Source organism: Lysobacter fragariae (genome assembly GCF_054779775.1).
Window position 1 is genome coordinate 285,698 of the sequence record NZ_BAAGXP010000006.1, and the last position, 115,343, is coordinate 401,040.

General features: G+C 65.5%; 91 protein-coding genes and 2 pseudogenes (2 of these 93 running past the window's edge). 40 read left to right on the forward strand and 53 right to left on the reverse strand.

Annotated elements, in window-relative coordinates:
• Window positions 1-191, forward strand: the 3' end of a protein-coding gene (locus tag ACYVD7_RS07335; protein WP_460761024.1) for an MFS transporter. 1,006 nt of this gene lie to the left of the window's left edge; only the last 191 of its 1,197 coding nucleotides appear in the window; its start codon lies beyond the left edge, outside the window; it ends in the stop codon at window positions 189-191.
• Window positions 192-217: 26 nt separating this feature from the next.
• On the opposite strand, the gene ACYVD7_RS07340 is transcribed toward ACYVD7_RS07335, so the two are convergent.
• Entirely contained in the window at window positions 218-697 is a 480-nt protein-coding gene (locus ACYVD7_RS07340; protein ID WP_460761027.1) for a VOC family protein, read from the reverse strand.
• Between the two features lie 234 nt (window positions 698-931).
• On the opposite strand from ACYVD7_RS07340, the gene ACYVD7_RS07345 reads away from it, so the two are divergent.
• Together ACYVD7_RS07345 and ACYVD7_RS07350 are read left to right on the forward strand one after the other, a co-directional pair.
• Window positions 932-1,408: an iron chaperone gene (locus ACYVD7_RS07345; protein WP_460761030.1), complete on the forward strand. Its 477-nt coding sequence runs from the start codon at window positions 932-934 to the stop codon at window positions 1,406-1,408.
• Window positions 1,409-1,667: 259 nt separating this feature from the next.
• Window positions 1,668-2,000, forward strand: coding sequence for a Hint domain-containing protein (locus ACYVD7_RS07350; protein WP_460761033.1), 333 nt, complete (start codon window positions 1,668-1,670; stop codon window positions 1,998-2,000).
• Window positions 2,001-2,151: 151 nt separating this feature from the next.
• Here ACYVD7_RS07350 and ACYVD7_RS07355 read toward each other — a convergent pair whose 3' ends face one another.
• A complete protein-coding gene (locus ACYVD7_RS07355) occupies window positions 2,152-4,029 on the reverse strand; it encodes a M56 family metallopeptidase (protein ID WP_460761037.1) in 1,878 nt (625 codons plus the stop codon).
• Window positions 4,022-4,408, reverse strand: a complete 387-nt coding sequence (locus ACYVD7_RS07360) for a BlaI/MecI/CopY family transcriptional regulator (RefSeq protein ID WP_460761040.1) — start codon at window positions 4,406-4,408, stop codon at window positions 4,022-4,024. Before ACYVD7_RS07360 ends, ACYVD7_RS07355 begins: the two co-directional genes overlap by 8 nt.
• Window positions 4,409-4,719: 311 nt before the next feature.
• Here ACYVD7_RS07360 and ACYVD7_RS07365 point away from each other — a divergent pair, with 311 nt between their 5' ends.
• Together ACYVD7_RS07365 and ACYVD7_RS07370 are read left to right on the forward strand one after the other, a co-directional pair.
• On the forward strand, window positions 4,720-6,741 hold the full coding sequence (locus ACYVD7_RS07365; RefSeq protein ID WP_460761043.1) for a M13 family metallopeptidase: 2,022 nt from the start codon (window positions 4,720-4,722) through the stop codon (window positions 6,739-6,741).
• Between the two features lie 187 nt (window positions 6,742-6,928).
• Window positions 6,929-9,835 carry a bifunctional diguanylate cyclase/phosphodiesterase gene (locus tag ACYVD7_RS07370; protein WP_460761045.1) on the forward strand — a complete coding sequence of 969 codons (2,907 nt, stop codon included), beginning with the start codon at window positions 6,929-6,931 and terminating at the stop codon, window positions 9,833-9,835.
• Window positions 9,836-10,015: 180 nt separating this feature from the next.
• Here the strand turns inward: ACYVD7_RS07370 and arr are convergent, their stop codons facing one another.
• The 4 genes from arr to ACYVD7_RS07390 form a co-directional block, all read right to left on the reverse strand.
• Window positions 10,016-10,417 (reverse strand): NAD(+)--rifampin ADP-ribosyltransferase, encoded by a 402-nt coding sequence (arr, locus tag ACYVD7_RS07375; protein WP_460761049.1) that lies wholly within the window; start codon window positions 10,415-10,417, stop codon window positions 10,016-10,018.
• Between the two features lie 336 nt (window positions 10,418-10,753).
• Complete coding sequence (locus tag ACYVD7_RS07380; protein WP_460761052.1) at window positions 10,754-10,978, reverse strand: hypothetical protein; 225 nt, start codon at window positions 10,976-10,978, stop codon at window positions 10,754-10,756.
• Window positions 10,975-11,304, reverse strand: coding sequence for a hypothetical protein (locus tag ACYVD7_RS07385; RefSeq protein WP_460761055.1), 330 nt, complete (start codon window positions 11,302-11,304; stop codon window positions 10,975-10,977). The genes ACYVD7_RS07380 and ACYVD7_RS07385 overlap by 4 nt, the downstream gene beginning before the upstream one ends.
• On the reverse strand, window positions 11,277-11,468 hold the full coding sequence (locus tag ACYVD7_RS07390; protein ID WP_460761058.1) for a glutathione S-transferase N-terminal domain-containing protein: 192 nt from the start codon (window positions 11,466-11,468) through the stop codon (window positions 11,277-11,279). Before ACYVD7_RS07390 ends, ACYVD7_RS07385 begins: the two co-directional genes overlap by 28 nt.
• A 211-nt stretch (window positions 11,469-11,679) precedes the next feature.
• Here ACYVD7_RS07390 and ACYVD7_RS07395 point away from each other — a divergent pair, with 211 nt between their 5' ends.
• Together ACYVD7_RS07395 and ACYVD7_RS07400 are read left to right on the forward strand one after the other, a co-directional pair.
• Window positions 11,680-13,134: a serine hydrolase domain-containing protein gene (locus tag ACYVD7_RS07395; RefSeq protein WP_460761061.1), complete on the forward strand. Its 1,455-nt coding sequence runs from the start codon at window positions 11,680-11,682 to the stop codon at window positions 13,132-13,134.
• A 253-nt stretch (window positions 13,135-13,387) separates the two neighbouring features.
• Window positions 13,388-15,157 (forward strand): S8 family peptidase, encoded by a 1,770-nt coding sequence (locus ACYVD7_RS07400; RefSeq protein WP_460761064.1) that lies wholly within the window; start codon window positions 13,388-13,390, stop codon window positions 15,155-15,157.
• Between the two features lie 273 nt (window positions 15,158-15,430).
• On the opposite strand, the gene ACYVD7_RS07405 is transcribed toward ACYVD7_RS07400, so the two are convergent.
• The 3 genes from ACYVD7_RS07405 to ACYVD7_RS07415 form a co-directional block, all read right to left on the reverse strand.
• The gene (locus ACYVD7_RS07405; RefSeq protein ID WP_460761067.1) at window positions 15,431-15,652 is read right to left on the reverse strand and encodes a helix-turn-helix domain-containing protein; all 222 of its coding nucleotides are present in this window, start codon (window positions 15,650-15,652) and stop codon (window positions 15,431-15,433) included.
• Window position 15,653: 1 nt separating this feature from the next.
• Window positions 15,654-16,166 (reverse strand): DUF2975 domain-containing protein, encoded by a 513-nt coding sequence (locus ACYVD7_RS07410; RefSeq protein WP_460761069.1) that lies wholly within the window; start codon window positions 16,164-16,166, stop codon window positions 15,654-15,656.
• Window positions 16,167-16,388: 222 nt separating this feature from the next.
• On the reverse strand, window positions 16,389-17,231 hold the full coding sequence (locus ACYVD7_RS07415) for a class I SAM-dependent methyltransferase (protein WP_460761072.1): 843 nt from the start codon (window positions 17,229-17,231) through the stop codon (window positions 16,389-16,391).
• 164 nt (window positions 17,232-17,395) lie between these two features.
• On the opposite strand from ACYVD7_RS07415, the gene ACYVD7_RS07420 reads away from it, so the two are divergent.
• Together ACYVD7_RS07420 and ACYVD7_RS07425 are read left to right on the forward strand one after the other, a co-directional pair.
• Complete coding sequence (locus ACYVD7_RS07420; protein ID WP_460761074.1) at window positions 17,396-18,253, forward strand: PA4780 family RIO1-like protein kinase; 858 nt, start codon at window positions 17,396-17,398, stop codon at window positions 18,251-18,253.
• Window positions 18,254-18,316: 63 nt separating this feature from the next.
• Window positions 18,317-18,784: a YehS family protein gene (locus ACYVD7_RS07425; RefSeq protein WP_460761077.1), complete on the forward strand. Its 468-nt coding sequence runs from the start codon at window positions 18,317-18,319 to the stop codon at window positions 18,782-18,784.
• A gap of 140 nt (window positions 18,785-18,924) precedes the next feature.
• Here ACYVD7_RS07425 and ACYVD7_RS07430 read toward each other — a convergent pair whose 3' ends face one another.
• On the reverse strand, window positions 18,925-19,647 hold the full coding sequence (locus ACYVD7_RS07430) for an RNA-binding protein (protein ID WP_460761079.1): 723 nt from the start codon (window positions 19,645-19,647) through the stop codon (window positions 18,925-18,927).
• A 179-nt stretch (window positions 19,648-19,826) separates the two neighbouring features.
• Between ACYVD7_RS07430 and ACYVD7_RS07435 the strand changes: the two genes are divergently transcribed.
• The 3 genes from ACYVD7_RS07435 (at window position 19,827) to ACYVD7_RS07445 (ending at window position 23,685) form a co-directional block, all read left to right on the forward strand.
• Window positions 19,827-20,744: a M14 family metallopeptidase gene (locus ACYVD7_RS07435; RefSeq protein ID WP_460761082.1), complete on the forward strand. Its 918-nt coding sequence runs from the start codon at window positions 19,827-19,829 to the stop codon at window positions 20,742-20,744.
• A 187-nt stretch (window positions 20,745-20,931) separates the two neighbouring features.
• On the forward strand, window positions 20,932-22,989 hold the full coding sequence (locus ACYVD7_RS07440) for a M13 family metallopeptidase (RefSeq protein ID WP_460761085.1): 2,058 nt from the start codon (window positions 20,932-20,934) through the stop codon (window positions 22,987-22,989).
• A gap of 186 nt (window positions 22,990-23,175) precedes the next feature.
• A complete protein-coding gene (locus tag ACYVD7_RS07445; RefSeq protein ID WP_460761087.1) occupies window positions 23,176-23,685 on the forward strand; it encodes a DUF1993 domain-containing protein in 510 nt (169 codons plus the stop codon).
• A 114-nt stretch (window positions 23,686-23,799) separates the two neighbouring features.
• Here the strand turns inward: ACYVD7_RS07445 and ACYVD7_RS07450 are convergent, their stop codons facing one another.
• The 3 genes from ACYVD7_RS07450 to ACYVD7_RS07460 form a co-directional block, all read right to left on the reverse strand.
• Window positions 23,800-24,240 (reverse strand): FHA domain-containing protein, encoded by a 441-nt coding sequence (locus ACYVD7_RS07450; RefSeq protein ID WP_460761091.1) that lies wholly within the window; start codon window positions 24,238-24,240, stop codon window positions 23,800-23,802.
• A gap of 173 nt (window positions 24,241-24,413) precedes the next feature.
• On the reverse strand, window positions 24,414-24,569 hold the full coding sequence (locus ACYVD7_RS07455; RefSeq protein WP_460761094.1) for a hypothetical protein: 156 nt from the start codon (window positions 24,567-24,569) through the stop codon (window positions 24,414-24,416).
• Between the two features lie 190 nt (window positions 24,570-24,759).
• On the reverse strand, window positions 24,760-26,937 hold the full coding sequence (locus tag ACYVD7_RS07460) for an Ig-like domain-containing protein (protein ID WP_460761097.1): 2,178 nt from the start codon (window positions 26,935-26,937) through the stop codon (window positions 24,760-24,762).
• 444 nt (window positions 26,938-27,381) lie between these two features.
• Between ACYVD7_RS07460 and ACYVD7_RS07465 the strand changes: the two genes are divergently transcribed.
• Together ACYVD7_RS07465 and ACYVD7_RS07470 are read left to right on the forward strand one after the other, a co-directional pair.
• Window positions 27,382-28,458 carry a hypothetical protein gene (locus ACYVD7_RS07465; protein WP_460761100.1) on the forward strand — a complete coding sequence of 359 codons (1,077 nt, stop codon included), beginning with the start codon at window positions 27,382-27,384 and terminating at the stop codon, window positions 28,456-28,458.
• Window positions 28,459-28,667: 209 nt separating this feature from the next.
• Entirely contained in the window at window positions 28,668-30,155 is a 1,488-nt protein-coding gene (locus tag ACYVD7_RS07470; RefSeq protein WP_460761102.1) for a hypothetical protein, read from the forward strand.
• Between the two features lie 138 nt (window positions 30,156-30,293).
• On the opposite strand, the gene ACYVD7_RS07475 is transcribed toward ACYVD7_RS07470, so the two are convergent.
• On the reverse strand, window positions 30,294-30,836 hold the full coding sequence (locus ACYVD7_RS07475) for a peroxiredoxin (RefSeq protein ID WP_460761105.1): 543 nt from the start codon (window positions 30,834-30,836) through the stop codon (window positions 30,294-30,296).
• A 173-nt stretch (window positions 30,837-31,009) separates the two neighbouring features.
• On the opposite strand from ACYVD7_RS07475, the gene ACYVD7_RS07480 reads away from it, so the two are divergent.
• Window positions 31,010-31,894: an alpha/beta hydrolase gene (locus ACYVD7_RS07480; protein ID WP_460761107.1), complete on the forward strand. Its 885-nt coding sequence runs from the start codon at window positions 31,010-31,012 to the stop codon at window positions 31,892-31,894.
• 40 nt (window positions 31,895-31,934) lie between these two features.
• Here the strand turns inward: ACYVD7_RS07480 and ACYVD7_RS07485 are convergent, their stop codons facing one another.
• Window positions 31,935-33,788 carry a glycoside hydrolase family 13 protein gene (locus tag ACYVD7_RS07485; protein WP_460761110.1) on the reverse strand — a complete coding sequence of 618 codons (1,854 nt, stop codon included), beginning with the start codon at window positions 33,786-33,788 and terminating at the stop codon, window positions 31,935-31,937.
• A gap of 276 nt (window positions 33,789-34,064) precedes the next feature.
• Between ACYVD7_RS07485 and ACYVD7_RS07490 the strand changes: the two genes are divergently transcribed.
• Window positions 34,065-36,254 (forward strand): FG-GAP repeat domain-containing protein, encoded by a 2,190-nt coding sequence (locus ACYVD7_RS07490; RefSeq protein ID WP_460761112.1) that lies wholly within the window; start codon window positions 34,065-34,067, stop codon window positions 36,252-36,254.
• A 124-nt stretch (window positions 36,255-36,378) separates the two neighbouring features.
• Here ACYVD7_RS07490 and ACYVD7_RS07495 read toward each other — a convergent pair whose 3' ends face one another.
• The 3 genes from ACYVD7_RS07495 to ACYVD7_RS07505 all read right to left on the reverse strand — a co-directional run bounded on the left by ACYVD7_RS07495 (window position 36,379) and on the right by ACYVD7_RS07505 (window position 40,148).
• Window positions 36,379-38,142, reverse strand: coding sequence for a pseudouridine synthase (locus tag ACYVD7_RS07495; RefSeq protein ID WP_460761116.1), 1,764 nt, complete (start codon window positions 38,140-38,142; stop codon window positions 36,379-36,381).
• A complete protein-coding gene (gene scpB / locus ACYVD7_RS07500) occupies window positions 38,135-39,094 on the reverse strand; it encodes an SMC-Scp complex subunit ScpB (RefSeq protein WP_460761119.1) in 960 nt (319 codons plus the stop codon). Before scpB ends, ACYVD7_RS07495 begins: the two co-directional genes overlap by 8 nt.
• A 112-nt stretch (window positions 39,095-39,206) precedes the next feature.
• The gene (locus tag ACYVD7_RS07505; RefSeq protein ID WP_460761122.1) at window positions 39,207-40,148 is read right to left on the reverse strand and encodes a segregation and condensation protein A; all 942 of its coding nucleotides are present in this window, start codon (window positions 40,146-40,148) and stop codon (window positions 39,207-39,209) included.
• Window positions 40,149-40,557: 409 nt separating this feature from the next.
• Here ACYVD7_RS07505 and ACYVD7_RS07510 point away from each other — a divergent pair, with 409 nt between their 5' ends.
• The 10 genes from ACYVD7_RS07510 (at window position 40,558) to pbpC (ending at window position 61,158) form a co-directional block, all read left to right on the forward strand.
• On the forward strand, window positions 40,558-40,857 hold the full coding sequence (locus ACYVD7_RS07510) for a YciI family protein (RefSeq protein ID WP_460761125.1): 300 nt from the start codon (window positions 40,558-40,560) through the stop codon (window positions 40,855-40,857).
• A 2-nt stretch (window positions 40,858-40,859) separates the two neighbouring features.
• Complete coding sequence (locus tag ACYVD7_RS07515; RefSeq protein ID WP_460761862.1) at window positions 40,860-41,150, forward strand: BolA family protein; 291 nt, start codon at window positions 40,860-40,862, stop codon at window positions 41,148-41,150.
• A 190-nt stretch (window positions 41,151-41,340) separates the two neighbouring features.
• Entirely contained in the window at window positions 41,341-44,844 is a 3,504-nt protein-coding gene (gene smc / locus ACYVD7_RS07520) for a chromosome segregation protein SMC (protein ID WP_460761127.1), read from the forward strand.
• 65 nt (window positions 44,845-44,909) lie between these two features.
• Window positions 44,910-45,716: a cell division protein ZipA gene (gene zipA, locus ACYVD7_RS07525; RefSeq protein WP_460761130.1), complete on the forward strand. Its 807-nt coding sequence runs from the start codon at window positions 44,910-44,912 to the stop codon at window positions 45,714-45,716.
• A 190-nt stretch (window positions 45,717-45,906) separates the two neighbouring features.
• Window positions 45,907-47,997, forward strand: coding sequence for an NAD-dependent DNA ligase LigA (gene ligA, locus ACYVD7_RS07530; protein ID WP_460761133.1), 2,091 nt, complete (start codon window positions 45,907-45,909; stop codon window positions 47,995-47,997).
• Between the two features lie 82 nt (window positions 47,998-48,079).
• Window positions 48,080-49,057, forward strand: a complete 978-nt coding sequence (gene epmA / locus ACYVD7_RS07535; RefSeq protein WP_460761135.1) for an EF-P lysine aminoacylase EpmA — start codon at window positions 48,080-48,082, stop codon at window positions 49,055-49,057.
• A 248-nt stretch (window positions 49,058-49,305) separates the two neighbouring features.
• Window positions 49,306-50,364 (forward strand): S-methyl-5-thioribose-1-phosphate isomerase, encoded by a 1,059-nt coding sequence (mtnA, locus tag ACYVD7_RS07540; RefSeq protein WP_460761138.1) that lies wholly within the window; start codon window positions 49,306-49,308, stop codon window positions 50,362-50,364.
• A 347-nt stretch (window positions 50,365-50,711) separates the two neighbouring features.
• Window positions 50,712-53,375, forward strand: coding sequence for a DNA gyrase subunit A (gene gyrA / locus ACYVD7_RS07545; RefSeq protein WP_460761140.1), 2,664 nt, complete (start codon window positions 50,712-50,714; stop codon window positions 53,373-53,375).
• Between the two features lie 290 nt (window positions 53,376-53,665).
• Window positions 53,666-58,603 carry an alpha-2-macroglobulin family protein gene (locus ACYVD7_RS07550; RefSeq protein WP_460761865.1) on the forward strand — a complete coding sequence of 1,646 codons (4,938 nt, stop codon included), beginning with the start codon at window positions 53,666-53,668 and terminating at the stop codon, window positions 58,601-58,603.
• 215 nt (window positions 58,604-58,818) lie between these two features.
• The gene (gene pbpC / locus ACYVD7_RS07555; protein WP_460761143.1) at window positions 58,819-61,158 is read left to right on the forward strand and encodes a penicillin-binding protein 1C; all 2,340 of its coding nucleotides are present in this window, start codon (window positions 58,819-58,821) and stop codon (window positions 61,156-61,158) included.
• A gap of 110 nt (window positions 61,159-61,268) precedes the next feature.
• Here pbpC and ACYVD7_RS07560 read toward each other — a convergent pair whose 3' ends face one another.
• Window positions 61,269-61,751, reverse strand: coding sequence for a redoxin family protein (locus ACYVD7_RS07560; RefSeq protein ID WP_460761145.1), 483 nt, complete (start codon window positions 61,749-61,751; stop codon window positions 61,269-61,271).
• Window positions 61,752-61,880: 129 nt separating this feature from the next.
• Here ACYVD7_RS07560 and ACYVD7_RS07565 point away from each other — a divergent pair, with 129 nt between their 5' ends.
• Complete coding sequence (locus ACYVD7_RS07565; RefSeq protein WP_460761148.1) at window positions 61,881-62,780, forward strand: DnaJ C-terminal domain-containing protein; 900 nt, start codon at window positions 61,881-61,883, stop codon at window positions 62,778-62,780.
• Window positions 62,781-62,946: 166 nt separating this feature from the next.
• On the opposite strand, the gene pilH is transcribed toward ACYVD7_RS07565, so the two are convergent.
• From pilH to ACYVD7_RS07625, 12 genes and pseudogenes are all read right to left on the reverse strand, one after another.
• Entirely contained in the window at window positions 62,947-63,312 is a 366-nt protein-coding gene (pilH, locus tag ACYVD7_RS07570) for a twitching motility response regulator PilH (RefSeq protein WP_460761151.1), read from the reverse strand.
• Window positions 63,313-63,369: 57 nt separating this feature from the next.
• Window positions 63,370-64,359 (reverse strand): YhdH/YhfP family quinone oxidoreductase, encoded by a 990-nt coding sequence (locus ACYVD7_RS07575; protein ID WP_460761153.1) that lies wholly within the window; start codon window positions 64,357-64,359, stop codon window positions 63,370-63,372.
• The gene (locus ACYVD7_RS07580) at window positions 64,356-65,306 is read right to left on the reverse strand and encodes a hypothetical protein (protein WP_460761155.1); all 951 of its coding nucleotides are present in this window, start codon (window positions 65,304-65,306) and stop codon (window positions 64,356-64,358) included. The genes ACYVD7_RS07575 and ACYVD7_RS07580 overlap by 4 nt, the downstream gene beginning before the upstream one ends.
• A gap of 16 nt (window positions 65,307-65,322) precedes the next feature.
• Window positions 65,323-65,916, reverse strand: coding sequence for an LOG family protein (locus tag ACYVD7_RS07585; RefSeq protein WP_460761867.1), 594 nt, complete (start codon window positions 65,914-65,916; stop codon window positions 65,323-65,325).
• A 17-nt stretch (window positions 65,917-65,933) separates the two neighbouring features.
• On the reverse strand, window positions 65,934-66,803 hold the full coding sequence (locus tag ACYVD7_RS07590; protein WP_460761158.1) for a class I SAM-dependent methyltransferase: 870 nt from the start codon (window positions 66,801-66,803) through the stop codon (window positions 65,934-65,936).
• Between the two features lie 18 nt (window positions 66,804-66,821).
• Window positions 66,822-67,172, reverse strand: a complete 351-nt coding sequence (locus ACYVD7_RS07595) for a DUF3147 family protein (protein WP_460761160.1) — start codon at window positions 67,170-67,172, stop codon at window positions 66,822-66,824.
• 13 nt (window positions 67,173-67,185) lie between these two features.
• Window positions 67,186-68,613, reverse strand: coding sequence for a dihydrolipoyl dehydrogenase (gene lpdA, locus ACYVD7_RS07600; RefSeq protein ID WP_460761162.1), 1,428 nt, complete (start codon window positions 68,611-68,613; stop codon window positions 67,186-67,188).
• 180 nt (window positions 68,614-68,793) lie between these two features.
• Window positions 68,794-69,996 carry a dihydrolipoyllysine-residue succinyltransferase gene (gene sucB / locus ACYVD7_RS07605; RefSeq protein WP_460761165.1) on the reverse strand — a complete coding sequence of 401 codons (1,203 nt, stop codon included), beginning with the start codon at window positions 69,994-69,996 and terminating at the stop codon, window positions 68,794-68,796.
• A 120-nt stretch (window positions 69,997-70,116) separates the two neighbouring features.
• A complete protein-coding gene (locus tag ACYVD7_RS07610) occupies window positions 70,117-72,948 on the reverse strand; it encodes a 2-oxoglutarate dehydrogenase E1 component (protein WP_460761167.1) in 2,832 nt (943 codons plus the stop codon).
• 296 nt (window positions 72,949-73,244) lie between these two features.
• Window positions 73,245-74,162: a GNAT family N-acetyltransferase gene (locus ACYVD7_RS07615; protein WP_460761170.1), complete on the reverse strand. Its 918-nt coding sequence runs from the start codon at window positions 74,160-74,162 to the stop codon at window positions 73,245-73,247.
• Window positions 74,162-75,424 (reverse strand): annotated as a pseudogene (locus ACYVD7_RS07620) (JmjC domain-containing protein); the annotation flags it as partial. The gene ACYVD7_RS07615 and the pseudogene ACYVD7_RS07620, both read right to left, overlap by 1 nt.
• Before the next feature lie 157 nt (window positions 75,425-75,581).
• A complete protein-coding gene (locus ACYVD7_RS07625; protein ID WP_460761173.1) occupies window positions 75,582-75,887 on the reverse strand; it encodes a winged helix-turn-helix transcriptional regulator in 306 nt (101 codons plus the stop codon).
• 210 nt (window positions 75,888-76,097) lie between these two features.
• Here ACYVD7_RS07625 and ACYVD7_RS07630 point away from each other — a divergent pair, with 210 nt between their 5' ends.
• Window positions 76,098-77,216: an NAD(P)H-dependent flavin oxidoreductase gene (locus tag ACYVD7_RS07630; protein ID WP_460761175.1), complete on the forward strand. Its 1,119-nt coding sequence runs from the start codon at window positions 76,098-76,100 to the stop codon at window positions 77,214-77,216.
• Entirely contained in the window at window positions 77,213-77,827 is a 615-nt protein-coding gene (gene gstA, locus ACYVD7_RS07635) for a glutathione transferase GstA (protein WP_460761178.1), read from the forward strand. The genes ACYVD7_RS07630 and gstA overlap by 4 nt, the downstream gene beginning before the upstream one ends.
• A 262-nt stretch (window positions 77,828-78,089) precedes the next feature.
• On the opposite strand, the gene bla is transcribed toward gstA, so the two are convergent.
• Together bla and purB are read right to left on the reverse strand one after the other, a co-directional pair.
• A complete protein-coding gene (gene bla / locus ACYVD7_RS07640; RefSeq protein WP_460761180.1) occupies window positions 78,090-78,998 on the reverse strand; it encodes a subclass B3 metallo-beta-lactamase in 909 nt (302 codons plus the stop codon).
• Window positions 78,999-79,006: 8 nt separating this feature from the next.
• Entirely contained in the window at window positions 79,007-80,377 is a 1,371-nt protein-coding gene (purB, locus tag ACYVD7_RS07645) for an adenylosuccinate lyase (protein ID WP_460761183.1), read from the reverse strand.
• Between the two features lie 168 nt (window positions 80,378-80,545).
• Here purB and ACYVD7_RS07650 point away from each other — a divergent pair, with 168 nt between their 5' ends.
• Entirely contained in the window at window positions 80,546-81,961 is a 1,416-nt protein-coding gene (locus tag ACYVD7_RS07650; RefSeq protein ID WP_460761186.1) for a class II fumarate hydratase, read from the forward strand.
• A gap of 79 nt (window positions 81,962-82,040) precedes the next feature.
• On the opposite strand, the gene ACYVD7_RS07655 is transcribed toward ACYVD7_RS07650, so the two are convergent.
• Genes ACYVD7_RS07655 through ACYVD7_RS07675 form a run of 5 tightly spaced genes read right to left on the reverse strand, consistent with a single transcriptional unit; the run spans window position 82,041 to window position 85,488 of the window.
• Window positions 82,041-82,862, reverse strand: coding sequence for a YggN family protein (locus ACYVD7_RS07655; RefSeq protein ID WP_460761189.1), 822 nt, complete (start codon window positions 82,860-82,862; stop codon window positions 82,041-82,043).
• A 37-nt stretch (window positions 82,863-82,899) separates the two neighbouring features.
• On the reverse strand, window positions 82,900-83,901 hold the full coding sequence (locus ACYVD7_RS07660) for an ABC transporter permease (protein WP_460761192.1): 1,002 nt from the start codon (window positions 83,899-83,901) through the stop codon (window positions 82,900-82,902).
• Window positions 83,898-84,782: an ABC transporter ATP-binding protein gene (locus ACYVD7_RS07665; protein ID WP_460761194.1), complete on the reverse strand. Its 885-nt coding sequence runs from the start codon at window positions 84,780-84,782 to the stop codon at window positions 83,898-83,900. Before ACYVD7_RS07665 ends, ACYVD7_RS07660 begins: the two co-directional genes overlap by 4 nt.
• Window positions 84,779-85,150, reverse strand: a complete 372-nt coding sequence (locus ACYVD7_RS07670; protein WP_460761197.1) for a GntR family transcriptional regulator — start codon at window positions 85,148-85,150, stop codon at window positions 84,779-84,781. Before ACYVD7_RS07670 ends, ACYVD7_RS07665 begins: the two co-directional genes overlap by 4 nt.
• A 2-nt stretch (window positions 85,151-85,152) precedes the next feature.
• Window positions 85,153-85,488, reverse strand: coding sequence for a hypothetical protein (locus ACYVD7_RS07675; RefSeq protein WP_460761200.1), 336 nt, complete (start codon window positions 85,486-85,488; stop codon window positions 85,153-85,155).
• Between the two features lie 601 nt (window positions 85,489-86,089).
• Between ACYVD7_RS07675 and ACYVD7_RS07680 the strand changes: the two genes are divergently transcribed.
• From ACYVD7_RS07680 to ACYVD7_RS07700, 5 genes are all read left to right on the forward strand, one after another.
• Complete coding sequence (locus ACYVD7_RS07680; protein WP_460761202.1) at window positions 86,090-87,067, forward strand: FKBP-type peptidyl-prolyl cis-trans isomerase N-terminal domain-containing protein; 978 nt, start codon at window positions 86,090-86,092, stop codon at window positions 87,065-87,067.
• Window positions 87,068-87,171: 104 nt separating this feature from the next.
• Complete coding sequence (locus ACYVD7_RS07685) at window positions 87,172-87,972, forward strand: FKBP-type peptidyl-prolyl cis-trans isomerase (RefSeq protein WP_460761205.1); 801 nt, start codon at window positions 87,172-87,174, stop codon at window positions 87,970-87,972.
• Between the two features lie 94 nt (window positions 87,973-88,066).
• Window positions 88,067-89,416, forward strand: a complete 1,350-nt coding sequence (locus ACYVD7_RS07690) for a UDP-glucose dehydrogenase family protein (protein WP_460761207.1) — start codon at window positions 88,067-88,069, stop codon at window positions 89,414-89,416.
• Window positions 89,417-89,432: 16 nt separating this feature from the next.
• Window positions 89,433-89,666, forward strand: coding sequence for a SlyX family protein (locus ACYVD7_RS07695; RefSeq protein ID WP_460761209.1), 234 nt, complete (start codon window positions 89,433-89,435; stop codon window positions 89,664-89,666).
• A 20-nt stretch (window positions 89,667-89,686) separates the two neighbouring features.
• On the forward strand, window positions 89,687-90,331 hold the full coding sequence (locus ACYVD7_RS07700; protein WP_460761212.1) for a DUF2058 domain-containing protein: 645 nt from the start codon (window positions 89,687-89,689) through the stop codon (window positions 90,329-90,331).
• A gap of 36 nt (window positions 90,332-90,367) precedes the next feature.
• On the opposite strand, the gene ACYVD7_RS07705 is transcribed toward ACYVD7_RS07700, so the two are convergent.
• From ACYVD7_RS07705 to ACYVD7_RS07720, 4 genes and pseudogenes are all read right to left on the reverse strand, one after another.
• Window positions 90,368-91,024, reverse strand: coding sequence for a hypothetical protein (locus tag ACYVD7_RS07705; protein WP_460761214.1), 657 nt, complete (start codon window positions 91,022-91,024; stop codon window positions 90,368-90,370).
• A 163-nt stretch (window positions 91,025-91,187) separates the two neighbouring features.
• Complete coding sequence (metH, locus tag ACYVD7_RS07710) at window positions 91,188-93,878, reverse strand: methionine synthase (RefSeq protein WP_460761217.1); 2,691 nt, start codon at window positions 93,876-93,878, stop codon at window positions 91,188-91,190.
• The gene (locus ACYVD7_RS07715) at window positions 93,878-94,981 is read right to left on the reverse strand and encodes a homocysteine S-methyltransferase family protein (protein WP_460761220.1); all 1,104 of its coding nucleotides are present in this window, start codon (window positions 94,979-94,981) and stop codon (window positions 93,878-93,880) included. Before ACYVD7_RS07715 ends, metH begins: the two co-directional genes overlap by 1 nt.
• A 62-nt stretch (window positions 94,982-95,043) precedes the next feature.
• A pseudogene (locus ACYVD7_RS07720) lies at window positions 95,044-95,970 on the reverse strand (ArsR/SmtB family transcription factor); the annotation flags it as partial.
• A 116-nt stretch (window positions 95,971-96,086) separates the two neighbouring features.
• Between ACYVD7_RS07720 and ACYVD7_RS07725 the strand changes: the two are divergent.
• The 4 genes from ACYVD7_RS07725 (at window position 96,087) to ACYVD7_RS07740 (ending at window position 104,361) form a co-directional block, all read left to right on the forward strand.
• On the forward strand, window positions 96,087-97,283 hold the full coding sequence (locus ACYVD7_RS07725) for an acyl-CoA dehydrogenase family protein (protein WP_460761870.1): 1,197 nt from the start codon (window positions 96,087-96,089) through the stop codon (window positions 97,281-97,283).
• A gap of 122 nt (window positions 97,284-97,405) precedes the next feature.
• The gene (locus ACYVD7_RS07730) at window positions 97,406-102,424 is read left to right on the forward strand and encodes an NAD-glutamate dehydrogenase (RefSeq protein ID WP_460761223.1); all 5,019 of its coding nucleotides are present in this window, start codon (window positions 97,406-97,408) and stop codon (window positions 102,422-102,424) included.
• Between the two features lie 170 nt (window positions 102,425-102,594).
• The gene (locus tag ACYVD7_RS07735) at window positions 102,595-103,371 is read left to right on the forward strand and encodes an NAD kinase (RefSeq protein ID WP_460761225.1); all 777 of its coding nucleotides are present in this window, start codon (window positions 102,595-102,597) and stop codon (window positions 103,369-103,371) included.
• Window positions 103,372-103,455: 84 nt separating this feature from the next.
• Window positions 103,456-104,361 carry a 5'-nucleotidase gene (locus ACYVD7_RS07740; RefSeq protein WP_460761228.1) on the forward strand — a complete coding sequence of 302 codons (906 nt, stop codon included), beginning with the start codon at window positions 103,456-103,458 and terminating at the stop codon, window positions 104,359-104,361.
• A gap of 72 nt (window positions 104,362-104,433) precedes the next feature.
• Here the strand turns inward: ACYVD7_RS07740 and ACYVD7_RS07745 are convergent, their stop codons facing one another.
• The 3 genes from ACYVD7_RS07745 to ACYVD7_RS07755 all read right to left on the reverse strand — a co-directional run bounded on the left by ACYVD7_RS07745 (window position 104,434) and on the right by ACYVD7_RS07755 (window position 107,254).
• The gene (locus ACYVD7_RS07745; RefSeq protein ID WP_460761230.1) at window positions 104,434-105,093 is read right to left on the reverse strand and encodes a DUF2939 domain-containing protein; all 660 of its coding nucleotides are present in this window, start codon (window positions 105,091-105,093) and stop codon (window positions 104,434-104,436) included.
• A 112-nt stretch (window positions 105,094-105,205) separates the two neighbouring features.
• Window positions 105,206-106,381, reverse strand: coding sequence for a DUF4785 domain-containing protein (locus tag ACYVD7_RS07750; RefSeq protein ID WP_460761233.1), 1,176 nt, complete (start codon window positions 106,379-106,381; stop codon window positions 105,206-105,208).
• A 9-nt stretch (window positions 106,382-106,390) separates the two neighbouring features.
• Window positions 106,391-107,254, reverse strand: coding sequence for an alpha/beta hydrolase family protein (locus ACYVD7_RS07755; protein ID WP_460761235.1), 864 nt, complete (start codon window positions 107,252-107,254; stop codon window positions 106,391-106,393).
• 470 nt (window positions 107,255-107,724) lie between these two features.
• On the opposite strand from ACYVD7_RS07755, the gene ACYVD7_RS07760 reads away from it, so the two are divergent.
• Window positions 107,725-108,165: a nuclear transport factor 2 family protein gene (locus ACYVD7_RS07760; RefSeq protein ID WP_460761238.1), complete on the forward strand. Its 441-nt coding sequence runs from the start codon at window positions 107,725-107,727 to the stop codon at window positions 108,163-108,165.
• A 168-nt stretch (window positions 108,166-108,333) separates the two neighbouring features.
• On the opposite strand, the gene ACYVD7_RS07765 is transcribed toward ACYVD7_RS07760, so the two are convergent.
• The 7 genes from ACYVD7_RS07765 to ACYVD7_RS07795 all read right to left on the reverse strand — a co-directional run.
• Window positions 108,334-109,020: a DUF2461 domain-containing protein gene (locus tag ACYVD7_RS07765; RefSeq protein WP_460761240.1), complete on the reverse strand. Its 687-nt coding sequence runs from the start codon at window positions 109,018-109,020 to the stop codon at window positions 108,334-108,336.
• Between the two features lie 253 nt (window positions 109,021-109,273).
• On the reverse strand, window positions 109,274-110,716 hold the full coding sequence (gene sbcB, locus ACYVD7_RS07770; RefSeq protein WP_460761243.1) for an exodeoxyribonuclease I: 1,443 nt from the start codon (window positions 110,714-110,716) through the stop codon (window positions 109,274-109,276).
• A gap of 124 nt (window positions 110,717-110,840) precedes the next feature.
• Window positions 110,841-112,199 (reverse strand): FAD-dependent oxidoreductase, encoded by a 1,359-nt coding sequence (locus tag ACYVD7_RS07775; protein ID WP_460761245.1) that lies wholly within the window; start codon window positions 112,197-112,199, stop codon window positions 110,841-110,843.
• A complete protein-coding gene (kynU, locus tag ACYVD7_RS07780) occupies window positions 112,192-113,463 on the reverse strand; it encodes a kynureninase (protein WP_460761248.1) in 1,272 nt (423 codons plus the stop codon). The genes ACYVD7_RS07775 and kynU overlap by 8 nt, the downstream gene beginning before the upstream one ends.
• 69 nt (window positions 113,464-113,532) lie before the next feature.
• Complete coding sequence (locus ACYVD7_RS07785; RefSeq protein ID WP_460761251.1) at window positions 113,533-114,543, reverse strand: amidohydrolase family protein; 1,011 nt, start codon at window positions 114,541-114,543, stop codon at window positions 113,533-113,535.
• Between the two features lie 26 nt (window positions 114,544-114,569).
• On the reverse strand, window positions 114,570-115,103 hold the full coding sequence (locus tag ACYVD7_RS07790; protein ID WP_460761254.1) for a 3-hydroxyanthranilate 3,4-dioxygenase: 534 nt from the start codon (window positions 115,101-115,103) through the stop codon (window positions 114,570-114,572).
• Between the two features lie 128 nt (window positions 115,104-115,231).
• Window positions 115,232-115,343: the 3' portion of a RidA family protein gene (locus ACYVD7_RS07795; RefSeq protein ID WP_460761257.1), read on the reverse strand. Its footprint extends 329 nt past the window's final position; 112 of the gene's 441 nt are visible here — the last part of the coding sequence; its start codon lies beyond the right edge, outside the window; it ends in the stop codon at window positions 115,232-115,234.

Below are 115,343 nucleotides of genomic sequence, written 5' to 3' on the forward strand. Positions count from 1 at the left end.
AAGAGCGAACGGCCGCTGCCGGATACACGCTGGTGCCGCGCAGTCTCGCCGCGGCCGTGAGTCCCGCCTTGAGTGGCGCAATGCTTGCCGCAGGGTATTTGGCTGCACCCTTGCTGGTATGCGGGGTTCTCAAGATTGCCTACGACTTGACGTTGTTGGCGGTGTTTCAGCGCGTCAAGCTGGTTGAGTGATTCGTTGGATGGCGAGATTCTGGAACTCAGCCCTTCCGCGCCGCCTCGATCACGGCGATATCGATCTTCCGCATCTCCATCATCGCGTCGAACGCGCGCTTGGCCGCCGCGCGGTCGGGGCCGGTGAACGCCTCGGTCAGTACGCGTGGCGTGATCTGCCACGACAGGCCCCATTTGTCCTTGCACCAGCCGCAGGCGCTTTCCTGGCCGCCGTTGTCGACGATCGCGTTCCAATAGCGGTCCGTTTCGGCCTGGTCGTCGGTCGCTACCTGGAAGGAGAACGCTTCGCTGTGCTTGAACCCCGGCCCGCCGTTGAGGCCCAGGCAGGGGATGCCCAGCACGGTGAACTCGACGGTCAGCACATCACCCTGTTTGCCCGAGGGAAAGTCGCCCGGTGCGCGATGGATCGCGCCCACCGCGCTGTCCGGGAACGTCTTGGCGTAGAACGTCGCGGCATCGAGCGCCGTGCCGTCGTACCAGAGGCAGATCGTGTTCTTGCTGATCATTTCGCTTCTCCTGCGGGCGGGGCGGTGCATGCGTGCAACGGGCGTTGGCGCATTACGCCATTTCCATAGCATGGGGGATGTGCATGCACGGGCAAAAAGCAGGGGGGTAGGGAACACTTCGCCACGTACCCGCAAGCATTGGCGTGTTCAAACGAAAATGCGCTCCCTTGTCGGCATGGATGCTAGGGTCCGCGCTGTTGATGTCTCCAATCCAGGTCAGCACAAGGAGTGTCCATGAGCCCAGCAGCGAAGAAGGCCACCAGCAAATCCGCGAAGAAACCCGCCGCGACCGACAAGGCGTCGAAGGGCTTCACGGCTGAGGAACGGGCCGCAATGAAAGAGCGCGCCCGGGAGCTGAAGGCGGAAAAGACCAAGGCGGACGGCGAAAGCGACCTGCTCGCGAAGATCGCGGCGATGAAGGCGCCGGACCGTGCCATGGCCACGCGGCTGCACGCCATCGTCAAGGCCAACGCGCCGGCGCTCCTGCCCAAGACCTGGTACGGAATGCCCGCGTATGCCAACGAGGACGGCAAGATCGTCTGCTTCTTCCAGAGCGCGCAGAAATTCGGCACGCGCTATGCGACGTTCGGCTTCAACCAATCGGCCCGGCTTGATGATGGTGCGATGTGGCCGGTCGCGTTTGCGTTGACGGTATTGAACGCCGATGCGGAGAAAAGGATCGGCGCGTTGGTGACACAGGCCATGGGCTGAGCCTGCCCTGCAGATGGGTGCGCGCCTGGTGGGCGGCGGGCCAGGGCCGCACCGCGGGCAGGGTGTCGGCTCAGGCGCAGGCGGTGTTTCCCCGGAGAGTCCTCGGCGGCCTGATACCGCCTGTAAGCTGTTTTCGACCGCTGGTCGCCCTATACTGCGCCGTCTGCAGCGCCGCCGTACTGGGGAATCGTTCGTTCCGGGGGCGCTGTTTCGTCGGGCCGCAAGAATGCGGTCAGCAGCGGATGCAACGGGGAAAGGAATGCGTATCTACCAGTTCGCGACCGCGATGGTCGCTCTCGGCCTCGTGTCCGCGTCGGCCCACGCGAACAACGGCTTGGGCTTCGGCACGTGCAGGAGTGGCTTCGCGAACGACACTGTGGTGTCCACCGAGTCACGTGGCAAGGTCACCATTGCCGAGCTGCGGATCGACGACCGCGTGTGGTCGTTCAATGAGGTCGTCGGCAAGCCCGGCTGGAGCAGGGTGCTGCGCCGCGTCGATGCCGGCCCGCAGTACAAGATATTGGCGGACTTCACCGAGCCGGGATCGTCCGAAGTCACCAAGGCCTGCTGGATCATCAAGCCGGCGGGTTGATTGGCCCGGCAAGCGCCGGCAACCGTTGGTCCGAAGATCAATTCGAGTGAGGCGGGCTCAAGCCCGCCCTACGACTTCCATTGTGCTTTGCAGGGTGGGCCTTGGCCCACCGTCTTGATGCCCGGTGGATCGCGGTTCCTGCTTCCGATTCCTACTTCGCTGGCACCGCTTCGGCCAGACCGCTCCGGTACGCCTCGTCGAGCAGCTTGCGTACCTGCGCATCGGCTGCTTCCGACTCGCGTTCGATGCGCGTGCCCAGCGTTTCCATCTCGCGACCGATCGCTTCCATCGGCTTGCTGGCTGCTTCCATCTCGCGACTCAGTGCTTCCATGGGTTCGTGCTGCGCTTCCATGCGGGCGTTGAGCGCCTCGAGCGTGCGGTTGTGCTGCTCCATCTCCCGGTTGAGCGCCTCCTGCTCGCGGTCGAGGGCATCGCGCTCGGCATCCAGGCGCGCCATGTCGGCCTCGCTTGCCTTGCCCATCCGCTCGGCCAGTGCGCCCTGGCGCTCGCCCAGCGCTTCCATCTTCTCGCCGAGGGCTTCCATTTTCGCGGTGGCGGCGCGCGCTTCGGGGGACTCGAACGCATTGTTTTTGGACAGCGATTCCATGCGCGCGCTCAGGGCTTCCAGGTGATCGTTGTGCGGCTGCATCTGGGTTTCGAGGGCCTGCATCTGCTGGTTGAGCGCCTCGGTGCCAACAAATGCGTTGCGCACGCGGGCGATGGTGTCGGCGTCGCGCACCACCCAGGACTTGCCGTCGCGGCGGAACCAGACGAAGTCGCCGTCGATGCGATCCCGTGCGGCGTGGATGTCGTCGATGTCGCCCGTGTCGCCGGACAGGGTGATGTCGTCGCCGTCCTTGCGTACCAGCGCGAAAGCGGAGTGGTCGCGGCGGGGTTCATCCGCGTCGGCGAGGATTTGCATGCCCGGCTTCGCGGTCGGTGCGGGCAGGGCGGCCTTCGTCGTTGCGGCCGGCGCGGCGCTCACCGTCGGCGCGGCCAGTCGCGCGTGGGCGAAGGTAGCGCCCGCGATGGCGAGACCGATCAGGGGAAGGACCAGGGCGCCGCCAAGGGCGCGGTGTTCGGGGCGGACGAGTTGCTTGATGCGGGACATGAGCTGACCTCCGTGCGCGGCGGGCGCGTAATGGGACGGGAAGACGGATCCGAAAGCAGTCGATCGTCTAGACACCTGATCGATGACATGCCGATCGAGTTCGGCCAGGGCGAGCGCGAGGCACCGGCGGTCGCCGAGCGCGGTGGCGGCGAGATCGTCGGCAACGAGCTCGCGTTCTTCGCGGATGCGATGGGACAACCACCACACCACCGGGTGATAGAACAGCAGCGCTTCGGCGGCACCCTGCAGCAGGTTGACCAGGTAATCGTGGCGACGGATGTGTGCGAGTTCGTGTGCGATCAGGGCTTCGACCAGTTCCACGGGCAGGTGCGTGGCGACGGCCAGCGGCAGCAGCACCATCGGCCGATGCCAGCCGGCGGTTACCGGGCCGTCGCCGATCTGCGTCAGGCGCAGCGTGACTGCGCGGGTGATGCCCAGTCGTGGCGCGAGCCGATCGACGCAGGCTTGCCAGCGCGCGACAGGTTCGACGTCATCCGCTGTGCGGCAGAGGCGACGCACCCACAGCAGTCCGCAGCCCATGCGCAGCGAGAGCGACGCGGCACCGGCCGCCCACAACGCGACGACCCAGGGCAGCGCCTCCGCAGAAGGTGTCGGCAACGCCCGCAGCGTCGCGCCCGGCACGGTGGACACGCTGTCGACGAAATCGCGTGCCATGGCCGGCACGGACCCCAGCGTCGGCGCATCGGCAAACGCCAGCGCCTGCACCAGATTCCACGCCGGGAGCAGCACGCAGGCCAGCAGCGACAGGCAAGCCACGGCGTAGCGTGCCTGTGGTCGCGCGTTGCGCAGCAGCACCAGCACCAGCGCCGCGAACAGGCCGAGCAGCGCACCCTGCCAGAGGAAGTGCAGCAGCGCGAGCGCCAGCGTTGGCACGAGCATCGTCATGGCGTCACTCATCGCGCGTCTCCTCGAGAAAGCGCTGGATCTCCTCGCGCTCGGCGTCGCTGACGCGACCACCACGCAGCGCGGCCAGCACCAGGTCCTTGCCGGAACCGGCGAAGGCCTTGTGGATCAGGTCATCGAGCAACCGGGTCTGCAGCGACCCCTGCTTCTGTGCGGCGGCGTACACATGCGAGCGCTGGCTCTCGTCGCGCTTGAGCAGTCCCTTGCCGTGCATGACCTGCAGCAGCCGCAGCACGGTGGCGGAGGTCACCTCGGGGCGCTCGCGCTGCCGTGCTTCGTGTACCTGCTTCACCGTGGACGGGCCCAACTGCCACAGCGTGCGCAGCAACTCGAGTTCGGCGGGCGTGGGCTTGGGAGGGCGGGGCTTGGTCATCGATCCGGGGCAGGTTGGGCGATGGGGGCACGCTACGCCTGCTAGACAAGATTGTCTAGATCTTTTTGTCTAGGTCGGAAGTCATGCCTGCGATCGGCACGGATAAGAGCGGCCTGGAACAATCCGGGGAAACTGCGCTCGAATGCGCCTGCGGTCGGCAAGGCCGGCTTCTACTCGCCAAACGGTTCTGCGGTTCGATTCACGCATCGCCTATCGCGCATCAGATCGCCAGCACACAGGACTTCTGGGACGGGTCCAGGGAAAGCGGGTGGCTATAGTGGGCCCACTCAACCAACAAGGAGCGTGTTGCCGTGAAAAGGTCCAGCTTTCCGCTCGTCGCTTTGCTAGCAGCCGCCACGACCGCTTCGGCCGGTGCGATGCACGGGATCAATCCCGACGACATCAACCGTAACGGCGAGGCCTGCACCGACTTCTTCGACTACGCCAATGGCGCGTGGCGGCAGCAGAACCCGATCCCGGACTACATGGACCGATGGAGCCGGCGCTGGCAATCAGGCGAGGTCAACAAGGAACACGTCCGCGACATCCTCAACGAGCTGTCGGCGAAAACCGACTGGACCAAGGGTAGTGCGGGCCAGCTCGCCGGCGACTTCTACGCCGCCTGCATGGACGAATCCCGCATCGACGCGCTCGGCAGCAAGCCGGTTCAGCCCTCGCTCGACGAAGTCGCCGCCATCAGGAACAAGGCCGGCTTGCAGCAGGTGATCGGCAAGCTGCACGACCGCGGCGTGTTCGTGCCGTTCATCGTGTACGCAGGCGAAGACCTGCACGAACCCTCGAAGACCGTCGCGAACATCTACGCCGGTGGTCTGGGCATGCCCGACCGCGACTACTACCTCAAGCCCGAGCCGCGCTTCGTCGAGGCCCGCGCGAAATACCTCGAACACGTGGCGAAGATGTTCGAACTCGCCGGCACCGCGCCGGAACAGGCGAAGCAGAACGCAGACACCGTGTTCGCCTTCGAGAAGCGCCTGGCTGAAGCCTCCTTCGACAACGTGCAGCTGCGCGATCCCAAGCTGTCGGACAACCCGACCGCGTTCGCCGACCTGGCCAAGCTGGTTCCGAGTTTCAACTGGGCGAAATACTTCGATGCCGCCCACATGCCGCACGATGCGGTGAACGTGACCCAGCCGAAGTTCCTGCAGCAGGTCGAGAAGGAATTGGCGACGACATCGCTGGCGCAGTGGAAGGCCTACCTGCAGTGGCAGGTGCTCAATGACGCCGCGCCGTCGCTGTCCACGCCGTTCGTCGAGGAGAACTTCGCCTTCAACGGCAAGTTCCTGACCGGTGCCAAGGAGATGAAGCCGCGCTGGAAGCGCTGCGCCGAAGCCACCGACAGCCAGCTCGGCGAGGCGCTCGGCGCGAAGTACGTCGAGAAATACTTCCCGCCGGAAGCCAAGGCCAAGATGCAGGAGATGGTGAAGAACATCCTGCTGGCGATGGACGACACCATCCGCGACATCGACTGGATGGACCCGGAAACCAAGAAGAAAGCGCTGGAGAAGCGCGCCACCTTCTTCCCCAAGCTGGGCTATCCGGACAAGTTCAAGGACTACAAGGGCGTGGTCGTCTCGCGTGATTCGGCGTGGGACAACAACGTCGCCGCCTCGCGCTGGAATGTCGCCGACAACCGCAGCCAGGTGGGCAAGCCGACCGACCGCAGCCGCTGGGGCATGACGCCGCCGACGTCCAACGCGTACTACAACCCGTCGCAGAACGAGATCGTGTTCCCCGCCGGCATCCTGCAGCCGCCCGCGTTCGACGTGACCGCCATCGACGCCGTCAACTACGGCGCGATCGGCGTCGTCATTGGTCACGAGATCAGCCACGGCTTCGACGACCAGGGCGCGCAATTCGACGCACAGGGCCGCCTGTCCAACTGGTGGACGCCCGAGGACAACAAGCAGTTCCAGGCCAAGGGTCAGTGCGTGGTCAACCAGTTCGAGGGCTATTTCATCGAACCGGGCGTGCACCACAACGGCAAGCTGGTGCTGGGCGAATCCATCGGCGACCTGGCCGGTGCCAAGATCGCCTACCGCGCCTACCTGAAGTCACGCGAGGGCAAGGATCCGGAGCCGACGATCGATGGGTTCACCCCCGAACAGCAGTTCTTCCTCGCCTGGGGCCAGTTCCGCGGTGACGAAATCCGCATGGAAACCCAGCGCACGATGATCCAGGGCGACCCACATCCGGTGGCCAAGTACCGTGTCAACGGGCCGCTGTCGAACCTGCCGGCGTTCCGCGCAGCGTTCCAGTGCAAGGCGGATGCGCCGATGGTGCGGGCGGAGGCTGATCGCTGCGAAGTGTGGTGAGGCCTCGGACTGGCCTCGGTAGGGTGTGAGGTTTTCATCCAGTCGTGACGGGTTAACCCGTCACGACTGGCGTACGGGAGTTCCGCAGGGCCGACAAGCGGCCGTATACCGTGCGTTGTGGCGTTTGGAAATCTATATGGCCAGATCATTCCACAGGTCGGCTGGGCGCGTGCGGACCATGGAATGGGTGACGATCCCCGCGGCGCCGATGCGGCCGCACGTACTCGACGCGCTCGTGCTGCGCATGGCGGAAGCCGTGTTCGATTGCCGCGACGCCCGCCTGGTGTGGATCTCCGGCATGACGAACCTTGGACGGCTGCGCCGGCACCAGTGGCCCACCACGCCGTTGTCGCGGGAAGAGGCCGAGCTCATTGGCGAAGCCCTGGCGCGCGGGGCGAGCGTGGCCGGCGAGACCGTCCGCGACGGTCGGGTGCGGATCGCGAATCCGCTGGATTACGCAGAAGCGGTCTTTGTCGCTGAATGGCCGCAGGACTGCGCGCGCCCAGGGGGCACTCCCGCGGGCCTGCTCGACTTCCTGACCCTGCTCGCCGCGCGCATGCGAGCTGAAGTCGAGCTGGTGGCCGCGCACAACGCCGCCGGACGGATGGAGAAGGCGGCACAACTGCAGAACGCGCTGTACTCGCTGGCCAACCTCGCCAGCAGCAAATATGACCTGCAGGAAATGCTTCGGCGCACGCACGCGGTGGTGGCCGGGCTGATGTATGCCGAGAACTTCAAGATCGCCCTGTACTCACCTGAGCGCGACACGGTGCAGTTCGTATACGTGGCGGACGAGAAAGGAGACCACGGGGTGGCGGTCGGCGAGGAGATTCCCGCCGAGCGCGTGCGCAACAGCCTGACCTTGGCGGTGATCCGCAGCGGACTGCCGGCGATGGGGCCGTCGCAGCAACTGCGCAAACAGTTCGGGCTGGCTCCGGCTGGCAGCTTCGGTCAGGAAAGCGCCGACTGGCTGGGCATCCCCATGGTGTCCGAAGGCGCGGTGCGCGGCGTGGTGATAGTGCAAAGCTATGACCAGAAGGACCGGTTTACAGAAGAGGATCGCGCCCTGCTGGGCTACGTCGCCCAGCACATCCTGACCGCACTGCAGCGCAAGCAGGCCAACGTGGAACTGGCGCACCAGGTGGAAGACCGCACCCGCGCGCTAGTGGAAGAGGTGGTGGAACGCCAGCGCGGCGAAAAGCTGCAGGCCGCGCTTTACAGCATTGCCGATCTCGCCAGCAGCGAGCTGTACATGAGCGACATGCTGCGGCGCATCCATCTCGTGGTCGAAGAGCTGATGTATGCGCGCAACCTGATCATCGCCATGCACGACGCCGAGCGCGAAACTCTGCGGGTGATCTATCACGCCGACGAGAAGGACCCGCACCTGGTCGACATCGGCGTGGAAATTCCCGAAGCGGAAATGCGCGACACCATGACGCTCGGCGTGATCCGTAGCGGTCGTGCCGTCATGGGTCCTCCGGCGCAGGTGAACCGGCAGCTCGGCATCCCCGAAAGCGTCTCCTTCGGCGCCCCCGCCGAGGATGTGCTGGGCGTTCCGATGATTTCCGAAGGCAAGGTGCGTGGCGCAGTCGTGGTCCAGAGCTACGACGCCGCCGAGCGCTACGGCGAGGAGGATCGCGCCCTGTTGACTTACATGGCCCAGCACATCCTGACCGCGCTCGATCGCAAGCAGGCGCAGGCGGAACTGGAACATCGCGTCACGGACCGCACGCGTGAACTTGCCAAGGCAGTAGGCGAACTGCGGGAGCAGATCAACGAGCGCCAGCGGGCCGAGCAGCAGCTGATGCACGAGACGATGCACGATTCGCTCACCGGTCTCCCCAACCGCAGCTTCCTGTACGACGCACTGGAGCGGTCGTTGGCGCGGCTGGAGCGCGATCCCAGCCACCGCTTTGCCGTACTGTTCCTGGATCTCGACCGTTTCAAGGTGATCAACGACAGCGTCGGCCATCTCGCCGGCGACGAGATGCTGAAGGAGGCGGGGGCGAGGCTGCTGGCCTGCGTGCGTCCTTTCGATGTCGTGGCGCGCCTGGGCGGCGACGAGTTCGCATTGCTGCTGGAGGACGTAAACCTGCCGGAAGAAGCCTGCCACGCGGCGCAACGCGCGATCGAATCGCTGAGCCAGCCGATGCACATCGATGGCAAGGAGTTGTTTACCTCGGCGAGCATCGGCATCACGCTTGGCCACGCGCGTTACAAGCGTGCGGAGGAGTTGCTGCGCGATGCCGACGTGGCGATGTACCGCGCCAAGGCGCACGGCCGCCAGCGCTTCGAAATCTTCGACGAACGGCTCCATCAGGAGGCCATAGCGTTGCTGGAGCTGGAGAATGACCTCCGCCGCGCATTGCAGCGCGACGAGTTCGAACCGCACTTCCAGCCGATCGTGCGCCTGGTCGACGCGCACGTGGTCGGATATGAAGCGTTGTTGCGCTGGCGCCATCCGCAGCGCGGCCTGGTCGCGCCGGGCGAATTCCTGGAGGTGGCGGAGGAAACCGGAAGCGTCGAGCAGATCGACTGGCAGATGTACGAACGTACCTGCAGCGAGATCGGCATGCTCCTGGACGGCAGCGGCTACGTCACCCTGAATGTCTCGCCAAGGCATTTCCGCTCGCCCGAACTGGCCGGACAGATGCTTGATCTGTTCGACAGTCACCGGCTTTCCCCCGAATGCATCCGGCTGGAGGTCACCGAAGGCGCGCTCCTCGACAATCCCGAGCAGGTGCGGCGCACGCTGCAGGAGCTGCGCACCGCCGGGATCGTGACCGCGCTGGACGACTTCGGCACCGGCTATTCCTCGTTGAGCTACCTGCACAGGTTCCCATTGCACACGCTGAAGATCGATCGCTCGTTCGTGAGCGCGCTGCAGAATGGTGGGCAGCGCGGCAGCACGCCGGTGGTGAAAGCGGTACTGGCGATGGCGCACACGCTGGGCATGGACGTGGTCGCCGAGGGCGTGGAGACCGAGGAGCAGCGCATGAGCCTGCTGAACATGGGGTGCGAGCTGGGGCAGGGATTCCTGTTCTCGCGCGCGCGACCGGCGACGGAGTGGGCGGCGCGGCGCGCGCATTGAGCGAGAAGGCGGGCGTTACCAGGCATGTCTCCCGGCGCGGCTGTGGTCGCGCTAGGCGTCAGGCTTCGTGCCGCGGCTTGGCTTTCAACAGTGAAGCTGGTCAACACAGTCCAACGTGTAACCCGCGCAGGGCGAGCTTGAGCCCGCCTTGCGCCCGCTGTTAGACGGTTCGAATCGTGTTCATTCTTCGATTGGCTCAACACCACGCTGCCTGAGGTCCTCAAGGTGATCGTGCATTTCCTTGAGCTGCCCAGGGGAGTGACCGTTCCACTCAGCAACCTCGCCGACGACGCGGAATGGATTCCGGGAACGGTATGACTTTGTAGGATTTCCGGGAAATCTCCCGTTCGTCAGGTTCGGATCATCTTCAATGGATCCTGTTGGTTCCACGATGTAGATCCTGCCGCGTCCTGCGCCAACGGCCAGCTCGGCACCCCAGGTGGCCGCATCCAGCGTGGCGCTCAGGTAAACGAAGTTTCCCTGTTTCCTTTGGCCATAGTTGGAGGCATAGCCCGGCTCGATCAGGTCACCCATCTTCAGGTCGGCCTTTGTGCCGTGGTAGTACGTCTGCGAATCGGTCATCGCGTCACTCCGGTTTCCTGCCCTTTCGACAGGACGGCGATGCTGCATCACGCCTGGGGTCTTGTCGCAAGCCCCCATGCGGTATATAAATTGATTGTGGGAGGCGCGTGGCGCTTCCCTTTTCTATTTCTGGTCGCCGGAAGTCTTCCTGAGCAGCAGGGCAAGGTGCGACTCCAAGACAAAGGCCCGCAATGCGGGCCTTTTGTTTTGAAGTGCCCCAGGTCTCCACCCGAGGTTTGTCGGGTTCGATCCGGTGGGGCGGCGCGCGGCATGGCGTCGTCGGCTGCGACGTAGTGGCCATCTGCCTGCTCCCGATCGAGCAACAGAAGGAAAAGCCTATCTGCGCCGGTTTTCGAATTCGCCTTCCCACACCATCCGGCGTGCGAGCAGGAGCACGTCTGCGGCGCGTGGCAGTTCGGACAGCCAGACGAAGGAATACTTGTCGGGCTCCGCTTTTGCGTCGGGGCGCAGGAGCTTGAAGACCTGGTCGACCCAACTGTATTCGGGTACGGCGATCCACTTCGGTTCGCTCGCCGTCTCCTTCTCGATCTTTCCGCTCACGGTCTGTGCGTAAATGCGGGGAATGCGGACCGTACGTTTTCGCAGTCGAATTCGAAGGTGGTTGCGACGTAGTTGTACTTGTCCGGCGATTCGTACATCTGGATGGCTTCGATCGATATTTCGCGGCCGGATAGCGCGTGCGTCTTGCCGTTGGCGAAATACAACGTCCGCGACGGCTGATCACTGGTACCGAACACGATGTACCAGCATGCCGGCGTGTTGCCCTGACATTGTCCGGGCTCTGCCTCCCGCGCCAGCGCGGTGGAGGGCAGGTATTCGATGACGCAGGTCGCTTCGATCACCGTGCGCTCGCCATCGACCAGCATGGGAAGCGACGCATCGGCCACAACGCCGCCAGTTCGGCGGTGGCTTGTGCGTCTTCCAGATTGCGGTAGTCGAACGGGGTCTTGTTTTCGTACAGCGCGATCAGCGCCTTCTGGCTGTAGGAGGAAAACGGGTGGGCGTACAGCCGGGGAAGGGCAGATGGCATGCCGAACTCCAGGTGGGCTTGTCCGTGCAACGAATGGGCCGGCCGCGATTCGACATTTATTCAGGGTTCCGTGGCCGCCGATCTGCCGTGGGCAAGCTACTCAAGAAGCAAGGATCGCCGACCGATAGCGCGGCAGCCAATGAACTCTCCAGCCTCCCGCCGGTCCACTCTCCCGCACGCCGTCGTGCTTTCAACCAAGGACTACCTATCCATGAATGGACGAACCCGCTTCCCCGTTGCCGCGCTAACCCTTTCACTGACGATCGCCGCTCCAGCGCAGGCGGAAAGCAGTCGCGATGATGTCGCCGCCGCGCACATCTCCGATCGAATGCTCCAAGCCCTGGTCGAGGCCAATGGCGTTCCCGGCATGGGGGCGGCAGTGGTTCGCGATGGAAAGACGGTGTGGGTCGGTAGCGCTGGTTATCGGGATGTCGAGCAGGGGCTGCGGGTCGACCGGAACACGCTGTTCCGGCTGGCCAGCGTGTCCAAGGCCGTCACCGCCACCGCGGCTGCGAAGCTGAAGGAGCAGGGCGCGCTGGATGTCGACGCCCCGGTGCAGTCCGTGCTGCCCTGGCTGGATGCCAAGTGGTCGCCGATCACCCCGCGGCAGCTGGCGGCGCATACGTCCGGCCTGCCGCACTATCAGCCGGTCGACGATGATCGCGGCGGCGTGCATTACGCCTCGGTGCGCGACGCCGTTGGCATTTTCCGGGATCGTGAATTGTTGTCGGCGCCAGGCACCCGGTATTCGTATTCCTCCTGGGGGTACACGCTGCTGAGCGCGGTCATCGAGGCGCGTGCGGGCATGCCTTTTCTCGATTACCTATCGAGCAGGATCACGCCGGGACTGGCCATCGGCGAGGACGCCACCGACAGCGACAACGCCAGCGCGTCGCGAGCTTATGAATTCGTCGACGGGCAGGTGAGTCGTGCGGCGAAGCACGACTACAGCTACACCTGGGCGGGCGGTGGCCTGGGCGCAACGCCGGAAGCACTCGCGTTGTTCGGTGGGCGGTTGATGGCCGGCCAGGTGGTTGCCCCGGCGACCTTCGAATGGATGCTCGAACCGACAAGGCTCGCCGATGGGACGGTCGCGAGCGAACGGGATTACGACGTCGGTTTCGGCTGGCGGGTAGCGAAGGACGCAGACGGCGAGCGCGTTGCCCACCACGCAGGCGTCACCAACGGTGCGCGCGGTGCGCTGGTGCTGTGGCCGGAGCGGAAGGTTGGCGTGAGCGTGCTGTCGAACGCGCTGTGGGTCGCTTCGATCGAACAGACCGCGATGATGCTCGCGGCGTCATTCAAGTTTGACGCCAGCGTGCGTGCACCGGCGCGGACCGCGTGCCCGGTGCACGCTTCGCGCTACGAGGGCGAGTTCGATGGGAAGGCGTTTGTCGGCACGGCCCGGTTCACGCTGGAAGAGGGACTGTGCACCGGAACGATTTCATTGCCGGTCGAGCCGCTGGGTGCCTGGTTGAACAAGTTTCCGCAGAAGGATGCGGGTTCGCTGCAGGTCATCGGCATCGACCCGCGCGGAGGTTTCGCACGGGCCGCGCTGGTGACGCCGATTGGTATCCACGACCTGCGCGCGCAGGGGGCGGAAGGCAACTTCGTCGCCAAGCTGGGTTCGAACCAGGTGCTGTCGATCCGGTTGCTGGCGGATTGATGGTGGTCGCGGAGACGGGACGGGCAGCATGCGGATAGTCCGGCTGAGTTCGTCTGCTTGACGAATGGACGGTGACGATTCGACAAATCAGCGGACCACGGTGTCGCCACCCAGCAAATTGTGGCGGCAGACGCGCGTTGAACCCGATTTGAGAATTTTTTGAATGCCCCATGCATGCCCGGCATGCCGCGGGTGGCTGACACATGCACGGCGCGGTCCGCCGCCGCATGCCATCCACCTGGGGAAAACAACCGTGAACAAACATCCCGTACCCGCCGCACTCGCCATCGCCACCGCGCTGGTGCTCGCCGCTCCGGCTGGCGCCGCTGAACTCAAGTTCGCCCGCAAGCCGATCCAGGGCCAGTACATCGTCGTCCTCAAACAGGACAGCGCCGCGCTGGCCGGCGAGTCGTCGGGCCGGCGCCCGGCGCTTCCCGCAATCGCCGAGCAGATGAGCCGCGCCCATGGCGCCAGGCTGGTGCGCGCCTTCAACAAGGTCCTGCGTGGCTTCGTCGCCCGGGCCGACGACCGTGCGCTGGCGCGCCTGCTCGCCGACCCGCGCGTGGACTACGTCGAAGAGGACGGCATCGCACGTGCCACCGCCACCCAGTCCGGGGCGACCTGGGGCATCGATCGCATCGACCAGCGCGACCTGCCGCTGAGCGGGACCTACACCTACGACACCACCGCCTCGGCGGTGCACGCCTACATCATCGACACCGGCATCCGCGCCACCCACGCCGAGTTCGGCGGCCGCGTCGGCAACGGCTACACCGCGATCAACGACGGTTGGGGCACCAGCGACTGCGCAGGCCACGGCACCCACGTCTCCGGCACCGTGGGCGGCGCTACCTACGGCGTGGCCAAGGGCGTGCGGCTGCACTCGGTACGCGTGCTCGGCTGCGATGGCACCGGCAGCTGGTCGGGGATCATTGCCGGCATCGACTGGGTGGCGGCCAACCACATCAAGCCGGCCGTGGCGAACATGAGCATCGGCGGCGGTGCTTCGTCCTCGGTGGACGCGGCGGTGAACCGTCTCGTCAACGCCGGCGTGACCGCGGTGGTCGCCGCGGGCAACGACAACGACGATGCCTGCAACTACTCGCCGGCACGTGCCTCGCTGGCGTTCACCATCGGATCCACCACCTCGTCGGATGCGCGTTCGTCGTTCTCCAACTACGGCAGCTGCGTCAACCTGTTCGCACCGGGATCGAACGTGAGGTCCGCCTGGAACAACGGCGACACCGCCACCAACGTCATCAGCGGCACCTCGATGGCCACTCCGCACGTGGTCGGCGTGGCCGCGCTGTACCTGGCCAACAACCCGGCGGCCACCCCGAGCCAGGTGACCACCGCACTGCTCAACGGCGCCAGCGCCAACCGGATCAGCGACGTGATGGGTTCGCCCAATCGCCTGCTGTACTCGGTGGTCAGCGGCGGTGGCGGCGGTACCGACCCGTGCACCGGATGCAGCAAGTACAGCGGCTCGCTCAGCGGCGCCGGCGACAATGACATGCAGCCCAATGGCAACTACTACCAGTCGACCGTGTCAGGCACCCACCAGGCTTCGACCTGTACTTGTACAAATGGAACGGTTCCAGCTGGGTGCAGGTGGCCAAGTCCGATGGTTCCAGCAGCGACGAATCGGCCTCCTACAGCGGCACCGCCGGCTACTACTACTGGAAAGTTCTGTCGTACGCCGGCGCCGGCAGCTATGACGTCTGGGTCAAGCGGCCGTGACAGGAACGCGCCCGTGACAGGAACGCAGAAGCCCGCCGAAAGGCGGGCTTCTGGTTGGATGCGACCGGAAAGTGATCGTAGAAATGCCGATCAGGTCGACCGGAGCGCAAGCGTTCGCCGCGGCCACGCAAAATACGTCCTCCACGCATATCCCCACGGCACCACCGCCGCGAGCAGCGGCAGCGCAAGGAACGAACTGGCGACCTCGCCCGTAGGCGTACCCCACAACGTGCCGGCTTGCCACAGCGGATACGCGACGAACGCGAGCCAGATCGCCTTGTAGCCGATGGTGAAGAACATCAGCGGCAGCCAGCGCAGGGGATGCAGCAGTCCGAACAGCGCGAGCGCGGGGTAGGTGGCCCACACGGTGAAAGCGACCGCGCGTACCGGATCCCATGGGCCTTCGTGCGTCAGCAGCACGCGCCATGCGGACGAGGCGACGAACACCAGCATCAGGAAGTAGAACAGGCGCAGGCCCCACACCTGGATGGGGCGGACGCCATCAAAGCGCGGGTCGGGGGCGAATAGCCGGGCAAGCGGACGGGTGGACATGGCATCACTCCTCGGCGGCAAGTGCGGGATCGAAGGCGAGCAGGTCGCCGGGCTGGCACTCGAGTGCGACACAGATCGCCTCGAGCGTGGAGAAGCGGATCGCCTTCGCCTTGCCGGTCTTGAGGATCGACAGGTTGGCGAGGGTGATGTCGATGCGCGCGGCGAGTTCGGTGAGTGTCATGCGGCGCGCGTGAAGTTGTTCGTCCAGACGGATGACGATGGCCATGTCACACCGTTCCTTCGAGGTCGGCGCGCATGCGGGCGCCGTGTGCGAACACGCCCGACAGCACGAACAGCATCAGCACCGCGAGCCACGGCGCGAACGTGAAGCCGCCCAGCTTCCCCGGCTCCCACACCACTGCCGCAATCGCCATCACCAGCAGGCGCAGCACCTCCAGCCCGAGCACGCGCCAGGCGATCGCGTCCAGACGCTGGGCGTTCTCGAGGATGAACGGATCGCCGCTGCGCACGGTGTCGACGATCGCCAGTAGCCGCCGCAGGATCGTGTGGACGATCGCCGCGCCGATGATCCCGATGACGACGATCGCTCGCAGTCCGAGCGGTGCCAGCGGGTGCATCTTCACCAGGTCGAAGCCGAGCGGCTTTTCCGGCCAGCCTTCCATGAAGAAGCTCGATGCCAACAGCAGGGCGATGCAAACGCCGTAGAGAATGTTGAGGACGGTCAGCCCCTGGATGACCGGGCGGGCGACGGAGAGGGCTTGGGCGGACGTGCGGTTCATACGGATTCCCCGACTAAGTTATCGTTAAACGATAATATACATATCGCTTTACGATAAAAATAGGCCAGAAGGCACCCCCAGAGGTGCTTAAGCCGTCGGGAAATCACCGGCGGATGCTGCCCGGTTCGACCGCTCGCCCGGTCGCCGGAAACAACGTTTCATGGAGGAGGCCTGTCGGGGCCCGATGCCAGGGGCGTCAACGCCCAAAGCCCCAGGCAACACTCACCGCCGCGTCGCCAACACCCCATCCAGCGCGAGTTGCGCCTTGAACCCCGACTTCTCCAGCCGCTTGAGTACTTCGCGGGGGACATCGCGCCCGCTGGTGAGCTTGTTGGGGCTTCCGGTGTAGTGGAACAGGCGACCGCCGCGGCGCAGGACACGCGCGAGCTGGTCGTAGAACACCTGCGAATACAGCTCGCCGGCGATCCCGAAGCGCGGCGGGTCGTGGAGCAGGGCGTCCACCGACGCATCGGCGATCTGCGTGATCGCCTTCGACACGTCGGCATGGTTGAGCTGGAGGCGACCACCGAAGCCGGGCGCATCGGGATCCGGCGACCACGGATTGAGCGTGCGCAGCCACAGAACGTCGGTGTTCTTCTCGAACGAGTGGATGCGCGCGACGCCGGCGTCGAGGCAGCACGCGGCGAAATAGCCCAGCCCGCCGCAGGTATCGAGCACCACCTTGCCGCGTGGTTCGACCAGCGCCACTTTGCGACGCGCGTCGTCGATGGGCGACTCCTTCGAGGTGGGCAGCATCTTGATGCCGTCGATCTCGAAGGTCGGGGCGCCCCATTGCGTGGGCACCAGCTTGATCAGCGAACCGGAGAAGCGCGATACCGGCGCGAACCCGTCGCCGTCCCAGTAGTGGATCGTGCGGTCCTTCAGCGTCAGCGGATACGGATAGCGCTGGTCGCGCCAGAGCCAGGCATCGGGTTCGAGGCGGGCCTCGCCCTGGGACCGTTCCAGGTCCAGCGATCCGGTCCAGGTGCCTGCACCGGCGTCGCGCGCGGCCAGTAGCGCCTGCGCGAGGGAGCGGGTGAGCAGGGGGCCGGAATAGTGCGACACGATGGGGAATCTCCTTGGGGCGCGATTGTTGGAGCGAAGGTGAAGCGATCAACCTGAAGCGGGCCGGTGCAATTCAGGTACTTCCCGCCCCCAGCCCCTCCCGCAATGCGAGAATGCCGCCCCGGCCCGCGCCCATCCGCGCCGCGGCCTCCCCCCAGGATTCCATGAAGACCCCAACCGCGCTGCAGGCGCTGATCGACGACGGCGTCATCGACGAAGTCCTGCGCCCCCTCAAAAGCGGCAAGGAAGCGGCGGTGTACGTGGTGCGTAGCGGCGCTGATGTGCGTTGCGCGAAAGTCTACAAGGACATGGCGCAGCGAAGCTTCCAGCAGCGCGTGCAGTACCAGGAAGGCCGCAAGGTGCGCGGCAGCCGCGAGATGCGCGCGATCGGCAAGGCCACCAAGTACGGCCGCAAGCAGCAGGAAACCGCCTGGAAGAACACCGAGGTCGACGCGCTGTACCAGCTGCGCGACGCGGGCGTGCTCGTCCCCGAGCCTTTCGGCTACTACCACGGCGTGCTGGTGATGGAACTGGTGACCGACGCGGAAGGTTTCTCGGCGCCGCGGTTGGGTGAGGTTGAGCTCACGGCGGAGCAGGCGCGCGACTTCCACGCGGTGCTGGTGCGCCAGGTCGTGCGGATGCTGTGCTGTGGCCTGATCCACGGCGACCTGTCGCAGTACAACGTGCTGGTCGGCCCCGATGGCCCGGTGGTGATCGATTTCCCGCAGGTGGTCAGTGCCGCCGGCAACAACGCGGCGCGGCGGATGCTGTTGCGCGACGTCAACAACCTCACTGCGAGCCTGGGGCGCTGGGCGCCGGAGTTGCTCGATACCTGGTATGGCGAGGAGATGTGGGCGCTGTTCGAAGCGGGTGCGTTGCTGCCGGACAGCGTGCTGACCGGGATCTTCGAGCACGACGAGCGACTGGCCGATATCGATGGCATCCGCGATGCGATCAACGAGGCCCGCGATGAGGCGCTGATCCGCCAGCAGGGACGCGAGGCGGCTGCACTGGAAGACTGAGTCGGCCCACGTTGTCGGACACTGGGCCCAGGCACCGAGTAGGACATATTGTTTAGGACCGCCATGATCAACAACGACGTACTCCGCAGCATCCGTTACATGCTCGACCTCAGCGACATCAAGGTCGTCGAGATCACCCGGCTCGCCGATCCGGCGTTCCCGATCGAGAAGGAGGACGTGCTGGCGTTCCTGCGCCGGGACGAGGATCCCGACTATGTCGAGTGCAGCGATCGCGTGCTGGTGGCGTTCCTCGACGGGCTGGTCATCTACTACCGCGGCCCCAACGACGGCCCGCCGCGACCGGTGGAGAAGCGGGTCACCAACAACGTCGTGCTGAAGAAGCTGCGTGTCGCGTTCGAGTTGAAGGACGTCGACATGCACGAAGTGTTCGAGATGGCCGGCTTCCCGATCTCCAAGCCGGAAATGACCGCGTTGTTCCGGCAGCCCGACCACAAGAACTACCGCGCCTGCGGCGACCAGCTGCTGCGCAATTTCCTCAAGGGACTGACGCTGCGAGTGCGGGGTTCCTGAGGCGCGTAAGGCGGGTTGTAAGGCGGGTTTTAACCCGCCGTTCCCGCGCCATCGAATTGGCGGGTTGAAACCCGCCTTACGGACCGGCCGCTTCGACGGCGCACGGCGGCGGGTTAAAACCCGCCCTACGTGCCGCTAGCTCAGAACCGCTCACCGACCGGCAGGTAACGCCAAGCGCCCGCCGGCATCTTGCCCAGCGGAATCTTGCCGATGCGGATGCGGCGGATCGCGACGACCTGCAATCCCACCTGCGCGCACATGTCGTGGAGCTGTCCGGGCTGTGCTGCCTTGATCGCGAAGCGCAGGCGGATTTCGTTCTGCCAGCTCACCTTGCACGGCGGGATTTCGCGGCCGCGGTAACGCAGGCCGTGGTTGAGCTTGCGCAGGCCGTAGGGCGCGATGTCGCCGGAGACCTCGACGATGAATTCGTGCTCGATCTGGTCCGCGTCTTCGGTGAGGCGACGCCACACGCGGCCGTCCTGGGTCAGCACCATCAGGCCGCTGGCGTCGACATCCAGCGGCACCAGCGGCGTCAACCGCACGAAGTGACGCTGGAGCAGCCGCACGCCGGTGGGATCGTCCTCCCAGCGCGCGGGTGGCGTGACTAATGCCGATGCGGGCTTGCGGCCTTCGATCGCGTCCCAGCCGGCCGGCTTGTGCAGCAGGATCGTGGCGGGTTCCGGCGCTTCCAGGACGGCGTCGGGATCGAGCTCGACGCGCTGCGTCGTCACCATGTGCTGCGGCGCCTCGACGACCACGCCATCCACCCACACCCAGCCGCCCTCTATGTAGGCCTCGGCGTCGGCGCGCGAGCAGTCGAGCAGTTCGGCGACGCGCTTGGACAGGCGGATAGGGTCGGGCATCAGGCAATCTCGATTTCAGGTGGCTCGGTCGGATGGGTAGTGTACGGATCTGGCGGGGTCGGCTCCGAAACCGCGATCTTCCGGGGTGCCGACGATCTGCGTGCGTTCCCGTCGGGTCTGCGGCGCTCCGGTGCAGTGCTAAAGTTCCGGCCCTTCGTGCAGCGCAGGGCAGACGACACATGACGACCGCAGACCGCTATCCCATCGGTACGCCCGGCCAGCCCTGGGGCGCCGCCGAGAAGGCCGAATGGCTGTCGCGGCAGACCCGCCACCGCAGCTATGCCGCGGACGTGCTCAGCGTCATCGACCGACTGCGCGTCCGCTTTGACGTGCTGCAATACGGCCGCCTGGACTACGGCCCCGACGGCTACCCGCTGTTCGCCATCAAGAGTCGCGACTGGCGTGACGACCTGCCGGTCGCGCTGGTGTCGGGCGGCGTGCATGGCTACGAAACCAGCGGCGTGCATGGCGCGCTGCGGTTCGTGGACCTGCATGCGGCGGACTACGCCGGGCGGGCGAACCTGCTGGTCGCGCCGTGCATCAGTCCGTGGGCGTACGAGCGGATCCACCGCTGGAACCCGGACGCCATCGACCCGAACCGTTCGTTCCGCGAAGACAGCCCCGCACGCGAATCGGCGGCGCTGATGCAGCTCGTCGCGCCGGTGCGCGATCGCGTGCTGGTGCACATCGACCTGCACGAAACCACCGACACCGACGAGTCCGAGTTCCGGCCGGCGCTGGCCGCGCGCGATGGCGATGCGTTCGTGCCGGGCGGCATCCCCGACGGTTTCTATCTCGTCGACGACAGCGAGCATCCGCAACCGGCCTTCCAGCAGGCGGTGATCGCGGCGGTGGCGAAGGTGACCCACATCGCGCCGGCGGACGCGCATGGCGAAATCATCGGTTCGACGGTGGTGGCGCCCGGCGTCATCGAATACCCGTTGAAGGCACTCGGCCTGTGCGCAGGCATCACCGATGCGCGCTACAAGACCACTACCGAGGTCTATCCCGACAGCCCCCGCGCCACGCCGGAGCAATGCAACGCCGCGCAGGCGGCGGCGGTGTGCGCGGCGATCGATTACGCGCTGGGGCATTGAGGGCGGGGCAGGGGCATCAATCCTCGCTTGGGCGGGTGCGGGGCGGGCAGCGGTTGGCCAGGGCGCTTTGCCCCATCAGGCCACTCCTCACCAGACCCGCTCCATTCCCGTCAGCCAAACCAAAGTCACACGACGCCGGCGACGGCAGGCTGTAGGGTCCGGGTTTCTTCGTCGCCGGGACCCATCCATGAAGTCATCGCTCCTGAGTCTCGCGCTCGCCGCCGGACTGTCGCTTGCCGCGGCCGCTCCTTCCCTTGCGGCCGACATGTCCGCCAAACCGCAGCTGGGGTCGTTCGGCGTGGACCTGACCGCGCGCGATACGTCGATCAAGCCGGGCGACGACTTCAATCGCTACGTCAACGGCCATTGGCTGGACACCTACCAGCTCAAGGATTACGAGGTCAGCTACGGCTCGTTCAACGAGCTGCGCGACCGCTCCGAGACGCAGGTCAAGGCGATCATCGAAGGCCTGCAGCAGCGCACCGACCTCACGCCGGGTAGCGACGCGCAGAAGGTGCGCGACTACTACGCCAGCTACATGGATCGCGCCGCGCGCGACGCTGCCGGCATCGCGCCGCTGCGGCCGGTGCTGGACCGGATCGCGAAGATCAAGTCGAAGGCGGCGCTGGTGGACGCGTTCGGTCGGGCTGACCTGGACGGCAGCAACGCGCCGGTGTCGCTGTCGGTCGACCTCGATCGCAAGGATCCGGACCAGTACCTGGTCGGGCTGCGCGTCGGCGGCCTGGGCCTGCCGGACCGCGATTACTACCTCAACCAGGATGCGCGCTTCGTCGCCATCCGTACCGCGTACGTCGCGCATATCGAGCGCATGCTCGGGTTTGCCGGGGTGAAGGACGCGAAGGCGCGTGCGCAAGCCATCCTCGCGCTGGAAACCGCGCTGGCGCAGCCGCAGTGGGAGCGCGCCAAGCTGCGCGACCGCGACAAGACCTACAACGTGATGTCCTTCGCCGACTTCGCGAAGCAGTACCCGGGTTACGACTGGGCGGCGCAGGTGCGTGCGCAGGGCATGTCGAAGGTGGATCGCGTCAACGTCGCGACGCCGAGCGCGGTGCAGCCGGTGCTGGACGTGATCGCGGGCACCCCGTTGCCGGTATGGCGCGACTACCTGACGTTTCACGCGGTGAACGGCAACGCGCCGTTGCTGAGCCACGAGATCGACGATGCCGCGTTCGCGTTCAACGGCACGGTGCTGGGCGGGCAGAAGGCGCAGCGCGACGACTGGAAGCGCGCGGTTGGACTGGTCGGTGGCATGGAAGGCCTGGGCGATGCGCTCGGCAAGCTCTATGTGGAACGTCATTTCACGCCGCAGTCGAAGGCGGCGATGGACCAGCTGGTCGCCAACCTGCGCGCGGCGCTGCGCAGGAACATCGAGCAGCTCGACTGGATGGGCGCGGCGACCAAGGCCGAGGCCTACCACAAGCTGGAAACCTTCCGTCCGAAGATCGGCTATCCGAGCAAGTGGCGCGACTACTCCAGCGTGAGCATCGTGCCCAAGGACCTGATGGCCAACGTCATGCAGATGCGGCACTACAGCCGCGACGACGAGACCCGCCGCATCGGCACCAAGCCCGATCGCGACGAATGGTTCATGACGCCGCAGACGGTCAACGCCTACTACAACTCCACGTTCAACGAGATCGTGTTTCCGGCGGCGATCCTGCAGGCGCCGTTCTTCGACATCAACGCTGATCCTGCGGTGAACTACGGCGGTATCGGCGCGGTGATCGGCCATGAGATGGGCCACGGCTTCGACGACCAGGGCAGCAAGTCGGACTTCGCCGGCATCCAGCGCAACTGGTGGACCGACGCGGACCGCGCCAATTTCGAGAAGCGCACCAAGGTGCTGGGCGCGCAGTACGACGCGTACTGCCCGCTGAAGGGCCAGTGCGTCAACGGCGCACTGACCATGGGCGAGAACCTGGGTGACCTGGGCGGCATCTCGATGGCGTACACCGCCTACCAGCTGAGCTTGGGCGGCAAGCCGGCGTCGGTGATCGATGGCGTGACGGGCGACCAGCGCTTCTTCCTCGCCTTCGGCCAGATATGGAAGGGCAAGTACCGCGACGAAGCGCTGCTCAACCTGATCAAGACCAATCCGCATTCGCCGGGGCAATACCGTGCCAATGGCCCGGTGCGCAATTTCGACCCGTGGTACACCGCGTTCGACGTGAAGCCGGGTGACGCACTGTATCTGCCGCCGGAAGAGCGGGTGCGTGTCTGGTAAGGCGTTCGCCCAACGACGAGCTCCAGCAACAAGGTTGGAACCGTGCATGCAAAGACCCGCCATCTGGCGGGTCTTTGTTTTCCGGCACGGGGTGGCAGGACCTCGTTTCGCGCGTACCGGTTGACGTCACCCGGCGACACGTCGCAGCGCCTATGATGCGGCACCCCCAAACCAGCGAGTCCGCACATGACCGTCTCGATGCACGCCGCATCCGTTCCCGTGTTCAAGCAGATCCTCGGCGCACTGGCCGACGTGTTGGCCAAAGCGGAGACGCATGCGACCGAACGCAAGATCGACCCCGCCGCATTCCTGCAATCGCGCCTGTTCCCCGACATGTTCCCGCTGGTGCGCCAGGTGCAGATCGCAAGCGACTTCGCCAAGAGCGTGCCGGCGCGTCTGGCGGGCGAGGACGTGCCGTCGTACGAGGACGCCGAACAGACCTTCTCCGAACTGCAGGCGCGCATCGCGAAGACCCTCGCCTTCATCGACGGCCTCGACCCGGCGCGGTTCGAAGGCAGCGAGCTGCGCGAGATCGTGCTGCGCCCGGGCACGCCGAAGGAGCGCACCCTCAGCGGCCAGGACTACCTGCTGCGGTATGGGCTGCCGCAGTTCTTCTTCCACGTGACAACGGCTTATGGGCTGCTGCGCCACGGCGGAGTCGAGATCGGCAAGAAGGATTTCATGGGCGCCTACTGAGGCGTTGGTCCAGGCATGCAGTGGATCGAGGCTGCACGCCTTCCGCGTGCTGTGCCGCTTGAGCAATCGGGGCGTGGTGAGAAGAGCCGGGTTACAGGGGCCGGAATGCGCCGCTCAATTTGCCAGCCAACCGGTGGCGAATACGGCGACGGCCCCCGCGGTCATGACTACGGCCAGCACTGCCCAGATCCAGCGCGACCGTTGTCCGTTCGCATGACGCGGCTGGATCGCCGGCCGCGGCGTCGGGTTAATGGCGCTGATGCGGAAGCGGAGGTCGTCGAAAGCGATCTCGTCGCCGGCGCGGGCGATCGCAGTGGTGATGCGATGTCCGTTGATGAAACTGCCATTTGTCGACGTCAGGTCTTCGATCTCGATCCCGTAGTCGAGGGGTCGCAGGCGGGCATGCACGCGGGAGAGGCCGGAGCCGGGCAGGCAGATGTCGCACTCCGCCGAACGGCCGACGGTGGTCGGCGCCAGCAGGTGGTAGCTGCGTCCGAAGACCGCACCGGCAACGCCCCGCAGCAGGTATTCCGGATCGGACGGAGGGGCGTTCATGGGCGCGACGGATATGGACGGTGGGCCGGAAACTACCACGGCCGGTGTCGCACAAAAGCGGTCGAAACGCCCGGTCTGAAGCTTTTGCAGTGATGGGCGGCGAAGGTGGTCAGGTCTCAGGCGGGAATCCGCCCGGCCTTGGCCACCCCGGCGCCCGTGCCGCTGGCGTTGCGCTAATGCCCGCTGGCGGACGGGTCGCGCCCGGTGTTGCCGGTCGAGGCCTTTGCGGCGTCGCGCGCTTCCTTCTTTTTCGCCTGCTTTTCGTCCTGCTGCTTCTTCTTCAGGATTTCGCGCTGGCGCTTTTCGAACGAGTAGTTGGGCTTGGCCAAGGAGGGATCATCTCAAGGAGGGAAGGCCAGTGTAGGCCATCGCGACGCGCCCGGGCCGATGCGGTGCGTGGCGGCGGCGCGAATGCGGGCAGGGAACACACTCGGGGCGGGGGTTTCAGGGCGTCGCCCGAAACTTGGCCGGAAACGCGGAAGGCCGCGTTTCCGCGGCCTCACGTCTGCTGCGCCGCCTTCACTCGCGGTTGAAGAAGTTGATGCGCTCGGCGATCAGGTTCAAAGGCAGCGCAGGGCCCTGCCGGTCATAGATGCGTTCCAGCACGTAGACGCGGTTGCCGTCGGGGGTGAACGAGAGCGGCGTCCATGTGCGGAGGCGGCGCAGCCAGCAGTTCGCGCCCGGGACCGGCACGCTGCACGATGGTTGTGAGCCATACGGCGGATTGCGGTAGCTGCGGTAGACCATTCCGCCGCCTTCGACGCTCCAGGTGAAGTAGTTGCTCGGACTGGCAACCCCGTCGAGGTCGACAGATTCGTAATAGCCGGTCTGGGCTGCGTCGCCGTTGAGGATGAGCGAGAAGCCGAAGGGCAGGCTGCCGTCGCCCTGGAACTGGCTGACGTCGAACCCGGAGCGCCAGCGCGCTGGCATCGCAAGCGAGTCGAACGTGGCGCCGCTGACCCGGCTGGCGAGCTCGTACGTCGACACCGGGTTGCCGTCTGGCTGCGTGGCGATGGTGAAGATGCCTTCGCCCAGTGCGCCGTCCAGCTGGTAGCGGCGGTGTTCGTAGTCGGTGGTTTCAAGAGTGCTTGCGTTGGTCAGCTGGACGTGCAACCGTCCGTTGCTGACGTTGTAGGTGAAGCCCGGCTGCGTTCCTGGAATGGCAACCGTGCCGGTGTTGAAATCATGGATCGCCGAGGCCCAGGTGTGGTTGTCGGTGAAACCCGGAAACACTCCCGGTTGCAAATGGGAGAGGGCGATCTGGCCCAGGGCTTCGTTGCTGGTGAAGGGGATCTCGCCGGCGCCGTCCTCGAACGCGAGGCGCACATAGGTGTAGTCGACCGGACCATCTGCGGGGGGCACGCAGCCGTCGCCGGGGTTGAAGTCCTCGTACTGGCGGATAGCGGTGGTGACGATCTTCAGGTAGTCCATGCCCGGTCCGTCCTGCAGGCGGATCAGCCGCGTCTGCAGTTCGGTGTCGCGTACCTGGTAATAGTCGGTGGCCACGCACTGCGGTGGCACGGGGAAATCCTCGTACGGGTCGGTGGTGTAGGACGCGGCCGGCGTGATCACCAGTTCACCGTTCACGAGCTGCCAGGTGGCAGGCGGCGTTGAACCCGGCGACGCGTCGATGACCGTCGCGGTGCCGGAGGTTCCGGCAGCGGTCCCGTCGAAGTGGTACAGCACGCCACTGGAAATGCCGACGCGGATGGTGCCCGGTGCACTCGGGGAAATGGTGGCGTAACCAGTGGGCAAGGCACCTGCCCGGAACTCGGGCGTGATGCTGGTGTCGGCGGCGACGGATTCGATGGCGGTCGCCAGCTGGCCGGGGGCGAGGGCCTCCTTGAATGTTTCGGTCGCGGCAGGGTCGGACACCAGAGCCAATGCGTCAGTCACTCCGGCGGGTAGGGGCACGTTGTCGTCCACCACCAACTTTATGATCGCGGCGAGCTCCAGCAACTGGTCCAGGTTGATGTTCTGCGTCAGCGGCAGCAGTTGCTGGTCGCTGCCGACGGGCACGCCGTCGTTGGCGTCGGTGAGCAACAGATACTGCGCGGTTGAGAGATTGGTGACGTTGACCTGGTTCAGTTCGTCGCGCACCAGGACGCCGTCGCTGCCTGCCGCGCTGGCCAGTCGGGCGATCTCGCCGACGACGGAGTAGAAGCGCACGTCCGCGCCCGAGGGCGAAACGCCCGTCGCTGCCAATGTCACGAAGGCGTCGCCGCGCAGCGCGGCGATATCGAGGACGTAGTGGCCGGTGGCGTCGGCATGGCCGACGAAGTTGAAGCCACCGATGGAAGCCGTGACCGTGGCGCCGGGAACGGGTTCGTCGACGACCTGCCCGACCAGTCGCAGTGCCACGCCACTGGCGCCGACCTCTACATTCACCGTTGCTTCGGCCGGCTTTGACTTGGCCGCCTGCACTTTGTAGCGAAAGCTATCCGACCCTTGGAACCCGGCCTTGGGAACGTACCGGATGCGTCCGTTCTCGATCCCGGTGATGCCGTGGTCGGCCTTGTTGACGCTGAGGATGCGTAATCCGCCGCCGAGCTGGGTGTCGTTTGCAAGGACGTCGACCAGGACTGCTTGTGCCGGTTGAGTGACGGCAAGGTCGTCGGTGGCTTCCAACTGCTTGGCCGACGCCTGGCCCGCGATCGCGAGCAGGACCAGCGATGCCATGAGGCCGAGTCTGAGCATGGTGTTTCCCCTGTTCCTGCGGCGATCCCCGTGAGCGCTGCAGTCAGCAGGGTGAACGGGGGAGTCCGGCCGCAACGGCCAGTGGGACATCGGCCTCTGCCAAGCGCCGTGCCCCGCGTAGCCTGATCGAGCTAGGACCATGCCTTGACGGGGTTGTGACCCGGAAGGGGCCAGCTGAACGCGGCGTCTGCGCATCCAGTTTGCGCAGAATATGCTGCAGCGCAGCAAACTGCGCCGTCGTGAACCATCAACTCACGGAGAGGGGACTTCCGCCGCAGGCACTAGCTGACACACGTGGGCAGGAATGGCTTCAGGAAGGTCAGCTTCAAGCACGTGTTTCATTACAAGTGTGAGAAACAGTCCTCAAATATTGAAATTCACGCCGTCATCACATATTTTCCGAGAACCGCGTCACATCGGCGTAGGGACAGGGGAGACACGTTGATGAAAACCACAGCCTTCAGGCTGGCTGCTGTTGCGGCTGGCTGTATCGCCTTCAGCGCCATTGCCGGCGCCGTGATCAGGACCGATGCCGTCGATACCGGCGCGCCGATGGTCAAATCGGAACGGCATGAGCTGATCCGCACCATCGTCTACAAGTGGAGTGCTTACGTTAAGGCCACCCGCAAGATCGATCCGGTGGTCTGGGCGCGCTCGATGGGACCTGCCTTCGGAACCGCGGACGCGGGCAACCTGCGTCGCGCAGCGAAGATGGAAACCTACGAAGGCATGGTTGGCGTGCTCCTGGGTTTCAACACCAAGGACAGCAAGGTGATCGACGCCTACGCCAAGAGCACGGCACCCGCCCAGCTCACGGCGCAGCTGCTCGGTAGCCCGACGTCCGACCTGGTCTACAACGTCGTCACTCCGTGCCGCATCTTCGACACGCGCGTTGCCGGCGGCCAGCTGGCCAACCAGGAAACCCGCAACTTTGTTGCCTCCAACCCGGGCGGAAACTTCTCCGCACAGGGCGGCACAGCCGCTTCCGACTGCGGCATACCGGCCAATCCGGCTGCCGTGGTGATCAACATCACCAGCGCCCTGCCGAAAATCCGCGGCTTCGTGACGCTGTGGCCATACAACGAAGTCAAGCCGCTCGCTGCAAGCCTGCTGTACGTTCCCAACCAGAACGTCTCGAACGAGACGGTCGTCAAGCAGACCGTGGGCGATGCCTACGGCTTCAGCGTCTTCGCCAGCGGTGCGACGCACCTGGTGGGCGATGTCGTGGGCTACTTCTCCGCGCCGACGGCGACGGGTCTGGACTGCGTGCAGGCCAACGCCGTGCAGCCCCAGGTGGCGGCCGGTGGCAACTACACCCTCACCGCAACCTGCCCGGCGGGCTACACGGTCACCGGTGGTGGCGTGTTCGTGACCGGCAACAACACCAACTCCTACGACTGGACCATCGGTGAGTCGCACGGGATCCTGCCGGACAAGTGGAAGGCGTCGGGCAAGAACAACGGCATCGACTCGGACACCGTCCAGGTCCGCGCAACCTGCTGCCGCGTACCGGGTCGCTGAGCAACATCCCGCTTGCAACACGTTCGAGGCCGGCGCAAGCCGGCCTCTTTCGTTTCCGGCAGCCATCCGCGCGTGCCGATGCGAATGTGTGCGGTGCGTGAAGTCCCTTGGGAACTGCGATGAGGCACCCAGAACGACGGGAGGCGAATTGCCCATGCCAGACCTGCGGATCACTATCACGGCTCGCTGGAGACTTTCGGGACAAGCCCATGCCTGGACGCATCGCACGCGCAGTTGTCGTACTGGTTGGCCTGATGCTGATGGTGCCGGCTGCCGTTGGCCAGTGTCCGGCTTCGCTTCCGGCCCAGGGCGCTCCGGTGCAGTCGCAGGTGTTCCCGGCGGACAACTGGTGGAACACGGACATCACTTCGGCGCCGGTCGATCCGTCGTCCGCGAGCTTCATTTCCTTCATTGGCACCAGCCGCGGCCTGCATCCGGATTTCGGTGGGGAAGAGACACCCGGTAGCGCATCGATCTACGGATTCCCGTATGCGGTCGTCAATGGAACGCAGGCCAAGCAGGCGGTGGCGTTCGATTATTGGGACGAAAGCGATGGCGTGGACATGGCGACGGGGCAGGGCACGCCGTTCTACCCGATCCCCACGCAGGCGATCACCCAGGCGCACTGGGTCGAAGGCGGCCCGTCGGGCAACATCGACCAGCGGAGCGACTCCGATCGCCACCTGCTGATGATCGACTGCACCAACAATCATCTCTATGAGTTGTACAACGTGTACTACTCACCGACGCAGGCGAAGTGGTTTGCCGGATCGGGCGCGTTCTTCGACATGAACCGCAACGATCGCCGCCCGGAAGGCTGGACGTCGGCTGACGCCGCTGGCCTGGCGATCTTTCCGGGCCTGGTTCGCTATGACGAAGCCGGCAACGCCGCGGTGGCCGAAATCAGGCATGCCTTGCGCGTTACCGTGCGTTCGACCAACGGCCATGTCTATCCCGCATCGCATACCGCCGGCAGCACCTCGGGCGCGTTGCCGATGGGCGCGCGACTCCGCTTGAAAACCAGCGTCAACGGCGCCGATCCTGCGCTGCGCACCAGCGATCCGATCGCAAGGAAGATCTTCCGCGCGATGCAGAAGTACGGGCTGATCGTCGCCGACAACGGTTCGGACATGTACATCTCGGGAACATTCGACGTGCGCTGGGACAACGGCGTGCTCAACCCGGCATTCGGTGCGCTCAAGGCCAGCGACTTCGAAGTGGTCAAGCTGGGGTGGAAGCCTTCGGCGCCCGTGGCGGCCCTGGGAGCAGTGAGCGCGAACCCCAGCGCGGTCAGGGGCGGCGATCCCAGCACCGGCGAGGTGACACTCACCGCGGCCGCGCCTGCGGGCGGAGCGACGGTCACCCTGTCGAGTGCGAGCGCGGCGTTCTCCGTGCCTGCCAGCGTGCTGGTGCCGCAGGGCGCCACGCACGCAACCTTCGTCATCACCACGGTCCCAACGACTACGGTGGCATCGGGAACATTGTCCGCAAGCTACGCCAGTGTCACCCGGACGACGGTGATGACGGTGAGTCCGCTGCGCATCCGACACGTCGTGGTCTGTCCTGCGCAGGTGTTGCCGCCGACCATCACCGGGACCACGTCGCAGTCGTTGTTGCCGCTGGCACGCATTCGGCCGCGGCCCAAGTCGCCGGGTCTGCGCTGGACGCGACTGGAGCAGCTTCGATTGGAGCCCTAGGGACGTGCGCACGGGGCTGGTGAGCCCCGTTTCGTTTTCCCTGGACGTCACCAGATCCGTTATCACCCAGCGCCGGAAGTCCACGGCGAAGGCGACCGGACGTTCAATCAGGCGGACTGTCTCTCCCGCTGCCCGTTTCTATTTCCCGATCGACTTCACCGCATCCAGCATCTCTTTCACGTGCTGGTTGGGATTGAGGTCCGAATACACATGCGTGATCGAACCCGACGGCGCGATCACATAGGACGTCCGGTTGGACCATTCGGGCTTCATCGCGAGGGTCGCGTCGTACTGCTTCGCGATCTTGCCACCCACGTCCGCCGCGACCGGGAACTTGCCGCCGCAGTGTTCGGTTTCCTTCGAGAAGTCGGCGAGCTGGTCCACATTGCCCGCGGTGACACCAATGACCGTGGTGCCCCGCGCCTTGAAATCGTCGATGGCTTCGGAGAACTGGTGGGCTTCCAGGTTGCAGCCCGGCGTGTGGGCCGCGGGGAAGAAGTACACGACCACAGGGCCCTTCTTCAGCGCATCGGCGAGCTTGAAATTGAACGGCTTGCCCGCGAGGTAGGCGGGTGCGCTGAAACCCGGTGCGGGTGCGCCCACCTTCAACGCCGCAAAGGTCGGCGAGGCGAAGGCGAGGGCGCCGACAAGGCCCAGGATGGCGAACTTGGCTTGTTTCACGTGGGGCGCTCCTGATGGGGAGGCATTCTTATACGACAAAAGGCGTGGGGTGGCTGAACGTTCGCCGGAACGGACAGATTCGGAATGCCACGCTTCAGCCTTCCATGACCGATGGCATGGGCATGCAACGCCAGCTCCCGGCAGGGTGATGGTTCCCAAGGATTGATCCGCCGATGGTCATTCGCCTGCTGTTGCCATTGCTGTTGTGCCTGCCCGGCATCGTCGATGCCGCCGAAGGCGACAGGCCCCACACGGCGGGGCCCGGCGTGAGCACGCTCATGCCACCGCTGAAGCTGAATCTCGGCTTCGCGCGTCAGCTACGCGTTTACCTGCCACCCGGCTATGCCGAAGGCATGCGCCGCTATCCGGTGCTGTACATGTTCGATGGCCAGAACCTGTTCGATGACGCCACCAGCTACGTGGGCGAGTGGGGGGTCGACGAATCGATGGATGCCCTTGCGCGCGACGACGGTTTCGCCGCGATAGTCGTTGGCATCGACCATGGCGGCGACCTGCGCATCAACGAGCTGATTCCCTATTGGAACGTGCGTTTCCTGCCCAATGCCGGCGCCGTTTTCCTCGATGACCTGGTGCAGGTGATCAAGCCCTTTGTCGATGCCAACTACCGGACGTTGCCGGATCGTGCGCACACGGCGATCCTCGGCAGCTCACTGGGTGGGCTGGAGGCGGACTACGCGATCCATCGCTACCCCGGCGTGTTCGGCAAGGCCGGCGTGTTCTCGCCGTCCTACTGGGTGTCCGGGGAATCGTTCCAGCGCGCGGAAAAAGCTGCGCTTCCGGCGGATGCGCGCGTCTACCTGTACATGGGCGGCAAGGAGGGCGATGAGTCCGTTCCCGACGCGCAACGCATGGCTCGTATCCTGCGCGGGCAGATGAGCGAAGGGAATGTGGCCTTCCACGTCGTCGATGATGCGGAACACAACGAGCGGGCGTGGCGTGCGGAATTTCCGACGGCGGTGCGTTGGCTTTTCGATGTCCCATCCGGCGATGGCGTACCCAACCAAACCGCAACGCCGAACAAGACCACGGGGCAGTGATCCGGATCCGGCAGGTCATCGGACGTCGTCACAGCTGACGTCAGCGCATCTCAACGATCGTGGCCGACGTTCCAGGCAGCGTCAGTGAATCGCGGATTTCCACTTCGTCGCCGGTAATCACGTTCACACCACGGTCGCCCGGTTTGATGAACGCCTTGAACCGATCCAGTTGCAACGGCGTGGGATTCACGTTCCTGTTCAACGCCACCATCACCGGGCCCGTGCCCGTGTCGTTGTAACGGAAGTACACGTACACGCCATCCTTCGGCGCGAAATGCTGCAGTTTTCCGCTTTGCACTACCGGCGCGCGCCGACGCCAGTCGAGCAGGCGCCGAAGGTAGGCTTGCGCGTCGCGTTGCGCAGCAGAAAGTCCGCGTCCCGAGAACGCATCAGCACTGTCGCCGTGCCAACCACCGGGCATGTCGGCGCGGCTGGCGCCATCGTCGCGCTGGCGTGGGCCCTGCAGCAGCACTTCGGAACCATAGAAGAACTGCGGCGTGCCCCGCGTCGTTGCGATGTACGCCATCGCCAGCTTGAACAGGCCGACGTCGCCGCCCAGGTGTGCCAGCACGCGCGTGGTGTCGTGATTCTCGGCGAAGACCACCAGTCGCGACGCATCGGGGTACAGGAAATCGTTGCCCAGCATCTCGTACAAGCGTGTCCACCCGGTGCCCCAGCTCTCGGGTTCCGTCAGCGCGTCGCGCAAGGCGATGTGGATCGGGAAATCCATCATGCTCGGCATGTACGGCACGTGGCCGTCGGGATTGACCTTGCCACGCTGCCAGTGCGCGACCGTGGCGGGATTGGCGCTCCACTCCTCGCCGACCATGCTGAAGTCCGGGTATTCCTCCAGCACCGCGCGGCCCCACTCGCTGAGGAAGGCAGTGTCCGCGTAGCCGAACGTGTCCTCGCGGATGCCGGACAGGCCGGCGTATTCGATCCACCACAGCGTGTTCTGGATCAGGTACGTGGCCAAGTGCGGATTGCGCTGGTTGAGGTCCGGCATCACGGGCACGAACCAGCCTTCGACGAAGTCCGCCCGGTCCTGCGGCGCGGCGTGCGGATCCTGCAGTGTCGTACGCATGTGGTTGGTGGGCGCGAAAGTCCCGCCATGGTTGATCCAGTCCGGCGTGGGCAGGTCGCGCATCCACCAGTGCGCCGAGCCGATGTGGTTGAGCACCACGTCCATGATCAGGCCGATGCCGTGCGAACGTGCCTGTCGCGAGAGCGCGCGGTAGTCGTTGTTGCTGCCGAAGCGCGGATCGATGCGGTAGAGGTCGGTGATGGCGTAGCCGTGGTAGGACGTCCGCGGCTGGTTGTTTTCCAGCAGCGGCGTGGGCCACAGCTGGGTGAAGCCCATGCCCGCGATGTAGTCGAGGTGCTGTGCGATGCCGGCGATATCGCCGCCGTGGCGGCCGCTGGCTGCGGCGCGATCGGCGCGTTCGCTCATGTCGGAGGCACTGTCGTTGCCCGGATCGCCATTGGCGAAGCGGTCGGGCACGACGAGATAGATCGCGTCGGACGCATCGAAACCGTGCCGCTGCGCCGAGCCGGGTTCGCGAGCATCCAGTCGGAAGGGATGGCGCGCGGCGACGCGATCACCGTCGAGGAATTCGATGTCGAAGGTGCCGGGCGTCGCGTCGCCTGCGATGTCGAGGGTGACAAACAGGTAGTTGGGGTTGGCCACGCGCTGCACGTCTGTGACGGCGACGCCGGATCGCGACAGGCGTGGTTTCAACGCGCCGATGGCTTCGCCATGCACCATCAGTTCGATGCGATGGTGTCTCATGCCGATCCACCAGCTGGCGGGTTCGAGGTGGTCGATGGCGTATTCGCGGGCCTGCGCAGCGGTGCTGAACATTACGGCCAGGCACAGGGCGATCAGCAGTCTCATGCAGGCCTTTCCTCTTGCGACGGGGTTGCGGCGGAACCGTACCGGGCCGCGAGATACACTGGCGACGCTACAAGCGCGTGGCGGGCGCAGCAACTCGGGGTCGGATGAATTCGTATGCAGCGGGCAACCAGTAGCGGTGCCGGCCGGACAGCCTGCACCGAAGCTGGCCAGCGCAGTCCTCCCGGTTGGCCCGTCATGACGGTTTTTCCGTTCTTCCTGCGTATTCCAAGGGAGCGACGCCGCGGCCGGCGACCGCAACGAGAGAGGGGAACTGCAATGCGTGAGCTGGAAATCGCTGCATCGTCGACACTGGCCCGTCGCTCGGAAGGCCTAACCAGGCCATCCCGGGCGACGCGCGTGGCGAAGTTCGCCACCTTCCTGGCGATTCCGCTGCTGATGGCGCTGTCGCTGCTGCCCGGCCCCGCACGGGCACAGACCTATCGATGGCTGGATGGGTCGATCGCCTACCAGGCGCACCTCGAGTGCATCAACGGAACCTACGAGCAACTGACGGGGCAGTACGTCAGTTATTGGGGCAAGGACGATGCCAGCGCGCCCGTCGTCGGCGACGTGTACTGGGGCCGGATGGTGATCAGCGTGCTGGGTAATTCGTGCGAGGCGCCGGGAATTTTCCCGGAAGTGACGCTGCCGCCCAATACGAGTTTCGCGGTGTCGCAAACGGCGCCCGTGCGTTGCTTTTATGGATCGATCGGCGGCCCGATGTCGGAACTCACCGGCCAGACCAATACCAGTACCGGGCATCCGTTCTGCGAGTCGCCGTTCCAGGGAAACTACGGCGCGGCGCTGTCGTTCGGATTCCAGCTCGCAGTGGGCAAGTCCTTCGAAATCTGGTTCCCGCTTGTATCCACGTCGACGATGAGCGGAACGGCCACCAATTCCTACCTCAACGGCTACCTGCATACGATCGCCGATGTGAACGACTGGTCCGTGTCGCAGCAGGGCGTGTTCGTCGGGGCGAGCGCGGCGCCGGACGTGTACTACCCCAATCCGGACCTGCAGAGCCTCACATCGTCCTCGGTACGCCTGCTTGCGAACATCAACAACCGCTACACCAGTGGCACGTCGATCTTTGACTGGGGCAAGACGACTGCTTACGAACTGACCAACACGGCACTGGGCCAGGATGCGCTCGCCCTGAGCAACGCGTATTCCAGTGCGCAGTTGTACGACGACCTGTCCGGGTTGTCGGCGGGCACCACCTACCACTGGCGCATCCGTTACGTCGTCAACGGCGGTGCCACCTATGCCGGTGCCGATCACGCGTTCACCACGCTGGGTGCCGGTGCCGTGGCGCCAAAGGTGACGACCCAGCCCTTGTCGCGGAACATGACAGGGCGCAGCCGGTTCCAACTGCAGGCGATCGCGTCCGGAACGCCCACGCCGACCGTGCTGTGGCAGCTCAGTCCCGACCGTGGTGCTACGTGGACGAACATCGCCAACTCGGCCAGCCAGTCGTTCTATTCCATCGCGACACCGGCGATGCACAACTTCTGGTACCGCGCCGTGTTCACCAACAGCGCCGGAACGGCGGTGTCGGATCCGGCGTTGCTTTCGGTGCGCTCGGTGGGTGCGTACTGGCGCGGCGATTTCGATGGCGATGGCAAGTCGGACATCCTCTGGCGCAATGTCGCCAGCGGCCAGAACACCATCTGGCTGGGCGGCAATGCAGCCACGCGGATGACGGTTCTCGGCGTCAATGTGCTGTCCTGGCAGATCGCGGGCGTGGGTGACTTCGATGGCGACGGCAAGTCCGACATCCTCTGGCGCCATGCGCCCAGCGGTTCAAACACGATCTGGAAGTCGGCCAACGGCAACGCGCCGCAAGCCCTCTCCACGATGGCCGACGGCAATTGGCAGGTGGCGGGCGTGGCCGATTTCACCGGCGATGGCAAGGCCGACATCCTGTGGCGCAATTACGCGACCGGGGCCAACCTGATCTGGCGATCGGCACTCTCGACCAGCCAGCAGGCCGTTGCGGCGATGACCGACCTGGCCTGGCAAGTGGCGGGTGTGGCCGATTTCGATGGTGATGCGAAAGCGGACATCCTGTGGCGCAACGCCAGTACTGGCGCCAACCTGCTGTGGAAGTCGGCGTTGTCGACTACGGCGCAGACCCTGACGCGCTTTGCCAACCTGGACTGGCAGGTGGCGGGTGTCGCCGATTTCGATGGTGACCACAAGGCCGACATCCTGTGGCGCAACCGGGCCACGGGCGGCGACATCATCTGGAAGTCGGGACTCTCCACGACGCAGCAATCGGTAACCGGAATCACTGATCTGAACTGGATGGTCGCGGGCGTCGGCGACTACAACGGCGACGGCAAGGCGGACATCCTCTGGCGCAACAGGGGCACGGGTGCCGGCGCGATCTGGAAATCAGCGAGTTCGAGTACACAGCAGGCCGTGTCGTCCGTTACGACGCTGGCTTGGGTGGTCGCGATGTAACGCGTGTCGCGTCACCGAGGAAATGCCCCGCTGGCAGGCATTTTCGTTCCGGGATGCCAGCGGCGTGCAGAAAACAGAAAGGGCGCCCATGGCGCCCTTTCTGTCATTGCTACGGGATTACTGGTCAACCACCCGAATGACGTCCGCCACCCGGACGACCGCCACCACGGGGACCACCCGGGCGCGGACCGCCGGGGCGGGGAGCGCCACCGGGGCGAGGGCCGCCGCCGGGACGCGGACCGCCGCCCGGCTTGCCGCCGGGGCGTCCACCCGCGGGACGCGGGCTGCGCGGCTTGTCGCCGTAAGGATTGAAACCGCCACCGTAGGCGTGGTCTGAGGGGAAGCTCGGCGCGTTGCCCGGATGACCGTACGGCTTGGGCGCACGGCCCTGACCGCCGCCGCCGGGGCCACGCGGACCGCGTTCGCCACCCGGACCGCGAGCGTCGCCTTGGCCACCGAAACCGCCTTCGCGGCGCGGACCACCACCACCCGGATTGCCGCCGCGACCGCGTTCACCCTGCGCGGGGCCGCCAAAGCCACCTTCGCGACGCGGACCGCGTTCGCCCTGTCCGCCGCCGAAACCACCACCACCAGGGCCGCCGCCGGGACGACCCGCCGGACGCGGACCCTTGTTGCCGTAGGGCCCACCCTTGTTGCCACGTCCCGGTCCCGGGCCGCGGCTTTCCGGATTGCGATGACCGCTGGGACCGGTTTCCACGCCATCAGGCACGTACCAGCTGCGGAACGCGGCGGGATTGCCCTCGGGCAGCGGCTTGGGACCCTTTTCCTTGCGCTGCTTGAACGGCTTGTGTTGCGACTGCTTCGCGGCCATTTCGCCGCTGACGGTCAGGCCGCCGTGCGGCTTCTTGCCACCGCGACCACCGCGACGATCTTCGCGGACGTGGTCGAAGCGACGCAGTTCGCGACCTTCGTCGGCGGTGCTGTGGCCGCCGACGTAGCCGGCCGCGCGCTCGTGGCTACGCAGGTCGATCGTCGACTTGGACGCCTTGCGCTGACCGATCACCGGCTGCAGCGTCAGTGCGGACGGCGTGTCGCTTTCCAGGCCGAGTTCGCTGCGCAGCGCCTCGACCTTGTCGCCAGCCAGTTCCTGCGAGTGGCCGCGCAGCAGTTCGCGCGGGAGGGCGACCTTGCCATACCTGACCCGCTTGAGTCGGCTCACCTGGCAGCCCTGCGACTCCCACAGGCGGCGCACTTCGCGGTTGCGGCCTTCCTTCACCACGACGCGGAACCAGTCGTGCCGGCTCTCTTGGGGCATGTTGCTGCCGCCGACGCGCTCGATCTCGTCGAACTTGGCCGGGCCGTCTTCCAGCGCGACGCCACGGGCAAGGCGGTCGACGATGTTGTCGGCGACGACGTCCTGGCCTTCCGGTGCGCGCACGCGGCAGACGTATTCGCGTTCGACTTCGAACGACGGATGCATCAGCGCGTTGGCGAGTTCACCGTCGGTGGTCAGCAGCAGCAGGCCGGTGGTGTTGATGTCGAGGCGGCCGATCGCGATCCAGCGCGCGCCCTTGAGCATCGGCAGCGCTTCGAACACGGTCGGGCGGCCTTCGGGATCTTCGCGCGTGGTGACTTCGCCTTCGGGCTTGTTGTACATCAGCACGCGGGCGGGTTCGGTCAGCGCGGTCGCGACGAAGGTCTTGCCGTCGATTTCGATCTTGTCGCCGCCGGTGACGCTCTGGCCAACCGTGGCGACATCCCCATTGATCTTCACCAGTCCGTCGGCGATGCGCTGTTCCAGCGCGCGGCGCGAGCCGAGGCCAGCCTGCGCGAGAACCTTGTGCAGGCGCTCTTCGAGCTTGGGGGCGTCGGTGGCTTCGCTGCCGGGACGTTTGAGGGTGAGCTTGCGGCTCTTTTCTTCAGTCATTTTCTTTCTGCTCCGACGATGCCGACTCCGCGAGGGAGTGTTGAGCGTCGTCATCTGTCATGGGAACGGTCGTCGTCTCGACGGCGTTGTCCTGCACGGTGTCATTGTCGTGCTGGAATTCGTTCTCGGTCTCCGCGCGCTCGCCCGGCGCGGCATCGGGTTCGCCATCGCTGGCGGGGTCATGGGTGTCGTCGTCGGCATCGTCGATGCCTTCAATCTGGTTGTCTTCGGATTCGCTGGCGTCGAGTTCGTCGTTGTTGCTGTCGTCGCTACCAAGGTCATCGCTGTCGAAGTCGTCGTTGCTGGCGTCGTCGGCGTTCGCCGCGTCGCCGGATTCGACGCCCGGTTCGGCGGCGATGCCACCGGCTTCGATCGGGGTCGGGTCGTTCATCACGTTGTCGAACTGCAGTTGCGGCTCGAGTTCGCCGATGTCCTTCAGCTCCGACAGCGGCGGCAATTCGTCGAGGCGCTTGAGGCCGAAGTAGTCGAGGAAGGCCTTGGTCGTACCGAACAGCGCCGGCTTGCCCGGCACGTCGCGGTGGCCGACGACGCGGATCCACTCGCGTTCTTCCAGCGCCTGGATGATGTTGCTGCTGACCGCGACACCGCGGACCTGCTCGATCTCGCCGCGCGTGATCGGCTGGCGATAGGCGATCAGCGCCAGCGTTTCCAGCGTGGCGCGGGTGTACTTGGTCTTGCGGTCGGTCCACAGGCGCGAGACCCAGGCATGGACGTCGGCCTTGACCTGGTAGCGGAAACCGGACGCGAGTTCGGTCAGCTCCACGCCGCGGTCGGCGCAGGCCTCGCGCAGGGTTTCGAGCGCCTGCTCGACGCTGTCGTTCGGCGCCGGCTGGTCTTCGGGGAACAGCGAATGCAGCTGCGCCAGGGTCAACGGCTGGTTGGCCGCGAGCAGGGCAGCTTCGACGATGCGGGTGATGAGGTCTTGGTCCATCAGATTCAGGTAGCGGTGTGGACGGTTCGGAGGTTGGAGTTCGAAACTGGGTGTCGCCAGGTCCATGGCTGCGTCGGCTGTCGCCTCGCGGCCTGTGCCTCCGGCACCCGGATCAGGCACGTGAGTCGTCATTGGCGGCAGGCTCGTCGAACTCGCTGCTCAGCTCGATCTCATCGGCGTCCTTCATCAGGGCGAGCGATTTCACATAGATCGGCTGCAGCGGGCCTTCCTGCACGATTTCCACCAGCTGCTCCTTGGCGAGCGTGAGCAGGCCGAGGAACGTCACCACCACGCCGAGCTTGCCTTCCTCGGCGGTAAACAGCGATTCGAAGCGGCGGAAGCTGCCGTCCTTCAGCGCCTCCAGCAGTTCGCCCATGCGCTGGCGGACGCTGAGCGCATCGCGCTTGATCGCGTGCTGGGTGAACAGCTCGGCGCGCTTGAGCACGTCGTGCAGGGCCAGCAGCATTTCCTTCAATTCGACCGGCGGCGGCAGCTTCACCGAAGCGCGGTCCGGCACAAAGGCGGTTGCAGGCGTGGTATCGCGATCCTGGCGGGGCAGGGAGTCGATGTCCTCGGCGGCTTTCTTGAAACGCTCGTACTCCTGCAGGCGGCGGACGAGTTCCGCACGCGGGTCGTCCTCCAGGCCTTCCTCGGCCGCCGCGCGCGGCAGCAGCATGCGCGATTTGATCTCGGCCAGCATCGCGGCCATCACCAGGTATTCGGCCGCCAGCTCGAAGCGCATCTCGTGCATCGTCTGGATGTAGTCGACGTACTGGCGGGTGATCTCCGCGACCGGGATGTCGAGGATGTCCAGGTTCTGCCGGCGGATCAGGTACAGCAGCAGGTCCAGCGGGCCTTCGAAGGCCTCGAGGATGACCTCGAGCGCGTCCGGCGGGATGTACAGGTCTTGCGGGATCTGCAGAACCGGCTGGCCAAGCACCATCGCCAGCGGCATTTCCTGCTGCTGTGGACGGCTTGCGTTGTGGCTGTTTTCCGGCGCGGCGGGAGCGCTGCCACCGTCGTTTACGTCGCCGTGGGTTACTTCATCGGTCATTCGAAGCCGGCCCCTCCGGGCCCTGGCATTGGCTGTCATCGGCGGCGCCGGCAGAACGGGCTGGGCCCGGTGCGACGCGACCGCAAGGTGCTACGGACTGCAAAGTCGAAAGCGTGTCCCGTTGCCCGAATGGGCTTCAGCCTGCGCACCCGCAGGGCGGGGCGATGGAGGTGAAGTGGATTGCGGGCTTGGGCCGGGGGTGCGCAGCGACGCACATCGATGTGCGTTGTGGCGACGGCGTGGGGGTCCGGTCGCGACGGCCGCTGCATCCGGCCTCAGGTAGTTGGCGCCAAGGGTACGGGGCCGGGCGGGGCGTGTCCAGCGGATCCCATGGCGTCAAGGGCACGGCGAAGGCGGCGATTCACGCGCGGCTACAATTCTTCGACCTTGCGCACAGGAATACAAAGGCATGTGGTACGTGATCGAAGGCCATGACGGCCCGGATGTCCTCCCCAAGCGGCTCGCCGCGCGTCCGGCGCATGTCGCCAGGCTTACTGCCCTGCGCGATGAGGGTCGCCTGATGCTGGCCGGCCCTTGCCCGGCGATCGACGCCGAAGACCCGGGCCCGGCGGGCTTCAGCGGCAGTCTTGTGGTGGCCGAGTTCGGCTCGCTCGAAGACGCCCGCACCTGGGCCGACGCAGATCCCTACGTAGAAGCCGGCGTCTACACCCGGGTCGACGTGCGTCCGTTCAAGCGGGTCCTGCCGTGACCCTGCCACGCGAACAGCGGGTCGAAGCCATCCGGGTCGCGATCGAGTCCGCGCTGGCCCCGGCGTCCCTGGAGATCGAGGACGAGAGTCACAAGCACGCCGGCCACGCCGGGGCACGCGATGGTCGTGGGCACTTCCGGGTCGACGTGGTCAGCAACGCTTTCGCCGGCATGACCCCCATCGCCCGCCATCGTGCGGTCTACGCCGCGGTGGGCGAGTTGATGACAACGGATATCCACGCCCTGGCCATCCGGGCGCGCACCCCGCAGGAGGCCGGCGCGTCCCCGGCCTAAATAGAGGTATGGCGACAATTCCGTACGCGGCCCACTGTCGCGCGGAAATCGCCCCGCTATACTCGCCGACGACTCCGGTTATTCGGCCGGACCTCGTCTAAGTGAATCAATGGCTTAGGCGAACTATTTAACCTGTTGCAGAACCCAGCGGCGAAGCCGGCAACGGCCCCGCCAGAGGCACCCGCGTCGCATGCGTCTTTCCACGATCAAGCTGTCCGGCTTCAAGTCCTTCGTCGATCCCACGACGCTCCACCTGCCGACCAACATGACCGGCGTCGTTGGTCCGAACGGCTGTGGCAAGTCCAACATCATCGACGCCGTGCGCTGGGTGATGGGCGAAAGCTCGGCCAGCCGCCTGCGTGGCGACTCGCTGACGGACGTGATCTTCGCGGGCTCCTCCGCACGCAAGCCGGTGTCGCAGGCGCAGGTCGAGCTGATCTTCGACAACTCCGACCACACCATCACCGGCGAATTCGCCGCGTTCAACGAAATCTCGGTCAAGCGCGTGGTCAGCCGCGATGGCCAGAGCCAGTACTACCTCAACGGCGCCAAGTGCCGCCGTCGCGACATCACAGACCTGTTCCTCGGCACCGGCCTGGGCCCGCGCAGCTACTCGATCATCGAGCAGGGCATGATCAGCCAGATCATCGAGGCCAAGCCCGAAGACCTGCGCGTCTACCTCGAGGAAGCCGCCGGCATCTCCAAGTACAAGGAGCGCCGCAAGGAAACCGAGACCCGCATCCGTCACACGCGCGAGAACCTCGATCGCCTCAAGGACCTGCGCGAAGAAGTCGGCAAGCAGCTCGAACACCTCAAGCGCCAGGCCCGCCAGGCCGAGCAGTACCAGGCGATCCAGGCCGAGCGGAAGGTCAAGGATGCCGAGTGGAAGGCGCTGGAACACCGCGTCCTCGACCACAAGTTGCAGACCCAGCGCGAGAAGCTCAGCCAGCAGGAAACCCGCCTGCAGCAGCTGATCGCCGAGCAGCGCGAAGCCGAACGCGAGATCGAGACCGGCCGCGTCCGCCGCGAGGAAGCCGCCGAGAACCTCAACAAGGCCCAGGCCGCCAGCTACGAAGTCGGCGGCGCACTGGCCCGTATCGAACAGCAGATCCAGCACCAGCGCGAGATGTCGACGCGCCTGCAGCGTGCGCGCGACGAAGCGATGAACCAGCTGGCGGAAATCGCCCAGCACATCGGCAGCGACCAGTCGAAGCTGGACGTGCTGCGCAACGCCATCGAGGACGCCGAACCGCGCCTGGAACAGCTGCGCGAGGAAGACATCGCGCGCCAGGACGCCCTGCGCGACGCCGAAACCCGGCTCAACGACTGGCAGCAGCGCTGGGACACGCACACGCGCGCGCAGTCCGAGGCCGCCCGTGCCGCCGACGTCGAACGTACCCGCATCGAACACCTCGATCGCCAGTCGCTCGATGCCGACCGCCGTCGCGAATCGCTGACGACCGAGCGCGCCGCCCTCGACCTGACCGCGCTGGCTGAAGCCTTCGCGGGCATCCAGGAACAGCACGACACCCAGAAAGAATCGCTCGACAGCCTCACCACCGAGCTCGACACCCGCAAGCATTCGCTGACCGAACTGCAGGACCAGCAACGCGCCGCACAGACGGAGCTGGCCGAAGTTCGCAAGCAGGCGCAGACGTCACGCGGCCGCCTGTCTTCGCTGGAAACCCTGCAGCATGCCGCGTTGGGCCAGGAGCAGGGCGCCGCGACGCAGTGGCTGCGTCAGCGCGGGCTGGACAGCGCCACGCGCGTCGGCGAGAAGCTCGTCGTCGAAGCGGGCTGGGAAAACGCCGTCGAAGGCGCACTGGGTCAGTTGATCGAAGGCGTGCTGGTCGAAGCACCCGAAGCGCTGGTCGATGCGATCGGCGAACTCGGAGAAGGCCGGTTGTCGCTGGTTGATCCGCACAACGATGCCGTCGCTTTTGCGCCGACCTCGCTTGCGTCGAAGGTGCAGGGGCCGATCGCGATCCGTCGCATCCTTGCCAAACTGCATACCGCCGAAACGCTGGCGGACGCGCGTGCAATGCTTCCGCAGCTGGGCGACGGCGAATCGGTCATCACCCGCAACGGCGAGCGCCTCGGCGCTGGCTGGGTGCGCGTGCTGCGCTCCGGTGCGGCCAAGCAGGGCGCGCTGCTGCGCGAGCGCGAGATCCAGACGCTGCGTGCGCAGATCGAGGAACTGCAGCAGCGCGAACACGAACTCGAACGCGGCATCACCGCCTGGCGCGACCGTCTGCTCGCCGCCGAGCAGCATCGCGAAGATGCGCAGCGTGCCCTGTACATGGCGCATCGCGGCGTCTCCGAACTTGCCGGTCAGCTGCAGAGCCAGCAGGGTCGCCTCGACAACGCCCGAGGCCGCATCGAGAAGATCGACGCGGAACTCGCACAGCTCGTCACGACGTTCGATGGGGCCCGCGAGCAATCCAGCGAAGCCCGCGCCCGCCAGGAAGAAGCGGTCATGCGCATGGCCGAGCTCGAGGACGCGCGCCTGGCCCTCGATACGGAACGCCGCAACCTGGGCGAAGCCCGCGAGCAGGCCCGCACCATGGCCCGCGAATCCCGCGACGCGGCGCAGGCCTTGTTGCTGAGCGTGGAAACCCAGCGTGCCCAGATCGCCGGCCTGATGCAGGCGCTGGATCGCATGGGCGGCCAGCGTGGCCAGCTTGACTCGCGCCTGGGCGAACTCGCCGAGCAGCTCGCCGAAGGCGATGAACCCGTGCACACGCTGGAAGAGCAGCGTCAGGTTGCACTGGAGCAGCGCGTCACCGTCGAGCAGAACCTCGCCGCGGCGCGTACCGCGGTGGACGGCATCGACAACGAACTGCGCCAGTTCGAGCAGACCCGCCATACCCGCGACGAACAGGCGATCTCGCAGCGCGAAGCCATCGGCCAGCGCCGACTCGAGCAGCAGGCGCTGGTGCTGAAGGCCGAAACCCTGAGCACCGCGATTGCCGAGGCCGGCTTCGTGATCGAGGACGTGGTCAACACGTTGGCCGATGACGCCGATCCTTCGGCGTGGGAAAAGGTGGTCACCGACCTCGACGGCAAGCTCCGTCGCCTGGAGCCGGTCAACCTCGCCGCGATCGCCGAACATGCGGAGCAGGCGCAGCGCAAGGAATACCTGGACGCCCAGGACACCGACCTCACCACCGCGCTGGAAACGCTGGAAGAAGCCATCCGCAAGATCGACCGCGAGACGCGCGGCCGCTTCAAGGACACCTTCGACCGCGTCAACTCGGGCGTGCAGGAGCTGTATCCGCGCCTCTTCGGCGGCGGTCACGCTTACCTGGAGCTCACCGGCGAAGACCTGCTCGATACCGGTGTCGCGATCATGGCTCGACCGCCGGGCAAGCGCGTGTCGAACATCTCGCTGCTCTCCGGCGGCGAGAAGGCGATGACTGCGGTCGCGCTGGTGTTCGCGATCTTCCGCCTGAACCCGGCACCGTTCTGTCTGCTGGACGAAGTGGACGCGCCGCTCGACGAAGCCAACGTCGGTCGTTTCACCTCGATGGTCAGCGAGATGAGCGAGGCGGTACAGTTCCTCTTCGTCACCCATAACAAGGCGACGATGGAAGCGGCCCACCAGCTCTCGGGCGTGACCATGCGCGAACCGGGCGTCAGCCGCCTGGTGTCCGTGGACCTGGCCGAGGCCACGCGCCTGGCCGGCGCCGCGTAAAGCACTGGGCACCAGTCGAAAGAACGCAGTCTTTCCAATCCGATTACCGCTGTTAGGAGCACCTGATGTCCGACATGACCCTCCTGCGCATCGGCATCCTCATCGCGGGGCTGATCCTGATCGGAGCGATCATTTTCTTTGGTCGCCCGCGCAAGCAGGAGCAGGGCCGGCGCATGCCGCGCGAGAGCATCGCGGATGCCTTCGCCGGCATGGAGTCAGGTCGCGCGGAGCCAGGTCGGAATGGGGCGGGGCGGACCGGGGTGGCTCGGACGGAGCCGGTGCTGGGTTCCGGCATTGATGAGGAAGAGGGCGCTCCGGACATGGAGCCTCGCGAACGCCAGCCGGAGCTCGGGCTCGAACCCGCACATGGTGAAACGTCCGTCGCTGCAGGCAGCGACCTGGGCAAGCGCGACGATCCGTCCTTCGAGAAGATCGTGACGCTGTACCTCGCCGCTCGCGCCGGTTCGAAACTGCACGGACCAGACATCGTGGTCGCCGCTGAAAAAACCGGACTGGTCTACGGGCACATGGGCGTCTTCCATCGCCTGGTCGACAACCACCACGAGCGTGGCCCGGTATTCAGTGTCGCCAACATCATGAAGCCGGGCAGTTTCGATATGGCCAACATCCAGGCCCTGGAAACGCCGGCCATTGCGTTCTTCCTTACCCTGCCGGCGGCCGTTGCCGCGCTGGATGCGTGGGAAACCATGCTGCCGACCGCACAGCGGATGGCCGAGCTGCTTGATGGCGTGGTGCTCGATGATTCGCGCAACGCGCTGAGCCGCCAGCGGATCGCCCACATCCGCGATGAACTGCGTGCCTACGACCGGCAGCGTGAAGTTCCGCCGATGACGCGGCCGGCGCGCTGGTAGTCCGCAATACGCGGGAGTTGCCGCGTATTCGTTTCAGCGGGATGGCGGCGGCAACGCCGGATAGCCCGTGATCCAATCTACCTGCGACCAATTTTGTGTCCCCGTCCGTGTCGGCGAGTCCGTCGTGTAGAGACAGCGTGGCGAGCAACACGGCACTACAATCCTCGCAACACCGAGCGCCGGAACGCACGTGACCCAACGCGCCATCGCCACCCGTATTGCCGAACTGCGCCAGCAGCTCGAGGACGCCAACCACCGCTATTACGTCCTCGACGACCCGAGCATTCCCGATGCCGAGTACGACCGGCTCCTGCGCGAATTGCAGTCGCTCGAAGCCGCGCACCCCGAACTAGCCGATCCTCAATCGCCCACGCAACGCGTCGGCAATGCGCCTTCCGCGAAGTTCGCGGAAGTCCGACACGCGATTCCGATGCTATCGCTAGGCAACGCCTTCACCGATGAGGAAGTCAGCGACTTCGTCGAGCGCATCGGCAAGGAAACGGGCGACTTCGAACCCGCGTTCTCGGTTGAGCCGAAGCTGGATGGCCTGGCCATCAGCCTGCGCTATGAGCATGGCGTGTTCGTGCGCGGCGCGACACGCGGCGATGGCGCGACGGGCGAGGATGTCACCACCAATCTGCGAACGGTGAAGGCAATTCCGCTGAAGTTGCGCGGCAAATTGCCCCCCGCAGTACTCGAGGTGCGCGGCGAGGTCTACATGCCGAAGGCGGCGTTCGACAAGTACAACGAATGGGCGCGCACCAACGGCGAGAAGACGCTGGCCAACCCGCGCAACGGCGCCGCTGGTTCGCTGCGCCAGCTCGATCCGCGCGTAACGGCGCAGCGGCCGCTCGCATTCTTCGCGTATTCACTTGGCGAGACCGATGGATTCGCATTGCCGCCGACGCATTCGCAGACGCTGGCGCAGCTGCGTGAATTCGGCCTTCCGGTCTGTCCGCTCAGCGCCACGGCGATGGGCGCGGCCGGGCTGCTGGACTATTTCCGCCGCGTGGGCGAGCAGCGCGATTCGCTGCCGTATGACATCGATGGTGTCGTCTACAAACTCGACCGTTACGACCAGCAGCGCGCCATGGGCTTCGTCTCGCGCGCACCACGCTGGGCCATCGCGCACAAGTATCCGGCGCAGGAAGAAGCCACAACCGTCGAGGCCATCGACGTCCAGGTCGGCCGCACCGGCGCGCTGACGCCGGTGGCACGACTGGCTCCCGTGCAGGTGGCCGGCGTGGTCGTTACCAATGCCACGCTGCACAACGCGGACCAGATTGCGCGCCTGGATGTGCGCGTGGGTGATAGCGTGATCGTGCGTCGCGCGGGCGACGTGATCCCGGAAGTCGTGCGCGTGATCGAGGAGCGACGTCCGCTCGATGCGGCCGGCAATCCTGCGCACCCGGCGTATGAAATGCCAACGGCATGCCCGGCCTGTGGCTCCGCTGTCGAGCGCGTGGAAGGCGAGGCGGTCACCCGCTGTACCGGAGGCCTGTTCTGTCCCGCGCAGCGCAAGCAGGCGCTGATTCATTTCGCGTCGCGTCGCGCGATGGACATCGAAGGCCTCGGGGATCGCTTCATCGAAGCACTGGTCGACTTCGGCTACGTCCACAGCATTGCCGATCTGTACAAGCTGACGCTCGAGGATTTCCTGACGATGAAGCATCGCGCGGACGAACGCGACGGCACGACACCGGAGACTGTAAAAACGGGCAAGGTCGCGACGAAGTGGGCGGAAAACCTGATCGCCTCCATCGACGCCAGTCGCAATACGACACTGGAGCGGCTGCTGTTCGCGCTGGGCATCCGCAACGCCGGCGAGGGCACTGCCAAGGGGCTGGCGCGCTACTTCGGTGCGCTGGATCCGATTATGGATGCTGACGAGGCGGCGCTCACGGGCGTGCCTGATATCGGGCCGATCGTTGCCGCCAGCATCGCGCACTTCTTCAGCGAGCCGCACAATCGCGAAGTAATCGCCGCGCTGCGCGAAAACGGCGTGCATTGGCCCGAAGGTGGGCCGCAGCGCGCTGCCGAGGGACCGCTTACTGGCAAGACCGTCGTGCTGACAGGCGGTTTGTCGGCCATGTCGCGCGATGAGGCCGGCGCGAAGCTGGAGGCGCTCGGTGCCAAGGTGTCTGGCAGCGTGTCGAAGAAGACGTCGATTGTGGTCGCGGGTGAGGCCGCAGGCTCCAAACTGGCCAAGGCGCAGGAACTGGGCCTGGAAATCTGGGACGAAGCGAAGCTGCTGGCTTTTCTCGCGGAGAATGCGTCGTGATGCATCGTGTGCTTACGGCGCGATGCCGCGTCCAGACGGGCATGGCGACGCCGGTGGGTCTGACGCGTCAAAGGCTCGGTCAATGATCGACTGGCGACCGAGCGCCAATGTGGACGTGCTCCGCCTGCGCGCCCGCCTGAACGCGACGATCCGTGAATTCTTCGCGCAGCGCAGCGTCACCGAGGTAGAAACGCCGGTGCTGTCGCTGGCCGGTAACACCGATCCGAACATCGCTTCGTTCTCGCTGCAGTTCAGCGGTCGCACCGACGGCGCACCGCGCACCCGCTGGCTGCGTACGTCGCCGGAATATCCACTCAAGCGACTGCTGGCGGCCGGTTTCGGTGATTGCTACGAGCTGGGTCGCGTGTTCCGCGATGGCGAAGCTGGCGGCCGTCACAATCCCGAATTCACGATGCTGGAGTGGTATCGGCTCGGTTGGAATCATCGGACGCTGATCGAGGAAACGGCAGCGTTGGTGAATGCCGCGCTCGCGCTGGTCGAACGCCACGCGGAGTTGACGCTGGTGAGCTACCACGAGCTGTATCGCCGCGAGTTGGGGATCGATCCGGAAACCAGCAGCATGCACGACCTTCGTGCCGCGCTGGGCGACGTGCAGATCGATCCCGAAGGATTGACGCGCGACGACTGGCTGGACCTGCTGATGACCCACCGCCTGCAGCCAGCCTTTCCGGCGAACCAGTTGCTCGCGCTGTACGACTATCCGGCCTCGCAATGTGCACTGGCGCGCATCCGGCAGAATGCCGATGGCGTGCCGGTAGCCGAGCGCTTCGAGCTCTATCTGGGCCCGCTGGAACTCGCAAACGGCTATCACGAACTCACCGATGCGGTGGAGCAGGGCACGCGTTTCGATCGCGACCTGCAACGACGCGCGGAGCGTGGAGATTTGCGGTCACCGCGCGACGAAAATCTGCTCTCGGCACTGGCGGCTGGCTTTCCCGAATGCGCCGGCGTGGCATTGGGTGTCGATCGGCTGATGATGGCGATGCTCGGGACGACACGTATTGCGGACGTGCTGGCGTTCGATTTCAGCCGTGCCTGACCCTCTTTGGAGTCGAGCTCTGCTAGATACGCTTTTGCATCGCTTTTTCGGCGAGGCAAGTGGGTGATGGGAGCGTGCCGAGCATACGTCGGCTGTCATCCGGGATGTGGCGGAATCGGCTTGCTGCATCCATTCGATGAGCGGATCGTGGTTCACCGCCGGCCGCCGGCGCGGCTTCGACAATCTTCGTGCCCTGGTTTCACAGTGGGCCGGGCCGAGCCAACCACCGAAGCAGCTAGAATTCCCCCATGAACGACACTTTCGACTTCGACCGCTACGACCGCATCCGTCCCATCCGCTGGACGGGTAGCGCCCTGGAGCTCCTGGACCAGCGCAGGCTGCCCTTCGAGGTCCAGTACGTACGCTGCGAAACCAGTGACGAAGTCGCCGCCGCGATCCATTCGCTCACGGTGCGCGGCGCGCCGGCCATCGGCATCGCCGCAGCATGGGGCGTGGTGCTGGCGGGAATGACGATCGAAGCTGCGGATGGTGCGGAAGCCGCACACAAGCTCGAACCACCCATGCAGCGGCTCAACGACGCGCGCCCGACCGCAGTGAACCTCGCCTGGGCACTGGCGCGCATGCGCCGCGTGCTGGGTACGTCCGGGCCGGACTGGCGCGATGTGATCGCCCGTGAAGCCCAGGCGATCAACGACGAAGACCTCGCCGCCAACCGTCGCATGGGCGCGCTGGGCGCTGCCTTGATCGCGCCGGATAGCGGAGTGCTGACCCACTGCAACACCGGATCGCTGGCGACCGCGGGCTTCGGCACCGCACTCGGCGTCATTCGCGCCGGTGTCGCGCAGGGCCGCATCGGTCGCGTCTACGCCGGCGAGACCCGCCCGTGGCTGCAGGGCGCACGCCTGACCGTGTGGGAACTGCAACAGGACGGCATCCAACCAACGTTGATCGCCGATTCCGCGGCTTCACACCTGATGAAGACCGGTGCGGTGCAGTGGGTGGTCGTGGGCGCGGATCGCATCTGCGCCAACGGCGACACCGCCAACAAGATCGGCACCTATCAGCTGGCGATTGCCGCGCGCCACCACGGCGTCAAGTTCATGGTCGCGGCGCCGTCGTCCACGGTCGACATGGCCACGCCTTCGGGCGACGCCATCCACATCGAGGAGCGCGACCCGGGCGAGATGTTCGCCATCGGCGGCGTGCGCACCGCGGCCCACGACATCGGCGCCTGGAACCCGGTCTTCGACGTCACCCCGCACGACCTGATCGATGCGATCGTGACCGAGAAGGGCGTGATCGAGCGGCCGGACGAAGCCGCCATGAAGGCCGCTTTCGGTTCCTGATAGCCGCGTAGGGCGGGTCTTGAACCGCCATTTCCATGCGTCCCCGGAACCGGGAGCCGGCGGGTCAGGACCCGCCCAGCGAAGCTTTGGAGCCTTCGCCCGGAGCGTGCCTTGAGATGCCCAAAAGCCGCTCGCGACACCAAGGCTACGAATAACGCCAAAAACAGTTCGTAAGTGCTTGTTTCTGCGTGGGAATCGGGGTGCAGTACACCCCCGTTTCGTGCTACGATTTCACGTCTTTTGAAGCCGCCCTGAGCGAGCCGCAAATCACGCCCGCTCGGGCATGGTTTTGCCTATCGCTTCCATCAGGTGCGGTCCGATGCAAACGCACTGAACGGAACCTGTGAATGGCAGATCTCGCCAAGGAAATCATCCCGGTCAATCTCGAAGACGAGATGCGCCGCAGCTACCTGGATTACGCGATGAGCGTGATCGTGGGACGCGCGCTTCCCGATGTCCGCGATGGTCTCAAGCCCGTGCATCGCCGCGTCCTGTTCGCGATGCATGAGCTCGGTGCGCACAGCAACAAGCCGTACTTCAAATCGGCGCGTATCGTCGGTGACGTCATCGGTAAGTACCACCCGCACGGCGACACCGCGGTGTACGACACGCTGGTGCGCATGGCGCAGCCGTTCTCGCTGCGCTACATGCTGGTCGACGGGCAGGGCAACTTCGGTTCGATCGACGGCGACTCCGCCGCGGCGATGCGTTACACCGAAGCGCGCATGTCGCGCCTCTCGCACGAGCTGATGGCGGATATCGACAAGGAAACCGTCGATTTCCAGCCCAATTACGACGAAAAGGAACTCGAACCCACGGTCATGCCGACCCGGGTGCCGAACCTGCTCGTCAACGGTTCCGCCGGCATCGCGGTTGGCATGGCGACGAACATTCCGCCTCACAACCTTGGTGAGGTAGTCGATGCGACGATTGCGCTGATCGACGACCCTGCGATCGATATCGACGGCCTGATGCAGTACATCCCCGGTCCGGACTTCCCGACCGCGGGCATCATCAACGGCGTCGGCGGCATCCAGCTCGCCTACCGCACCGGTCGCGGCCGCGTGCGCATGCGCGCCAAGGCCGACATCGAAGTGAATGAGGACACCGGCCGCGAAGCCATCGCGGTGACCGAGATCCCGTATCAGGTCAACAAGGCTCGCCTGATCGAGAAGATCGCCGAGCTGGTGAAGGAAAAGAAGCTCGAGGGCATCAGCGAGCTGCGCGACGAGTCCGACAAGGATGGCATGCGCATCTTCATCGAGGTCAAGCGCGGCGAATCCGCCGAAGTGGTGCTCAACAACCTCTATCAGCAGACGCAGATGGAGTCGGTGTTCGGTATCAACATGGTGGCGCTGGTCGATGGCCGCCCGCAGCTGCTGAACCTCAAGCAGATACTCGAAGCCTTCGTGCGCCACCGTCGCGAAGTCGTCACCCGCCGCACCATCTTCGAACTGCGCAAGGCCCGTGCCCGCGCGCACATCCTGGAAGGCCTGACGGTCGCGCTCGCCAACATCGACGAGATGATCGAGCTGATCAAGACCTCGGCGAATCCGAACGAAGCGCGCGACCGCATGCTGGCGCGCACGTGGGAAGCAGGTCTCGTCGGCGCGCTGCTGGCGGCGACGGGCGCGGAAGCCTCGCGTCCGGAAGACCTGCCCAACGGCGTCGGCCTGATCGACGGCCGCTACCAGCTCACCGAAGTCCAGGCCCAGCAGATCCTCGAAATGCGCCTGCACCGCCTGACCGGGCTGGAGCAGGACAAGCTCACCGAGGAATACAAGCAGCTGCTCGAGACCATCCGCGGCCTGATCGAGATCCTCGAGAACCCGGCCGTGCTGCTCGAAGTGATCCGTACCGAGCTGCGCAACCTCAAGGAAGAATTCAACGACGCGCGCCGCTCCGAGATCCGTGCCAGCGAGGAAGATCTCGACATCCTCGACCTGATCGCGCCGGAAGACGTGGTCGTCACCCTGTCGCACTCCGGCTACGCCAAGCGCCAGCCGGTCAGCGCCTACCGTGCGCAGAAGCGCGGTGGCCGGGGCCGTAGCGCCGCGGCGACCAAGGACGAGGACTTCATCGACAAGCTGTGGCTGGTCAACACGCACGACACGCTGCTGACCTTCACCAGTTCCGGTCGCGTGTTCTGGCTGTCCGTGCACCAGCTGCCGGACGCCGGTCCGAATGCGCGCGGCCGCCCGATCATCAACTGGATCCCGCTGGAAGCCGGCGAACAGGTCCAGGCCGTGGTCCCGGTGCGCGAGTACGAGGAAGGCAAGTTCGTCTTCTTCGCGACCCGCAACGGCACGGTCAAGAAGACCCCGCTCACCGAGTTCGCCTTCCGCCTGCAGAAGGGCAAGATCGCGATCAACCTCGACGAGGGCGACGCGCTGGTCAATGCCGAACTTACCGACGGCACTCGCAACATCATGCTGTTCGCCAGCAACGGCAAAGCCGTGCGTTTCGCCGAGAGCGAGGTCCGCTCGATGGGCCGAACCGCCACCGGCGTGCGCGGCATCCGTCTGGCGGCAGGCGAAGTGGAGGGCGATGGCGAAGGCGAGGGTGGCGACGAGCCGGTGCTCACTGGCGGCGCCAAGGTCGTCAGCCTGATAGTGGTCGACGGCGACGGTGACATCCTCACCGCCAGCGAACGCGGCTACGGCAAGCGCACGCCGGTCGATGAGTACCCGTGCAAGAGCCGCGGCACCCAGGGCGTGATCGCGCTCAAGACCACCGAGCGCAACGGCCTGCTGGTCGGTGCGGTGCAGCTGTCGGACCACCACGAAGTCCTGCTGATTTCCGACGGCGGCACGCTGGTTCGTACCCGTGCGGCGGAGATCTCGCAGGTCAGCCGCAACACCCAGGGCGTCACTTTGATGCGACTGGCGGCCGACGAAACGCTGCAGGCGATCGAGCGTCTGGATGCGTCGCTGGACGAGGACGGCGAATTGCCTGAAGGCGAGACAACGACGTTGTCCGGTCCGGAAGACGAACCTCGTATTCCGCACTGAAACCGACACGCGCGTCCTTGAAAAACGCCGCCTTCGGGCGGCGTTTTTCTTTGCGCGGGGCGGATCCGGGCCCTCGGCGCCCGATTCATCCACCAGTTGTTACCTCGAAGGATCAGGCGGCAATGTCTACCCGGCAGTTCACTGGCCAAAGGCCCGCGAATGGCAATCACCACTGTGAGGAACCGCACAATTTCTATACGCTCATGCGCAAACTCACGGAGAGACGCATGAAGCGAAGTACCCCGCTGGATGGAACCGTTACGGCCCGCCTGTTGTGCGGGCTGATCTTTATGGTGCTTGCGCTTGCGCTGACACTGCCGCTGGGTGGCTGCAAGCGCGACGCCGACGGCCAGCTGCCGGAGGTCACCGGCGAGAAGATCGTGGTCAAGCGTGAAGCGGTGAAGGGCTTCGGCCTGGTTGCCGCCTATCCCGACCAGGATGAGGACGACGAACTCGCCATCGCCCTGGAGTTCAGCCGGCCGCTGGTCGGCACGCAGGAATTCGACTCGCTGATTTCCGTCACCGACAAGGAAGGCGCACCGGTCAAGGGCAGCTGGGTGCTGGACGACAAGGGCGACGACGAAGGCAAGGTCCTGCGCTTCCCGCACGTGGAAGCCAGCAAGGACTACATCGTCATCCTGCGCGCGGGCCTGACCGCCGCCGACGGCAACCGCCTCGGCCGCGAGGAGCGCCGCAGTGTCTACACCGGGCCGCTGGATCCGGTCGTCGGCTTCGCTTCGCAGGGCAGCGTGCTGCCGGCACGCGAGAGCCGCGGCCTGCCGGTAGTGTCGATCAACGTGCCGGAAGTCGACGTCGAGTTCCTGCACGTGAAGGAGAAGGACCTTCCCCGCTTCTTCGCCGAATACCAGCGTGGCGGTCGCCGCAGCGGCTGGGACCTGGAGCGCGACTACTCCTGGGACGACGACGACGGCACCGAACACATCCGCACGCCGCTCTCCAAGATGGCTGAGCCGGTCTACGTCAACCGCTTCGTGCTGGGTGGCAAGAAGAACGAGCGCGTGCTGACTTACCTGCCGCTGCAGGACATCAAGGAACTGCAGGAACCAGGCCTGTACTTCGCGGTGATGAAGCGCACCGGCACGTTCAAGGATCAGTTCGATACCGCTTTCTTCACCGTGAGCGACCTGGGCCTGCACACGCGCGCCTACAAGGACAAGCTGTTCGTCCATGCCGCGTCGCTTGAAACCGGCGCGGCCGTCAGCGGCGTCGAGCTGAAGGTACTCAACGGCGACGGCGAGCCGGTGATCAAGGCCAGCGTCGACCGCAACGGCAACGCGATGCTCGATTACAAGCTCGACGCCGCCCATGTGCTGATCGCGCAGAAGGGCAGCGACGTGTCGATGCTGCCGTTCAACCAGCCGGCGCTGGACCTGTCCGAATTCGCCGTGGCCGGTCGTGAGCAGGCGTGGTTCGACGTTTTCGCATGGTCGGGTCGCGACCTCTATCGCCCCGGCGAAACCGTCCGCCTGTCCGCGCTGCTGCGCGACCAGGACGGTTTGCCGATCGCTGCGAAGGGCAAGAGCGGATTGCAGCCCGTGTTCGTGCGCTATGTGCAGCCCGACGGCAAGACCTTCCTGGAAACCAAGTTGCAGCCCGATCCGCAGGGTTATGTCCGCCACCAGCAGGTAGTTCCGGTCGACGCGCCCACCGGCCGCTGGCGGGTGGAATTCCGCACCGATCCGGCGAGCAAGGACGCCGTGCAGGGCATGACGCTGCGCATCGAGGAATTCCTGCCGGAGCGCATGAAGCTCGATCTCGCTGCGCAGGACGTCATCAAGCCGGGTGAAGCCGTGCACCTGCAGGCGACGGGCGCCTATCTCTACGGCGCGCCGGCTGCGTCGAACCGCTTTACCGCCAAGCTCGCGGTGGCGGTCGAGCAGCATCCGCTCGAGCAGCTGCCGGGCTGGTTCTTTGGTGATCCCACGCTGAAGTTGCCGAAGGAAGCCAAGGACGTCATCGACACGTCGCTGGACGCGGACGGCAAGCTGGAGGAGGACATCGCGCTGCCCGAAGAAGCCAAGCCGACCAGCACCATCGCGGCGATAGTCACTGGCAGCGTGTTCGAGACCGGTGGCCGCAGCGTCAACCGCAGCCTCAAGCGCGTGCTGTGGCCTGCGGGCGAACTCGTCGGCGTGCGTCCGCTGTTCGACGACAAGGAAGGCGCGGATGCCGACGCGGATGCGGGCTTCGAACTCGGCCGCTATGGCGCCGATGGCAAGCCGCGTCCGGGCAAGGGCCTGCGCGTCAATCTCGTCCGCGAACACCGCGACTACCACTGGAACTGGAACGACGACGGCGGCTGGGACTACGACTACAACAGCCGCTACGAGGACATCACCACCCGCGTGATCGACTTCGACGGATCGCCGGTCAAGCTGAATTTCCCGGTGGAGTGGGGCGAGTACCGCCTGGACGTGTTCGATCCGGCGACGAAGCTCACCACGCGCTATCCGTTCACGGCGGGCTGGAGCTGGAGCGACGAGAACCGTGGCCTCGATGCGCGTCCTGACAAGGTCAAGCTCGCGCTCGACAAGACCGGCTATCGCACCGGTGACGTGGTCAAGGTCACCCTCACGCCGCCGCATGCCGGCAAGGGCCTGCTGATGGTCGAAAGCGACCACATGCTCTACGTGCAGGACATCGAGGCGAAGGCGGGCAGTACGTTCGAAATTCCCGTGACGAAGGACTGGGAACGCCATGACGTCTACATTTCCGCAGTGATCTTCCGCGGCGGCACTGCGCCGAGCAAGATCACGCCGGCGCGCGCGGTCGGTATCGCGCACGTGCCGATGGATCGGCGCGATCGCAAGGTGGCCGTGGGCGTCGCTGTTCCCAAATTGATGCGACCCGAGCGCGACCTTCCGGTGGTGGTGAGCGCGCCGGAGCTGGCGGGCCAGGATGCGTACGTCACCGTGTCCGCGGTGGACGTCGGCATCATCAACATCACGCGCTTCCCGGTGCCGGATGCCGCTGCGCATTTCTTTGCCCAGCGCCGTCTCGGTGTGGATGCATACGACGTGTACGGCCGCGTGATCGAGAGTTTCGACGGTGGTACGGCGAAGATCCGCTTCGGCGGCGACGCCGCGCTGGAAGCACTACCGCAGGCGCGTCGTCCGACCTCGCGCGTGCAGACGGTGGATCTGTTCAGCGGTCCGGTGAAGCTGGACGCGAAGGGCCTGGCCAAGGTGAGCCTGCCCGTCCCCGACTTCAACGGCACGCTGCGTGTGTCGGCGCTGGTGTATTCGGGCGGCAAGTACGGCAGCAAGGACAATGAGACCATCGTCCGCGCACCGGTGCTGGCCGAAGCCAGCCTCCCGCGCGTGCTCGCGCCCGGCGACCGCAGCAGTGTGACGCTGGACCTGCAGAACTTCACCGGCAAGCCGGGCGAATTCAAGGTGAACGTGGTCGGTATTGGCCCGCTGTCGCTTGCCGACGGCACGCGCACCGCGAAGCTCGCTGTCGAAGGCAAGACCACCTACACCTTCCCGCTGGTGGCGAAAGAGGGCTACAGCACCGCGCAGGTCCGTGTCCGCGTGGATGGCAACGGCTTCAAGGTCGACCGCAAGTACGACGTGCCGGTACGTCCGGCGTGGCCGCAGGTCATGCGCTCGCGCACGAAGGTGCTCAACGACCTCGCCGCGATCCAGCTGGATGGTGATCTGGTCGACGGGCTGATGTCGAACTCGGTGAACGCACGCATGGTGGTCAGTGCGCTGCCGCCGATTCCCTTTGCTGCCGCGCTGGAAGACGCACTGCGCTATCCCTACGGTTGCGCCGAACAGACCACCAGCAAGGGCTACGCCGCGCTGGAACTCGACGAGGCCACCGCGAAGATGCTCGGCGTGACCGGACTTGGCGACAAGCAGCGTCGGGAGCGCATGGAAGGCGCGTTCGGCCGGTTGGCGTCGATGCAGGTCAGCTCGGGCCACTTCTCGATGTGGGGCGACGGCGACTACATCAACCAGGGGCTCACGCCTTACATCGTCGAGTTCCTGCTGGATGCGCGCGACGCCGGCTTTGCCGTGCCGGACACCATGCTGCAGAAGGCGCTGAAGGCGCTCAACGAGGACCTGCTCGCCGGTGGCGCGCCGTTCTATGGCTCCGACCATCGCGATCACCTCAAGTTCGCTTACCAGGCGCACGCCGGTTACGTGCTGGCGCGCGTCAATCGGGCGCCGCTGGGCACGCTGCGCGCGTTGTACGACAACAGCCGCAAGCAGACCCTGACCGGGCTGCCGCTCGTGCACCTCGGTCTTGCGTTGTCGATACAGGGCGACAAGAACCGCGGTGCCAAAGCGATCGCAGCGGGTTTCGCGTTCGACGAGAAAGATCGTCCGCATTACCTGGGCGATTACGGCAGCCGCATCCGCGACGATGCATTGATGGTCGCGCTGGTCCACGAGCGTGGTTACGACAAACCGGAGTTCGACTCCCGTGTCGTGGCACTGGGTCGCGAACTGGATGTCCGCCGCAAGCAGCGCTGGTTCTGGCTGAGCACGCAGGAGCAGGTCGCATTGGCGCGACTGGGCAAGGCGCTGATGGCGGACCAGGGCAAGCTGGTATCCGGCCAGTGGAAGGTGGGCGCGGATACCTCTGATGCGTCGGCGGCGCGGTTTGTCGGCCGCCTGTTCGACATCGAGGCGATTTCCCGTGGTGTCAGCTTCACGCCACAGGGTGCGACGCCGCTGTACGCCAGCCTGGAAGTCGCGGGCGTGCCGCGCAGTGCGCCCGAGCCGGATACCTCGACGCTTACCGTCACGCGCAAGTACTACAACACCGACGGTTCGGCCTGGAGCGGCGGCACGCTGGAGGAGGGCGACAGCCTGATCGTGCAGCTCAGCATCAAGAGCAGCGTCGATATGCCCGATGCGCTGGTGACCGACCTGTTGCCTGCCGGCCTTGAGATCGAGAACTTCAACCTCGGCGACGCCAAGCAGTGGGCGGGCGTGGTGGTGGATGGCATCGAGATCGCCGACCGCGACGAAGCCGCCGAAGTCCGCCATGAGGAATACCGCGACGACCGCTACGTCGCTGCGCTCAAGCTCAGCACGTACGACACGGCGCGGCTGTTCTACCTGGTGCGTGCGGTAACCCCGGGCACCTACACCGTGCCGCCATCGCTGGTGGAGGACATGTATCGCCCCGACCTGCGCGGCGTTGGCAAGGCCAGTCCGGCCACGCTGACGGTGAAGCAGCCCGGGCGGTAATCGCAGGAAAAAGAAAATCCGGTGCCGGGCGTTCCGGCACCGGAAGCAATCGTCGAAGCAACGTCGTGACGCGTCGGAGTATCGGCGCGTTGCCACCAGTCGAGCCCTCCTTGGACGCGCCCGTAATCCATCGCAGCAGCAATCGCCCGCGTCGGGAAGCGCATGACAGCGCCGACGCGCCTTCATTCCCCATACGCCGAAGCTGGCTGCCGCGAATGAATCGCCGCTTCGGCCTGAATGCAATCCTTGCGACGCTGGTCCTGGCCACCGTCGCGATGCTGCTGGACCTGGCATTCCCATTGCCCTTGCCACGCCAGCGCGATGCCGGCGCGGTCGTCCTGGCGCGCGATGGAACGCCGTTGCGTGCCTTCGCCGATCGCGGTGGCATCTGGCGATACCCAGTCACGATGGGTCAGGTCTCGCCGCTGTACGTGCAGGCGCTACTGACCTATGAGGATCGCTGGTTCTGGCATCACGCTGGCGTCAATCCGCTGGCGCTGTTGCGCGCAGGTGGTCAGTGGTTGCGCAATGGCCATGTGGTGTCGGGCGGTTCGACGCTGACGATGCAGGTGGCGCGCATCATCGATCCGCACTCGCGCACGCCTTGGGGCAAGATCAGGCAGCTCGCTCGCGCATTGCAGCTGGAAGTCCACCTGAGCAAGCGCGAGATCCTTGAGCTGTATCTCAATCGCGCGCCATTCGGTGGCACCGTGGAAGGCGTGGAAGCCGCCAGCTGGGCTTATCTGGGCAAGCCTGCGGCGCAGCTGTCGCAGGCCGAGGCCGCACTGCTCACGGTGCTGCCGCAATCGCCCAGCCGGCTGCGTCCGGATCGCGAACCCGAACGTGCACGCATCGCCCGCGACAAGGTGCTCGAGCGCATGTCGGCGCTGGGCGTGTGGTCGCGCGCGGAAGTGCGGGATGCGCGCGTCGAGCCCGTCGTCGCGCGTTCGCTGCAGCCGCCCTCACACGCGGCCCTGCTTGCGCAGCGCCTGCGCGTGGCGAACCCGAAATCCGCGCGTATCGAATCCACCATCGACATCGACCTGCAGCGCACATTGGAAGACCGCGTCTCCGCGTACTTCTCCAACCTGCCCGAACGCACGTCCGCGGCGTTGCTGGTGGTGGACAACGCGACACTGGAAGCGCGCGCGTATGTCGGTTCCGTCGAGTTCGGCGACAAGGCGCGGTTGGGCCACGTGGACATGGTCAAGGCCTGGCGTTCGCCCGGATCGACACTCAAGCCGTTCCTGTACGGACTGGCTTTGGACGATGGGCTGATCCATTCCGAAAGCCTGCTGGTCGATGCGCCGCAGGCGTTCGGCGACTACCGGCCGGGCAACTTCGACATGGCGTTCAACGGTCCGGTCGGTGCGGCCGAAGCGTTGCGACTGTCGCTCAACGTGCCGGCGGTGGACATGCTCGATCGCGTCGGCCCATCGCGTTTTGCCGCGCGCCTGGCCAATGCCGGCATCGACCTGAAGTGGCCGAGCGGCGGCAAGCCGAACCTGGCCATGATCCTCGGCGGCACCGGCGCGCGCCTGGAGGATCTGGTCGGCGCGTATTCCGCACTGAACCGCGACGGCATCGCCGGTCGCGTGCGTTACCAGCCCGATGCGCCGACGGTGGATCGTCGGCTGCTGTCACCGGGCGCGGCGTGGATCATCCGCGACATCCTGGAAGCCAATCCACGTCCCGGCAGCATCGCCGACACCTTCGACCAGCGTGGCCGGCCGCGCGTGGCCTGGAAGACGGGAACCAGCTACGGCTATCGCGACGCCTGGGCGCTGGGCAGTACGCGGCGTTACAGCGTTGGCGTGTGGGTGGGACGACCGGATGGAACACCGCTTCCCGGGCAATACGGCGTGGTGACGGCGCTGCCGTTGCTGTTCGAGGTGATCGACAGCCTGCCTGCACAACGTGGCGATGGTGCGCCACGGCCACCACCGTCCAACGTGGTGCAGGTGGAGGTGTGCTGGCCACTGGGTGTGCAGTTGGATCCACAGGCACCTCAGCTTTGTCGCAAGCGTCTTAAAGCATGGACGCTGGACGGCGTGGTGCCGCCGACATTCGCCGAACGCGATGCGCGGTTGTGGAACGCAGGACGCGAACGCTTCGATATCGATGCGAAGACCGGATTGCGCCTGTCCGCCGATTGCACGGCACAACACGAGCGTCGCAGCAGTGAACTGGCGCGCTGGCCGGCGCTGGCGTCGCCGTGGTTGGCGGTTGAGACGCGTGTCGCGGCGCGATTGCCGGCGCTGTCGCCGGACTGTGCGCCCGACGGTCGTGACGCCACCGAAGAGCTGCGCATCGAAGGCATCAATGACAACGCCACCCTGGCGCGTGCACCGAACAGCGTGAAGCCGCTGCATCTGTCGATACGCGCCATCGGCAGCGAAGCGCGCATCCGCTGGCTGCTGGATGGCCGCCTGATTGGCGAGTCACTCGGCGCGGGCAACTTCGCCCATGACTTCATCGAAACCGGCAACCACACATTGACGGCGTTGGCCGATAGCGGCGCGTGGTCGCGGGTGAGTTTCCGGGTGTTGCGATGAGGCGTCGTTCACGACGTCGGAACACTCACCGTCGACTTCGTCCTTGAGTTCCGCGAACCTTCGACGAGAACCGGAGCGCCGTAAACCGACGCTCCGACTGCAGTGGCGCGTCAACCGCGCAGCTGCTCCAGCATGTGCTCCGCCGACGACACCTTGAATTCGCCCGGCGCTTCGACGAACAGCTTCTTCACGAAGCCGTCTTCCGCATACAGCGCGAAACGGCGCGAACGCGTACCCATGCCGTAGCCGCTGGCGTCCAGCTCCAGCCCGAGTGCGCGGGTGAAGTCACCGTTGCCGTCGGCCAACATCATCAGTCCGTCCGGAACGTGCTGGCTTTCGCCCCAGGCCTTCATCACAAAGGCGTCATTGACCGACATGCAGGCCACGGTGACGCCGAGGTCCAGGAACTCGTCGTAGTGTTCGACGTAACCGGGCAGGTGGCGCTCCGAGCACGTCGGCGTGAAGGCGCCGGGGACGGAGAACAGCACCAGCTTCCGGCCGTCGTAAAGGGTATGGGTGTCGATCTTTTCCACGCCTTCGCGGATGTGCTGCAACGTGGATTCGGGCAGGCGGTCGCCAACCTGGATGCTCATGCGGGGTTTCTCCTGTGGGGGAGCCAAGTCTACTTGCGATGTCGTTCATCGCGTTCGAGGAGGCTTGAAATCGGCCCGATGGCTGCCATTCTGGCGACAGCCAGAACAAGCAAGCGCGGAGCCGGAACCATGCAGTTCAAGGACTACTACGAAACGCTGGGTGTCGAACCCGGCGCCGGTGAGGCCGAGATCAAGGGCGCGTATCGCCGGCTCGCGCGCAAATATCACCCGGATGTCAGCAAGGAGCCGGGCGCGGAAGAAAAGTTCAAGGCCATCAACGAAGCCTACGAGGCGCTGCGCGATCCCGAGAAGCGCACCGCCTACGACCAGCTGCGATCACGCGGCTATCGCCCCGGCGACGAAGTGCAGCCGCCTCCGGGTGGATTCGGTGGGGGTTTCGGCGGTCCCGGATTCGAGGAGATCTTCGCTGGCGGTGGTGCTGGCGGCGGGTTCAGTGACTTCTTCGAGCAACTCTTTGGCCGCGGTCGTGGTGCCGGACCCGGCGCACCGCCGCCGGGTGCACGCGACACGCGGGCAAAGCTGGCGGTGTCGCTGGAATCGGTCTTTGCCGGCAGTCCGGCGCGCATCGGCGTGGGTGGCAAGACGCTCGAAGTGCGGATTCCCAAAGGGATCAAGCCGGGGCAGGTGATACGCCTTGCGGGCCAGGGTGGTGTTGGTCAAGGCGGCATGCGCGGCGACCTCCTGCTTGAGGTCGAATATGCCGCCCACCCGCAATTCGAAGTCGACGGCCGCAACATCATCCACGTGCTCGCGCTGGCGCCGTGGGAAGCCGCGCTGGGGGCCACCATCAGCGTGCCGACGCTCGGTGGACCGGTCGAACTGAAGATTCCGGCGAAGTCGGAAAGTGGTCGCAAGCTGCGGCTGCGAGGCCGTGGCCTGCCCGGCGCGACGCCCGGGGATCAGATCGTGGAACTGGAAATACTCGCGCCCAAGCCGGAAGTCCCGGCGCAGCAGGCTGCCTACGAGGCGCTGCGCGAGGCGTTTGGTGAGGAGTGGCGCCGGGCGTGAAGCCACCCGGCCGTGGCAAACGAAGGCCTGCCACTGGCCATGAAATTCACTGATGCGGCGTCCAGCTTGGACTGACCGTTTGGAGCGGTCGGGATCAGCTGTTGGGAGCGGCTGCCTGGAGCCGTCCTGCCCGACTGAAGCCGCCGTCGAGCGTCTGCCGCGATGCTTACTTCACGATCAGCTGCGTGATGATCTCGGAGAGATCGCCTTCGCTGAACGGCTTGGTGATGTAGGCCTTGGCGCCCTGACGCATGCCCCACATGCGGTCGGTGTCCTGGTCCTTGGTGGTCACCAGGACGACAGGAATGTGGCTCGTGGCCGGATTCTTGCTGATCGAACGGGTGGCCTGGAAACCGTTGAGGTTCGGCATCACCACGTCCATCAGGACCAGGTCCGGCAGTTCGCGCGTGCAGACTTCCACGCCAGCGGCGCCGTCCTCGGCGACGATGGCTTCATGGCCGAGCTTCTCGACGATGCGGCGGATACCCATCAGCTGCGACGGAGAGTCGTCGACGATCAGGATGCGGGCCATGTGTACTTCCCCTGGAGTTGAACCGATTGTAACGGGGCCGTGTGGCGCCGCAAGCCGTTACAGCGTAACCAGCGTACGGCCGAACGACCCGCCTGTGAGCATGGTCGCAAACACCTCCGGCAGCTGCGCCAAGCCGACGTCGCGCGTGCAGATGCGATCCAGGCGCCTTGGCTTCCAGTCGGTGGCCAGGTGCTGCCAGACCTGTTCGCGGATGTCCCGCGCGGTTCCGGCGGAGGCCACCCCGACGAGCGACACGCCACGGATGATGAACGGCATCACCGAGGTCGGCAGCTCCGGCGAGGCCGCAAGGCCGGCGCTGGCGACATTTCCGTAAGGCGCGGTCTGCGCCAGCATGCTGGCCAGCATCGCTCCGCCGACGTTGTCCAGGCCGCCGCCGAAGCGGGCCGATTCCATCGGGCGCGTAGTCGCCAGTGCGTCGCGCCCCAGCACCTGGCTGGCGCCGATGGCCTTCAGGTAGTCGGCCTGGTCGGCCTTGCCGCTGATCGCGTGTACCTCGAAACCGGCGCGGCTGAAGATGTCCACCGCCAGCGAACCGACGCCGCCAGTCGCGCCGGTAACGGCCAGCGGCCCCAGGTCGGGCGTCTGGCGGTTGTCGGTCATCCGGAGCAGGGCCAGCGCAGCGGTGAAGCCAGCGGTGCCCAGGATCATGCTTTCGCGCAGGCTGAGGCCTGACGGCAGCGGGATGGTCCACTGCGCTTCCAGTCGAGCGTATTCACCGTAGCCGCCATCGCGGGTTTCGCTCAGGCCGGAGCCGGTTGCCAGCACCGCGTCGCCTTCCTTGAGCCGCGGGTCGGTGGAAGCCACGACATGACCGGCGACGTCGATGCCGCCGACCAGCGGGAATTTCCGCAGGATCTTGCCCTGACCGGTGCCGGCGAGCGCGTCCTTGTAGTTGACCGAGGAGAACGCGGTCTTGATGACGACTTCGCCGGGGTTGAGGTCGTCGAGCGACAACTGCTCGATGCCGCTGCGGTAGCCGGAAGCGTCGTTGTGGATGCGGAAGGCGTTGAAGCGCGTGGTGCTCATTGCAGGGTGGTTTCCTTTTCGGGTTCCGGTGCGTCCGCGTCGGGAGCGTGATCGTTGTCCTTCAGCAGGAAGATGCGTGGGCCGTCGACGCGCCAGTGCAAGCCGTTCTGCGTCGTAGATACGTAGATCGGCCGGGCGTACTGCATGCTCATGAACACATGGAACATGGTGGGCGCGGCCGACGTAACGTGGGTCACCATCAGCGCAGTGGGCTGCTCCAGCTCCGTCATGGGGCAACCCTTGGTTTGCGAGTAGCGACTCAGGATCGTGTTGCCATCCTCGCTGATGCGGAACATGTGGTAGCCACCCAACGGGGCGGACTTGTTGTCCGTCCAGGCGGACATCACGAAGACCAGGATTTCCGTGCGTCCGGTTTCGTTGGATTCGATGACCACTGTATTGGGCGTGTGGTCGGTACAGATACCCAGGTCTTCGGCGGAAAGCGCCAATGCCTTCGCGCGCAGGAGACGTTCCTCGCGCTCCGTCACGGGCTCCAGTGGCGAGAGCCGGTGCGCATTGACCGCCTTGATCGTGTCCAGGTCGAAGGTGCCGCTCGCAAATGCGGCAACCTTGCCATCCTGTTCGATGAAGTAGCGGACCTCGACGTCGTCGCTGCTGCGGTCCTGCAGCGTCAACCACCCGCGTCCATTGCCGGCGATGTCGTCGAAGTCCTTGCCTGCCACCAATGCGTCCGTCGTCAGCCAGGCCGCGAGGTCGTGCACACGGATCATGCGCCCGACGAACTCGGCAATGCTCACGTCCTCGCGGTACTTTTCCGGGATGTCACAGGCTAGGCGGCGCGATTCCTCATCGGCGTTGGCTGGAAGGTGGTGGGCGTCCTCGCAATCGTGCGGGGCGACGGTACGTTCCTTATCGGCGGCCCATGTGAGCAGCGGCGTCAGCAGCAACGAAACCAGAAGCGCCACCCGTATCAACGTCGCGTTCATTCGTGTTCCCGTGATGTCAGCGCAACTCGCCACGACGTTTCTCGTCCAGCCACTTCGAGGCGTGCGCAGGCTTGTAGTCGTTCATCCACGCCAGCATCGCGCCGATGTCGTCGCCATGCCACAGATCGCGGCGCTGGTCCGCGTGCAGGAATCGTTCCTCCACCATGCGATCCATCATCGCGATCAACGGCGCATAGAAGCCATCGACATCCAGGAACGCGCAGGGTTTGTCGCCGATGCCAAGCTGGCGCCAGGTCAGCATCTCGAACATCTCATCCAGCGTGCCGAAGCCACCGGGCAGGGCGATGAACCCGTCGGCGATGTCGAACATGCGCGCCTTGCGTTCGTGCATGTTGGCGACGATTTCCAGCCGGGTCAGTCCCTGGTGCGCGACTTCCCAGCCGACCAGCTGCTCGGGGATCACGCCGATGACTTCGCCGCCGGCTTCCAGTGCGGCGTCGGCGACTGTTCCCATCAGGCCGACGTTGCCGCCGCCATACACCAGCGCGATGCCGTCCTTCGCCAGCTGGGTGCCGAGCGCGATCGCGCGTTCGGCGTAGACCGGCTTGCTGCCGGCGTTGGAACCGCAATAGACACAGACAGATCGCATGTTGGGTGTGGCAGTCATCAGGTGGATTCGAGCAGCATGATGCCGGACATCCGCAGGTTGGCTTCGCGCATGGCCTTGGGCTGGATGTTCAGCAACAGGTTCCAGAGCCACGCGCCGCGCATCTTGCGGTCCAGGCGTTGCGCCTCGCTCCAGCTTGAACGGAACTCGGCCTCGCGCCAGCCGAACGGGGTGAAGTACGCCGTGCCTTCCGCGGGACCGAAGCGGAACGGCGCGTTGCCTTCGCGCAGCTTTGGCGACCAGTTCCTTTCCAGCATCTTCAGGAGCTTCGGCGAAGCAAGATCGGACAACCACCACTTTGCCTTGGCGATGTCATGCAGATCGCGGGCGAGGGCAGCGACGTCGTTCGATTCGAGGTAGATCAGCAGCCCTTCGGTGATCACCAGCACGGGACCGTGTCCGGCGGCCTGGGCGAAGACCTCGCGCCGCGTGTCGGCTTCACGCAGGTCTGCCGCGATGAATTCCAGTTGGCAGCGCGGCGTTTCGCCGGTCATGCCGGTGCGGAAATACTCGACCATCTCCGGCATGTCGACATGCAGCCAGCGCAGGTTCGCCGGAAGTGCGAGGCGATAGGGACGGGCATCGAGGCCGGCGGCGAGGTTCAGCACCGTCGTCGCGCCCTGCTGCACGCAGCGCAGGACGATTTCGTCCATCACTGCGGTACGCACCACCAGCGGCCAGCTCATCGATTTGCCCTGCGGCATGGCATCGACGATGGCCTGGCCGCGCTCGCCCGCGAGGCGCCGCGCGTAGGGGTCATGGAAGATCGCGTCCGGACGCTCGCTTTCCATCGCGCGGTAGACCGCGACCCAGAGCGCGGTATCGGACACGTTGCGGATGGGGCTTTTATGGATGGTGTCTGCGGACATGACCAGGCTCCTGCGGGATCACTGTGTGGAACCGCGGGCCAACAGCCATTGTGTCAGCGTGACACCGGCAAAACCCGCGAGTGCGGCCACACCGAATGACAGGAAGATATTCCAGCCCTGTCGCAACGTGACGGCGAGGACGACGAAGAACGGCATGCCACCCAGCACGAACCAGAAGATGCCCATCGACAGGTCGGCCACCTGCTTCGCATCGCGCGTGTCGGCATAGAGCCAGACCAGCACCAGCAGTGAGGTGAGCGGCAGCGACGCAACCAGCGCTCCCACCCAGCCATGCCGCTTCGCCAAAAAAGAGGCCGCCAGCACCAATGCGACGGTGATGGCGGCCTTGAGCAGGAACTGTGCGTTCACTGCAGGTATCGCGTTAGTTGGCCTTGTGGATCGAACGCTTGTGCACGGCCATCGCGGCGTCGTGCACGGCTTCGGACAGGCTCGGGTGTGCGTGGCAGATGCGGGCGAGGTCGTCGGCGGAGCCCTTGAACTCCATCGTCAGCACGCCTTCGTGCACGAGTTCCGACACGTTCGCGCCGACCAGGTGCATGCCCAGCACGGTGTCGGTCTCGGCATGCGCCAGCACCTTCACGAAGCCCGCCGGTTCGGCCATCGCCACCGCGCGACCCACGGCCGCAAACGGGAAGCTGCCGGCCTTGTACGGAATGCCTTCGGCCTTGAGCTGTTCCTCGGTCTTGCCGACCCAGGCGATCTCCGGCTCGGTGTAGATGACCCACGGAATCGTGTCGAGGTTGACGTGGCCCGGCAGGCCGGCGATCAGCTCGGCGACGGCGATGCCTTCCTCGAAACCCTTGTGCGCCAGCATCGGGCCGCGCACGCAGTCGCCGACCGCCCACACGCCGTCAACGCCGGTGTGGCAGTGCTCGTCGACTTCGACCATGCCGCGCGCGTCGACCTTCACGCCCGTGCCATCGGCCAGCAGATTCTTCGTCGCGGCGCGACGGCCCACGGCCACCAGCAGCTTGTCGACGACGATGGTCTGTTCGCCCTTGTCGTCGGTGTAGGTGACATGCACGCCGTCCTTCTTCACCTCGGTCTTGCTGACCTTGGCGCCGAGGCGGATGTCGAGGCCCTGCTTCTTGAACTCGCGTGCGGAGACCTTGGCCACTTCGGCATCGGCGGCGGCGAGGAAGTTCGGCAGCGCTTCGAGCACCGTGACCTGCGAACCCAGGCGATTCCACACGCTGCCCAGTTCCAGGCCGATCACGCCGGCGCCGATCACGCCCAGGCGCTTGGGCACCGTTTCGAAATCCAGTGCGCCGACGTTGTCGACGATGTGCTCGCCGAACTTGGCGAACGGCAGCTCGATCGAATCCGAACCGGCCGCGATGATCACGTTGGTGCCCTTCAGCTCAACCGTGCTGCCGTCGTGCTGCTTGACCGAGACGACGTTGCCCGGCTGCAGCTGGCCGAAGCCGTAGAACGGCGTGACCTTGTTGGCCTTGAACAGCGAGGCGATGCCGCCGGTGAACTGCTTGACGATCTTGTCCTTGCGGCCAACCATCGTCTTGACGTCGATCTTCGCGTTGTCGAAGCCGATGCCGTGCTCGCCGAAGATGTGGCCCATGTTCCAGAACTGGCGCGAGCTGTCGAGCAGCGCCTTCGACGGAATGCAGCCCACGCGCAGGCAGGTGCCGCCGAGGGCCGGCTTGCCGTCCTTGCCGAGCGCGGCGTCGATGCACGCGGTCTTCAGGCCGAGCTGCGCGGCGCGGATGGCGGCGTGGTAACCGGCAGGGCCGGCGCCGATGACGACTACGTCGAATTGCTGCTGTTCGCTCATTTTGCTTTTTTCCTGCGGTTCCTTCTCCCTCCGGGAGAAGGTGGCGCGAAGCGCCGGATGAGGGTGCGGCGAAGCAATGATGTTTCGAGCTGACTATTGAAATCGGGATCTGAGGGATGGTCGCTTCGCCGTACCCTCACCCCCAACCCCTCTCCCGGTGGGAGAGGGGCTCGAAGTGCATTACATGCCCAACAGCATGCGGTGCGGGTTCTCGAGCTGGTTCTTGATGTCGACCAGGAAGAGCACCGCGTCCTTGCCGTCGATGATGCGGTGATCGTAGGACAGCGCGATGTACATCATCGGCGCGGCGACGACCTGGCCGTTCTCGACGATCGCGCGTTCCTTGATGGCGTGCATGCCCAGGATCGCCGACTGCGGCGGATTGACGATCGGCGTCGACATCAGCGACCCGAAGGTGCCGCCGTTGGTGATGGTGAAGGTGCCGCCCTGGAGGTCTTCCAGCTTCAGGCCGCCTTCGCGTGCCTGCTTGGCGTAGGTCGCGATGCCGCCTTCGATGTCGGCGAAGGACATGCGCTCGACATTGCGCAGGACCGGCGTGACCAGGCCCTTGTCGGTCGACACGGCGACGGAGATGTCGGCGTAGCCGTGGTAGATCACGTCGTTGCCATCGACCGAGGCGTTGACCACCGGGTACTTCTGCAGCGCGTTGGCCGCGGCCTTGGCGAAGAAGCTCATGAAGCCGAGCTTGATGCCATTGGCCTTCTCGAAGGCCTCGCCCAGCTCCTTGCGCATCGCCATGACCTTGCCCAGGTTCACTTCGTTGAACGAGGTGAGCATGGCGATCGAATTCTTCGACTGCATCAGGCGCTCGGCGATGCGGGCGCGCATGCGGGTCATCGGCACGCGCTCTTCCGGACGCGCGCCGCCACCCACGCCGGCGGTCTTGCCGCTGGCGTAGTTGACGATGTCTTCCTTGGTGACCATGCCGCGGCGGCCGGTGCCTTCGACCTGCGAAGCGTCGACGCCCGAAGTCGTGGCGGCGAAGCGCGCACCCGGCGGCAGGTCGGCGGACTTGGCGGCCGGAGTCGGCGCGGCAGCAGCCTTGGCCGGGGCAGCGGCAGGTGCTGCCGGGGCAGCAGCAGGTGCAGCCGCCGGAGCGGCCGCAGCAGGCGCCGCAGCGGCGGCACCGGCTTCGACAATGCCGATCAGCTGCTGGCTGTTGACCGTCGCGCCTTCAGCGAACTTGATTTCCTTGAGCACGCCGTCGACCGGCGAGGGGACTTCCAGCACGACCTTGTCGGTTTCCAGGTCGACCAGGTTCTCGTCGCGCTTCACCGCGTCGCCGACCTTCTTGTGCCAGGTGGCGATGGTCGCGTCGGAGACGGATTCCGGCAGGACCGGGACTTTGATTTCGGTGCTCATTGGGACGTCCTTAAGAATTGAATGCGTTTCGAACGAAGCAGGAATCTGATGGTCGGTGGAGCGGAACAGCAGGTCCCTCGCCAGGCTCGGGATGACAGCAAATGCGGATGCGGCAAACGATTACTCGGCGCAGGTTTCGCCGCGCAGCGGATTGACCAGGGCATCGGCGACCAGCGTGGTCTGCTCGATGACGTGATCGCTGAAGTGACCCGCGGCGGGCGACGGCGAGCGCGCGCGCCCGGTGTAGTGCAGCGACTGCTTCGGGGCCAGGCATGCGCTCAGGTGATGGCGGATCTGGTACCACGCACCCTGGTTCTGCGGCTCTTCCTGACACCACACGACGTCGGTCGCGCCGGCGAAGCGCTTGAGTTCAGCCGCCAGCTCCGTGCGGGGGAACGGATACAGCTGTTCCACGCGAACGATCGCGACGTCCTCGAGCTTCTGCTTCTGCGCTTCTTCCAGCAGGTCGTAATAGACCTTGCCACCGCAGACGACGACGCGCTTTACCTTCTTGGCATTCGCGGCGGCATCCGGGATCAGCTGCTGGAACTCGCCCTTGGACAGTTCGTCCAGCGACGACACGGCCAGCTTGTGGCGCAGCAGCGACTTCGGCGTCATCACCACCAGCGGCTTGCGCGTGGTCATGCGCATCTGCCGGCGGATCATGTGGTAGGCCTGCGCCGGCGTGGTCGGCGTGCAGACGATCATGTTCTCCAGCGCGCACAGCTGCAGGAAGCGCTCAAGGCGTGCGGAGGAGTGCTCCGGGCCCTGGCCTTCGTAGCCGTGCGGCAGGAACAGTGCCAGGCCGCACAGGCGGCCCCACTTGGCTTCGCCCGACGACAGGAACTGGTCGATCACCACCTGTGCGCCGTTGGCGAAATCGCCGAACTGTGCTTCCCAGATGTCCAGCGTCATGGGATCGGCGGTGGCGTAACCGTATTCGAACGCCATCACCGCTTCCTCGCTCAGCAGCGAGTCGATGATGGTGACGTCGGCCGGGTTCTTCACCAGGCGACGCAGCGGCAGCACGTATTCGTCCGTGGTCTGCTCGTGCAGGATCGCATGGCGGTGGAAGAAGGTGCCGCGGCCGCAGTCCTGACCGACCAGACGCAGCTTGTAGCCTTCGTCCAGCAGCGTCGCGTAGGCAAGGTTCTCGGCGAAGCCCCAGTCGCCCGGCAGCTCGCCGGCGGACATCTTGCGGCGGTCTTCGTAGATCTTGGCAACGCGCGGATGCAGCTTGAGCGTATCCGGCACGTCGTTGATGGTGATGGCGAGCTTCTTCAGCTTCTTGCCGTCGAACGTCGTGTCGACCTTGTCGCCCAGCTTGCCCTTGAGCCACGGCGACCAGTCGATCGCGAACTCGTCCGGCTTCACCGTGGTGAGTTCGGTGGTGACCACGCCATCGTCGAGCTTCTGGCGATGGTTGTCGACGAGCGCCTGAGCGTCGGCTTCGGTGATCACGCCTTCGCTGACCAGCTGCGCGGCATACAGCTCGCGCGGCGTCTTGTGCTTGCGGATCACCTGGTACATCAGTGGCTGCGTTGCCGCCGGTTCGTCGGCCTCGTTGTGGCCGTGGCGGCGGTAGCAGACCAGGTCGATGACGACGTCGCGGCCGAAACGGCTGCGATAGTCCAGCGCCAGTTCGGCGCAGAACACCACGGCTTCCGGATCGTCGCCGTTCACGTGCACAACAGGTGCACCGACCATCTTGGCCACGTCGGTGCAGTACAGCGTGGAACGCGCGTCCTGGCGCTCGCTGGTGGTGAAGCCGACCTGGTTGTTGATGACGATGTGGATGGTGCCGCCGACGCGGAAACCGCGTGCCTGCGACATCTGGAACAGTTCCATCACCACGCCCTGTCCGGCGAACGCGGCGTCGCCGTGGATCAGGACCGGGATGACCTGCTGCGTGCCCTTGTCGCCGCGACGACCCTGGCGCGAACGCACCGAACCGACAACCACCGGGTCGACGATTTCCAGGTGCGAGGGATTGAACGCGAGAGCCAGGTGCACCGGGCCGCCGGGCGTGGCGACGTCGGCGGAGAAACCCATGTGGTACTTCACGTCGCCCTGGTGGGCGAGGTCGTTGTGGACGTGCTCGAACTTGCCTTCGAACTCGTCGAACAGCTGGCGCGGCGGCTTGCCGAGCGAGTTGACCAGGACGTTGAGGCGGCCGCGGTGGGCCATGCCGACGATCACGTCCTTGCCGCCCTGTTCGCCTGCGCGACGGATGGTGGTGTCCATCAGCGGGATCAGCGCATCGCCGCCTTCCAGCGAGAAACGCTTCTGGCCGACGTACTTGGTGCCGAGGTAACGCTCCAGGCCATCGGCGGCCGTGAGGCGTTCGAGGATGCGCTTCTTGTCGTCTGCGGTGCGGCCGTACTTGCCGCCGGCGGTTTCAAGGCGCTCCTGCATCCAGCGACGCTGTTCGACGTCGGTGATGTGCATGTACTCGGCGCCGATCGAGCCGGTGTAGGTGGCCTTGAGCAGGGCGACGAGGTCGCCGAGCTTCATGCGTTCCTTGCCGCCAACGCTGCCGGTGCTGAACTCGGTCGACAGGTCGCTCTCGGACAGGCGATGGAAGCCGATCGCCAGGTCTGGCGCTTCGGTCTTGACCATCATGCCCAGCGGGTCGAGGTTCGCGGCCAGATGGCCACGCGAGCGATAGGCGGTGATCAGCTTGCCGACGGCGCGTTCGCGCTCATCGCCGCCGCCCGTGGCGACCGCCAGCTTGCCGGAAGCGGCGAGCTTGCCGGCCACGGCGATCTGGTCGATGACGGCGGAGTGGGGGACGTCTCCGGCTTCGCGGCCCTTGAAGGCGTCGAAATACGCTTTCCATTTCGGCCCGACGCTGTCGGGAGCGACCAGGTATTGCTCGTACAGGTCTTCGATGAAGGCGGCGTTGGCGCCGAGCTGCGATGACTGGGCAAACTGCTTGAGGAGACTGTCCACGATGGTGTCGGGAAGATCCGGTTGATTTTGAGGTAAGCCGTTGATGCGGCGGGCTTTTGGGAGAGGCGCCGGTGCGTCGGCGCGAGCCGGGCACGAAAGGGCCAAAATTATAGCCGTAGCCAATGTCGCGCTGCATCATGGATTTGGCAATGAGGGCGCGCCGCTGGGTGGCCGCGATTGCGTAGGGCGGGTCTTGACCCGCCGCAACGCCGACCGGAAAGCGGCGGGTCAAGACCCGCCCTACGCAGCGAAGTGTCGGGCCTGCTCGACGCGTGGTGGGTCAAGCACCGCCCAAGCTAGATCCCGAGCGACCGGTACTCGGTGCAGGGGCGGGCGCGCTCCCAGACCGGTTCGAACACGTACTCCAGCTGCCGCGCGCGGGCCGGCTGGTCGATGCGGGTTTCGCCTTCGGTGCGGTGACCCAGGGTGCGGAAGTACCAGCCGCCGCGGTCGTTGGCGATGAAGGCCGCCGGATAGGCGCGGTCGACGGGTTCCTCGATCACGCGGAAGACGAAGCCGCTGGGCAGCCGCTGGCCCAGTCGGATCAGCGGTGCGTGCGCGGCCTGTGGGGCATGGGCGTCCTGAAGCAGGATCTGCGCATGTCCGCCGCCGATGGCGAAACGACGCAGCGCGTCCAATACATCGGGATGGTCGAGCAGCCCGGGATCCAGTTCGCGGCTATAGATCCACAGCTGCCGCCGTGCCGTGCCGATTACGCCGAGCAGCGCCGCGATGGCAGCGTCGTGGGTTTCCACCGGATTGGGGCCATCGAGCAAGCGCCGCATCGACTGGTGATCGATGCCGGCTTCCTCGAAACGTGGGCCGTAGGGCAGGAAGCCATGTCGGGCGTAGAACCCGATCGCCGATACCTGCGCGTGCAGGGAGAGCTCGTGCCAGCCGAGTTTGCGGGCCTGTTCGATCAGCGCGAACAGCAAGGCGTCCCCGACGCCGCGGCCGCGCCAGTCCGCCAGCACCGCCATGCGTCCGATCTTGTGCTCGGGGGTCAGGCGCCCGGTGCCGATCGGCCGGCCTTCGCCGTCGCGGGCGAGGACGTGGTGGCACTGCGGATCCAGTTCGTCCCATTCCAGCTCCAGCGGCACGCCCTGTTCCTGGACGAAAACGGCCTCGCGGACGGTACGCAGCGCGGGGAGGCCGGCTGCGTAGTCCACCGTTTCGACGGTGAAGGCATCGCTGGATGGATGGGTAACGCTCATTCTTCTTCCTCGCCCTCCATGGCCAGGCGGTAGTGCCCGGCCTGGAGCAGTGCGTACACGACGTCGCGCCCGGTTTCCGACAGGGTCGCGTATGTCGCGCCGTCCAGCTCCTTGGCATTGGCAACGGATTTGGCGTCCTGGACCGGCAACGCATGGTCCAGCCCGTTGACGTACAGCTGCGCGCCGAGGCCGGACTTGCGCCAGGCCATGCGGGAGTAGGGGTGGCGGAACAGGGCGGCGCCGTGCTGCAGTTCCCACTCGACTTCGATGCGGGAGAGCGGGTCCGGTGCGGCCATCACTTCGCCCGCGTTGCGATAGAGGGTGATGAAACGACCGAACCAATCGCCCAGCCGGTCCGGATCGTTCATGCGCAGCGCGTTCAGTGCCTCGATGGCGCGGCGCATCGCGTCGTCGTCGATCTGGGCGGGGTCTGCAGGTGGTGTCAGGTCGGGGTCGCGATAGCGCAGGCCCTCGTCGGCGTCCGCCGCGAGGGTGTCGACAAAGTCCCCCAGCAGCTCCGCCGCGCTGGGCGCACGCATGCCGACAGAGAAGGTCAGGCAGGCGTCCTCGGCGACGCCGTGGTGCGGTACGCCCGGCGGCAGATAGAGCATGTCGCCCGGGCGCAGCAGCCACTCGTGGGTCGGGTGGAATTCGCGCAGCAGCTTGAGGTCGACGTCGTTGCGGAAGTCGTGCGACGGATTGGGGGATGCATCGATCTGCCAGCGCCGATGGCCCAGCCCCTGCAGCAGGAACACGTCGTACTGGTCGACGTGTGCGCCCACCGAGCCGCCCGGCGCGGCGAAGGAGATCATGATGTCGTCGAGGCGCCAGCGCGGCAGGAAGTCGAACGCGTCCAGCAGCGCGGCGACATCGGCGTCCCACTTGTCCACGTCCTGCACGAGCAGTGTCCAGTCGTGGTGTGGCATGTCGGGGAACATGGCTTCCTCGAACGGGCCGTTGCGCAGCAGCCAGGTATCGCGCTCGCGGTCGTGCGCGACGATGCGCGAGAGCGTGCCTTCCTCGCACGAGAGACCGGCGAGGTCCTCGGGTTGCAGCGGCGACTGGAAATCCGGGAACGCGTTGCGGATCAGCAGCGGTTTCTTCTGCCAGTAATCGCGCAGGAAGCGCTCCGGCGGCATGCCCAGCGGGGGCAGGGCGGAAGCATCCACTTCGATGGGAAGGGGCGCGCGTTTCGTCGCTGATTTCGACTTGACAGTCTTGCCAGTCTTGGCGGACGAGGGGGTCTTGGCGGGTCTGGTCATGTTCTTCTTCGTTGTACTTGCGTTTTCGCGGCCGTCACGGCGGTACATGCCGGGCCTGATGAGCGAAGGCGGGTTTTGTCCCGCTCCGGAAGCGGCGCCACGCAAAGGTGTTCGCCCGCCGCGCTGATGCCGGGGCATCGCGCTTGAGCAGCGGATTCTACTTGTTGCCGGGTTTACGCCGCGTTTCGAGCTGGTTCTTGAGCTTCATGCCGACATCGACGATCGCCTTGATCGCCGGGATGAGTTCGCGCCCGAGATCGGTCAGCGCGTATTCCGCCGAAGGCGGCGATGTGGCCAGCAGCTTTCGCGAGACCAGCCCTTTGGTTTCCAGTTCACGCAGCCGCGCGCTGAGCACGCGCGCAGAGATGCGCGGGATGTCGTGGCGCAGTTCGCCAAAGCGGCGTGGTTCGCCACTGAGGTACCAGATGACGTTGGGAGCCCACGCGCCGCTGAGCAGCTTCATGCACTCGGTTAGCGGACAGATCGGGGCGGGCTCGACGACTTGGCTTTTTCGGAGTGGCAGGCCCATGGGATCGCGTCGGGTGGTGGTGACTGACGGGTAATCGGGTAACCGTTTGGATACCACAATCTCTTGGTTGCAACCAGTTATTAGGTATACATCAGTAACTAGGTGGGCCTAGGATACGCCCTCCTCCCCAAGCACGGAACGCAAATGGCCCGGAATCCGACCCCATCGACGCGAAATGAAGCGCTGCGACGGCTCGGCATCGACCATCCCATCGTCCAGGGACCGTTCGGCGGCGGCCTGTCCACGGCACGACTGGCGGCGACGGTGTCCAACCTCGGCGGGTTGGGTTCGTTCGGGGCGCACATGCTGGCGCCAGGCGACATCGGGCGCGTCACCGACGACATCCGCTCGCTGACGGGCAAACCCTTTGCGCTCAACCTGTGGGTGTCTGACCACGATGAGGGCGGCGATCGTATCGATCAGGCGACCTTCGACCGCGCCTGGCCGATCTTCGAGCCGTATTTCCGCGAACTGGGAGTCGACAAGCCGGAACTGGCCGAACGCGGCCACCCGCGTTTCGAAGCGCAGGTCGAAGCGCTCCTGGAAGCAGCTCCGTCGGTTTTCAGCTTCGTGTTCGGCATCCCGTCGCGCTCGATCCTGGACGAATGCGAGCGGCGCGGGATTGTCACGGTTGGCGCGGCTACCTCTATTGCCGAGGCGCTCGCGCTGGAAGAAGCCGGCGTCGACCTGATCGTCGCCACCGGTGCGGAGGCGGGTGGCCACCGGCCGTCTTTCCTGGCGCCAGCAGAAGAATCGCTGATGGGCACGCTGACGCTGGTGCAACTGGTGACCCAGCGGGTGCGCACGCCGGTGATCGCAGCCGGCGGTATCGCCGATGGTCGTGGCATCCGCGCGGTGATGGAGCTGGGTGCGCAGGCGGCGCAGATCGGGACGGCATTCCTGGCGTGCGCGGAATCGGGAACGACCGATCTGCATCGGGACATGCTCTTCAGCGCCAATGCCCGCCACAGCACGTTGACGCGCGCCTTCACCGGGCGACTGGCGCGTGGCATCCGCAATCGCTGGACGGACGAGATGGCACCGCGCATCGCTGAGCTGCCGCCGTTCCCCACCACCAGCTGGTTCGTTTCGAAATTGCGTCCTGCCGCGATCAAGGCCGGGCGTAGCGACCTGATTTCGTTGTGGGGCGGCCAGATCGCTCCCAACCTGCGCCACCGCTCCGCGGAGACGCTGATGCACGCGTTGTTGCAACAGCTGGATGCCTCCAGCACCCACCCCCAAGCAAAGGAAGCCATTGCATGAAGCTCTATTACTCTCCCGGTGCCTGCTCGCTGTCCCCGCACATCATCGCCCGCGAACTGGGCCTGGACATCCAGCTGGTCAAGGTCGACACCAAGACCAAGCAGACCGAATCCGGCCAGGATTTCCTCAAGATCAACCCCAAGGGCTACGTGCCGGCGCTGGAGCTGGATAACGGCGAAGTGCTGACCGAAGGCACGGCGATCGTGCAGTACCTGGCCGATCGCAAGCCCGAGGCCAGGCTGGCAGCGGCCAACGGCACCTTCGAGCGCTCGCGCCTGCAGGAAACGCTGGGCTATATCAGCACCGAATTGCACAAGTCCTACACGCCGCTTTTCTATCCGACCACGCCCGTGGAAGTGAAGCAGGAGCGCAAGGACTACCTGCGCAAGCGCTACGACCTGATCGAGCAGACGTTGGCCGAGCAGCCGTACCTGTCGGGCGAGCAGTTCAGCATCGCCGACGCGTACCTGTTCACCGTGACCAGCTGGGCCAGCCATGTCGACCTGGACATGTCGGGCTACAAGGCGATCAACGACTTCCAGCAGCGCGTGGCCTCGCGGCCGGCGGTGAAGGCGGCGCTGGTGGCGGAAGGTCTGGTTAAGGCGGCCTGATCAGGCATCGAGATGCGGTCCGGGTCGCACCGTGCGGCCCGGACCGTTGCTTTTGTGGTGGTGCGAAAGGCGTGCCGGAGGTCCGGCAATGGCTGGACGGCGGGAGCTGTCGGGAAGCGAGTCTAGGAGAGCGCCGAACGCGGCTTGCCCCATCCGACTTGTGGCGCCTTTGTATGGCGGAGCTTGCTCCGCTGCTCTTGCGTGAAAGCCAAGCATGAAATGCAGCGGGGCAAGCAAGCTCCGCTCCACAAACGAACGCTCATCAAGGCTTGGCGGAACGTTCCTTCGCGATCCGCTCATCCAGCGTCTTTGCCGCACGTTCGGCGTACGCCTTGCATGCAGTTGGATCGACCAGCGCCACGCCGCTGCCCGACGTCATCCGCTCAAACATGCGGCTGGCGACCGGATGGGGCGTCAGCAGGATGTCGCAGGGCAGGGTGCCGACGGTCGCCAGTGATTGGCGAAATGTCGCCAGTACATCGGCGTGATCGGAATATCGGTACACATCGTCCGAAATGGCCGTGAGGCTGTCGGCATAGACCACGTTCCGACAGGTGCCGGCCTCGCACGACGTCCACGTCCAGCTGGTGCCACCGGGCGTGTGTCCCGGCGTCGCGTGGGCCTGCAGGTGGAGCGGTCCCAGCGAAAGGGTTTCGCCATCGGCGATCCGCCGGACATTCGCCACCGTGGCGATGGCCGGCAGCAGGAGTTGCTGTGGATCGCTGCGGTCGGGCGTGCCGCGTTCGAAAACAACTGCGGCCGGCTCACGTGCGATCACCGTGGCGCCGCTGTCGTGCTGCAACTGTGCGATGCCACCGGCGTGATCGTGATGGGTGTGCGAGTTGAGGAAGTAGCGCACGTCCTCAATTCGCAGGCCCAGTGCGCGGATGTTCGCCTCGATGGAGGCCGCGGCATTGTCGGTGGCGCCGTCGATCAGGATGTGTCCTTGCTTCGACGTGATCAGGATCGCACTGATCGCGCAGGTACCGACATACCAGGTGTTGCCATGGATATGGCGCGGTGTGGTCGGGTCGCTCCAGCCCGCATCGGCGGCACAAGGCGTGGGCGTAGGTAGCGCGGCCGGAGCGATGGGCTGCGGAACCGAAGTCGCGCAGCCGGCCAGCAGCAGCGCTGCCGTGAGGGAGAAGCACAACGCATCCTTGCGAGCCATGGGCAGCCTCAGATCTCGCGAGCCAAAGAATCGGCGATGCCGATGTAGCTCCCCGGTGTCATGTCGAGCAGGCGCTGCTTCGCATCGGCGGGCAGGTCCAGCGACGTGATGAATTCGCGCATCGAATCCGCATTGATGCCGTGGCCGCGGGTCAGCGCCTTCAGCTGCTCGTACGGGTTGGGCAGGCCATGGCGGCGCATCACTGTCTGCACGGCTTCGGCGAGCACTTCCCATGCGGCGTCGAGATCGGCCGCCAGTCGTTCCGGATTGACGCTGAGCTTGTTCAAACCACGCTGCAAAGACTCGAAACCGATCAGCATGTGGCCGAACGCGGTGCCCAGCGCACGCAGCACGGTGGAGTCGGTGAGGTCACGCTGCCAGCGGCTGATCGGCAGCTTGGCGGCGAAGTGTTCGAACAGTGCGCTGGCGATGCCGAAGTTGCCTTCCGCGTTCTCGAAGTCGATCGGGTTGACCTTGTGCGGCATGGTCGAGCTGCCGACTTCGCCGGCCTTCACGGCCTGCTTGAAGTAACCCTGCGAGATGTAACCCCAGATATCGCGGCACAGGTCGATGGCGATGGTGTCGATGCGCTTGGACACGTCGCACAGCTCGGCGACGCCGTCGTGCGGCTCGATCTGGGTGGTGTAGGGCTGCCAGGTCAGGTCCAGCGACTCGACGAAATGGCGCGAGAACGTGGTCCAGTCGATATCGGGATACGCCGCGACGTGCGCGTTGTAGTTGCCGACCGCGCCATTGATCTTGCCGGGCATCGGCAGACCGGCGAGCACTTCGCCCTGGCGCTGCAGGCGGGCGACGACGTTCGCGAGTTCCTTGCCGACGGTGGTCGGCGACGCGGTCTGGCCGTGGGTGCGCGAGAGCATCGGCACGGCGGCATGGTCGTGCGCCATCGCGCGCAGCTTCTCGATCAGCTCGTCCAGCTTGGGCAGCAGCACGTCCTGGCGCGCCTCGTTGAGCATCAGTGCGTAGCTGAGGTTGTTGATGTCCTCGCTGGTGCAGGCGAAGTGGACGAATTCCAGCGCCGGGCCAAGCTCGGTGTCGCCCTTGAGCTTTTCCTTGATCAGGTATTCGACGGCCTTGACGTCGTGGTTGGTGGTGCGCTCGATTTCCTTCACCCGTGCCGCGTCGGCGACGGAGAGGTTGTCGGCCAGGGCGCGCAGCTTGTCGGTGGCGGCAGGCGAGAACGGCTTCAGCTCGACAATGCGCGGTTCGTTGGCCAGCGCCACCAGCCATTCCACCTCGACCTTGACGCGGGCCTTGATCAGGCCGAATTCGGAGAAGATCGGTCGCAGGGCGTCGACCTTGCCGGCGTAGCGGCCATCGAGCGGGGAGAGGGCGAGGAGCTGGGTTTCGACGGACATGGCGTTGGGGGCAGCGAAGGCAAACCGCAATTCTACAGTGCGCGGCTCCGCGGCTCCTCCCGTCCGGGCGGCCAGCGGGAGGCGCTTCCCGGGCGATCGCCAGCGGCCACTGCGTCCGGAATCATCCGGCGTAAGCTGGGGAATCGACCTCGAAAGGAGACGATCCAGATGGCCAAGAAGACCACCGGCTTTCGCCTCGAACACGACAGCATGGGCGAGCTCCAGGTGCCTGCCGATGCCCTGTGGGGCGCCCAGACCCAGCGGGCCGTACAGAATTTCCCGGTGTCGGGCGTGCCGCTGCCGCGCGAGTTCGTCCGCGCGCTCGGCCTGGTCAAGGCGGCCGCGGCCGAGGTCAACGGCGGCTTCGGTCTGCTCGACAAGGGCGTGGCCACGGCGATCCGGGCGGCCGCGCTTGAGGTCGCCGCGGGCACCCACGACGCGCATTTCCCCATCGACGTGTTCCAGACCGGTTCGGGCACCTCCAGCAACATGAACGCGAATGAGGTGATCGCGACGCTCGCCTCGCGCGCCAGCCGCGCGAAGGCCGCCATCCATCCCAACGACCACGTCAACCTGGGCCAGAGTTCCAACGACGTGATTCCCACCGCGATCCGGGTCGGCGCGCAAGTGGCCACGGTCGAACAACTGCTGCCGGCGCTGAAGCACCTGCGTCGGACCATCGACCGCCGTGGCCGTGCGCTCGACGGCATTACCAAGACCGGCCGCACCCACCTGATGGATGCGATGCCGTTGACGTTCGGGCAGGAGTTCGGCGCGTGGTCGTCACAGCTGCACTCGGCGCAGGCCCGTATCGACGATGCCCTGAAGCGCCTGCGTCGCCTCCCCATCGGCGGCACCGCGATCGGTACGGGCATCAATGCCGACCCCCGCTTCGGCAAGGCGATGGCGAAGGCGCTTTCGACGCTGACAGGAACGAAATTCGAGTCAGCCATCGACAAGTTCGAAGGGCTCGCGGCGCAGGACGACGCCGTGGAGCTGTCCGGCCAGCTCAGTGCGCTGGCGGTGGCGCTGATGAAGATCGCCAACGACCTGCGCTGGATGAATTCAGGCCCGCTCGCGGGCTTGGGCGAGATCGAGCTGCCCGCATTGCAACCCGGCAGTTCGATCATGCCGGGCAAAGTGAACCCGGTGATTCCGGAGTCCGTCGCGATGGTCTGCGCACAGGTGATGGGGCATCACACGGCAATTACGGTGGCCGGACAGAGCGGCAACTTCCAGCTCAACGTGATGCTTCCGCTGATCGCGTTCGACGTGCTGGATTCGATCCGGCTGCTGTCCAACGCCATGCGCCTTCTGGCCGACTCGGCCATCGCCGGCCTGCGCGCACGAGGTGCGCATGTGCGCGAGGCGCTGGACCGCAATCCGATCCTCGTCACCGCGCTCAACCCGATCATCGGCTACGAAAAGGCCGCGGCGATCGCCAAGCGTGCCTACAAGGAAAAGCGGCCGGTGCTGGATGTCGCGCTGGAGATGAGCGGGCTGCCGGAAAAGCAGTTGCGCAAGCTGCTCGATCCCGTGCTTCTCACCAAGGGTGGAATCCACGGTGGCAGCGCGGGTGGGTGAGGCGTTGGCCGTGCTGCGTCGCTCAAAGTGAAGGCCTCGATGGCGACGGGCGCCATCGAGGCCGTTCTATAGGCTTCCGTTATTTCTTCTGAGCGGGCTTGGCGGCTTCCGCCGCTTCGGCCGCTGCGTCCTTCGCGGTGTTTTCGGCGGTCGCTTCCGCTGACTCGGTGTCGTCGACGTCATGGCCATCGACGTCATGGCCATCGACATCGCGGCCATCGGCATCGACGGACACGGTCGTCGAGTGTGAGTCTTCCTTGTAGCAATCGTCGATGTCGGACTGGTCCATGGTCGCGTATGGCCTGAACTCCGGCAGGGCAGCGGCGAGCGTGTCCTGCGAGGCCTTCATCGCCGGCAGGCGCGAGCACAGCTGGCGGGCGGCTGCCTTGATCCGGGTCGCTTCGGCTTCGACGCTCCGTTCGATTTCCTTCTCCGACTTGCCAGAGAAGATGCCGCCGATGGCTTCGCTGATTGCTTTGCCGGCCAGGTCAGCACCCTGTGCACCGATCTCCATGCCATTTTGCGCAACGCCTACATAGTGGCCACGGTAGTCGAGCAGGAGTTTGCGCTGGGCGTCGTTGATGGTCACGGTTTTTCCGTCGATCAACAGGTCGCCCTTAGGGGTGATTTCGGCCTTCGGACGCGAGTCCTTGGCTTCCTCGTTATCGGAGACGGACGAGCCGTCCTTGTCGGTGTGGATCCGGAAATGGTTGTTGAGGCTGATGTTTTCCGTCTCCAGCTTTTCCTTGGCCTTGTTGATTTCCTTCTCCACCACGCGCCCCAGGGCGGTGCTCGCGTGGTCGTTGCCCGAAGCGGCCGACGGCGACTTGGAGGAGTTGCTGCACGCGACCAGTGGCATGGAGGCGAGTAGGGCGATGGCGAGATTGCGTCGAATGTTCACGACTGGGGCTCCATGGGAAGGGATGGTGGAGGAAGGCTCAGCCTTCCTCACGCCAGCGGCGCAGGCGGATCGCGCCGTAGATCATCGCGATGCCGACGATGACGCCAATCCAGATGTCGGCATGGCCCAGCACGCTCCAGCTCGCACCCAGGTTCAGCGCTTCCGGGATGTTTTGCGGTTCGCCGATGTGCTTCAGGTCGTCGGCGATGGTTGGCAGCCAGCTGCCGGGGACCACGCTGAGCAGGCCGCGGTAGACCACCGTGTACCAGATCTTGTCGAGCGGCAGATGGACACCGGAGATCGACATGATCCCGCCGACGAAACTGATCGTCGCGCAGCCCAGCACCGGCACCATTACCGCCCAGAGGAAGGGCACGCGACGGGACCAGGCGGAGCACAGCATCAGCCAGCCCACCGCGGGCAACGACCACAGGATCTGGATCGGCAGCGTGAGCAGGATCTTGCCGACGATCTGGAAAGGATGGGAGTTGACGAGGATTCCGCTCGCGCCGGGCAGGCCGTTCACCGTGGTGGTGAGCGTGGTGATCACCCACAAAGCCAGACCGGTGAGGATGCCCACGCCGACGGCTACCAGCGGCGCCAGCAACAGCGCCCATGCGGCCTTGGACAGCACCATCTGGGTGTCGGACACCGGCATCGACTTCCAGAACAGGATGCTGCGGTCGCGACGGTCGTCGTACAACGAACCCAGCGAGTAGAAGAACACCACGAAGGCCAGAACCACCATCGCGAGCCCGATGCCGCCCAGCAATGCACCATCGCCAACCGCACCGCTGATCTTGGCCGCTTCCTCCGCGCCGCCTTCGGAGAAGTGGACGCCGTGCTTCTGGCCGATGATCGTGCCTGCGATCGCAGCGAGCAGCGCGAACAACGTGGCGATGCCGCCGGTGATCACGGGCGCCCAGAAGAAGCCGCCCTTGTGCTCCCAGAACTCGCGGCGCAGCAGCAGTTTGAACTTGTGCGTTGCGTGCGGCGGGGCCACGGGGGCGTGGACATGGTTTTCGGCGATGGCGTTCATGCGTAGGTCCCCTTCATGGTGGCGACGAACAGGTCTGCCAGGCCGGGTGTGCGGGTCTCGCCCAGTGTCTCCAGGCGGCCGTGGTCGATGCCGTCGAACAGCATCACGGTCTTGCCGAACGGCAGCGCGCGTTCGTCGAGGGGCTTGAGGCCGCGGGCCTCGTCGGTCTTGTCGCCGTTGACCAGCACTTCGACGTAGCGGGCACCGATGTCCTCCATCGCGGCGTTGATGGTGATTCTGCCGTCGCGGATGAACATCACGTCGGTGAGGATGTGTTCGATCTCCTCGACCTGGTGGGTGGTGACGATGATCGTCTTCTCTTCATCAAAGTAGTCTTCCAGCAGGCGCTGGTAGAACTGCTTGCGGTAGAGGATGTCCAGGCCGAGCGTCGGTTCGTCCAGCACCAGCAACTTGGCGTCGATCGCCATGACCAGCGCCAGGTGAAGCTGGACGATCATGCCTTTCGACATCTCGCGCACCTTCATGTTCGGCTTCAGCTGGGTGTTGGCCAGGAAGCGGTCGCAGCGGGCGCGGTCGAAACGCGGGTGCACGCCGCTGACGAACTCGATCGCGTCCTTGACCCTCATCCAGCGCGGCAGCACGGCCACGTCGGCGATGAAGCAGACATCGCGCATCAGTTCATCGCGCTGGGTGCGCGGGTCGCGGCCGAGGACGTCGAGCTGTCCTTCGAACGGGATCAGGCCGAGCATCGCCTTGAGTGCGGTGGTCTTGCCGGCGCCGTTGGGACCGATCAGGCCGACGATACGGCCGGTAGGGATTTCGAAGGTGGCGCCGTCGAGCGCCAGCTTGTTCTTGTAGTGCTTGCGCAGGCCGCGGGCAGTGACGACCGGGGCGACGCGGGTGTCGTTGGCGGCGTTCATTGCGTACCTTCCTTGTTGCCGGCGCGCAGCAGTTCTTCGATGCCCAGGCCCAAGCGCTTGATGCGCTCCACGACCTGCGGCCATTCCTCGGTGAGGAAGCGATCACGCTCGCTGAGGAGCAACTTCCGTGCGGCTTCTTCGGTGACGTACATGCCAAGTCCCCTGCGTTTTTCGACGAGTGCCTCGTCCGCCAGTTCCTGGTAGGCGCGCGAGACGGTGATTGGATTGAGCTGGTACTCGGCGGCGACCTGCCTCACAGAGGGCAGGGCATCGCCGGGCTTGAGCACGCCATCGAGCATCATTGCGATGACGCGCTCCTTCAGCTGGCGGTAGATGGGAGCGCTGTCGCTCCACGTGATTGCGGCCATGGTCAGCCCCGCGGCGAGAAGGAGAAGTACGGCATGACAGCTGTCTGCCGGCGTTGATGCGGGCCCTTGCGGGAGACGCGGTTGGTGTTCTGGGCGTCCATGCCCTGCCTGGCGTCCAGTGCCAGTGCGGAAGCGGTTGCGAGTTCAGCGGACAGTGCGACCGCGTTGGAAAGCGTGTTGCCGACAGCGCGGCCTTCGACGAAGTCCGCGGCCTGGCGGGCCTGGGACAGGACGCCTGCCGGGGCGGTGTCGAGCGGCATCGCGACCATCAGGGCGATGGCCAGCGCTGCGCCAGTAGCCGTGAAGGCGGAGAGCGAGTTGCGGAGCTTGTGGTTCATGGCGAACGTCCTGCTCGTTGGTAGACCGGTGTTGTATGCAACTATAACACCTAAACACAGGGCGTCAACAAGGCAGATACCCAACTGAAGGCATATAGGGATAGGAGCGGCTGGAACCGGGCTTCCCAGACCAGCAGTAGCCACACAACTACCAATAAAATCAGCTGGTTAAGTGTTGTCCTTCAGCCGCTCTGATCGGCAGGAAGCCGCGTCGCACCGGTAACGCCCCCGCTGGGCCGGGCAAAATTAGCCCGTTCTCTCGCAAAGAAATGCGCTGGGTCAGGTGCGCTGGCGTGGACCACGGCTACGTAGCGGGAGCGGTGGCCGCATGCATGTAGCTGTTTCCACGGCAGGCGGCCAGCAACGCAGGAACGTCTAATGCGCTTGGGTTGAGGATGACGTCCGTGCAACTCACGTCGCTGCACACGGTCAAGGTTGGGCAGCGCAAGGATTCGGTCTTTGAAACGGTGATTGCCGGCATAGCCCCACGCCGTGACAATACCCGGCCGGCACCGCGCGACCCGCGGCGCGCCATGGGTGGGCTCGACTCCCCAGAACCGCACAACGCGGCCGGTCGCAAACCAACCAGGAGTTTTCCCCGATGAAATCCCTCGTGCGCGGCACCGCCGTGCTCATCGCTTCCGCAGCCATGCTTTCGGCTGCAGCGACTCTTTCGGCCTGGGCTGCCCCCAAGGCTTCCAACGCCAAGCCCGCAACCCAGGAAAAGACCGTGCTGACCACTGATCGCGACAAAGCCAGCTACATGGTCGGTACTGATATTGCCCGCTCGATCGCGCCGGTCGGCCCCGACCTGGACATGGCGGCGTTCGAACGCGCCATCCGCAACGCCTTCGAAGGCGGCAAGCCGCTGCTCACGCAGGAAGAGGCGGCCACGACCGGCAAGGCCCTGATGGCCCGCATCGGTGCCCGCAACAACCAGGCCGCCGGTGGTGCGCTGCCGGACGTAGCGAAGGACAAGGTCGGCCTGCTGGTCGGCGGCGACGTGGGTCGCTCGCTGGTTTCGATCAAGGAAGAGATCGACCTGTCCACGCTGCTGCAGGCGGTCCGCACGTCGATGGCCGGTGGCAAGCTGCTTCTCAGCGACGCCGAAATCACCGCCGTCCGCGAGAGCTTCTCCAAGCAGATCCAGGAAAAGATGACCGCGAAGCAGACCGCTGCCGCGGGCAAGAACAAGGCCGATGGTGATGCGTTCCTCGCGAAGAACAAGGCCGAGAAGGGCGTGTTCACCACGGCCAGCGGCCTGCAGTACATGGTGCTGCGTCAAGGCAACGGTCCGCATCCGCGCCCCGTCGACAAGGTCCGCGTGAACTATCACGGCACGCTGCTCGATGGCACCGTCTTCGACAGCTCCTATGATCGTGGCCAGCCGGTCGAGTTCCCGCTGAACCAGGTCATCCCGGGCTGGACGGAAGGCGTCGCCCTGATGCCCGTTGGTGCGAAGTACCGCTTCTGGATCCCCGGTGAACTGGCCTATGGCGCCGGCGGAACCCCGGACGGCAAGATCGGTCCGAACTCCACCCTCGTGTTCGATGTCGAACTGATGGCGATCCTGCCCTGACACAATCGGGACAGGGCCAAATTCCGTAGACACCACGTTCAGCCGGTCGCCCTCACGGTGGCCGGCCCCCAAAACCTCAACCTTTGATTTTTCAGGAGTTCCCGATGACCCGTTTCCCGCGCCACGCGTCCGTGGCCTTGGCTGTCGCCGCACTCACCGCTTCGCTGGCCGCTTGCAATCCGCCGGCTGACAAGCCCAAGGCTGACGACGCCAAGACCGAAGCCAACGACAAGGGCGCGCAGACCCCGAAGATCGCGGGCCTGCCGACCGAAAAGGACCAGGTCAGCTACATGATCGGCCTGCAGATGGCCAAGTCGCTGGAGCAGGTGAAGGACGAAGTCGATGTCGACACCATCACCAAGGCCATCAAGACCACGCTGGCCGGCGAGAAGCCGCTCCTGGACGACAAGCAGGCCCAGCAGATCGCGGAAGCCTTCGGCCAGAAGATGCAGGCCAAGCAGATCGCCAAGATGATGGCCGATTCGAAGAAGAACCTCGCCGATGGCGAGAAGTTCCTGGCCGAAAACGCCAAGAAGCCGGGCGTGAAGTCCACGGCATCGGGCCTGCAGTACCAGTCCATCACCGAAGGGACCGGCCCCAAGCCGAAGGACACCGACGTGGTGAAGGTGCACTACAAGGGCACGCTGCTCGACGGCAAGACCTTCGACAGCTCCTACGATCGCGGCGAGCCGGCTACCTTTCCGCTCGGCGGCGTGATCCCGGGTTGGCGCGAAGGCCTCGCCCTGATGCCGGTGGGCAGCAAGTACAAGCTGTGGATCCCGGCCAAGCTGGGTTACGGCGAGAGCGGCACCCAAGGCGGCCCGATCGGCCCCAACGCCATGCTCACCTTCGAAGTCGAGCTGCTTGAAATCGTCAAGCCCGACGCGACGCGGGCCGCGAAGTAAGATCAGCTTTCCAGCAGTACAGCCGGCGGTGATAAACCCACCGCCGGCGCCTTGCCCCGCAAGGCGAACCCCCATTTCCAAGGATTAGCAACGCATGCGCGCCACCATTTTCGGCACGGGCTATGTCGGTCTGGTCACCGGTACCTGTCTGGCCGAAGTGGGCCACGACATCGTCTGTGTCGACATCGATGCCGCCAAGGTCGAAGGCCTCAACAACGGCGTGATCCCGATCTATGAGCCGGGCCTGGAACCAATGGTCAAGGCCAACCATGCCGCGGGCCGCCTGCAGTTCACGACCGATGCCGCCACCGCGATCCAGCATGGCGACACCATTTTCATCGCCGTCGGAACGCCGCCCGACGAGGACGGCAGTGCCGACCTCAAGTACGTGCTGGCCGTGGCGAAGACGATCGGCCAGAACCTGCAGCGCTCGGCTGTCATCGTCGATAAATCCACCGTGCCCGTGGGCACCGCCGACAAGGTGCGCGCGGTGATCGCGTCGGAGCTGGCGGCGCGCGGCGTGACGTTCGATTTCGACGTCGCGTCCAATCCCGAATTCCTCAAGGAAGGCGACGCGGTCAAGGACTGCATGCGCCCGGACCGCATCGTGATCGGCGCCAGCAATCACGCGTCGATCGAGCAGCTCAAGCGCCTGTACGCGCCGTTCAATCGCAACCACGAACGTATCGTGGCGATGGACGTGCGCTCGGCCGAACTGACCAAATACGCCGCCAACGCGATGCTGGCGACCAAGATCAGTTTCATGAACGAGATGGCGAACATTGCCGAAAGGGTGGGCGCCGACATCGAACACGTCCGTCACGGCATCGGTTCGGACCCGCGCATCGGTTACAGCTTCATCTACCCGGGCGCCGGTTACGGCGGTTCCTGCTTCCCCAAGGACGTGCAGGCGCTGGAGCGCACCGCGAAACAATACGGTTACAACGCACAGATCCTGGAAGCCGTGGAAGCCGTCAACCACCGCCAGAAGGAAAAGCTCTTCGAGCTGATCAGCCGCCACTACGACGGCAAGATCGCCGGCAAGACGTTTGCCGTCTGGGGCCTGGCGTTCAAGCCCAACACCGACGACATGCGCGAAGCCTCCAGCCGCACGTTGCTGGCGCAGCTGTGGGAAGCCGGCGCCAAGGTGCGCGCCTATGACCCGGAAGCGCGCCACGAGGCCGAACGCATCTTTGGCGAGCGCGCCGATCTGGTCCTGTGCGGTTCCGACCGCGCCGCACTGGAAGGCGCCGACGCGCTGGTGGTGGTGACCGAGTGGAAGCAGTTCCGCAGCCCGGATTTCGCACGGTTGAACGCAACGCTTCCGGACAAGGTGATCTTCGACGGACGCAACCTGTACGACCCGGAAGAAGTGGAGCAGGCCGGAATTGCCTATTACGGCATCGGTCGTGGCCGCTCGGTCTCCGGCGACGGCTCGATTTGAGCGTTCGGAGCGATCGATGACGCCGCAGGAACTCGAGCAACGCCTTGCCGAGGTGGAAACCCGCCTCGCGTTCCAGGAGCACGCACTGATTGAACTCAGCGACGCCCTGGCCGCTGCGCGCGACGAGGAGAGCCGCAACGCGCTGGTGCTGCACCGCGCGCTGGAAGAACTCAAGGCGATCCGCACCTCGCTGTCAGGCTCCCCCGTTACCGGCGATGCGTCGCTGGAACCTCCGCCGCCGCACTACTGAGCTGCTACGCACCGCGCACGATGAGCCACAACCTTCGCGACCAACTTCTGGGACTCGGCTTCAAGCCGGCGCCCGAGCCCGAGCGTCCTGCCAAACCCGCAGGCAATCCAACCCACGGCAAGCCGCAGCAGCGTGGCGAAGAGCGTCGGCCGCAAAGCGGCAGACCACCGCACGCCGGACACGGTAAGCCGGGACAGGGGCAAGGCCGGACCGGTGGCGCGAAGCCGGCACGGTCGCGCGAAGAGATCGACCTGGCCAAGGCCTACGCCCTGCGCGCCCAGCGCGAGAAGGACGAGCGCATCGCGGCCGAGACGGCAAAGCAGGAAGAAGCCCGCAAACGCCGCGAAGCACGCGCGAAGCTCACCGAACTGCTCAAGGACAAGCAGCTCAACGTCGCTGACGCCGAGATCGCCCGCCACTTCCCCTACGGCGGCAAGATCAAGCGCATCTATGTCACCGCCGAGCAGCTCAAGGCGCTCAACGCCGGCGAGCTTGGCGTGCTGCAGCAGGATGGTCGCTACCTGCTGGTGACAGCGGAGCTGATGGCCCAGGCCGAGGAAATCTTCCCGGCGGCGATCGCGCTCAAGGTCGATCCCAATGCGACGCTGGAAGAAGATCCCTATGCCGATCCGCAATACCAGGTGCCCGACGACCTGGTGTGGTGAAGGAAGGTGTACCCGGGCGTGATCCGATTGCTGCGATCACGCCAGGCGATTCATCACGCGGCGCAGTTTCGAGATGCCCAGGTCGCGGATAAGCCGATGGGTCGCATGGGGCAGGGGTGACTCATCGATGTCGTGCGGTGCGATGTTCTTGCCGGGAACACCCGGGTGGAATTCGATACCGGCCGCCGCATAGCAGTGCTGGACCATCGCTGAGCAATACAGGGCGCCTTCCTGCGCGAGCAGGTTGTCGCGACGGCGCAGGCGCGTGCTGTGCATCGCCAGGAACGTGCCCGCCAGCTCGCGTAGCGAATAGCTGGAAAGTCCCGACAGCAGGTCCAGCGCGGCGACCTGCACCTGCCTTGTCTGCGTGGCGTCCAGGCCGAAATCGATCACCGCCAGGTTGGGGAATGCCTCCGCGTCGAAGTAGCGCGAAGCCCGGTTCTCCTGCACGCCGAGGCGGATCTGCTTGAACCGCATGTCCAGGTCAGATTCCACCACCCACCATTGGCCATCGCTGCGCTTCTCGCTGAAAACGAAAGCGTGCGACCACAGGCTGCGGTGCCCATCCGCCGTGAGCGGTGCCTGCGCCTTGCGGATGAGCTTGTTGATGAAGTCGCGCCCACCGCACAGGCCGATGCGACCGGGAGCGGCGTGCCGTTCGATGAAGTCTGCGTTGCTGGTGGCGTCAGGCATGGCGTTTTGCTGGTTGGGCACGTCGGTTCGATCGCGCCACGATGGCACTGGCCGACGAGGCTATCAAGCGCGCCGCAGCGCGCTGCTGAAGCCAGGTTACGGCGCTTGGCGTTACTCCGCGCCGCAACGCGCTGCAAACGCAAGGCAGCGACGCCTTGGATGCCTACTCCGGGTCGTAATCCAGATTCGAAGCAAGCCACCGCTCCGCTTGCGCCAGATTTACGCCCTTACGCTTCGCGTAATCCTCAACTTGTTCCTTCGACACCCGCCCGACCACGAAGTACTGGCTGCGCGGATGGCTGAAGTAGTGACCGGATACCGCCGCGGCCGGGTACATCGCGAAGCTCTCCGTTAGCTTCACGCCGGCGTTGCGTTCGGCATCCAGCAGGCCGAACAACGTTCCCTTCTCGCTGTGCTCGGGGCAGGCCGGGTAGCCGGGGGCAGGGCGGATGCCGGCGTACTTCTCGTCGATGAGCGAGTCGTTGTCGAGCGTTTCGTCCGTCGCGTATCCCCAGAACTCTTTGCGGACGCGTTCGTGCAGGCGCTCGGCGAAGGCTTCGGCCAGCCGGTCGGCGAGCGCCTTGAGCAGGATGGCGTTGTAGTCGTCGAATTCCGCTTCGAAACGGGCGACGTGTTCCTCGATGCCGATGCCCGCAGTGACGGCGAAACCACCGATCCAGTCCTGCTTGCCCGAGTCTTTGGGCGCGATGAAATCGGCGAGGCAGAAGTCCGGGCGATCCACCGGCTTGTCCGCCTGTTGCCGCAGGAACCGGAACATCACTGGCCCGCCATCCGCATCGACGACGACATCGTCGCCGACGGAATTCGCCGGCCACAGCCCGAACACGCCACGTGCAGTCAGCCACTTTTCCTTGACGATGCGCTTCAGCATCGCTCGTGCATCGCGATACAGCTCCGTCGCCTGCGCGCCGACGATCTCGTCGGTGAGGATCGCCGGGTACTTGCCTGCCAGTTCCCAGGTGTTGAAGAACGGCGTCCAGTCGACGTACTCGATCAACTCATCGAGTGGGTAGTCGTTGAGCACGTGCAGCCCGGGCTGCTTCGGGGTCGGTGGTGTGTAGTCGCTCCAGCCGCCGTCGAATTTCTGCCCGCGCGCCTTCTCCAGCGACACCAGCCGCTTGCCGTCGCCGCGGTTCTTGTGGCGCTCGCGGATGTCGGCGTAGTCGGCGTCGTTGGCGGCCACGAACGGACCGCGCAGTTCCCGGCTGATCAGCGACTGCGCCACGCCGACGGCTCGCGAGGCGTCCTTCACCCACACGGTGGGTGACTTGTAATGCGGATGGATCTTCAGTGCGGTGTGCGCGCGTGACGTCGTCGCACCACCGATCAGCAGCGGCACCTCGAAGCCCTGTCGCTGCATTTCACGCGCCACATGGCTCATTTCCTCCAGCGACGGCGTGATCAGGCCGGACAGGCCGATCAGGTCCGCATTCTCGGCCTTCGCGCGATCGAGGATGGTCTGTGCCGGCACCATCACCCCAAGGTCGACGACGTCGAAGTTGTTGCATGCCAGTACGACGCCGACGATGTTCTTGCCGATGTCGTGCACGTCGCCCTTGACCGTCGCCATCACGATCTTGCCGTTGGATTTGCCGACTTCGCCGGTGCGCAGCTTCTCGGCTTCGATGTAAGGCAGCAGGTAGGCGACCGCCTTCTTCATTACGCGAGCCGACTTCACCACCTGCGGTAGGAACATCTTGCCGGCACCGAACAGGTCACCGACGACGTTCATGCCGTCCATCAGCGGCCCCTCGATCACATCGAGAGGTCGCGTCGACAGCGCGCGGGCTTCCTCGGTATCGGTTTCGATGTACAGGTCGATGCCATGGACCAACGAGTGGCTCAGTCGATCGCGTACCGGCTTCTCGCGCCAGGCGAGGTCCTCGACCCTCTTTTCGCCCTTCTTGCCCTTGAACTTGTCGGCGATCTCCAGCAGGCGTTCGGTGGCGTCGGGGCGGCGGTTGAGGACCACGTCCTCGACGCGCTCACGCAGTTCGGCATCTAGGTCGTCGTACAGCGGCAGTGCGCCGGCGTTGACGATGCCCATGTCCATACCAGCACGGATCGCGTGATACAGGAACACCACGTGGATCGCCTGGCGCACCGGCTCGTTGCCGCGGAACGAGAACGACACGTTGGAGACGCCGCCCGAGACATGGCTGAACGGGAAGCGGCGCTTCAGCTCGCGGGTGCCTTCGATGAAGTCGACCGCGTAGTTGTTGTGTTCCTCGATGCCGGTGGCGACCGCGAAAACATTGGGATCGAAGATGATGTCTTCCGGCGGGAAGCCGATCTCCTGCGTCAGCAGCTGGTAGGCGCGCGAACAGATCTCGATCTTGCGCTCGGCGGTGTCGGCCTGGCCGACCTCGTCGAAGGCCATGATCACGACGGCGGCGCCATAGCGTCGCACCAGTCGCGCCTGGCGCAGGAATTCGGCTTCGCCTTCCTTCATCGAGATCGAATTGACGATGCCCTTGCCCTGCAGGCATTTCAGGCCAGCCTCAATGACGCTGAACTTGGAGCTGTCCACCATCACCGGCACGCGGGCGATGTCGGGCTCGGCGGAGATCAGGTTGAGGTAGGTAACCATGGCCTGCTCGGAATCGAGCATGCCCTCGTCCATGTTGACGTCGATGACCTGCGCGCCGCTTTCGACCTGCTGGCGCGCCACCACGACAGCTTCGTCGTAGCGACCTTCCATGATCAGCTTCTTGAACTGCGCCGAGCCGGTGACGTTGGTGCGTTCACCTACGTTGATGAAATTGCTTTCTGGCGTGATCGGCAGCGGCTCCAGGCCGCTGAGCCGGGTCTGGCGGGGGAGTGCCTGTGTCATCAGGCTGCGTCCGCCAGTTGCGGCACCGGCCGCGGCGTCACGTCCTTGACGGCATCGGCAATCGCGGCGATGTGCGCCGGCGTGGTGCCGCAGCAACCGCCCACGAGATTGAGCAGGCCGGATTCCGCGAATTCGCGCAGTACGCCCGCCATGTCCTCGGGCGTTTCGTCGTAGCCGCCGAACGCATTGGGCAGGCCGGCATTCGGATGGGTGCTGACGTAGGTGTCAGCCACCTGCGCCAGGACGTCCACGTGCACGCGCAGGTCCTTGGCGCCGAGTGCGCAGTTGAGGCCGATGGCCAGCGGCTGCGAGTGGCGCACGGAGTACCAGAAAGCTTCGGCGGTCTGGCCGGACAACGTGCGGCCGGAGGCGTCGGTGATCGTGCCGGAGATCATCACGGGCAGCTTCGCGCCGCGGGCCTCGAACGCCTCCTCGATCGCGAACAGCGCCGCCTTGGCGTTGAGCGTGTCGAAGATGGTCTCGACCATGATCACGTCCGCGCCGCCGTCGATCAGGCCGTCGGTGGCCTCGCGATAGGCCACGCGCAGCTCGTCGAAGCTGATCGCGCGGAAGCCGGGCCGGTTCACGTCCGGGCTGAGCGACGCGGTACGACTGGTCGGACCGAGCACGCCGATGACGAAGCGCGGCTTGCCAGGATCTTTTGCTTCGGCCGCATCGCAGGCGGCGCGGGCCAGGCGTGCGCCAGTCTCGTTGAGTTCACGGGCCACGTGCTCGAGGCCGTAGTCGGCCAGCGAAATGGTGGTGGAGTTGAAGGTGTTGGTTTCGATCAGGTCGGCACCGGCATCCAGGTACTGGGCGTGGATGCCCTGGATGATTTCGGGGCGGGTGATGCTGAGCAGGTCGTTGTTGCCACGCTGGTCGCGCGCGCAGCCGCAGGCGTCGCCGTGGGCGTGGTCGTCGGGAGAATGATGGTGGTCGTAGCCGCTGGCGAAGCGCGTGCCTCGGTAGTCGTCTTCCTGCAGTTCGTGCTGCTGGATCATCGTGCCCATGGCACCGTCGATGATCAGGATGCGTTCGCGCAGTTGTTGCTGCAGTGCCTGCGCACGGGCGGGGTTGAGCCAGGGGAGGGAGTGCTTCGTCATCTAAGTAATTGACCTGCAGGACTACGTGGCTTCTTTGGGCGTGATGCCCGGCATCAACGAGGCGGTTTGCGTGCGATCAGCGCGATCACGCCGAAATGCGGCGGTCGGCGTTCGCGCGTCACCATCTCGCTGCTGACGATCTCCAGTCCTGCCTTGGACACGAATTTCTGCAGTTCCTTTTCGGTAAAGCCCAGGTTGACGTGGCCGTAGGCCTCCGCCACCTGCTGGTGCTCGTGCTTGGCCAGGCTGGTGACCAGCAGCAGGCCGGCGGGGCGCAGCACGCGGGCGGCTTCGGCGACGGCCTGCGCGGGTTGCCCGGCGTAGGTCAGCGCGTGCATCAGCACCACGAAATCGAACTGCGCCGCAGGGAAGGGCAACGCATGCATGTCGCCCTCGCGCACTTCCACGTTCTTGAGCTTGCGCAGGCGTTCGGACGCGGCGGCCACGACCTTGGTGCTGGCGTCCAGGCACACATAGCGCTTGGCATGCGGGGCCAGCAGCTCGGCCAGCACGCCGTCGCCGGAGGCGATGTCCAGCACGTCGGTGGGCTGCAGGAGCGGCAGTGCCGAGCGCGCCAGTGCCTCCCACGTCCGCCCGGGCGAGTAATGCCGTTCCATGTCGCCGGCGACGGAGTCGGCCCAGTTCTGTTCCGTCGCGCGGGCCGACAGCACGTCCCCGACGCGTTCGGCGTCCTGGCGGAGCAGCGGATCGTCGCTGCCCTCGCGCAGGGTCTGCCACAGGGCGCGCTGCGCGCTGTCGAGTGCGGCGTCGTCGAACCGGTAGTAGGACGAAACCCCGGCGCGGCGGTCGCGGACCAGGCCTGCTTCCTTGAGCTTGGACAGGTGGGTCGACACGCGTGGCTGGGCGAGCCGGGTGATTGCCGACAATTCGGCCACAGTGAGCTCCTCGCGTTCCAGCAGGGCGAGCAGCCGCACGCGGGTGGCGTCGGCGAATACTTTCAGTCGGGACGACCAGCCTTCGAGATCCATGGGTTTGGGGCCTTCTATCAACCTATCGCGATATAGAGATAAGTGTGGGCTGCCGGGCTCCGGGGGTCAAGCCGAACGCGGTCGAGAGGTGGGGTTATTTGTCCGCGAGGGCTACAATTCGCGTCTTCGCTGAGTCACATACGGGGTACGACGTGGATTTCCGCTTCACCGAAGAGCAGTTGATGATCCAGGACGTGGCGCGCCGCATCGCGCAGGAAAAGATCGCGCCGAGCGCCGAACACCACGACCAGACCGGCGAATTCCCCCTCGCCAACATCCGTACCCTCGGTGAAAACGGCCTGATGGGCATCGAAGTGCCGGCCGAATACGGCGGCGCGGGCATGGACCCGATCAGCTACGTGCTGGCCATGGTCGAGATCGCCCACGCCGACGCTGCGCATTCGACGATCGTGTCCGTCAACAACTCGCTGTTCTGCAACGGCATCCTGAAGTTCGGCACCGAAGCGCAGAAACAGCTGTACGTCCGCGACATTGCCGAAGGCCGCGAGATCGGCGCTTTCGCCTTGACCGAGCCGCAGTCCGGCTCCGACGCCACCGCGATGCGTTGCAAGGCGGTCAAGCAGGCCGACGGCACCTACGTCGTCAACGGCAAGAAGAGCTGGATCACCTCCGGCCCGGTCGCCAAGTACATCGTGCTGTTCGCGATGACCAACCCGGACCTCGGCGCTCGCGGCATCACCGCGTTCATGATCGACACCACCAAGCCGGGCTTCCATCGCGGCAAGACCGAACCGAAGCTCGGCATCCGCGCCTCGGCCACCTGCGAGATCGAGTTTGCCGACTATGTCGTCCAGGCCGACGAAGTGCTGGGCAAGGAAGGCGAGGGCTTCAAGATCGCCATGAGCGTGCTGGACGCCGGTCGCATCGGTATCGCCAGCCAGGCGCTGGGGATTGCCAGGGCCGCCTACGAGGCCACCCTGGCCTACGTGAAGGAGCGCAAGGCGTTCGGCGCGCCGATCGGCACCTTCCAGATGACCCAGGCGAAGATCGCTGACATGAAGTGCAAGCTCGACGCGGCCATGCTGCTGACGCTGCGCGCGGCGTGGCAGAAGGGCGAGTTCGAGAAGGGCGGGGCCCGCTTCAGCAACGAAGCCGCCATCGCCAAGCTGACCGCATCGGAAGCGGCGATGTGGATCACCCACCAGGCCGTGCAGATCCACGGCGGCATGGGTTATTCGAAGGAAATGCCGCTGGAGCGTTATTTCCGCGACGCCAAGATCACCGAAATCTACGAAGGCACCAGCGAGATCCAGCGCCTGGTCATCGCCCGCAACGAAACCGGACTGCGCTGAGAACAGTCACCCCGGGCCCGCGTCTGCTTCTGCAAGGAATGCACACGCGGGCCTGCTTGCTTTGTTCCAAAGCTGAAGTATTTGCACTAATCCCCTAACAACGGACGGATTCCAACGTTGCCATGAGCACCGCACCCAAAGCTCCGCGTAAAGCAGCCAAGGCTGTCAAGTCGACCACCGCTGCCAAAACCGCCGCCGCCAGCAAGGCGCCCGCCACCGAGAGCCAGGCCGTTTCGCTCGAACCCATCCTCGCCGCCATGCGCAAGCGCCTGCCCAAGGCGCGCCATGCCGAGGGTGAGGCCTTCATCAACGCGTTCTACCGCCGCATGAGCGAGGACGAGTTGCCGCAGCACAGTGCCGATGGCTGGGCGGCGCTTGCCGTCGACTTCCTCGACTTCGCGCGTGCGCGCAAGCCGGGTTCGGCGCTGGTGCGCCTGTTCAACTCGAACATCAAGACCCACGGTTGGGAATCGCCGCACACCGTGCTGCAGGTTGCCAACGACGACATGCCGTTCCTGGTCGACACCGTGACGATGGCACTGGCCGAGCAGGGCATCGGCGTGCACGTGCTGGGCCACCCGGTGGTGACGTTCCAGCGCGACAAGGCCGGCAAGCTGCTCGCCGTGGGCGGCGGCGTCCCGGAATCGCTGATGCACCTTGAAATCGATCGCCAGTCCCCGGACTCCATGGCGAAGATCCGCAAGGCGATCGAATCGGTGCTCGCCGACGTCCGCGCGATGGTGCGCGACTGGGCCGACATGCGCGATCGCATGCTGCAAGCGGCCGACGACATGGGCAAGCGCAAGGTGCCGCAGGACGCGCAGGCCCGCGCGGAGTCGCAGGAATTCCTGCGCTGGGCGGCGGACAACCATTTCACCTTCCTCGGCTACCGCGAATACGAACTGACGAAGGAAGGCGGCGACGACGTGCTGCGTGCCGTCGAAGGCACCGGCCTGGGCCTGATGCGCGGCCATGAAGCCCACAAGCCGCGGGCGGTGAAGTCGCTGCCGGCGCACAACCTGCGCAAGGCGACAGGCGATGCCGAGGCGCTGATCCTGACCAAGACCAACGCGCGTTCGACGGTGCACCGCCCGGGTTACATGGATTACATCGGCGTGCTGGCCTTCGACGACAAGGGCAGGGCGATCCGCGAGCAGCGTTTCCTCGGCCTGTACACCTCCAGCGCGTACAACCGTCGCCCGTGGGACATCCCGCTGGTGCGCCAGCGCTACGAATACGTGATGAGCAACTCCGGCCTGGCGCTCAACAGCCACAGCGGCAAGGCGTTGCGCCACATCCTGGAAACGCTGCCGCGCGACGAGCTGTTCCAGTCCTCCGGCGACGAACTGCTCAATGCTGCCACTGGCATTCTCGGCCTGCAGGAACGCGTGCGCAGCAAGCTGTTCCTGCGTCGCGACCGCTACGGCCGCTTCTTCTCCGGCCTGGTGTACATCCCGCGCGACCGTTTCAACACCGACGTGCGCCTGCGCATCGAGGCGATGCTGAAGGAAAAGCTGCAGGGTGAGCATGTCGATACCACCGTTTTGCTTGGTGAATCGCCGCTCGCGCAGCTGCACCTGGTCATCCGCCCGAAATCCGGTGAAGTCGCCGAAGTCGACAACTCCGCCATCGAAATTGCCCTCGCCCGGATCATCCGCAACTGGCAGGACGACCTGCGCGAAGCGCTGGTGGCCGGCCACGGCGAGGAGCAGGGCCTGGCCCTGTCCAACCGTTACGGTCGCGCCCTCCCGTCGGGCTACCTTGAGGAAGTCGGTGCCGCCGTCGCGGCGCAGGACATCACCAACCTGGCCGCGCTGACTGGGCCGGACGACCTGCGACTGAGCCTGCATCGCATGCACGCCGGCGAAGGCGGGCTGCGCTTCAAGTTCTATCGCCAGAACGACGACATCCCGCTGTCCGATGCGCTCCCGATGATGGAGAACATGGGCCTGCGCGTGATCTCCGAGCATCCGTACCGCCTGACCGTCGACGGCCAGGTGTTCTACGTGCAGGACTTCGAGGTCGAGACCATCGGCGGCGAGCTGGACATCTCCAGCCTCGACCAGAATTTCGAGGACGCCTTCGGCCAGATCTGGCGCGGCAACGCCGAGAACGACGGCTTCAACCGCCTGATCATCGCGGCCAACCTGTCGTGGCGACAGGTCGCCGTGCTGCGCGGTTACTGCAAGTACCTGCTGCAGGTCGGCGTGCCGTTCTCGCAGAGTTATGTCGAAGCGACGTTCGCGCGCTACCCGGTACTGGCACGCCTGCTGGTGGAGGTGTTCGAGGCGAAGTTCGATCCGAGCACCGGCAAGGAAAGCAAGGCCGAGATCAAGTCGGGCATGGAGCGTTTCGGCAAGCAGCTGGCCGCACTGGCCGGCGGTGACGGCGCGATGATGGCGGCGGTGCTGCCGGTGGTGGAAGCCCGCGCCGGCAAGCGCGACGTGCAGGTCGACGTCACCCGCGACGCGTTCAAGGCGCTGCTGGACCGCGTGGCAAGCCTCGACGAGGACCGCATCTTCCGCAGCTTCCTCGGCGTCATCGATGCCACGCTGCGCACCAGCTTTTACATCCAGTACAAGGATGGCAAGCGTGCCGACGGCGGCCCGACCGACTACGTCAGCTTCAAGTTCGATTCCTCTAAGGTGCCGGACCTGCCCAAGCCGCGTCCGTACCGCGAAATCTTCGTCTACGGTCCGCGCGTGGAAGGCGTGCACCTGCGCTTCGGTCCCGTTGCGCGTGGCGGCCTGCGCTGGTCGGATCGTCGCGAAGACTTCCGTACCGAAGTGCTGGGCCTGGTGAAAGCACAGATGGTGAAGAACACCGTCATCGTGCCGGTCGGCTCGAAGGGCGGTTTCTTCTGCAAGCAGCTGCCGGATCCGTCCGTGAACCGCGACGCGTGGTTCAACGAAGGCGTGGCCTGCTACCAGCGCTTCATCAACGGCCTGCTGGACATCACCGACAACATCGCGCCGGACGGAAAGATCGTGTATCCGGCGAATGTCGTGCGCCACGACAACGACGATCCGTACCTGGTCGTCGCCGCCGACAAGGGCACCGCGACCTTCTCCGACATCGCCAACGGCATCGCGCGTGCGCACGGCTTCTGGCTGGACGATGCGTTCGCGTCGGGCGGTTCGGTCGGTTACGACCACAAGGGCATGGGCATCACCGCGCGTGGCGGCTGGGAGTCGGTCAAGCGCCACTTCCGTGCCATGGGCCGCGACTGCCAGAAGCAGGACTTCACCGTGACCGGCGTGGGCGACATGTCCGGCGACGTGTTCGGCAACGGCATGCTGTTGTCGAAGCACATCCGCCTGGTGGCGGCGTTCGACCATCGCCACATTTTCCTCGACCCGAACCCGGACGCGGCGATCTCGTTCAAGGAACGCGACCGCATGTTCAAGCTGCCGCGTTCGTCGTGGGACGACTACGACAAGAAGCTGATCAGCAAGGGCGGCGGCGTGTATCCGCGTTCGGCCAAGTCTATCCCGGTGTCGGCGGAAACCCGCGCGGCGCTCGGCATAGAGAACGGTGTCACCGCGCTCAGCCCGAACGACCTGATGAACGCCATCCTCAAGGCGCCGGTCGACCTGCTGTGGAACGGCGGCATCGGCACGTACGTCAAGGCGACCAGCGAATCGAACCAGCAGGTTGGCGACCGCGCCAACAACGGGCTGCGCGTCGATGGCCGCGAGCTGCGCTGCAAGGTGGTGGGCGAGGGCGGCAACCTGGGCCTGACCCAACTTGGCCGCGTCGAAGCCGCCATGCACGGCGTGCTGCTCAACACCGACTTCATCGACAACTCCGCCGGCGTGGATACCTCGGACCACGAGGTGAACATCAAGATCCTGCTCAACGGCGAAGTGCAGAAGAAGAAGCTCACGCTGCCCGAGCGCAACAAACTGCTGGCATCGATGACCAACGAAGTCGGCGAACTGGTGCTGAGCGACAACTACCGCCAGAACCAGGCCATCAGCCTGATGGAGCGGATGAGCGTGTCGCGCATGGGCTCCAAGCGCCACTTCATCACCACGCTGGAATCGCAGGGGCTGCTCGATCGCCAGATCGAATACCTGCCGTCGGATGCCGAGCTGGTCGAGCGCAAGTCGCGCGGCATGGGCCTGACCCGCCCGGAACTGTCGATCCTGCTGTCGTATTCCAAGATCGTGCTGTTCCAGCAGCTGTTGGATTCGGACGTGCCGGAAGATCCGTACCTCTCGAAGGAGCTGGTGCGCTACTTCCCCGAACCGCTGCAGAAGAAGTACGCCAAGGCGATGGAAGGCCACCGCCTGAAACGCGAGATCATCGCCACCGCGGTGACCAACTCGATGGTCAACCGCATGGGCGCGACGTTCACCCTGCGCATGACCGAGGACAGCGGCCGCACCCCGGGCGAGGTCGCCAAGGCCTTCAACATCACCCGCGAGACGCTGGACGCGCGCTCGCTGTGGGCGCAGATCGACGCGCTGGACGGCAAGGTGGCCGAATCGGTGCAGGTCGATGCGCTGGAAGTAATCTGGTCGCTGCAGCGTTCGTTCACGCGCTGGCTGCTGGCACGTCCGGGTGCGATCCCGGACATCACCACGGCGGTGGAGCGCTACCGCGACGGCTTCAGGGACATCCGCGCCGGCGAAAACATCCTCGGCCCGGCACAGCGTCCCGGTTACGAAGCCGCACTCCGCGACTGGAAGGCCAAGGGCGTGCCGGCGGACCTGGGTGGACAGCTCGCGGCGTTGCCGTACCTGGATGCCTCGTGCGACATCATCGAGCTGGCCCGCGAACGCAAGGTCAAGACCGTCGACGTCGCCAAGGTCCACTTCCGCCTTGGCGAAGCGCTCAACCTGCCCTGGCTGATCACCCAGATCGACAACCTGGCCGTCGACGGACGCTGGCACGCGGTGGCGCGTGGCGTCCTGCGCGAAGAGCTGGCGACCCAACAGCGTGCATTGGTGAAGCAGGTGCTGGCAATGCCGGGTGCGAACGCCGACGCGAAGGTCAAGCAGTGGATCGAGCGCGACGACGCCTCGCTGCGCTTCACCCTGGCAATGCTCAACGAGCTGGCCGCGCAGAAGTCATTGGACTACCCGACCGCATCGGTCGCGGTGCAGCGTCTCTCGCAGCTGGCGTCGCGCGGCTGATCTTGCCGGCCAGCCTCATCGACTGATCAGGCCGGCAAGTGGTCTTCGAAGCCCCTCCCCGTGAGGGGCTTCGTTTTTGTCTGGCCGAAGCGCCGAATGCCCCGAACTAACGCCACGCTTGCCACGTCACGCCTCCGCGTTATGCTCACCGCCACACAACGGAGCCGCCGATGACCACGACGACGCCCCGCATCGCCTTCCTCGCCAGCCATTCCGAAGACGCGCAACGCTCGCGCGAAGAGCTGGTCGCGCGCCATGGCGACCATCCGCCGCAGGAGGCCGACGTGCTGGTCGCGCTGGGTGGCGATGGCTTCATGCTGCAGACGCTGCACCGGCACGGCGGGCTGGGTAAACCCGTCTACGGGATGAAGCTGGGCGCTGTGGGTTTCATGATGAACCACCAGCGCAACGAGGACCTGGTCGAGCGCATACACGCTGCCGAACCCGCCGTGCTGCGACCGCTGGAAATGGTCGCGCAGACCGAGTCCGGTGCCACCGTCGGCTCGCTGGCCTACAACGAGGTCTCCCTGCTGCGCCAGACCCGTCAGGCGGCGCACCTGTCCATCGACCTCAACGGTCAGACGCGGCTGGACGAACTCATCTGCGACGGCGTGCTGGTTGCGACGCCCGCGGGCAGCACGGCGTATAACTTCTCCGCGCACGGTCCGATCCTGCCCCTGGGCGCGAACGTGATCGCGCTGACGCCGATCGCTGCGTTTCGCCCGCGTCGCTGGCGCGGCGCCGTGCTCAAGGCAAATACCGAAGTGCGCTTCAAGGTGGTCGATCCGTTCAAGCGTCCGGTCAGCGCGACTGCGGATTCACACGAAGTCCGCGACGTCGTCGAAGTCACGATCCGCGAATCACGCGACCGCACGGTGACCTTGCTGTTCGATCCGGAACACAACCTGGAAGAGCGCATTCTCGCCGAGCAGTTCACCAGCGGGTGAGCCGTTGGGGTGGGGATGCCAGCCCCAGGCCCACGGCATTCTCCCGTCGCAACCCTTGCGACCCAATCCGGGCAGAATGGCACCATGCCCGACCGTGATGCCAACCCGCTGATCGTCGCGATCTCATCGCGCACCCTGTTCGACATGGAGGACAGCCACGCGCTGTTCGAGCGCGAGGGCATCGACGCCTACGCACAGTTCCAGCGCGGCCACGAGGACGACATCCTAGAGCCGGGTGTCGCCTTTCCACTGGTGCGCAAGCTGCTGGCACTGAACGAAGGCGCGCCGTTGGAGGCGCCGCGTGTCGAGGTCATCCTGATCTCGCGCAATTCCGCCGACACCGGGCTGCGCATCTTCAATTCGATCGAGCACCACGGTCTGGCGATAAAGCGCGCCGCCTTCAGCAACGGCGCGGCGCCATTCCCCTACATCCGGCCGTTCGGCGCGGACCTGTTCCTGTCCACCCATGGCGAGGACGTGGGCAATGCGCTGGCGGCGGGTGTCGCTGCCGCGACGTTGCTACCCGCGCGTGCAGCCGCGCAGCGGCATGACCAGCTGCGTATCGCCTTCGACGGCGATGCGGTGATCTTCGATGACGAAGGCGAACGCGTGTCGCGCGAAGGCGGGCTGGCCGCGTTCGCCGCGCATGAGCGGGCGCATGCAGGCGAGCCCTTGTCCGGCGGGCCGTTCCGAGGCTTCCTCGATGCGCTGCATCGCCTGCAGGCGGCATTCCCGACCGGTCAGGACGCGCCGATCCGCACGGCGCTGGTCACCGCGCGTTCGGTGCCCGCTCACGAACGCGTGATCCGCACCTTGCGCGAGTGGGGCATCCGTCTGGACGAGGCGTTGTTCCTCGGCGGGCGCGCCAAGGGACCGTTCCTGGAAGCCTTTGGCGCCGACATCTTCTTCGATGATTCGCAGCACAACATCGATTCGGCGCGTCAGCACGTGGCCGCGGGGCATGTGCCGCATGGGGTGTCGAACAGCTAGTTGCTTCGGCTTGACTGCATCGCCTGTGTAGCGTTCGAGAGAGTAGTTTGGTCCGGGTGCGCGCCGCGCGGACTACTTCGGTGGAAGATCCATCGGCAGGCGCACGTCGCTCACCCGCCACGACAATCCCTGCCGGGTGAGGACGAAGATCACCGGATCGCCAGAGGCGTTGTGCACGGTCGCGGTGAAGCGGGAAGGGGATTCGAAGCGGTACTCCGCGCCTTCCAGCGGATCGCGTGGTGGGGCCGGAATGTTGAGGTCATCGCTGTGCCGGCGGCCGTCGAGGCGATGCCAGAAGTTGCGGCCTTCCATCAGCGCGGCCAACCCGGCGGGCGTGGCGGCGACATCGACCAGGCCGCTGGACGCGCCGCTGGCCATGCGCAGCGCGATCGATCCCAACAGGCTGGACTGAACTTCAGGACCGGCACGGCGAACCAGGTAGTTGTCCAGTTGCAACTTGAAGCTGGCACGCAAGGCCGGGAAATCGACCTGGCGCGACAACGCCGCACTGTCCTGTTCCTTCACCGCGGTGCGGATCGCGTGGATCGTGAGGAAAGGGCCGGCACCGATGTAGCCGACCAGCAGCAGGAGGAGGACACCGGCAAGGATCAGCCACTTCTTCATCGTTGCTCCCGACTCATTTTCCGCATGGGTGTCTTGCGTCGCATGGCGGACCAGCATCGACGCGACGGCATGATCGTCGCGTGCAGGCGTGTCGATGCCGTTGCGCATGTCGACGAGACAGTAGCCTGTCCGTCGATGGTCGCACAGCTCCGCGCAAGAATTGACGGGGTCGGTTGAACACCGGCCCCGTCGCATTCATCCGTTGCGTGGATCGTGCCGATCAGAACCGCCCGCCGCGCTCCCGCGTTTCCAGCGGCGCCATGCGGGTCTGGTCCTGCAGCTGCAGTTGTCGTACCTCGAACGGTGCGCCGTAGCCGGCCGGCACGTGCGCACGGTCGAAGGCCAACACCAGCGAACCGCTGCCGGGCTGGAACCAGGCCGCCGACTGCGCCTGCGACACCGGACGCAACGCGCCATCCGGTGCGGTGGCGAACAACGTGCCGCTCGCCTCGTAACGACCCGTCGAAGCCGTTTCCACCGGCACCGTCAGGCGCAGCTGCCGTGCGTTGAAGGCGGCCACGCCCTTGAATCGCGCAGTGGGTGCGGCAACAGCGAACGCGGTGCGCGCGTCGCGGGAGATGCCGTCCGCGTTCGCGAACACCTGCAGCTCCCACAGGCCCGGCGCCGCGCTGGCCATCGTGGGCACGCGAACGCTGGCCGACAGCTTGCCGCTGGCGTCGCGGGTGACGGCGACAGGCGTGCTGCGTCCATCCGGTGCGACGAGCAGGGCTTCCGCCTTCGCATCCATCGCCACGTTGCCGCGACTCATCGCCAGCGACAGGCCGATGGTGCCGCCGCCCAACACGTGGGAACGATCAGCCTGCGCCTTCAGCACGACGTTGCTTTCCGGTTCGAAAACGTGGACGACGTAGCGACCCTGCGCCTGCGTGGCATGCAATGCGTAATGGCCGGGGGTGTTCTCGCGCCCGATCTTCAGGACCGCCGTGCCGTCGCTGACATCCATGCCCACGGCGCGCAGCTGCTCCATCGTCGCGGATTTCTCCAGGCGCACGGCTTTGGCATCACGGGTCACGCCGAGACTGGAAGCCTTCAGCGCTGCGGCGCCGTGGACAGGACTGACGCGGATCATCGTGCCCGGCGCGGTGGTGCTGATGTCGATGCCGCGCTTGAGTTCGGTGGCGTCCACGGTCTGCCAGTACTCGCGACTCAACGCCGTCGCGGGCGCCGGCGACTGCAGCGTCGCCTTCGGATCGAGCTTCCACCCGAAGCTGACCGGGGCGTGTTCGAACTCACCGGCGGGAACGGCGACGGATACCAGGCGCGTGGGCACCTGGTCGCCGCGGCCAGCGGGCGACAGCGGCGTCGCGGCGAAGGCGAGGGAAGAGAGAAAGGTCAGGCAGGCCGCGACGAGCGCGACGTTGAGATGTGTGCGCATGGTCGGCCCTCAGAGACGCAGGTCGTTGCGGAGGATGGTGTCGAGCGTGAAGCAGGCGCGACGGCTCTGGTTGTGGCTCAGTGGTTCGGCGCCGGCGGTGCGGTTCTTGTCGTAGAACCAGACGCTGCCCGCTGCCGACTGGCTCGAGCAGTTGAGGAAGCCATCCGAGCAGCTCTCCAGCCAGTTCTGCGTGGTTTCCAGACCGAGGTTTTCGCTGTAGCCGCCGCAATAACTGTCGCCATCGAATGGCGACGAATCGACATCGGTACCGACCACGCTACGGAACGACTTCGGCAGCGCCGGGCGTCCGCTGGTGCCGTAGAGATAGTTCGCGTTGTAGTAGGCCATCCAGCTGACCTGCTGCTGGCGCACGGCATCGGACTTGAAGCCCAGCAACCACCCGAGCGAGGTCTCGAACACATTGCCGTTGATCACCGCATCGGCCAGTGGCGTGCCGGCGGAGGAGGGAGCCAGCGCGTTCACACGCACGATCTTGTTGATGATGTCGGGGTAGCGGCTGTCGTAGGTCGGGTTGGACAGGATCCAGCGCATCACGTTGCCGCCGTTGGAGTGCGTGATGACGATGAGCCGGGTGATGCCCTTGTTGGCGATGAAGCTGGTGAGCTGTCCAGCCAGGCAACCGGCGGCGCGGCTGTCCCACATGTACTGGGTGAAGTCGCAGTTGATGACGGTGAAGTTGGAGGTGTTGGTCAGTCCCTGGCGAACGGAATCGACCATCGCCGGTTGCCAGTAGTCCTGGTAGGCGTTGGTCTGGGATCCGGTTCCATGGACGAAGGCGACACCGGTGACATCAGCCGCCATCGCCCACGGCGAAGCGACGGCAAACAACAGACCGCAAACAAGATTGCGCATGTTTTTCCCCACTGCAGCACGGCTGCCGAATGGACAACTTGTCGTCGGCAACGCCGCGATTTCACTGCCAATGTGCAGCTCGCAGGGGGCCCTGGCATCCCCTTATGCCTGGGCTAGAGCGGCACGTCCTGTGCCGCGTAGGTCCCGGATCTTGCTTCGGGACTGCCCGGCGCATCGCGGCGAAGCATACCCATACGTACGGGTATGTCATGCGGCGCTGCGGCATCAGCGCCGGAAGGGACGGCTCCGGGGCACCGCGACCACGACGAGGAACTCGCCGATCGGGTTCGGCCCCGCACGGCCGCCGCGGATGGCCGAGGCCCATTCCTGCCCGCGTTGGCTGCGATGTGTGGCGACCCGTGCGGGCCGTCAGCATGGGTCGCACGTCCTCGGACTCCGCACGGATGGGATCGGGTGCCGTGCTCTAGGTTCGTTGTGCTCCAGGGAGAAATGTCCCCATGAAGCGACTGATGAATATCGTTGTACCGGCGATGCTGGCAGTGATGGTCATTGGCCCGGCACATGCCGGTGGAAACAGCCAGGTTGAAGCGACGTTGATGCAGACCGAGCAGGACCTGCTCGCCAGCCTGTTGAAGGGCGACAACGCGCCGTTCGAGAAGGCACTGGGGGCTTCGTTCGTCTTCATCGCGCCCGATGGAACAAAGCAGGATCGCGCGCCGTTCATCGCCGACCTTGGCAACGGCAACCTGAAGATGGCGTCATCGACCAATGACGACATGGTGGTTCGCGTCTATGGCGATACCGCCGTCGTGACGTACCGCAGCACCGACAAAGGTACTTACAAGGACAAGGACATCAGCGGCCAGTATCGATGGACGGATGTCTTCGTGAAGCAGCGCGGGCACTGGTGGATCGTGAGCACGCAAGGCACCCCGATCCAGGCGCCTTGATCGCGGAAGCGGTGTCGTGGCGTGGTTCGAAGCCTGGCGACGAGCCTGTTGTCCGGGAACGGCTGGCAGGCTCGATCCGCTTGCGGCGCAATCCAATCCAGGCGACCGGCCATCGCCACCCAAGTGGGATGGTGCGCGCCATGTCGCGCGCCACCGCGTGGCCGTCTCTCAGAACTCCAGGTCCAGTGCTGCGCAGAGGTAATCGACGAAGGGGGCGAGCCCGACGAGGTCGGCCTCGAGCACCTTGCGCAGGCGCGGTCCGGTCATCGTGGCATCGTCGATCGCGCGAAAGGCCGCATAGTTCTTGCGACGCAGATCGGTCGCGAACTCGAAGTCATCGGGGAAGCCGCGTGGCATGCGCGTGAGCATCTCGCTGTCCTCCAGGTCGAAGCGCTTGCGGAACGCCGCGCCATGCGCAGCCGCCTTCCAGCTGCCCGGATTGTCGACGATGAAGTGCCGGAGGCGACGCAGCGTTTCGGGCTGCGGATGCCAGACGCCGGCGGCGATGAAACATTCCCCTGACTGCAGGTGCAGGTAGAACGCGGGTGCCTCCACCTGTTTGCTGCGCGCGTGGAACAACCGCGCGCCCTGCCAGTTCTTGTACGGCGTCTTGTCGTTGGAGAAGCGGGTATCGCGGTGGATGCGGAACAGCGAACCGCCATTGCCCTTGGGCTCGCTGCGATAGTGCTCGCTGACCTGCGCCAGCGCGGGTTGCAGGTCGGCGAGCAGTCGCTGGAAAGGCTCGCGAACGTGCGCGTCGTAGTCTGCCTTGTGCGCCAGGAACCATTCGCGCTCGTTGTGCCGCGCCAGGCCGCGCAGGAACTTGAAGCTGGCGTCGGTGAAGTACTGGGCCATGGGATTTACCTTGCGGATGCGTGCGAATGCATTGTCACAACTCGCGATCATTCTGTCGTGGCCGCGAAGTCACGACGGTGTGTCGGGCTATGGAAGTCCCCGCTCATCCTGAGCGTAGGCGTGAAACGCCGAAGTCGAAGGACGCCGACAGCGGTGAAACATCCTTCGACTCCGGGCCCGCGGCCCGACGCTCAGGATGAGCGGTGTCACTGTTGCGCCAGACTTGGGATATTGGGCTGATTTCGGTCGGGAATCAGCCCAGACTGACCTGAAGCTCTCGGCCCCAAGACTCCAACTGATCCAGCAGTACCTGCTTGCTCCCGTCGTCGCGATGCAAGGCGCGCAGACGTTCGATTTCAGCCCGGAATGCGGCGAAGGTGTGCTCCGACATGCCGCGGTCCTCGCCCAGGCGCTGACGACGATATGCGTCCCATCGTTCGCGTTCGCTAGCCGACAGCGTCTGCGGCCAGTTGCGCGCACGGTAGCGGAACAGCAGTTCCGGCAGACGCGGATCGCGGAAGGCGAACTGTTTCGTCCCCAGCGCTTCAGGCGGTGTTGCGCGGACGTCGTTGCAGAGACGCTTGTCGCCGTCACCGATGAAGGCTTCATACAGTGAGGCATCGACGTCGGACGGCGCATGATCACGCTGCGCACCGAATACCGTGCGGACCTTCTCGGCGATCGCGGGTCCGACGGCCCGAAGTTGCGCCGCCCGCCGCTGTACTTCATCCGCATCGATCTTCAGCCTCGCGAAGTCCGCCTCGCGCAGGTGATCCCACGCGACCAGCGCCGGGCACCGGTTGAAGTGGATTTCCTTCAGTGCGATGCGCGCTTCGCCTTCCGGGAGTTCGGCCGCCGGTGTGTACAGGCGGTCGGCGATCTCGTCGGGTTCCAGCCGCAGCAACGCCTCCGGATCCTGCGCGAGGTCGAATGCGATCACGCGGTTGTCGATGCTCGGATGTCGGGCCAGCGGGATCATCGGCGCCGCGCACAAGCGGCTGGCGGGAATCCGCTGCGACACATGCAGCAACGGTGTCATGCCGGCGACGTCAACCAGGCTGGCGACATAACGCTTGTCGCGCAGCTTCAGCGCGTACTCCCACAATCGCGGTTGTGCCTGCTTGAACAGGCGCGCCAGTCCGATCAGCGCGCGCACGTCCGACAACGCTTCGTGCGCGTCGCCGGTGCGGACGCCATTGGCCAGGGCCAGGTGCTCGAGCTTGAAGGACGTGTTCCCGTCCTCCCGCTGCGGCCACACGATTCCATCCGGTCGCAGCGCGTGCGCCAGGCGCAGCACGTCGAGCAGGTCCCAGCGCGAATTGCCGCCGCGCCATTCGCGTTCGTAGGCGTCGTAGAAATTGCGGAACAGCCCGTGGCGGACAAACTCGTCGTCGAAGCGCAACGAGTTGTAGCCGGCGGTGCAGGTTTCCGGCCGCGCCATCTCGTCGAAGATCATCGCGAAGGCACGCGCCTCGCTCATGCCCTCGCGGAGGGCGTGCTGAGGCGTGATGCCGGTGATCAGCGTGGCTTCGGGTGAGGGCAGCAGGTCGTCGGCGGGTTTGACGAAGATGCTGATGGGCTCTTCGATCTCGTTGAGGTCGGCATCCGTGCGGATCGCCGCGAACTGGGCGATCCGGCTGGTCCGCGGAGCCGCGCCGAAGGTTTCGAGGTCGTAGAAGAGGAAGCTGGCGGGCATTGGCTACAGGATCGGGCAGGGCCGTCTCAGGGGTTGAGAACAGCGCGCAAAAAGAGGTGAGGGAAGCGATCGTGGGCACGCGACCGGCTGTTCGGGATCTGTAGTTGGGCAAAGACGCGCGGACTCAGGTCTCCACTTCCAGCGGCGACAGGCGCTCGCACACACGCGCATCGATCATGTCCCAATCCAGTGTGTCCAGCGACGCATGCCCACGCGTGAGTTCGGCGAGCAGTTCGCGCTGGAGTTGCCCGCGCTCGAACGCCACCGCGTAGGGCAGCCGACGGAAGGTCACCATCGAATACCGGGGAACGAAGCGCCCGGGATGGCGCTGCGCCAGCTCGCGCTCCAGTGCACGCTGCAGCAGGTAGTCGTCGTCGTCGACGCGGTCGCGCATCTCCAGGTAGTTCTCCAGTGCCATCTGCTGGATCGCGCGGGCGTTGGGCAGGCGCTCGGACTGGAAGGCGGCGAAGGCCTGCGCGCGGTCGGCGTTGTTCTCGAGATGCTGGGCCAATGCGACGCAGTCCTCGAACGCGCAGTTCATGCCCTGGCCGTGGAACGGAACCATCGCATGGGCCGCATCGCCGAGCAGCACGGCGCGGTCGTCCAGATACCAGCGATCCAGATACAGCGTGGCCAGCAGGCCCGCCGGGTTGTTCTCGAAATCGTGTTCCAGCTTCGGAATCAGCGGCAGCGCATCGGCGAAGTCGCGTTCGAACAGCCCGCGCGCATCAGCGCCGCTACGCACAGTGGCGAAGCTCGGATCACCATCGTTCGGCAGGAACAGCGTGACGGTGAACGTGTGCTCGTCGTTGGGCAGTGCGATGCACATGTAGCGGCCGCGTGGCCATATGTGCAGGGCGTTAGGCTCGATGCTGAAGCCGCCATCGGTGCTGGGTGGGATCTCCAGTTCCTTGTACGAGTGGCCCAGGAATTCCGTGCGTTCGCCCAAGTCGGCGACCTGCTTCATGGCGCCGCGCAACGCGGACCCCGCGCCGTCCGCGCCCACCAGCGAGTCGAAGGCGACTTCGTGTCGACTGTCGTCGCGGTCGTCGGAAAAAACGGCGCGGCGCGCGTCGAAGTCCACGGAATGCAACCCGCGATGGAAATGCAGATTGGCGCCGGCCTGGCTGGCGAGATCGAGCAGGATCAGGTTGAGCTCGCCGCGGTGCACCGACCAGATCACCTCGCTGTCGTCCTTGCCGTAGCGCTGCAGCTCCACGCGGCCGTCCAGGAAGTGCACCATGCGGCCGCGCATCATCACTGCCTGCGCCATCACCTCGTCGTCGCCGCCAGCGATGCGCAGGGCATGGCGACCGCGTTCGGCCAAGGCGAGATTGATCGACCGTCCCCCCGCGTAGCCCTGTACGCGCGGGTCGCCACGCTTTTCGTACACGTCGACTTTCCAGCCTCGTTGCGCGAGCAGGGTGGCAAGCAGCGCGCCGGCCAGGCCAGCGCCGACGATCGTGATGCGACGCTCAGCCATGACGCCAGGTCTCCACGGCCTGCGCGAAACGCAGCACGTCGTTGTGGTTGTTGTAGAGCGGGGCCGGCGAGATGCGGATCACGTCCGGTTCGCGCCAATCGCCCAGCACGCCATTGGTGGCCAGGTGTTCAAAGAGGGCACGGCCACGCTCGCGGCCGCCCACCACGCGAAGGGAAAGCTGGCAGCCGCGCCGGTCGGGATCGGCCGGGGTGGCGATCTGCAACGTGTCGCCCAGTCGCGCGTTGATCAGTTGTTCCAGGTAGCCGGTCAATCGCAGCGAACGCTCGCGCAAGGCCTTCATGCCGATGCGGTCGAACAGCGCCAGCGATGCGCGCAGCGGTGCCAGTCCCAGGATGGGCGGATTGCTCAGCTGCCAGCCGTCGGCACCGGGCGTGGGTACGAACTGCGGGCCCATGCGGAAACGGGTGGCGACCTCGTGCCCCCACCAGCCGGCGAAGCGCGGACGTTCGCTGCGTGCGTGGCGTTCGTGCACGAAGCAGCCCGCGACCGCGCCGGGACCGGAGTTCATGTACTTGTAGTGGCACCACACGGCGAAGTCGGCGTTGCTGTCGTGCAGGTTGAGCTCAAGATTGCCCACGCCGTGCGCAAGGTCGAAGCCACAATCGGCGCCGGCGGCGTGTGCGAGTCGCGCGATTTCCTTCAGGTCGAACGCCTGTCCGCTGCGGTACTGCACGCCGGGCCACAGCACCAGCGCGAGGCGGTGCCCGTGCTCGGCGATGGCGCGTTCGATCGCGGCCATCGAGAACGTGCCGCCGGGTTCGTCGGCTTCCAGTTCGATCAGGTCGGTGTCCGGATTGAATCCATGGAACAGCACCTGCGACGCCACGGCGTGGCGATCGGACGGAAACGCGCCGGCTTCGATCAGGATCGCCGGGCGCTCGCGCGTGGGACGGTAGAAGCTGACCATCATCAGGTGCAGGTTCACCGTCAGCGTGTTCATGGCCACGACTTCCGACGGCATTGCGCCGACGACACGCGCCAGCGGCTCGCGGACGAGTTCGTGGTATGGCATCCACTGCGCTTGGCCGGTGAAGTGGCCTTCCACCGCTTCCATCGCCCACTTCGACAGGACTTCCTCGACGTGGACGCGCGCGCCGCGCGGTTGCAGTCCCAGGGAGTTGCCGCAGAAATACGCCTGTTCGGTGCCCGCGTGGCGCGGGATCAGGAATTCGCCCCGGAGGTGGTGCAGCGGATCGGCGGCATCCAGCGCGTTGGCGTGCTCATGCGAGAACAGATCGGTCACGACGAATTCCTGTGTGCGGGCGCCGGCGTGGCGCGTGTGTGCGCTTCGAGCGCGACGACTGAAACTGCGTTACTTGAAGCGCGCAGCCGACAATCCCAGCCATTCCAGCGCAGTGCCGTGGTACAGGCGGGCCTGGTCGGTGGGATCCAGCTTCAGGGCTTCGATGCCGGCACCGGGTGTCTGTTCGCCCAGCGGGAACGGATAGTCGGTGCCCAGCATCACCCGCGACACGCCGCAGGTATCCAGCAGATACTCCAGCGCACGCGGATCGGCGACCCACGAGTCGAAGTAGAACTGGTTGAGGTACTCGCGCGGATTGCGCGGATTGTCGGTAGCAACGAGGTCCGGGCGCATGTTGAAGCCATGCTCGATGCGGCCGATGGTGTATGGGAAGCTGCCGCCGCCATGGGCGAGGCAGATCTTCAGGTTCGGCAGGCGCTCCAGCACACCGCCGAACACGAGGCAGCACGCAGCGCGCGACTGTTCCGCCGGCATGCCGACCAGCCAGGGAAGCCAGTACTTCGGCATCGATGGCGTTCCCATCATGTCCCACGGGTGCACGAGGATCGCCGCGCCCAGGTCGCTGGCGGCCTGGAAGAATTCGAACAACTCCGGCGCGTCGAGGTTCCAGTCGTTGATGTGCGAACCGATCTGCACGCCCTGCAAGCCGAGCTGGTCCATGCAGCGCTCCAGCTCCTGCACCGCCAGTCGTGGCGATTGCAGCGGCACGGTGCCGATGCCCGCGTAGTGGCGCGGGTAATCGCGGCAGGTGGTTGCCATGTGGTCGTTGAGCGACTGGTGCAGCTCCAGCGCGTGTTGCGGCTTGGCCCAGTAGCTGAACATCACCGGCACCGTGCTGATCACCTGCACCTGCACGCCGAAGCGCGCGTAGTCGTCGATGCGTTCCTGCGCGTCCCAGGTCTTGGACCAGATCTCGCGGAAGAACTTGCCGTCCTTGTAGATGCGGTGGCGGCCGTCGTCGGTGTGGTGGATGACGGGAAAGCGGTCGTCGCCGTACTTGCGCGCCAGGTCGGGCCAGTCGCGGGGCAGGTAATGGGCGTGGGTGTCGATCTTCAGCATGGGTTGATTCTAACGGGCGCCGGCGTTCAGGCTTCGCCCGGCTCGTCGTACTTCGCCGGCGCGGGGTTGAGGTGCCCACAGGCCTTGCAGGTGCGGTGGTCGCGGGAGGCATAGAAGCGGGCGAACACGGCGGGGAAATCCTTCTCGATGTCCACGAGGGGGAAGAATTCCTCGTACAGCTTGTCGTTGCACTGCTCGCAGAACCACATCAGGCCGTCGAGTTCGTGCGGCAGACGCCTGCGTTCGATTACCAGACCGACCGAGTCAGGTCCGCGCTGCGGCGAATGCGGCACGCGCGGCGGCAGCAGAAAGGTTTCGCCGGCCTTGATGGGGATGTCGCGCGGCGAACCGTCCTCCTGGATGCGCAGCACCATTTCGCCTTCGAGCTGGTAGAACCACTCGGGACCCTCGTCCCAGTGGTAGTCCGTGCGCTGGTTCGGCCCGCCGACCACCATCACGAAGAAGTCGCCGGCGTAGATGCATTTGTTGCCGACCGGCGGCTTGAGCAGGTGACGGTTCTCGTCGATCCAGGCTTGCAGGTTGAGTGGGGCGGGAAGCATCGGTCTTTTCTCCCCCTCGCCCGGTTGCGGGGAGGGCTGTGGTGGTGTTCTTCGTCCTTGACGTTCGTCCTTCGACTTCGACGCTGCGCGCCTACGCTCAGGATGAGAGGGCGACGACGGCGTGCCGTTCAGGACTCGTGCGCGATGTCCTTGATCGCTGCAGTGCACTTGAGCTCGATGGCGATCGGCGTCGGCAACGCGGTGATGCCCAGGGTAGTGCGGCACGGTGCGGTATCGACG

Coding starts and splice junctions, on each gene's coding strand:
- ACYVD7_RS07340 (WP_460761027.1), bottom strand. CDS start 697: ATGATCAGCAAGAACACGATCTGCCTCTGGTACGACGGCACGGCGCTC.
- ACYVD7_RS07345 (WP_460761030.1), top strand. CDS start 932: ATGAGCCCAGCAGCGAAGAAGGCCACCAGCAAATCCGCGAAGAAACCC.
- ACYVD7_RS07350 (WP_460761033.1), top strand. CDS start 1,668: ATGCGTATCTACCAGTTCGCGACCGCGATGGTCGCTCTCGGCCTCGTG.
- ACYVD7_RS07355 (WP_460761037.1), bottom strand. CDS start 4,029: ATGAGTGACGCCATGACGATGCTCGTGCCAACGCTGGCGCTCGCGCTG.
- ACYVD7_RS07360 (WP_460761040.1), bottom strand. CDS start 4,408: ATGACCAAGCCCCGCCCTCCCAAGCCCACGCCCGCCGAACTCGAGTTG.
- arr (WP_460761049.1), bottom strand. CDS start 10,417: ATGACCGATTCGCAGACGTACTACCACGGCACAAAGGCCGACCTGAAG.
- ACYVD7_RS07385 (WP_460761055.1), bottom strand. CDS start 11,304: ATGCTGGTCGATGGCGAGCGCACGGTGATCGAAGCGACCTGCGTCATC.
- ACYVD7_RS07390 (WP_460761058.1), bottom strand. CDS start 11,468: ATGCCATCTGCCCTTCCCCGGCTGTACGCCCACCCGTTTTCCTCCTAC.
- ACYVD7_RS07395 (WP_460761061.1), top strand. CDS start 11,680: ATGAATGGACGAACCCGCTTCCCCGTTGCCGCGCTAACCCTTTCACTG.
- ACYVD7_RS07405 (WP_460761067.1), bottom strand. CDS start 15,652: ATGGCCATCGTCATCCGTCTGGACGAACAACTTCACGCGCGCCGCATG.
- ACYVD7_RS07410 (WP_460761069.1), bottom strand. CDS start 16,166: ATGAACCGCACGTCCGCCCAAGCCCTCTCCGTCGCCCGCCCGGTCATC.
- ACYVD7_RS07420 (WP_460761074.1), top strand. CDS start 17,396: ATGAAGACCCCAACCGCGCTGCAGGCGCTGATCGACGACGGCGTCATC.
- ACYVD7_RS07425 (WP_460761077.1), top strand. CDS start 18,317: ATGATCAACAACGACGTACTCCGCAGCATCCGTTACATGCTCGACCTC.
- ACYVD7_RS07430 (WP_460761079.1), bottom strand. CDS start 19,647: ATGCCCGACCCTATCCGCCTGTCCAAGCGCGTCGCCGAACTGCTCGAC.
- ACYVD7_RS07435 (WP_460761082.1), top strand. CDS start 19,827: ATGACGACCGCAGACCGCTATCCCATCGGTACGCCCGGCCAGCCCTGG.
- ACYVD7_RS07440 (WP_460761085.1), top strand. CDS start 20,932: ATGAAGTCATCGCTCCTGAGTCTCGCGCTCGCCGCCGGACTGTCGCTT.
- ACYVD7_RS07445 (WP_460761087.1), top strand. CDS start 23,176: ATGACCGTCTCGATGCACGCCGCATCCGTTCCCGTGTTCAAGCAGATC.
- ACYVD7_RS07450 (WP_460761091.1), bottom strand. CDS start 24,240: ATGAACGCCCCTCCGTCCGATCCGGAATACCTGCTGCGGGGCGTTGCC.
- ACYVD7_RS07460 (WP_460761097.1), bottom strand. CDS start 26,937: ATGCTCAGACTCGGCCTCATGGCATCGCTGGTCCTGCTCGCGATCGCG.
- ACYVD7_RS07465 (WP_460761100.1), top strand. CDS start 27,382: ATGAAAACCACAGCCTTCAGGCTGGCTGCTGTTGCGGCTGGCTGTATC.
- ACYVD7_RS07470 (WP_460761102.1), top strand. CDS start 28,668: ATGCCTGGACGCATCGCACGCGCAGTTGTCGTACTGGTTGGCCTGATG.
- ACYVD7_RS07480 (WP_460761107.1), top strand. CDS start 31,010: ATGGTCATTCGCCTGCTGTTGCCATTGCTGTTGTGCCTGCCCGGCATC.
- ACYVD7_RS07485 (WP_460761110.1), bottom strand. CDS start 33,788: ATGAGACTGCTGATCGCCCTGTGCCTGGCCGTAATGTTCAGCACCGCT.
- ACYVD7_RS07490 (WP_460761112.1), top strand. CDS start 34,065: ATGCGTGAGCTGGAAATCGCTGCATCGTCGACACTGGCCCGTCGCTCG.
- ACYVD7_RS07495 (WP_460761116.1), bottom strand. CDS start 38,142: ATGACTGAAGAAAAGAGCCGCAAGCTCACCCTCAAACGTCCCGGCAGC.
- scpB (WP_460761119.1), bottom strand. CDS start 39,094: ATGGACCAAGACCTCATCACCCGCATCGTCGAAGCTGCCCTGCTCGCG.
- ACYVD7_RS07505 (WP_460761122.1), bottom strand. CDS start 40,148: ATGACCGATGAAGTAACCCACGGCGACGTAAACGACGGTGGCAGCGCT.
- ACYVD7_RS07510 (WP_460761125.1), top strand. CDS start 40,558: ATGTGGTACGTGATCGAAGGCCATGACGGCCCGGATGTCCTCCCCAAG.
- smc (WP_460761127.1), top strand. CDS start 41,341: ATGCGTCTTTCCACGATCAAGCTGTCCGGCTTCAAGTCCTTCGTCGAT.
- zipA (WP_460761130.1), top strand. CDS start 44,910: ATGTCCGACATGACCCTCCTGCGCATCGGCATCCTCATCGCGGGGCTG.
- epmA (WP_460761135.1), top strand. CDS start 48,080: ATGATCGACTGGCGACCGAGCGCCAATGTGGACGTGCTCCGCCTGCGC.
- mtnA (WP_460761138.1), top strand. CDS start 49,306: ATGAACGACACTTTCGACTTCGACCGCTACGACCGCATCCGTCCCATC.
- gyrA (WP_460761140.1), top strand. CDS start 50,712: ATGGCAGATCTCGCCAAGGAAATCATCCCGGTCAATCTCGAAGACGAG.
- ACYVD7_RS07550 (WP_460761865.1), top strand. CDS start 53,666: ATGGTGCTTGCGCTTGCGCTGACACTGCCGCTGGGTGGCTGCAAGCGC.
- pbpC (WP_460761143.1), top strand. CDS start 58,819: ATGAATCGCCGCTTCGGCCTGAATGCAATCCTTGCGACGCTGGTCCTG.
- ACYVD7_RS07560 (WP_460761145.1), bottom strand. CDS start 61,751: ATGAGCATCCAGGTTGGCGACCGCCTGCCCGAATCCACGTTGCAGCAC.
- ACYVD7_RS07565 (WP_460761148.1), top strand. CDS start 61,881: ATGCAGTTCAAGGACTACTACGAAACGCTGGGTGTCGAACCCGGCGCC.
- pilH (WP_460761151.1), bottom strand. CDS start 63,312: ATGGCCCGCATCCTGATCGTCGACGACTCTCCGTCGCAGCTGATGGGT.
- ACYVD7_RS07575 (WP_460761153.1), bottom strand. CDS start 64,359: ATGAGCACCACGCGCTTCAACGCCTTCCGCATCCACAACGACGCTTCC.
- ACYVD7_RS07580 (WP_460761155.1), bottom strand. CDS start 65,306: ATGAACGCGACGTTGATACGGGTGGCGCTTCTGGTTTCGTTGCTGCTG.
- ACYVD7_RS07585 (WP_460761867.1), bottom strand. CDS start 65,916: ATGCGATCTGTCTGTGTCTATTGCGGTTCCAACGCCGGCAGCAAGCCG.
- ACYVD7_RS07590 (WP_460761158.1), bottom strand. CDS start 66,803: ATGTCCGCAGACACCATCCATAAAAGCCCCATCCGCAACGTGTCCGAT.
- lpdA (WP_460761162.1), bottom strand. CDS start 68,613: ATGAGCGAACAGCAGCAATTCGACGTAGTCGTCATCGGCGCCGGCCCT.
- sucB (WP_460761165.1), bottom strand. CDS start 69,996: ATGAGCACCGAAATCAAAGTCCCGGTCCTGCCGGAATCCGTCTCCGAC.
- ACYVD7_RS07615 (WP_460761170.1), bottom strand. CDS start 74,162: ATGAGCGTTACCCATCCATCCAGCGATGCCTTCACCGTCGAAACGGTG.
- ACYVD7_RS07625 (WP_460761173.1), bottom strand. CDS start 75,887: ATGAAGCTGCTCAGCGGCGCGTGGGCTCCCAACGTCATCTGGTACCTC.
- ACYVD7_RS07630 (WP_460761175.1), top strand. CDS start 76,098: ATGGCCCGGAATCCGACCCCATCGACGCGAAATGAAGCGCTGCGACGG.
- gstA (WP_460761178.1), top strand. CDS start 77,213: ATGAAGCTCTATTACTCTCCCGGTGCCTGCTCGCTGTCCCCGCACATC.
- bla (WP_460761180.1), bottom strand. CDS start 78,998: ATGGCTCGCAAGGATGCGTTGTGCTTCTCCCTCACGGCAGCGCTGCTG.
- purB (WP_460761183.1), bottom strand. CDS start 80,377: ATGTCCGTCGAAACCCAGCTCCTCGCCCTCTCCCCGCTCGATGGCCGC.
- ACYVD7_RS07650 (WP_460761186.1), top strand. CDS start 80,546: ATGGCCAAGAAGACCACCGGCTTTCGCCTCGAACACGACAGCATGGGC.
- ACYVD7_RS07660 (WP_460761192.1), bottom strand. CDS start 83,901: ATGAACGCCATCGCCGAAAACCATGTCCACGCCCCCGTGGCCCCGCCG.
- ACYVD7_RS07665 (WP_460761194.1), bottom strand. CDS start 84,782: ATGAACGCCGCCAACGACACCCGCGTCGCCCCGGTCGTCACTGCCCGC.
- ACYVD7_RS07670 (WP_460761197.1), bottom strand. CDS start 85,150: ATGGCCGCAATCACGTGGAGCGACAGCGCTCCCATCTACCGCCAGCTG.
- ACYVD7_RS07675 (WP_460761200.1), bottom strand. CDS start 85,488: ATGAACCACAAGCTCCGCAACTCGCTCTCCGCCTTCACGGCTACTGGC.
- ACYVD7_RS07680 (WP_460761202.1), top strand. CDS start 86,090: ATGAAATCCCTCGTGCGCGGCACCGCCGTGCTCATCGCTTCCGCAGCC.
- ACYVD7_RS07685 (WP_460761205.1), top strand. CDS start 87,172: ATGACCCGTTTCCCGCGCCACGCGTCCGTGGCCTTGGCTGTCGCCGCA.
- ACYVD7_RS07690 (WP_460761207.1), top strand. CDS start 88,067: ATGCGCGCCACCATTTTCGGCACGGGCTATGTCGGTCTGGTCACCGGT.
- ACYVD7_RS07695 (WP_460761209.1), top strand. CDS start 89,433: ATGACGCCGCAGGAACTCGAGCAACGCCTTGCCGAGGTGGAAACCCGC.
- ACYVD7_RS07700 (WP_460761212.1), top strand. CDS start 89,687: ATGAGCCACAACCTTCGCGACCAACTTCTGGGACTCGGCTTCAAGCCG.
- ACYVD7_RS07705 (WP_460761214.1), bottom strand. CDS start 91,024: ATGCCTGACGCCACCAGCAACGCAGACTTCATCGAACGGCACGCCGCT.
- metH (WP_460761217.1), bottom strand. CDS start 93,878: ATGACACAGGCACTCCCCCGCCAGACCCGGCTCAGCGGCCTGGAGCCG.
- ACYVD7_RS07715 (WP_460761220.1), bottom strand. CDS start 94,981: ATGACGAAGCACTCCCTCCCCTGGCTCAACCCCGCCCGTGCGCAGGCA.
- ACYVD7_RS07730 (WP_460761223.1), top strand. CDS start 97,406: ATGAGCACCGCACCCAAAGCTCCGCGTAAAGCAGCCAAGGCTGTCAAG.
- ACYVD7_RS07735 (WP_460761225.1), top strand. CDS start 102,595: ATGACCACGACGACGCCCCGCATCGCCTTCCTCGCCAGCCATTCCGAA.
- ACYVD7_RS07740 (WP_460761228.1), top strand. CDS start 103,456: ATGCCCGACCGTGATGCCAACCCGCTGATCGTCGCGATCTCATCGCGC.
- ACYVD7_RS07745 (WP_460761230.1), bottom strand. CDS start 105,093: ATGCGCAACGGCATCGACACGCCTGCACGCGACGATCATGCCGTCGCG.
- ACYVD7_RS07750 (WP_460761233.1), bottom strand. CDS start 106,381: ATGCGCACACATCTCAACGTCGCGCTCGTCGCGGCCTGCCTGACCTTT.
- ACYVD7_RS07755 (WP_460761235.1), bottom strand. CDS start 107,254: ATGCGCAATCTTGTTTGCGGTCTGTTGTTTGCCGTCGCTTCGCCGTGG.
- ACYVD7_RS07760 (WP_460761238.1), top strand. CDS start 107,725: ATGAATATCGTTGTACCGGCGATGCTGGCAGTGATGGTCATTGGCCCG.
- ACYVD7_RS07765 (WP_460761240.1), bottom strand. CDS start 109,020: ATGGCCCAGTACTTCACCGACGCCAGCTTCAAGTTCCTGCGCGGCCTG.
- sbcB (WP_460761243.1), bottom strand. CDS start 110,716: ATGCCCGCCAGCTTCCTCTTCTACGACCTCGAAACCTTCGGCGCGGCT.
- ACYVD7_RS07775 (WP_460761245.1), bottom strand. CDS start 112,199: ATGGCTGAGCGTCGCATCACGATCGTCGGCGCTGGCCTGGCCGGCGCG.
- ACYVD7_RS07785 (WP_460761251.1), bottom strand. CDS start 114,543: ATGCTGAAGATCGACACCCACGCCCATTACCTGCCCCGCGACTGGCCC.
- ACYVD7_RS07790 (WP_460761254.1), bottom strand. CDS start 115,103: ATGCTTCCCGCCCCACTCAACCTGCAAGCCTGGATCGACGAGAACCGT.